Raw genomic sequence first — 113,639 nt, 5'->3', positions numbered from 1 at the left:
GGCTGACCCTGGTCGGGTTCATCGGGCTGGCCACCCCGAACTTCCTGCTGGCGCTGGTGCTGCTGTACTTCGCCAACGTCTGGTTCGGGACCTCGATCGGCGGGCTGATGGACCCGTCCTACATCGACCAGCCCTGGACCTGGGGCAAGGTGGTGTCGGTGCTGGAGCACCTGTGGGTGCCGGTGGTGGTGATCGGCACCTCCGGCACCGCGGCGATGATCCGCCGGCTGCGCGCCAACCTGCTGGACGAGTTGCAGAAGCAGTACGTGATCACCGCGCGCGCCAAGGGCCTGCCGCCGCTGCGGGCGCTGCTGAAGTACCCGCTGCGGATGGCGCTGAACCCGTTCATCGCCGATATCGGCAACATGCTGCCGCAGGTGGTGTCGGGCTCGGCGGTCGTGGCCATGGTGCTGTCGCTGCCGACCACCGGGCCGATGCTGATCGGCGCGCTGCAGAGCCAGGACATGTACCTGGCCGGCTCGTTCCTGATGTTCCTGGCGGTGCTGACCGTGGTCGGCATGCTGCTGTCCGACATGGCGCTGGCCTGGCTCGACCCGCGGATCCGGCTCGGGGGAGGGACGGCACGATGAGGAGGAGCGGGCGATGAGCGCGACCGACGCGCCGCGGCCGCGGCCGCGCCACTTCGTCGACCGGGCGCCGTTCAATCCGGCCGCCGACGAGGCGCTGACGCCGGAGCAGGAACGCTACTACATGGCGTCGCAGTGGCAGATGACCTGGTGGAAGCTCAAGCGCCACCGCCTGGCCGTCGTCTCCGGCCTGTTCCTGGCCCTGCTGTACGCCTCGATCCTGATCTCCGAGCTGATCGCGCCCTACGCGCTGGCGACCCGGCACACCGAGTTCATCTACGCGCCGCCGCAGGGCGTGCACCTGTTCCACGAGGGCCGGTTCGTCGGCCCCTACGTGCTCGGCCTCGACTACGAGCTCGACCTGCGCACCCTGAAGCGCGAGTACGCGCCGAACCCGGACAAGGTCCAGAAGCTGCGGTTCTTCTGCTCGGGCGATCCCTACAGGTTCTGGGGCGGGTTCGAGGCCGACCTGCACCTGGTCTGCCCGGCCGAGGGCGGCACGCTGTTCCTGCTCGGCACCGACCGGCTGGGCCGCGACATGTTCTCGCGCATCGTCTACGGCACCCGGATCTCGCTGACCGTCGGCCTGATCGGCATCACCGTCAGCTTCGTGCTCGGCATCGTGATCGGCGGCCTCGCCGGCTACTACGGCGGCTGGGTCGACGCCTCGGTGCAGCGGGTCATCGAGATCATCCGCTCGTTCCCGGAGCTGCCGCTGTGGATGGCGCTGTCGGCCGCCCTGCCGGTGACCTGGAGCCCGATCCTGATCTATTTCGGGATCACCCTGATCCTCGGCCTGCTCGACTGGACCGGGCTGGCGCGGGCGGTGCGCTCCAAGCTGCTGGCGCTGCGCGAGGAGGATTTCTGCGTCGCCGCCGAGCTGATGGGCGCGAAGCCGAGCCGGATCATCGGCCGCCACCTGCTGCCGAGCTTCATGAGCCACCTGATCGCCTCGGCGACCCTGACGATCCCGACCATGATCCTCGGCGAGACCGCGCTCAGCTTCCTCGGCCTCGGCCTGCGCCCGCCGATCACGTCGTGGGGCGTGCTGCTGACCGAGGCGCAGAACATCAACGCGGTCGAGCTGTACCCGTGGATCATGACCCCGGTGATCCCGGTGATCCTGGTGGTGCTGGCCTTCAACTTCTTCGGCGACGGGCTCAGGGACGCGGCGGACCCGTACCGGTAGGTCCCGGGTGGCGCGTCGCTTGCCCGGGATGAGGGCGAGGGTATGACCATCTGAACGCCTCATCCCGGACCGGACCGCCGCCGGCGGAACGGATTCGGGACCGACCGGGCGACCGGCATTTCCGGTTACGGCCGGTCCGCCACCCACACCTTAGACAGGTACGCAGGCTCGGTGCCGGCCGGGACCAGCCCGGCGGCGGTCAGCAGGGCCGGCACGTCGGCCGCCACCCAGTCCGCGTAGTACGGCTCGTGGAACTGCTCGGGGAAGCCGCGCAGCAGCGGGTCGAGGGCCGGGGCGTCGCCGAGCTGGATCGAGTCGACGACCACCAGCCGGCCGCCGGGGCGCAGCACCCGCGCCGCCTCGGCCAGCGCCGCCGCGCGGACCGCCGGCGGCAGCTCGTGCAGCAGGTAGACCGCGGTGACCAGGTCGACCGAGGCGTCCGGCAGCGGGATCGCCTCGGCCGCCGCCTCGTGCCACCGCACCGGCCGGTCGGCGAGCCGGTCGCGGGCCCGGGCCAGATAGGCGGCCGACAGGTCGAGGCCGTGCAGCGCCAGGGCCGGGAACGCCTCCGCCGCGGTTGCCAGCATGGCGCCGGTACCGGTGCCGAGGTCGAGCAGGCCGGCGCCCTCCGGAGCACCGCGGGCCGCCAGCCAGTCGGCGACCGGCGGCAGGGCCTGGCGGCGCATGGCGCCGGCCAGCCCGCCGAACAGCACCTCCACCTGGGTGTCGTACAGCGCCGCCGACCGGCCGGTCAGCCAGCCGCCGGACTGGTCGTGGAAGCTCTGCCGGTAGTAGTCGGGCAACCGGCCGTCGCCGGGGGCTTCGGCCAGCGTACCGGTCGCGTCGCCGTGGCGTCGCCGGCGCCGGCGCAGGGCCACCTCCGGCAGGTCGTGCCAGTAGCGCGCGGCGTCGAGCCCGGCCGCCAGCGGGCGTGGGGCGAGGTCGGCGGGCAGCGGATAGATCCCGGCCCGGACGTTCGCCAGGTCCCGCGCCATCAGGGCGATCGCCCGGCGGGTCAGGGCGGCGTGGATGCGCGCGCCGACCAGCCGGCCCCGCAGGCTGCGCCGCGGCCGCCGGCCGCCCTCGACCCGCGACAGCCAGCGCCGGGTGGCGATGTAGTGACCGAGATACCAGCCGACGCGCGCCAGCTGGCCGGCGCCGTAGGCGGCGGTCGCCAGGGCCGGGCGGCCGGAGGGAGGCGCTGATCGGTCCATGACGATAGCGTGGGGTGCCGGGATCGCGGGTCAAGGGGCGCGGATTCGCAAAATTGCTCAGGTCCGGGCCGACCCCGGCCCTTGTCCCCCGGGCCGCGCTGTGGCACATCCCGCCGACCACGTTACGAGATGGGGAAACCGGGCGATGGCCGCGTTCAAAACCCTCGATCAGGTCGATGTCGCCGGCCGGCGGGTGCTGGTCCGGCTCGACCTCAACGTTCCCATGAAGGACGGCCGCGTGACCGACGCGACCCGCATCGAGCGGGCCGCGCCGACGGTGCGCGAGCTGGCCGGCAAGGGGGCGAAGGTGATCGTCGCCTCGCATTACGGCCGGCCCAAGGGCAAGCGCGTTCCCGAGATGTCGCTGGCGCCGCTGGTCGACCCGTTGTCGGCCGCCGTCGGCCGCAAGGTGGCGTTCGCCGCCGACTGCGTCGGGCCGGACGCCGAGGCGGTGGTCGACGGCCTGGCGGACGGCGGCGTGGTGCTGCTGGAGAACCTGCGCTTCCACGCCGAGGAGGAGGCCAACGACCCGGCGTTCGCCGACGCGCTGGCGGCGCTCTGCGACCTGTACGTCGACGACGCGTTCTCCGCCGCGCACCGGGCGCATGCCTCGATCGACGGCGTGGCGCGCCGCCGCCCGGCCCATGCCGGCCGGCTGATGCAGGCCGAGCTGGAGGCCCTGAGCCGGGCGCTCGAGGCCCCGACCCGGCCGGTCGCCGCCGTCGTCGGCGGCGCCAAGGTGTCGACCAAGCTGGAGCTGCTCGGCAACCTGGTCGAGAAGGTCGACGTGCTGGCGATCGGCGGCGGCATGGCCAACACCTTCCTGTACGCCCAGGGCGTCGAGATCGGCAGCTCGCTGGCCGAGCGCGATCTCGCCGACACCGCCCGCGGGATCCTCGCCAAGGCCGAGGCCAAGGGCTGCGACATCCTGCTGGCGGTCGACGCGGTGGTCGCGGACAAGCTGGCCCCCGGGGTCGAGACCGCGGTGGTCGGGGTCGACGCGGTGCCGGCCGACAAGATGATCCTCGACGTCGGACCGGCGACCGTGGCGGCCATGGCGGAGCGGCTGGCGTCGTGCCGGACCCTGGTGTGGAACGGCCCGCTCGGCGCCTTCGAGACCGCGCCGTTCGACGCCGGCACCAACGCGCTGGCGAAAGCGGCGGCCGAACTGACCGACCAGGGCCGGCTGCTGACCGTGGCCGGCGGCGGCGACACCGTCGCGGCGCTCGCCCATGCCGGCGTGCTGGAGCGGTTCTCCTACGTCTCGACCGCCGGCGGCGCCTTCCTGGAGTGGCTCGAGGGCAAGGAACTGCCGGGCGTCGCGGTGCTCCGCGCCTGAGGGCAGTGACGACCCTGGTATCTGACATATTTCCCGGCGGGTTTGCGACAGAACGTCGCAGACCGAAGCTTGGCCCATCACCCGGGAACGGGCGGTGCGGTCGAACGTTGCGTTCGTGTGACGGGTCCCCTATCCAGAACGCGCATCAGCCGGCCGGGAACCACGGCCGATCGAGGGTGGAGGAAGCAGCGTGAACATTGTCGGTGAGACGGCGAGCCGCAGCGGGCTCGAGGCCCACGGCCTGACCAACCTGAAATCGGTGTACTGGAACCTCGGGCCGGCGGCGCTGTACGAGGAGGCGATCCGCCGCAACGAGGGCCTGATCACCGCCGGCGGCGCGCTTCTGGTCACCACCGGCGAGCACACCGGCCGGTCGCCCAAGGACAAGTTCATCGTCGAGAGCGACTCCACGCGCGGCGCCGTCGACTGGGGCGGGATCAACCAGCCGATCAGCCGCGAGCTGTTCGACACCATGCGGGCGCGGATCGCCGCTTACTACCACGGGCGCGACACCTTCGTGCTGGACTGCTTCGCCGGCGCCGACCCGGCCTACCGGCTGCCGGTGCGGGTCGTGACCGAGACCGCCTGGCACAACCTGTTCGCCCGCAACATGTTCATCCGCCCGGAGCCGTCGCAGCTCGTCGGCTTCGAGCCGGCGTTCACGATCCTGCACGCGCCCGGCCTGACCGCGCGCGGCAAGGAGGACGGCGTCAACTCCGGCACCTTCATCCTGGTCGACTTCGACCGCCGGATCATCCTGATCGGCGGCACCTGGTATGCCGGCGAGATCAAGAAGTCGATCTTCGGCGTGCTGAACTACCTGCTGCCCGAGCAGGGCGTGATGCCGATGCACTGTTCGGCCAACGTCGGCTCCAAGGGCGACGTGGCGGTGTTCTTCGGCCTGTCCGGCACCGGCAAGACGACGCTGTCGGCCGACGGTACCCGCACGCTGATCGGCGACGACGAGCACGGCTGGTCCGACCACGGCATCTTCAATTTCGAGGGCGGCTGCTACGCCAAGGTGATCCGGCTGTCGGCCGAGGCCGAGCCCGAGATCTGGGCCGCCAGCCACCGCTTCGGCACGGTGCTGGAAAACGTCGTGCACGACCCGGTCCACCGGACCCTGCTGCTGGACGACGACTCGCTGACCGAGAACACCCGCTCCTGCTATCCGATCGACTTCATCCCGAACACCTCGGCGACCGGCGTCGCCGGCCATCCGGTCAACCTGGTGATGCTGACCGCCGATGCCTTCGGGGTGCTGCCGCCGATCTCGAAGCTGACGCCCGAGCAGGCGATGTACCACTTCCTGTCCGGCTACACCGCCCGGGTCGCCGGCACCGAGAAGGGCCTCGGCAAGGAGCCGCAGGCGACCTTCTCGACCTGTTTCGGCGCGCCGTTCATGCCGCGCCACCCGTCGGTCTACGGCGCCATGCTGCGCGACAAGATCGCCAAGCACGGCGCCACCTGCTGGCTGGTCAACACCGGCTGGTCGGGCGGCCGCGCCGGTGCCGGCGGCGACCGCATGAAGATCGCCTACACCCGGGCCATGGTGCGGGCGGCGCTCGACGGGCGCCTGGCCGGCGCGCCGGTGCACGAGGACGGCCGGTTCGGCCTGCTGGTACCGGAGGCCTGCCCGGACGTGCCGAGCGAGGTGCTGCTGCCGCGCGGCGCCTGGGGCGACAAGAGCGCCTACGACGCCACCGCCCACGACCTGTGCGGCCGCTTCGAGGACAACTTCAAGAAGTTCGAGCCGTTCGTCGACGACAGCGTCAAGGCGGCCGGCATCAGGAAGGCGGCCTGAACCCCGGTCCGGCGGCGCTCAGCCGCCGGGCTGCTCGCCCGCTTCGGTCAGGACCCGGGCGAGGTCGTCGGACAGGGTCTTGCCGAGCCTGACTACCGGCACGTCCTCGGGCAGCCCGGCCAGTTCCGGGTGGCCGGCGTCGAACGAGGTCACCACCGCCACCGGCAGCCTAGCGGTCGGCCGGACGGTGCGGAGCGCCCGCAGCAGGTCGATCCCGGCCATGCCGTCGAGCACCGCCGAGCTCAGCACCACGTCCGGCTTTTCCGCGACCGCGAAGCGCAGCGCCTCGAACGGGTCGGACGAGGTCTGCGCCCGGTAGCCGCAGTTGGCGAGCTCGCGGGCCAGCATGTGGCCGAGGGTGCGGGCCCGGGTCACCACCAGCGCCCGTCCCGGCCGGCCGACGACGGTGTCCGGATCAAACTCGAAGAACGCCGGCAGCCCGCGCAGGATCGCGGCGGTGCGGTCCGGGTCGGGGTTGCGTCCGCCCTCGACGATGTCGACCAGGGCGTCGGCGAAGCGTTGCAGCTCGGCGACCGGCAGCGGCTTGGCGTCGGCGCTGGCCCCCAGGTACTCCTCGAACCGGTCGGCGACCAGCGAGATCGTCGGGAACCCGAAGGTCTTGCCGGCACCCTTCAGGTTGTGGATCTCGCGCGCCAGGTCGAGCAGCAGCGGGCGCGGGTCCTTCGGCGCGTTGGCCAGTCCGTTCAGGGCGAGCTGCGCCCGCGCCAGCCGGTCACCGGCGTCGTCAAGGAACTCGCCCGTCAGTCGGGCGACGATATCGTCGGCAATCGCCATGCGGGCCACCCCCAGGAACCTCGGTCTCCCCGCGCTGCAGAATGCGGGGAAGACCATGAACGCGACGTTAATGCGGCACCCCCGCCGCGGCGCGGGCCGGCGTGACGGCCAGGGCAGCGTGACGGGCAGGGGAGCGCAGGTCATACTCCGGGCGTCCTCCCGGGTCCATATGACCCGATGTCGGGTGCCAGGGGGTTGACCCAGGTCAAGGTGCCCGCCTCCGGGTCCTCCTAGGGTTGGTCCTCGGGGAGCGGGAGGCCCGCGAGACGGTCGTGGAGTGAGTTGCGGTGGAGCGACGCTGGATCTGGATCGTGCTGATCATGGCGGGGCTTCTGCTGCCGTTCTGGCTGGCGTCGCGCTACGAGGGGCAGCCGGGCGCGGCGGCGCCGATCGCCTATTCGACCTTCAAGAGCTTGCTGAACGAGGGCAAGGTCGAGAGCGTGACCATGCGCGGCGACGAGATCGCCGTGACGCTGGACGCGCCGATGGAAGTGCGCCCGGGGGTCGCCTCGCCGTCGGTCACCACCCGGATCCCGCCGGTCGGCGATCCGCAGCTGCTGCCGGCGCTGGAGCAGCACGGCGTGGCGACCACGGCGCTGCCGTCCGACGGCCGCGGCTGGTGGGTCTCGATGCTGCCGTGGCTGATCTTCATCGCCATCTACTTCTTCTTCTGGACCCGGTTCTCACGCGGCGTCGCCGGCGGCGGTTTCGGCGGCGGCGGGGTCGAGGACTTCCTGAAGGGCCGTGCCGCCAAGCAGGAGACCCAGACCAGGAAGGTGACGTTCGCCGACGTCGCCGGCCAGGACAACGCCAAGCGCGAGGTCGCCGAGCTGGTCGAGTTCCTGCGCGACCCGGACCGCTACCGCCGGCTCGGCGCCGAGCCGCCGCGCGGCATCCTGCTGATGGGCCCCCCGGGCACCGGCAAGACCCTGCTGGCGCGGGCGCTGGCCGGCGAGGCCGGGGTGCCGTTCTTCAACATCTCGGCCTCGGAGTTCATCGAGATGTTCGTCGGCGTCGGCGCCAGCCGGGTACGGTCGATGTTCGACGAGGCCAAGAAGCGGGCGCCGTCGATCCTGTTCATCGACGAGCTCGACGCGATCGGCCGGGTACGCGGCGCCGGCTTCGGCGGCGGCCACGACGAGCGCGAGCAGACCCTCAACCAGATCCTGTCGGAGATGGACGGCTTCGAGGGCCACGAGGCGGTGGTGGTGCTGGCCGCGACCAACCGGCCGGACGTGCTCGACCCGGCGCTGCTGCGGCCCGGCCGTTTCGACCGCCACGTCACCCTCGACCTGCCGGACAAGGCGGCGCGCGAGGCGATCCTGACGGTCCACGCCAAGGACAAGCCGATCGCCGGCGACGTCGACCTCGGGGTGATCGCCGCCGGCACCCCGGGCTTTTCCGGCGCCGACCTGAAGAACCTGATGAACGAGGCGGCGATCGCCTGCGCCCGCGAGAATGGCGACCGCATCGCCATGCGTCACGTCGACGAGGCCCGCGACCGGGTGATGATGGGGATGGAGCGCAAGCTGACCATCCGCCCGGAGGAGAAGCACCGGCTGGCGGTGCACGAGGCCGGCCACACGGCGGTCGCGCACGCCCTGCCGAACGCCGACCCGATCTACAAGGTGACGATCATTCCGCGCGGCCGGGCGCTGGGCGGCACCCACATGATCCCCGAGAAGGAGCACTACACCCAGTCGCGCGCCGAGCTGGAGGACCAGCTGGCGGTGCTGCTGGGCGGCCGGGCGGCCGAGCAGGTGCTGATCGGCGACGTCAGCTCGGGCGCCGACGACGACATCCGCCGGGCGACCCGGCTGGCCCGCGCCATGGTGTCGCGCTGGGGCATGTCGGACCAGCTCGGCCCGGTCGACCTGAGGCAGAGCGACGAGCACCCGTTCCTCGGCCGCGAGATGGCGCAGCCCCGCGAGTTCAGCGACGGCACCGCGCACGAGGTCGACATCGAGGTCCGGCGGATCCTGCACGAGGCCGAGTCCCGTGCGATCGCGGTGATCGAGGCCGGCCGGCCGGCGATCGAGAGGCTGATCGCCGAGCTCGAGCATGTCGAGACGCTCGACCGGGCGGCGGTGACGTCGTTCCTGGGCGAGCGCCGGGCCGACGCGGAGGCCGCGAGGGCCGGCGGCGAAAAGACCGGTGGTGCCCGGCCGCGAGCGTCCACCCCCAAGGCGGCGGCCCCCAAGGCGGCGGCCCCCAAGGCGGCGGAGTGACCGCGGAGCCGGGCATGGCGAAGACACCCTACGAGATCCTGGGCGTGGCGGCCGACGCCTCGCAGGACGACATCCGCAAGGCTTACCGTAAGCTGGCCAAGACGCTGCACCCCGACCTGAACCCCGGCGACGCGGCGGCCGAGGCGCGTTTCAAGGAGGTCACCCAGGCCTACCAGATCGTCGGCGACGAGGAGCGGCGCGGCCGCTACGACCGCGGCGAGATCGACGCCAGCGGGCAGGAGCGGCAACCGCACCCGTACTACCGCGAGCACGCCGGCGGCCCCGGCCATCACGACCACCCCTACCACTCGACCCGCGGCTTCGAGGATTTCGGCGACCTCGGCGACGTGTTCTCCGAGCTGTTCGGCCGCGATGCAGCCCACGGAGGCGGGCGTCGGCATCGGTTCCATGCCCGCGGCGGCGACGTCCGCTACCGCCTGGAGGTCGAGTTCCTGGACGCCGCCCGCGGCGCCCGCACCCGGGTGACCATGGCCGACGGCCGCACCCTGGACGTCCGGATCCCGGTCGGCGCCCGCGACGGCATGACGCTGCGGCTCGCCGGCCACGGCATGCCGGGCCACGGCGACGGGCCGCCCGGCGACGCCCTGATCGAGCTGGCGGTCCGGCCGCATCCGGTGTTCCGGCGCGACGGCGACGACATCCGCGTCGAGCTGCCGATCACCGTCGACGAGGCGGTGCTGGGCGGCAAGGTCCAGGTCCCGACGATCCACGGCCCGGTCGCCGTGACGGTGCCGAAGAACTCCAGCTCCGGCCGGGTGCTCCGGCTCAAGGGCAAGGGGGTGCGGGCCGCCGGTGACCACGGCGATCAGTTCGTCACCCTGCGGGTGGTGCTGCCGCCGCACGCCGATCCCGAACTCGAAGCCTTCATGAGCGAATGGCGACGGAACCGGGCATACGACCCGCGCGCCGACCTGATGAAGAAGGCCGGCTGACAATGGAGGCCCGCCATGCTTGACGTTGCGGCGGTGGTTGCCCAGGTGCACGGCCTGTCGGAAGAACGATTGATGGTCTGGGTCGAAGAGGGCTTGGTCCGTCCGGTCCGGCAGGAGGGTGTCCTGGCCTTCGCCGAGGTCGACGTCGCCCGCCTGCGGCTGCTGGTGACCCTGGAGAGCGACCTGGAGGTCGAGCGCGACACCGTGCCGATGGTGGTCGACCTGCTGGACCAGATCCACGGGCTGCGGCGGGCGCTGCGCACGCTCGGCGAGGCGGTGGCGCGGCAGCCGGCGGCGGTCCGCGACGACATCCGCGCGACCGTAGTGGCGCTGCAACGGACCGACGGGTCGCCCGTCGACGTGGAGGACGAGGGATGAGCAGCGTGACCCGAATCGGGCGCACCGGAATGGGGCGCACCGGGCCGGCCGACCCGGCGCCGGCCCCGAAACGCCCGGCGCCGGCATTCCCCATGCCGCTGGCCGATCTCGTCGAAGGGCCGGAGCCGCTGTGGGGCGGCATGGGCGGCGAGGCGGTCGACCGCCAGGTGCACGCGGCGATCGCCCGGCTGACCGGCGGCATCTCGCCGGCGTCGCTGGCTGAGGCCTACGGCGACTGGGCGATCCACCTGGCGATCTCGCCGGGCAAGCAGGCGCAGCTGCTGCAGAAGGCGGTGCGCAAGGCGGTCCGCCTGTGGCTGCATTCCTGCGAGTGCGCCGCCGGCGGCGGCACCGAGCCGTGCATCGCGCCGCTGCCGCAGGACCGGCGGTTCGCCGGCGAGGCGTGGCAGACCGCGCCCTACAACATGATCTACCAGTCGTTCCTGCTGACCCAGCAGTGGTGGCACAACGCCACCACCGGGATTCCCGGGGTGTCGCGGCACCACGAGCAGGTGGTCTCGTTCGTCGGCCGCCAGCTGCTCGACCTGATGTCGCCGTCCAACTTCGTGCCGACCAACCCGGAGATCCTGGCGACCACCCTGCGCGAGGGCGGCGCCAACCTGCAGCGCGGCATGGCCAACATGATCGCCGACTGGGAGCGCACCGTCGCCGGCCGGCCGCCGGTCGGCACCGAGGCGTTCCGGCCCGGCGAGACGGTGGCGGTGACCCCCGGCAAGGTGGTCTGGCGCAACGAGCTGATCGAGCTGATCCGCTACGCGCCGGCGACCGAGCAGGTGCATCCCGAGCCGGTGCTGATCGTGCCGGCCTGGATCATGAAGTACTACATCCTCGACCTGTCGCCGGAGAACTCGCTGGTGCGCTGGCTGGTCGGCCGGGGCCACACGGTGTTCATGATCTCCTGGCGCAACCCGGGGCCGGAGCAGCGCAACCTCGGCATGGACGACTACCTGCGGCTCGGGGTGATGGCGGCGCTGGACGCCGTCGAGCGCTCGATTCCGGGCCGCAAGGTGCATGCCGCCGGCTACTGCCTGGGCGGCACGCTGCTGTCGATCGCGGCGGCGGCGATGGCCCGCGACGGCGACGACCGGCTGGCCTCGATCACCCTGCTGGCCGCCCAGGTCGACTTCACCGAGGCCGGCGAGCTGACCCTGTTCATCGACGAGAGCCAGGTCCGGTTCCTCGAGGACATGATGTGGGAGCAGGGCTATCTCGACACCAAGCAGATGGCCGGCGCCTTCCAGCTGCTGCGGTCGAACGACCTGATCTGGTCGAGGATGGTGCGCAACTACCTGCTCGGCGAGCGCGAACAGGTCACCGACCTGATGGCCTGGAACGCCGACGCCACCCGCATGCCGTACCGCATGCACTCCGAGTACCTGCGCGGGCTGTTCCTCGACAACGACCTGGCCGAGGGCCGTTTCCACGTCGACGGCCGGTCGGTCAACCTGGCCGACATCCGGGCGCCGATCTTCGCCGTCGGCACCGAGCGCGACCACGTCGCACCCTGGCGGTCGGTCTACAAGATCACCACCCACCCGGCGGCCGAGGTCACCTTCCTGCTGACCTCGGGCGGCCACAACGCCGGCATCGTCAGCGAGCCCGGCCACCCGCACCGGCACTACCGGGTGTCGACCAAGGGGCTCGGCGACGTGTTCGTCGACCCGGACACCTGGGAGGCGGTGACGCCGGTGCGGGAGGGCTCATGGTGGCCGGAATGGCAGGCCTGGCTGGCCGCCCGGTCGGGGTCGCCGGAGCCGGCCGAACCGATCGTCTCGGCCCACAACGGCCGCTCGCCGATGCCGGACGCGCCGGGGGCCTACGTGCTGCAGCGCTGAGGCCGGCGGCTTCGCCGGCCTCGCAGGGCGTTCAGGCCAGGGCGCTCAGGCCAGGCGCTCAGGCCAGGCGCTCAGGCCAGGCGCTCAGGCCAGGCGCTCAGGCGCCGGGCTTCTCCGCGAGCGCGGCCGAGGCCAGCATCTCGCCGAACCCGGAGCAGGCGTACTGCATCTCGGCGGCGATCTCCGACAGCTTGCCGGCCTCCGCGGTGTAGTCCTCGACCGCCTGGCGGGCGAAGTCGGCATAGGCCTGCCACGCCTGTTCCGGCGACTCGGCCTCGAGGATCTGGCGCTGGCGCTCCAAATCGTCCTCCAGCCGGCGGATCACGAACCGGCTGGTCTCCTGCTGCAGCTTGCCGACGCCTTCCAGCATCGCCCGGTTGAGCTGCACCCAGGCGGTCATGGCGTGATGGTGGCCGGCAGCGAAGGGGTTGGCAGCCAGCGGATTGCCCGCGAGCACGTTGCCGGCGAAGGGATTCCCGGCAAAGGGACTTCCGGCGGTTCCGAACAGGGCCGTCGCCGACGGCCAGGCGGGGGCGGGCTTGGTCATGGCGGTCTCCTCGGCTTGCCGGCGTCGACGGGTGCCGTCGCCGTGGCCTCGATGACTGGCAGGCAACCGCCGCTCGCGCATTGAGAGAGATCAAGCGGCGGCGGTCATTCGCTGGGCAGCCGCACGGACCCGATCGAGATCAGCCCGGGTACCCCCTCGCGGGCCTCGGCGATCCGGCGCACTTCGGTCCAGTCGATCCGGACGTAGCCGGCGGCGTCGCCGACCCCGGCCCGGATCGCCTCGATCGGATCGGTCGGCGGCCAGTCGGCGAGCGACCGGCCGGCCTCGATCTCGTCGGCCTGGCGCTGGGTGGGGTGCGCCTCCAGGAACAGCCGGCCTTCCTGCCAGCCGACCTTGACCGGCTGGTCGACCACGGTGACCGGCGTGCCGATCCGGACGCTGTTGAACACGGTCTCGATGTCGGCCGGATACATTCGGATGCAGCCGTGGCTGACCCGCCGGCCGACCCCGTAGGGCAGGTTGGTGCCATGGATCCGGTAGAGCGGCCAGCCGAGTTCCAGGGCGTAGTCGCCGAGCGGGTTGTCGGGACCCGGCGGCACCGCCTTCGGCAGCTCGGGCTTCTCGGCGCGGATCGACGGCGGCGGCCACCAGGTCGGGTTCTTGCGCTTGCCGGTGATCGTGGTCTCGCCGTCCGGGGTCTCCAGCCCCTCGCTGCCGATCCCGATCGGCATGCTGGCGACCTCGCCGTCCTTGCCGAAATGGTAGAGCCGCAGCTCCGCCAGGTTGATGACGATGCCGCGGCGCGGGGCCGCCGGCAGGATGTGCTCCTGCGGAATGACGACCTCGGTGCCGGGCCGCGGCAGCCAGCGGTCGACCGCCGGGTTGGCGGCCGCCAGTTCGACGAAACCGACCCGGTAGGCCACCGCGATGTCGACCAGGGTGTCGCCGGGCCGCACGATGTGCAGGCGATTGCGGCCGATCAGGTCGTTGCGCGCGTCGACCGGTGCGGCGTCGACCGGTGCGGCATCGACCCGGGCCGCCGGCATCGCCGCGGCTGCCGCCAGCGTCAGCAGGCGGCGTCGGGACAGCTCCGGTCCCGGAACCGGGGGGACCGGGTCGGCAGGGCGTCGTGGCCGGTCAGGTCGCATGCATCGGCCCCACATTCCGCGACGTCGGCTCCGCCGCTCCGGCAGCGCCTTCCCGCTTGGTAGCCCCCGGGCCCGGCGACGGCAAGAGGCGACGCCGGCCGGGGCCGGCTCGGCCCGGCCGCTACTCGGCGGGACCGGGGGCCGGTTCGGGGGCCGACTCGACCTGGGCCGGCGGGCGCACCACGAAGCGGTAGATCGCCACGAAGAACGCCGGGACGAAGAACACCGCCAGCACGGTGGCCGAGATCATGCCGCCGAGCACCCCGAGGCCGATCGCGTTGCGGCTCTCCGATCCGGCGCCGGTGCTGATCGCCAGCGGCAGCACGCCGAGGCAGAACGCCAGCGAGGTCATCAGGATCGGCCGCAGGCGCTGGCGCGCCGCCTCGACCACGGCCTCGATCAGACCGGCCCCGGAATCGCGCAGCGACTTGGCGAACTCGACGATCAGGATGGCGTTCTTGGCCGACAGGCCGACCGTGGTCAGCAGCGCCACCTGGAAGTAGATGTCGTTCGGCAGGCCGGCCAGCCGGGCCGCCAGTACCGCACCGAGCACGCCGAGCGGCACCACCAGGATGACCGCCGCCGGCACCGACCAGCTCTCGTACAGCGCGGCCAGGCACAGGAACACCACCAGCACCGAGATCGCGTACAGCGCCGGCGCCTGGGCGCCCGACAGCCGCTCCTCGTAGGACAGGCCGGTCCACTCGTAGCCGATGCCCGGCGGCAGCTGGGCCATCAGCCGCTCCATGGTCGCCATCGCCTCGCCCGAGCTGATCCCCGGGGCGGCCGAGCCCTGGAGGTTCATCGACGGGTCGCCGTTGTAGCGCTCGAGCTTGGGCGAGCCGTAGCTCCAGCGGCCGGTCGCGAACGAGGCGAACGGCACCATGTCGCCCTTGGCGTTGCGGACGTACCAGCGGTCCAGGTCGCTCGGCAGCATGCGGAACCGCGCGTCGCCCTGGACGTAGACCTTCTTGATCCGGCCCTTCTCGACGAAGTCGTTGACGTAGGACGAGCCCCAGGCCGCCGCCAGGGTGCTGTTGACGTCCGCCAGCGACAGGCCGAGCGCCCGCGCCTTCTCGCGGTCGACCTCGACCCGGTACTGCGGGGTGTCCTCCATGCCGTTCGGCCGCACCCCGACCAGGGCCGGCTCGCGCGCGGCCAGGCCGAGCAGCTGGTTGCGGGCGCCCAGCAGGGCGGCGTGGCCGAGGCCGGCGCGGTCGACCAACTGCAGGTCGAAGCCGGTGGCGTTGCCGAGGCCCGGCACCGACGGCGGCATGATGGTGAACACCATGGCGTCCTTGACCGCCCACAGGCTGCGCATCGCCCGCCCGGCGACCGCGGCGGCCGACAGGTCCGGGGTCTCGCGCTCGCTCCAGTCCTTCAGGCGCACGAACGCCAGGCCCATGTTCTGGCCGCGGCCGGCGAAGCTGAAGCCGGTGATCGTGAACAGCCCCTCGACCGCCTGCGTCTCGGACTCCAGGAAGTGGCGCTCGACCGTCTTGGAGGTCTCCAGGGTGCGTTCCAGGGTGGCGCCCGGTGGCGCCGACCACAGCACGAACAGGGTGCCGCGGTCCTCGGTCGGCAGGAACGAGCTCGGCAGCTGCAGGAACACCCAGACCAGGCCGGCGACGATCGCCGCATAGGCGACGCCGTAGCGCGCGAACCGGTTGGCGGTCCGCCCGACGATCCCCTGATAGCCGCGGCTGGCGGCGTCGAAGCCGCGGTTGAACCAGCCGAACGGCCCGCGCCGCGCCGCCCCGTGCCCGCCCGGCCCGTGCCCGCTCACCCCGTGACCGCCGGCGGCTGGCTTCAGGAGGGTGGCGCACAGCGCCGGGGTCAGCACCAGGGCGACTACGACCGACAGCGCCATCGCCGACACGATGGTGATCGAGAACTGCCGGTAGATCGCGCCGGCCGAGCCGCCGAAGAACGCCATCGGCACGAACACCGCCGACAGCACCAGGGCGACGCCGACCAGGGCGCTGGTGATCTGCCGCATCGACTTGCGGGTCGCCTCGCGCGGCGGCAGCCCGTCCTCGGCCATCACCCGCTCGACGTTCTCGACCACCACGATGGCGTCGTCGACCAGCAGGCCGATCGCCAGCACCATGCCGAACATGGTCAGCGTGTTGATCGAGTACCCGAACGCGGCCAGCACCCCGAAGGTGCCGAGCAGCACCACCGGCACCGCGATGGTCGGGATCAGGGTCGCCCGGAAGCTCTGCAGGAACAGGTACATGACCAGGAACACCAGGACGATCGCCTCGCCCAGGGTCTTGATCACCTCCTCGATGGACAGCCGCACGAACGGGGTGGTGTCGTACGGGTAGATCGCTTCCAGTCCCGGCGGGAAGAACGGCTGGAACTCGGCGATCCGGGCGCGCACCGCCTCGGCGGTGTCGAGCGCGTTGGCGCCGGCCGCCAGCTTGATGCCGAGGCCGGCCGCCGGCTTGCCGTTGTAGCGGGCGGTGACCGCGTAGGTCTCGGAGCCGACCTCGATGCGGGCGACGTCGCGCAGCCGGACCTGCGAGCCGTCGGCGTTCACCCGGAGCAGGATGTTGCCGAACTCGTCCGGCGACTGCATGCGGGTCTGGGCGATGATCGAGGCGTTGAGCTGCTGGCCCGGCACCGCCGGCAGGCCGCCGATCTGGCCGGCCGAGACCTCGGCGTTCTCGGTCCGGATCGCCGCGATCACGTCGACCGCGGTGAGCTGGTGGCTGTACAGCCGGTTCGGGTCGAGCCAGATCCGCATGGCGTGCTGCGGACCGAACACGGTGACGTCGCCGACCCCCGGCACCCGGCTCACCGGGTTCTGCAGGTTGGACGCCACGTAGTCGGCGATGTCGCCCTGGGCGAGGCTGCCGTCCGGCGACACGAAGCCGACCACCATCAGGAAGTCGCTGGTGGCCTTGGTGACCGTCAGCCCCTGCTCCTGGACCTCCTGCGGCAGCAGCGGGGTCGCCAGCTGCAGCTTGTTCTGGACCTGGACCTGGGCGATGTCGGGATCGGCACCGGCGTCGAAGGTCAGGGTGACCTGGGCCTCGCCGGTCGAGTCGCTGGTCGACGACATGTAGCGGAGGTGGTCGATGCCGGTCATCTTCTGCTCGATGACCTGGGTGACCGCGTCCTCCAGGGTCCTGGCGGAGGCGCCCGGGTACTTGGCGTTCACCGTGACCGCCGGCGGCGCGATCTTCGGGTACTGCTCGACCGGCAGGCTGCCGATCGCCAGCGCCCCGGCCAGCATGATGACGATCGCGACCACCCAGGCGAACACCGGCCGGTCGATGAAGAACTGCGCCATGATCGGGTTCCTGAATTCCTGCCGCGCTCAGCGCGTGCCGGGGGCGAGCTCGGCGACCACCTGAACCTTGCTCGGGACCGCCGACACCCTGGTGCCGGGGCGGATCTTCTGCAGGCCCTCGACCACGATCCGGTCGCCCGGCTTCAACCCGGCGGAGACCAGCCAGCCGTTGCCGACCGCCTTGTCGGTCTGGATCGCGTGCGGCGACACGGTGTCGTCGGCGCCGACCAGCCAGACCCGGGCCTCGCCGTCGGCCGAGCGGAACACCGCCTGCTGCGGGACCAGGATGGCGTTCTCGCGCACGCCCTGCTCGACCCGGGCCCGCACGAACATCCCGGGCAGCAGCTCGGCGCGCGGGTTCGGCACCACCGCGCGCAGCTGCACGGTGCTGGTGTCGGCCTCGACGGTGACGTCGGAGAACAGCAGCTCGCCCTTCTCCGGATAGGCGGTACCGGCGGTGTCCAGCAGCACGGTGACCGCCGGGCGCCCGGCGTCGTGGCCCTCGACCCGGCCGGCCGCGAGGTCGCGGCGCAGCTGCGCCAGCTGCGCCAGCGACTGCGACAGGTCGACGTAGATCGGATCGAGCTGCTGCACCACCGCCAGGGCGGTCGCCTGGTTGGCGGTGACCAGCGCACCCTCGCTGATCGCCGACTTGCCGATCCGGCCGGCGATCGGCGACACCACGGTGGTGTAGTCGAGGTTGATCTCGGCCGCCTCGATGGCGGCGCGGGCCGCCGCGGCATCGGCCTCGGCCTGCTTCTGGGCGGCGACGGCGTCGTCGTAGTTCTGCCGGCTGACCGCGTTCGAGGTCAGCAGCTCCTTGTAGCGCCGGGCCTTGGCGCTGGTCGCCGCCACGTTGGCCTGGGCCTTCTGCAGCTCGGCCCTGGCGCTCGCCAGCCTGGCCTCGTAGGGCTTCGGGTCGATGCGGTACAGCGGCTGGCCGGCCGCGACCTCGCCGCCCTCGCGGAACAGCCGCTCGCGGACGATGCCGTCGACCTGCGGGCGGATTTCGGCGACCCGGAACGCCGAGGTCCGGCCCGGCAGCTCGACGGTCACCGGCAGCCGGCGGGCCTCTACGGTGGTGACGCCGACCTCGACCGGCGGCTGCTCCTGCTTCGGTGCGTGGGCGGTGCCCTGGCCCTGCTGCTCGCAGGCGGCGGCTCCAACGGTCAACAGGGCGACGACCGCCGCCCTTCGCAGCATTCTCAATCGTGACATGACCGGTCCTCTCGCGGGATCTCCGGATCCCGGAACCACGAACGGGCGGCGGGGCGGTTTCCGACGCGCCTGGACGCACTATGTACTGTAACGTACAGTACAGTTCAAGCCGTTCCCCGGCACGATCGGCGACAGGTCGACAAGGACGGCAGGGCGAAGGGAGGTGTGATTGACGATGCGACGGGACAGCGAGCCCGACCGGCAGGTCGGGCCGCGCGGGCAGGCGCGGCGGCGGGCCCTGCTGGACGCGGCCGCCCGGCTGTTCGTGACCAAGGGCTACGACAACACCACGTTGAGCGACCTGGTCGAGGCGGCCGGCGGGTCGAGGGCGACCATCTACGAGCTGTTCGGCGACAAGGCCGGGCTGTTCCGGGCGATGATGGAGGAGACCAACGGCCGGATCCTGGACCTGCTGGTGGCCGGCCGGCCGGCGGCACCGGTGCCGCCCGAGGAGGCGCTGGTCCGGTTCGCCACCGGCTTCCTGACCGGCATCCTGAACGACGACGTGCGCGCGGTGGTCCGGGTGCTGGTCTCCGAGAGCGGCCGCATCCCGGACGTCGCCGAGGCGTTCTGGGAGAGCGGGCCGTCGGTGATGGTGGCCCGGGTCGCCGACTGCCTGCGCAAGCTCGCCGAGGGCAACGGGCTGCGGGTCGAGGACCCCGAGGACGCCGCCCAGATCTTCCTGGGCATGGTCGTCGGCGAGTTCTTCATGAAGGGGCTGATCCTGCCGGGGCGGCCGGTGACCGAGGACGAGATCGACCGTCGGGTCCGCTACGCGGTGCGGCTGTTCCTCGACGGCATCCGGGCGGCGCCGGCGGCCGGCGACGCCGCGGTCAGCGGCAGAAGCTGATCGATCCCTCCGCGCACACCCGCTTGCCGTCGATCCAGGTGGCGCCCGACAGGTCGGCGCGGAAGAAGTTGGCGTCGCGCAGCCGGGCGCCGGTCAGGTCGGCGCCGCGCAGGTTGGCCGATACCAGCCGCGCGTCCGCCAGGTCGGCGTTCACGAACGACGCGTCCTGCAGCTTGGCCTCGGTGAAGTCGGCGCCGCGCAGCCGCGCCGCCTCGAACACCGCGCCGGTCAGGTCGGCGCCGAGGAACCGGACCCGCCCGGCCTCGAGCCGGGTGAAGTCGGTGCCGGCGAGCGTCGCACGGTTGAAGCTGGCGTTGTCGAGCCGGGCGCCGGTCAGGTCGATCCGGGCCAGGTCGTAGCGGTCGAAGTTGCACTGCCGCCAGTCGACGCCCGGCTGCGGCGGGTCGGTACAGGCGGCCAGGGCCGGACCCGCCGTCAGCGGCAGGAGGAAGGCCGCGGCGGCGGCGCTCAGCATGAACGTGCGGGCGGTTGCCATGCGACGAAACCTAGCACGCGGACGACGCCGGAAAAGCGAAAGCGAGTCGCACCCCGGAACCGGTCGCCGAGACGGAACGGGCGCCGAAGTCTCGCGACCCCGGCGCCCGACCGTCGCCCGGCAGGACCGGGCGCAATCGCATGGGTGCGGGCAGCCCTCGGCGGCGCCTCGCGACTGTCTTGGCACGGACCCCGCCGGCTGTCCGCCGACGGCCGCGCCCGCAGCCGGCCCGTCGGTCCGCACATCGCCGGACACGAGCCGCCGACCCGCCGGACACCCCCTCCCTTGGCCCGAAGGGGCGGCCATGCCTCGGAGCGGAGATCTCCGGGCCCGGGCGGCGCGGCACGGGCGCACCACCTGTCGGATCGACGGGCCGCATCGGCGGCGGACCGGTGCGCAGCCCCAGGAGAAGAGCCGACACCCCGGACCGGGTCCCGTTCGTCGACGCCAATTCGAAAGACGGCAAGCCGCTCCGGATCGTCGTTGTCTTAACCGGAACCCCACACGATAAACAAACTGTGCCGGACGAACTTGTAGGGCGCAAGAAAAAATGCAAGATCGCGGGCGATTCAGAAGAGTTGTTATTCATCAACATTTATGAACAGTGAGTTCTATGCTTATCCACGAAACTATCCACAGCGCCCTGACGGCCCGGGCGCGAAAAAGAGGCGGGCGTGCAGGCGGTTGCGGCGGCCGGCGGCGCGGTCGCCGGGACCGTGGCCCGGCCTGGGGATAGCTGGCCACCGGGTTTTCCGCGCTCTATATCGATTGCTGCAGTGCGTGAATCGTCGGGTTTGTGCCGGCCCGGCAATGGTCTATAAGGGCCGCGTCGACTCGACGGAGCGCGCGCGCCGGTTTTCGGAGTCGATCGGGCGGAGCCCGCAGGGATCGCCGTCCGCGAGGGAACGCCGTGAAGGGGGTTTGCCCGTGAGGGGGTTCGAATGAGCGCTGACCGTCGGCCGTTGTCGCCGCATCTTCAGATCTACAAGCCGCAGCTCACCAGCGTGCTGTCGATTTCGCACCGGATCACCGGCATCGCCCTGGCGGTCGGCACCCTGCTGCTGACGTGGTGGCTGCTCGCCGCCGCCGCCGGCCCGGACGCCTTCGCGGCGGTCCAGGGCTTCCTCGGCTCCTGGCTCGGCTACCTGATCCTGTTCGGCTTCAGCTACGCGCTGATGTACCACCTGTGCGCCGGCATCCGGCACCTGTTCTGGGACGCCGGCTACGGCTTCGAGCTGGAGACCGTCTACAAATCCGGCTGGGCGACGGTGATCGCCTCGGCGGTGCTGACCGTGATCGCCTGGGCGATCGCGATCGCATCGGCCTGAGCGCGCGGAGGACACGAGAGATGGCAAGCAAGACGATGCGCTCGATGCGCACGCCGCTGGCACGGGTCCGCGGGCTCGGCTCGGCGAAGGAAGGGTTTCACCACTGGTGGATGCAGCGCCTGACGGCGATCGCGCTGGTGCCGCTGGCCCTGTGGTTCGTGGTCTCGGTCGCCGGCATGGCCGGCATGGACCATGCCGCGGCGGTCACCTGGATCGGCTCGCCGGCGGTCACCGTGCTGCTGGTCCTCCTGATCGCCGCGACATTCTGGCACGCCCAGCTCGGTGTCCAGGTGGTGATCGAGGACTATGTCCACGGCGAGGGCTGCAAGCTCGTCGCCCTGATCGCGGTGAAGTTCGCGGCCGTGCTGCTGGCGGTCGCCGGGATCGTCGCGGTCCTGCGTGTGTCGTTCGGAGGCTGAGGTCATGGAATCCTACAAGATCGTCGACCACGAGTACGACGTGGTGGTGGTCGGGGCCGGCGGCGCCGGTCTGCGCGCCACCCTCGGCATGACCCTGGAGGGGCTGAAGACCGCCTGCATCACCAAGGTGTTCCCGACCCGCAGCCACACCGTCGCCGCCCAGGGCGGCATCGGCGCCGCGCTCGACAACATGGGCGAGGGCGACAACTGGCGCTTCCACATGTACGACACCGTCAAGGGCTCCGACTGGCTCGGCGACCAGGACGCGATCGAGTACATGTGCCGCAACGCCATTCCGGCTGTGATCGAGCTCGAGCATTTCGGCGTGCCGTTCTCGCGTACCGACGAGGGCAAGATCTACCAGCGGCCGTTCGGCGGCCACACGCTGAACCACGGCAAGGCCATGGCCAAGCGGGCCTGCGCCGCCGCCGACCGCACCGGCCACGCCATCCTGCACACCCTGTACCAGCAGTCGCTGCGCAACCACGCGGAGTTCTTCGTCGAGTACTTCGCCCTCGACCTGATCATGGACGAGGAAGGGGCGTGCCGCGGGGTCATGGCGCTGTGCCTGGAGGACGGCACCATCCACCGGTTCCGCGCCCACCAGACGGTGCTGGCGACCGGCGGCTATGGCCGCGCCTACTTCTCCTGCACGTCGGCCCACACCTGCACCGGCGACGGCAACGCCATGGTGCTGCGCGCCGGCCTGCCGCTGCAGGACATGGAGTTCGTGCAGTTCCACCCGACCGGCATCTACGGCGCCGGCTGCCTGATCACCGAGGGCGCGCGCGGCGAGGGCGGCTACGTCACCAACTCCGAGGGCGAGCGCTTCATGGAGCGCTACGCGCCGACCGCCAAGGACCTGGCCTCGCGCGACGTGGTCAGCCGGGCGATGACCATCGAGATCAACGAAGGGCGCGGCGTCGGTCCGAACAAGGACCACATCATGCTGCACCTGGAGCACCTGGACCCGGCAGTCCTGCACCAGCGCCTGCCGGGCATCTCGGAGACCGCCAAGATCTTCGCCGGCGCCGACGTCACCAAGGAGCCGATCCCGGTGCTGCCGACCGTGCACTACAACATGGGCGGCATCCCGACCAACTACCACGGCGAGGTGATCGCCCCGACCGCGAGCGACCCGGACCGGGTGGTCCCGGGCCTGATGGCGATCGGCGAGGCGGCCTGCGTGTCGGTGCACGGCGCCAACCGCCTCGGCACCAACTCGCTGCTCGACATCGTGGTGTTCGGCCGGGCCGCCGCCCACCGCGCCGCCGAGACAGTGAAGCCGGGCGAGGGCCACAAGCCGCTGCCGGCCGACGCCAGCGAGAAGGCGATCGAGCGCCTCGACCGCATGCGCAACGCCAAGGGCGGCACCAACGCCGGCAAGATCCGCCTGGACATGCAGCGCACAATGCAGACCCACGCCGCGGTGTTCCGCACCGACGAACTGATGCAGGGCGGCATCAAGAAGCTGCACGAGGTCGCCGGCTCGATGGCCGACCTCGGCCTGAACGACCGCTCGCTGATCTGGAACTCCGACCTGGTCGAGGCGCTGGAGCTCGAGAACCTGATGAGCCAGGCGATCGTGACCCTGACCTCGGCGTCGCTGCGCAAGGAGAGCCGCGGGGCGCACGCCCACGAGGACTTCCCGGACCGCGACGACGCGAACTGGATGAAGCACACCGTCATGTGGCTGGACGACAAGAACCAGCACACCGTGATGTACCGCGACGTCCACATGAACACGCTTTCGAACGAGGTGGAGAGCATCCCGCCGGTGGCGCGCGTCTACTGACGCGCCCGCTTCCGCACCGCTCCCACCGTCAGACGGGGATCATCGATGGCCGAGTTCACCCTGCCCGCCAACTCCAAGGTCAAGATTGGCGACACCTACAAGGCGCCGGAGGGCGCCAAGCGGGTCAAGAAGTTCAAGATCTACCGCTGGGACCCCGAGAAGGGCGGCAACCCGCGGCTCGACACCTACGAGATCGACCTCGACGACTGCGCGCCGATGGTCCTGGACGCGCTGATCAAGATCAAGAACGAGGTCGACACCACCCTGACCTTCCGGCGGTCCTGCCGCGAGGGCATCTGCGGGTCGTGCGCGATGAACATCGACGGCACCAACACGCTGGCCTGCCTGAAGCCGATCGAGGAGGTCGAGGGCGACGTCGCGATCTACCCGCTGCCGCACATGCCGGTGATCAAGGATCTGGTCCCCGACCTGACGGTGCCGTACACCCAGCTCGCCTCGGTGCAGCCCTGGCTGCAGGCCGACACACCGCCCTCGCCGACCGAGGAGCGCCGGCAGAGCCCGGAGGAGCGCGCCAAGCTCGACGGGCTGTGGGAGTGCGTGCTGTGCTTCTGCTGCCAGACCTCGTGCCCGAGCTACTGGTGGAACGGCGACCGCTATCTCGGCCCGGCGGTGCTGCTGCAGGCCTACCGCTGGATCGCCGACAGCCGCGACGAGTACACCGGCGAGCGTCTCGACGCGCTGGAGGACCCGTTCCGGCTGTACCGCTGCCACACCATCATGAACTGCACCAAGACCTGCCCGAAGGGCCTGAACCCGGCGAAGGCGATCGCCGAGATCAAGAAGCTGATGGTGGCCCGGCAGTAGCCGCGGTTCTCGCCCGGCGTCTCGTGGGTTCCGGGTCGCGCTACGCTTGCCCGGAATGACGAGTTGGGAAACTTGGCGACCGGCCGAGTCCGCCCCTCCCCTCCGTCATTCCGGACCGGTCCGCCCGCGGCGGCACGGATCCGGAACCCACGGCGTGACGGGCGGCGGATGCTTGCGGCCATCGCCGCCCCTCGATTGCCATCCTTTCGCCTGCTGGCTATGGTCGCGTCGCCGTCCGTTTCCCATCGGACGAAAGGATTCGCCATGCTTCGATCCAGCCCGTTTCCCGCCGCCCTGATCCTGCTCGCCGCGGTCGCCCTGCCGGGGGCACCGGTGCACGCCCAGACCGCCGTGCCGGAGGCCGGGGCCGGCGGCGCCCCCGCGATCGAGCGCCAGGGCGCGGCCGACGACGAGGTGATGCTGGAACTCTCGGTCGAGGACTGGGTCGAGACCGACACCGCCACCGTGCGGCTCGGCGCCGACCTGGCGGTCGAGGCCGGCAAGTTCGGGGCCGCCCGCCAGGACCTGGTGGCGACGCTGCAGGGCTTCGGCACCGGGGCCGAGTGGCGGATCGTCGATTTCGGAAAGCTCGGCGACGACGCCGGCTTCGAGCGCTGGCGGCTGGTCGCCGAGGCGCGGGTGCCGGAGGCCGCACTGGCCGAGCTCGCCGGCAAGGCCAGGGAGGCCACCAGGCCGGGCCGGGCGCTGTCGGTCGCGTCGATCGAGTACACCCCGACCCTGGCCGAGCGCGAGGCCGTGGTCGACCGGCTGCGGGCCCGGATCTACGGCAGGGTGGCGCGCGAGCTGGCCGCCCTGAACGGCGCCTTCGCCGACCGCGACTTCCGGATCCGGATGATCGACTTCACCACCGGCTTTCGGCCGCAGCCACGCATGATGACCATGGCGCGGGCCGAGCAAGCGGGCGGTGCCATGAAGATGGCCGACGCCGGCGGCGGCCTGGCCGGGGCCGAGAAGGCGACGTTGACCGCCCGCGTCACCCTGGCGGCGGTCGCGCCGACCGAGTAGCCGACACATCGACACCGAGACCAGCGGGGAGGGCAGGATGTCCGGAAAGGTACTGATCGTGACCGGCGGTTCGCGCGGCATCGGGGCGGCGGTCTGCCGCCTCGCCGCCGCCCGGGGCTGGGACGTCGCCGTCAACTACGCCGGCAACGCGGCGGCCGCCGAGCAGACCGCCGAGGCGGTCCGGGCGGCCGGCCGGCGGGCCATCACGGTGCAGGGCGACATGGCCGAGGAGGCCGACATCCTGCGGCTGTTCGAGACCGCCGAGCGCGAACTCGGAGCGGTCGGCGGGCTGGTCGCCAACGCCGGCATCACCGGCTCGATCACCCGGGTCGAGGACATGACCACCGACGCCATGCGCGCGGTCGTCGGCCTCAACGTCATCGGCCTGATGATCGCCAACCGCGAGGCGGTCCGCCGGATGTCGACCAAGCGCGGCGGCCAGGGCGGGGCGATCGTGAACCTGTCGTCGATCGCACCGCGCATCGGCTCGCCGAACGAGTTCGTGCACTACGCCGCCTCCAAGGGCGCGGTCGACGCCTGGACCCTCGGCCTCGGCCGCGAGGTCGCCGGCGAGGGCATCCGGGTGAACGCCGTCGCGCCGGGCATGATCGACACCGACATCCACGCCACCGCCGGCGCCCCCGACCGGGCCCAGCGGTTGGGCGCCACCGTGCCGATCGGCCGGGCCGGCACCGCCGAGGAGGTCGCCGAGGCGATCGTCTGGCTGCTGTCGGACGCCGCCCGCTACTGCGTCGGCACGATCCTGAACGTCAATGGCGGCCGCTGAGGCCGAGACCCCGGCGCCGGCCGGCGGCCCGCTCGCCCGCTACCGGGCGCGGGTCGCGTCCGGCGAGCTGAAGGGCGATCCCGAACAGGAGGCCGCGTCGGCCCGCCTCGACGACCTGGCGCGTGCCGTCGACGGCTGGCAGGCGCGCTCGGCCTCGGCCGGCGGCTGGCTGTCGAAGCTCGGCCTGCGCCGCTCCCGGGAGGCCGCCGCCCCAACGGGGTTGTACCTGTTCGGCCCGGTCGGGCGCGGCAAGTCCATGCTGATGGACCTGTTCTTCGAGGCCGCCCCGGTCGCGGCCAAGCGCCGGGTGCACTTCCACGAGTTCATGCAGGAGGTGCACGGGCTGATCCACCGGTTCCGCCAGGCCGGCGGCGCCGGCGATTCGCCGATCCTGCAGGCGGCGGCCAGCGTCGCCGACCAGGTGTCGCTGCTGTGCTTCGACGAGATGGAGGTGCGGGACATCGCCGACGCGATGATCCTGGCGCGGCTGTTCACCGCCCTGTTCGAGCGCGGCGTGGTGGTGGTCACCACCTCCAACCGGCCGCCCGACGACCTGTACAAGGGCGGCCTGCACCGCGACCGCTTCCTGCCGTTCATCGAGCTGCTGAAGGAGCGGCTCGACGTCGTCGATCTCGGCGACGGCACCGACTACCGGCGCGACCGGCTGGTCGGCGAGACCCTGTTCTTCACCCCGGCCGATGCGGCGGCGCGGGCCGCGCTCGACCGGCTGTTCGCCGAGCTGACCGGCGGCGCCGAGCCGGAGCCGGACAGCGTGGTGGTGCACGGCCGCGAGCTGGAGGTGGCGCACGCCGCCAAGGGGGTGGCGCGGTTCGGCTTCGAGGAGCTGTGCGCCCGGCCGCTCGGGCCCGCCGACTTCCTGGCGCTCGCCCGGCGTTACCGGGCGGTGCTGATCGACGACGTCCCGCTGATGACCGATGCGATCCGCGACCGGGCACGGCGTTTCATGCTGCTGATCGACTCGCTGTACGAGCGCCGGGTCACCCTGGTGTGCTCGGCCGCCGCCGAGGCCGAGAAACTGTACGCCGGCAGCGACTGGGGCTTCGAGTTCGACCGCACGGTGTCGCGGCTGATGGAGATGCGCTCGGCCGACTATTTCGCCGAGCCGCACCGGCCTTGAATGAGGGGGCCGTGAGCGACGTCCGGGTCCGGCGGGCCGAGCGCGGCGACGCCCCCGCCCTGCTGGCCATGCTGGTGGCGCTGTCCCGCATGCACGGTCGCGAGCCGACGATCGGCCTCGAGGCGTTCGAGCGCGACGGCTGGGACGAGCCGGCGCGCTTCCAGGCCTGGATCGCCGAGGCCGCCGACGGCGCGCCGGTCGGGTTCGTGCAGGGCTTCCCGAAATATGCGAGCTGGACCGGCGGCGACTGGTTCTTCGTGGCCAATCTCTGGGTCGAGCCGGACTGCCGAACCGGCGGCGTCGGCACGGCGCTGATGGCGGCGGTCGAGGCCCACGCCCGGGCCACCGGCCGCACCCGGATCGAGCTCACGGTCGCCCGCGACAACCCGGCGGTCGGGTTCTACCGGCGGCTCGGCCTGACCGACCGCGGCGACTACCGCATGGCGCTGGATCTGGCGCCGCTGTGATCGGGGCGCCCGACCCGCTCTCGGGTCGTCAGGCCACCACGGTGAGCCGCAGGCCGAGCGCCTTCAGGACCCTGACGACCGTCGCGAACTCGGGATTCCCGCTGGGCGACAGTGCCTTGTAGAGGTTGGTTCGGCCGAGGCCGGTGGCCTTTGCGATGTCGGTCATTCCCTTCGCGCGGGCGACGTCGCCCAGGGCCGCCTTCAGCAACTCGGGATCGCCGTCCTCAAGAACCGCGTCGAGGTAGGCGGCGATGTCCTCCTTGCTGTTCAGCGTCTCCGCGGCGTCCCAGGGACGGGTCCTCGGCTTCATGGCGTCCTCGTCAGGTCTCGCGCCAATTGGATGGCGCGGGCTATGTCGCGGCTCTGACGGCGCTTGTCGCCGCCGCACAACAGGACGACCACGGTCTCGCCGTGTCTCGCGAGGTACAGGCGATAGCCTGGGCCATGGTCGACGCGCAGCTCCGACAGACACACCGCCGCCGACCGGCTTGACGTCGCCAAGATTGCCGAGCGAGAGGCGGCGGATACGGGCGGTGATCCGGGCGCGGGCCTGACGGTCCCGAAGCCGTGCGAACCAGTTGGCGAACACGTCGGTCTGGCGAATTTCTATCAGCACGAACTGTCTCTCTTGAAAGACAGTTCGTCAAGCGTGAGATGGGTCACGGCAGGCTTGGTGCTGCGACTGTCTTCCGCCAAGGGCTCTACGTTTGGCATCGGATCGGCTAAGCGAGCCCGAGAGGCCGAATTGCCGGGACGTGGCAGCGCGAGGCGCGGAACAGAGCGGAAGCCGGCTTCGAGCCGCTATCCGCCTGCCTCAGAGTCCTTCGTTGAAGTCGTCCAGCAGGGTGGCGATCCGGGTCTCGTCGACCTGGTCCATGATGGCGCGGGCGCGCTGGGTCGCCGGGCCGGCGGCCAGCCGGCGGATGCGCTGCTTGACCCGCGGCAGCGCGGTGCCGGCCATCGACAGCTCGCCGACCCCGAGCCCGACCAGCAGCGGCGCATAGCGCGGGTCGCCGGCGATCTCGCCGCAGACGCTGACCGGGATGGCGTTGCGGTGGGCGGCCTCGACCGTGAACTGGATCAGCCGCAGCACCGACGGGTGCAGCGGGTTGTACAGGTCGGCGACCTGCTCGTCGCCGCGGTCGATCGCCAGCGTATACATGGTCAGGTCGTTGGTCCCGAGCGCCATGAAGTCGCACTCGCGGGCCAGCGCGTCGGCGGTCAGGGCCGCACCCGGCACCTCGATCATCACGCCGAGCGGCGGCACCGGGTTGGCGATCGGCACCTTGCGGCGCTTGAGGCGGCTCACCACCCGGGCCAGGATCGCGCGCACCGCCCGCACCTGACCCACCGACGAGATCATCGGCAGCAGGATCCGCACCGGCCCGTGCGCCCCGGCCCGCAGGATCGCCGCCAGCTGGGTCTCCAGCAGCTTCGGCTCCTTCAGCGCCAGGCGGATGGCGCGCAGGCCGAGTGCGGGGTTGGCCGATTCCGCGATCCGCTCGCCGAGCGCGGTGGCCAGCTTCTCGCCGCCGACGTCGAGGGTGCGGATGGTGACCGGCCGGCCGTCCAGGGTCTCCACCATGTGCCGGAGGGCGGCGTACTGCTCGTCCTCGCTCGGCAGGTCGGGGCGGTTCATGAACAGGAACTCGGTGCGCAGCAGGCCGATGCCCTCGGCGCCACCGTGCAGGGCGGTGTCGAGGTCGCGCGGCAGCTCCAGGTTGGCCTGCAGGCCGATCCGCACGCCGTCGGTCGTCACCGCCGGCAGCCCGCGCAGCCGGTTGAGCTGGCGCTCCAGCCGCCGCCGGGCCTCGGCCTTGCGGCGGTACTCGGCGAGCGTCTCGGGGTCCGGGTCGACCACGATCCGGCCGGCCTCGCCGTCGACGATCAGCCGGACGCCCGAGCGGACCCGGGCCGACACCGCCGGCACCCCGAGCACCGCCGGGATCCCCATGGAGCGCGCCATGATCGCGGTATGGCTGTCGGCACCGCCGAGCGCGGTCGCGAAGCCGGCGACCAGGGCCGGGTCCATCAGCGCGGTGTCGGCCGGGCTCAGCTCCTCGGCGACCACGATGGTGCCCGGGGTCAGCATCGAGAACGCGTGGTACGGGGTCGCCGTCAGGTGCCGCAGGATGCGGTCGCCGACCTCGCGGATGTCCTGGCCGCGCGACGCCAGATAGGCGTCGCCGACCGCCTCCAGGCCGCGGACCAGCTGGCCGACGACGGCCTGGACCGCAGCCTCGGCGTTGACCGCCCGGGTCCGGATGGCGGTCTCGACGCCGCCGGCCAGGCGGCTGGACTCCAGCATGGCGCCGTGGGCGTCGAGCAGCGGGCCGAGCTCCTCCAGCACCGACTCCGGCAGCGCCTCGGCCTTGCGGCGCAGCTTGCGCACCTGCCGCCGCGCCCTGGCGAGCGCACCGCGGAACCGCTCGATCTCGGCGTCGACCGCCTCGGGGGCCACCGCGAACTCCGGAACCTGGGCGATCCCGCCCTCCAGCACGTAGGCCGGGCCGATGGCGATCCCGGCCGAGACGCCGATGCCGTCGAACACGACGGGCCGGGCACCGCGTTTCCGGCCGCGCTCAGTCTTCATCGAACTTGCCGTCGACCAGGACGGCGATCGCCTCGACGGCGGCGGTGGCCTGCGGGCCGTCGGCCACCACCTCGATGGAGCTCCCGGGCGAGGCCGCCAGCATCATCAGGCCCATGATCGAGCGCCCGGACACCGTCTGGCCGTCCTTGCGCACCGCGACCTCGGCGTCGAACGAGCCGGCGCACTGCACGAACTTGGCGGCGGCCCGCGCATGCAGGCCGCGCTTGTTGGTGATGAGGAGGACCCGACGCGCCGTCATCGACCCGTCCCCGCGGCCGGCCGGCCGCCCCGTCCGGCGCTGCCAGCCATGTCACCGCCCCGCGCCGCCGAGCACCTCGGAGGCGATCGAGATGTACTTGCGCCCGGCGTCGCGGGCCGCCGCCGCCGCCTCGGCCAGCGTGCCGCCGACCCGCGCGCTCGCCAGCTTGATCAGCATCGGCAGGTTGACGCCGGCGATGACCTCGACTCCGGGCCGGTCGAGGATCGAGATCGCGAGGTTCGACGGGGTGCCGCCGAACATGTCGGTCAGGACCACGACGCCGCTCCCGGAATCCATGGCGTCGACGCGCTCCAGGATCTCGCGCCGGCGCTGCTCCATGTCGTCGTCCGGCCCGATGCAGACCGTCGCGATGGCCGTCTGCGGCCCGACGACGTGCTCCATGACCAGCCGCAGCTCCTCGGCGAGCCGGCCATGCGTCACCAGCACCAGACCGATCACCGGGTCCCCGGTCCCGGCGTCAGCCATTCCCATGATCGTCAGCCATTCGTCGCCTCTCCGGTCGTCGACTGCTCCCCCTCCCCTGCCGCTGCCGGCAGGTCGCGATGCCTGAGCGTGACAGGAGTGCCGAGGCTCTTCAACCACGCCGCCAGCCGTTCGGCGGTGACCACCGAGCGGTGCTTGCCGCCGGTACAGCCGACCGCGATCGTCAGGTAGCTCTTGCCCTCGCTCTGGTAGCGCGGCAGCAGCGGTTCCAGCAGCGCCTGCAGGCGCGCCAGGAACGGTTCGAAGTCGGGATCGCGCCCGACATGGGCGGCGACCGCCGGGTCGCGACCGTCATGCGGGCGCAGCTCCTCGACGTAGTGCGGGTTGTCGAGGAACCGCACGTCGAACACCATGTCGGCCTCGCGCGGCAGGCCGCCGCGGAACGCGAACGACAGCACCGTCACGGTCATCTGCCGCCCGCCGCCGACCGCCAGCGCCGCCGCCAGCGCCTGCCGGAAGGTCGCGAGGGTCAGCGCCGAGGTGTCGATCACCACGTCGGCCGCCTCGCGCAGCGGCATCATGACCTCGCGCTCGATCCGGATGCCGTCGGCGACCGGCCGGTCGGTCGCCAGCGGGTGCCGGCGCCGGGTCTCGGTGAAGCGGCGGATCAGCACGGCGTCGTCGCAGTCCAGGTAGACCACGCGAAGGTCGAGATCGGAGCGGGCGCGCAGCGCCGTCAGCTGGTCGAGCAACAGCCGCTGGTCGAAGCCGCGGGTCCGCAGGTCGACGCCGACCGCCAGCCGCGTCGCCCCCATCGCGACCGACCCGGTGCCCGCCGGCGCGTCCCCGCCGCGGCCCGGCGCCAGCAGGATCGGCAGCAGCGACAGCGGCAGGTTGTCGACCGCCTCGAACCCCTCGTCCTCCAGGATCTTCAGGGTGGAGGTCCGCCCGGCGCCGCTGAGCCCGGTGACCAGCACCACCAGGGTCCGGCCGGCCTGTTCGCCCGGATCGCTCACGGCCGGCGCCTCGGTCGGCCGCCAGTCATTGATCGGTCGGGGGTCATTCGTCGGTCACCATGCGCAGGGCCAACCGGATCTTGGCCGGCGCCGAAGCTTCGAAGGCGGCCAGCACGATCAGCGGGATCGACACCCCGGCATGGGTCCAGCGGCCGGGATCCGGCAGCCGCGGCACCTGTTCCGGAGGCACCAGGTCGACCGCCAGGACCAGCGGCGCGCGCGGCACCGAGGCGATCGTCACGATCCCGATGCCGCGAACCTCGAGTCGGTTGCGCAACGCCTCCGGCGCCCGGGCCACCAACCGGTCGCCCTCGCGCACCAGCTCGGTCCGGTCGTCCGCGACCAGGCCGGCCCCGGCGTCGATCAGCCGGAGCGCCACGTCCGACTTGCCGGCGCCCGACGGCCCGCGGAGCAACACCGCCCGACCGTCGATCGCCACCGTGGTGCCCCAGACCGTCTCCATGGCGCGCAGCATGGCCGGCCGGCGCCGGCTGTCAACGGCGATCTCCGCCGGCGGTCGGATCGAGGGTCCGCAGCGAGCGTCGCCCGGCGTCGGCGACGTCCTCGATCAGCGCGTTGAGGGCCTCGACGTTGGAGCGCGGCGCCGCCGCCACCAGCCGGCGCGACCGGTCGGCCAGGGAGTCGAGACCGGCATCGCCGGACGCCGCGACCAGGTTGAGGGCGGTCGACCGGACCGCCTCGCGGTCGTCGCGTTCGAGTCCCGCCAGCCGGTCCAGCAACTCGCCGATCCGGGTCAGGCTCCCGTCCGCGCCGCGGTCCGGCGGACCCTCCGCGGCGGCCGCGACGGGATCGGGCGGCAGCTCCGGCGGACTCACGGCCGGCGCCGGCCGGGTGCTCCCGGCCCCGCCCCAGCGCTGCAGCACTTCCTCGAGCTTGGCACGCTCCAGCGGCTTGGTCAGGAAGTCGTTCATGCCGGCGTCCAGGCAGGCCCGGAGATCCTCGCGCGAGGCGTAGGCGGTGAGCGCGACGATCGGAACGGCGGCGGCCGGGCCGTCCAGGGCGCGGATCGCACGGGTCGCGGCCAACCCGTCCATCACCGGCATCTGCACGTCCATCAGGACCAGGTCGAAGGGCGAGCCGCGCACGGCGTCGACCGCCTGCTGGCCGTCGGGGACGACGAGCACCGAATGGTTCGACTGGCGCAGCGTGACTTCCAGCATCTCGGCGTTCAGCGGCACGTCCTCGGCGACCAGGATCCGCAGGCCGGCCGGCTTGCCGGGAGCCGCGCCGCCGACGGCGGACTTCGGCACCGCTGCCGTGCTCCGGCGAACCGGCACCCGGACCGTCACCGTGGTGCCCTCGCCGCGGGTGCTCTCCACCGTCAGCTCGCCGCCCATCGCCTGGACCAGCATCCGGCTGATCACCAGGCCGAGACCGGTGCCGCCGCGGCCGACATGGTCGCCCTGGACGAACGGGCTGAACAGCTGCGCCATCTCGGCCTCGGTCATGCCGATCCCGCTGTCGGCGATGGTGATGGTCAGATCGCCCGGCGCGTCGGCTGGGCCGGCCGCGTGCCGGACCGACACGGCGATCCGCCCGGCATCGGTGAACTTGACCGCGTTGCCGAGCAGGTTCAGCAGGACCTGCCGAAGCCGGACGGGGTCGGCCTCGACCGTCCCGGGCAGGTCGCTCGGGAGGTCGAGGGTACAGGCGATGCCCTTGGCCTCGAGCTGCGGCAGCAGCATTTCCCGGCAGCTCTCGACCAGCTCCACCACGTCGACCGGCCGCAGGTCGAGGGCGACCCCGCCGGAGTCGATCTTCGCGAAGTCGAGGATGTCGTCGATGATCCGCAGCAGGCCCTGCGCGGCGTCGCCGATCTGGTCGGTGCAGCGGCGCTGGAAGCTGTCGAGCTTGGAGTCGCGCAGCAGGTCGACGAAGCCGACCACGGCGTTCATCGGGGTCCGGATCTCGTGGCTCATGGACGCCAGGAACCGGGTCTTGGCCTCGGCCGCCGCCCGGGTCCGGGACTCGGTCTGCCGAAGCTCCTGCTCGAGGCTGCGGCGGCGCCAGTCCTGCTCGAGCAGGAAGCCGAGCACCAGCACCCCGGTGACGTTGCCGGTGAGCACCAGCCACCAGGCCTTGGACAGCAGCTCGAACCCCATTCGCCAATCCGGCAGCAGGAACGCCGTCGGCAGGGCGCACAGCGTCCCGATCACGGCGAATCCGAGGAGCCAGGTCAGGCTCGGCCGGCTAGCCTGCCGTCGCAGCAGCGCCCAGCCCAGGATGCCGACGATGGTGTAGACCGCGATGCCGGTCATGCCGCCGACCGCCCCGGGGCCGCCGATCCATCCCCGCATCGCGCCGCCGATCGCGCCGGCGACCACCGCGGCCGCCGGTCCGCCGTAGACACCGGCCAGCATGGCCGGTCCGCCCCGCGGGTCGATGGTGGCGCCCATCGGGAACACCACCGGGTCGGCCATCACGATCGCCACCGCCAACCCGAACACCGCGCCCATCGTCACCGACCGCTGCCAGCCCGGCGTGTCGCCCGAACGACCCGGTTGCAGCATCGAGATCCCGATCGCCATGAGCGCGAGAATGCCCAGGCTGTGCAGGACCGCGACGGCGGATGTCACCGATGCGCCGAGCATGGCAGACGTCTTCACTCCTCTCCGAGAGGCGCAACGTGGTCCGGATCGCGTTAATGATCGGTTAGCGGGCCGACGATGCCAAGGGCAACCGAACCACGAATCGGGCGCCGAGAACTTCGCCTTGCGGCGAGCGGCGGTTGGCGGCGTGGATCGTGCCGCCGTGGGCCTCCACGATCTGCTTGGAGATCGACAGGCCGAGCCCGGAATGGGTGCCGAACTTCTCGCCCTGCGGCCGCTCGCTGTAGAACCGGTCGAACACCGCCTCCAGCTTGCCCTCCGGCAGTCCCGGTCCGTCATCCTCGACGCAGACCGCCACGCGCTCGCCGTCCTGCCAGGCGCGCAGCCGGACCGTGCCGTCCGGCGGCGAGAAGCTGCGGGCGTTCTCGATCAGGTTGCGCAGGACCTGGACCAGGCGGCCCTCCTGGCCGGCGACGACCAGCCGGTCGGTGGTGTCGACCTCCGCCAGCACCGGCGGGCCGCCACGCTCTTCGGCGGTCGCCGCATAGACCTCGGCCAGGGCCGAGAGCACCTGGCCGATGTCGACCGGGCTGCGGTCCTCGCGCGACAGCTCGGCGTCGATCCGCGAGGCCTCGGAGATGTCGGTGATCAGCCGGTTCAGCCGCCCGACGTCGTCCATGATCACCGCCATCAGCCGCTGCCGCCGCTCCGGGTCCTGGACCCGGGCCGCGGTCTCGACGGCGCTGCGCAGCGAGGTGAGGGGGTTCTTGATCTCGTGCGCGACGTCGGCGGCGAACCGTTCGACGGCATCCATCCGTGCCCACAGCTCCTCGGTCATCGCCTTCAGCGACCGCGACAGGTCGCCGATCTCGTCGCCGCGCCGGCCGAAATCCGGGATGGTCTGGCGGCGGCTGTGACTGGCCCGCACCTGCTCGGCCGCCGAGGCCAGGCGCTGGATCGGCCGGGTGATGGTGCCGGCGAGATACAGCGACAGCAGGATGGTGATGCCGAGGGTAACCGCGAACATGCCGAGGATCTCGAACCGCACCTCGCGGACGGCGGTGTCGATGTCCTCGCCCTCGACCGACAGCATCAGGGCGCCGAGGACCTGCTTGTAGCGCTGCACCGGCACCGCGACCGACAGGAACAGCCCGCCGCTCTCGGTGGCGCGGACCTTGCGCACCACGGTGCCGCCGAGCGCGAGGCGCACGTCCTTGAACAGCGACTCCGGCCCGGTGGCCTCGTTCCAGACCGGCAGCTCGGAACGCCGCGGCAGCCAGTTCACGATCCGCTCGTACAGCCGGTTGGCGAACCGCTGCACCGGGTCGGGCTCGGGCGGCGGCAGCGGCTGGATCCGGACGGTGCCGCCCGGACCGGTCAGCATCCGGCTGTCGGCGATCAGCCGGCCCTCGCCGCCGTAGATCCGGATGCGCGAGGCCAGGACGCCGGACAGCCGGCGCACGATGCGCTTGACGCGGTCCGCCATCAGGCCGGGGTCGACGGTGGCGTCGGGCTCGACCGCCAGCTCGGCGACCGCCCGCGCCATCACCTCGGCCTGCCGGTCCAGGGCGTCGAGCTCGCCGCGGATCAGGCTGTTCTGGTAGCGGTCGAGGTACAGCACGCCGATGAACAGGATCGCCACCGACAGCAGGTTGATGGCCAGGATCCGGATCGTCAGGCGCGATACCCCGGGACCGAACCGCCGCCTCGACCGGGGCCGGCGCGCCGGCCGTCGGGCGGCCGCCGGTGCACCCGCGGCCGCCGAGACCGTCATCGGCGCGTCGTCACGCTCCGCCCGCAAGGTTTCCTGGGCCCGCAACCTGCCATCCCCCTCGCCGGGCCGCGCCGGGCCCGGTTCACGCCGGTTCGCGGTAGCGGTACCCGATCCCGTAGAGGGTTTCGATCTCGTTGAAGCCGTCGTCAATGGCCTTGAACTTCTTGCGGACCCGCTTGATGTGGCTGTCGATGGTGCGGTCGTCGACATAGACGCTGTCGCCGTAGGCCGCGTCCATCAGCTGGTCGCGGTTCTTGACGTGCCCCGGCCGCGAGGCGAGCGCCCGCAGGATCAGGAACTCGGTGACCGTCAGCGCGACCGGCCGGCCCTTCCAGGTGCACATGTGGCGGGCGCCGTCGAGCACCAGCTCGCCGCGGGTGATGGTGGCGTCCGAGGTCGGGTTGGCCTCGTCGGCCGCCAGGTCCTGGCGCCGCAGCAGCGCCCGGATCCGCTCGATCAGCAGGCGCTGCGAGAACGGCTTCTTGATGTAGTCGTCGGCGCCCATGCGCAGGCCCAGGACCTCGTCGACCTCGTCGTCCTTGGAGGTCAGGAAGATCACCGGCACGGTGCTGGACTTGCGCAGCTTCTGCAGCAGCTCCATGCCGTCGAGCCGCGGCATCTTGATGTCCAGCACCGCCAGGTCGACCGGCCGCTGGTTCAGCCCGCGCAGCGCCTCCTCGCCGTCCTTGTAGGTCCGGACGTCGAAGCCCTCGGCCTCGAGCGCCATGGTGACCGAGGTCAGGATGTTCTGGTCGTCGTCGACCAGCGCGATGGTGTTCGCCATGAAACCGCCCCTTCTCCAGTGCGCGCGGGAATGCGCCACGCGTCCCACACCCACACTAGGGTTGTTTCGGGCGTCGCTACGGCCCGAATGAGGCACAATATAGGGATCGTGCCCCGGCTTCGCCTCATTGAAGCGTCACGGAACCGCAGACACCCAGGAGAATCGATGAGCGACCCAGCCTCTTCCCCGCCGCCCGGCGCCGTCGTCCGCGGCCTGCTGCGCGCCGCCGACCGGGCGACCCTGGCCACCACCCTGGTCGGCGCGGCGACGGACGGCGGCGCCGGCTGGCCGTACGCGTCGCTGGTGCTGATGGCGGTCGACCACGACGCCTCGCCGCTGCTGCTGGTCTCCACCCTCGCCGAGCACACCCGCAACCTGCAGGCGGATTCCCGCGCCGCGGTGCTGGTCGACGGCACGGCCGGCCTGGACGAGCCGCTGACCGGGGCGCGCGCGACCGTGCTCGGCCGGTTCGTCCGCGACGACGATCCGGCCCGCCGGGCGCGTTATCTGCGCCGCCATCCCTCGGCCGAGGGCTATGCCGGGTTCGGCGATTTCGCGATCTGGCGGATGCAGGTCGAGCGCGCCCACCTGGTCGCCGGCTTCGGGCGCATCCACTGGGTCGAGGCCGACGCCGTGCTCGGCGAGGCCGGCCTGCCCCTGGCCGGGCGCGAGGCCGACGTGGTCGGGCACATGAACCAGGACCACGCCGATGCCATCCAGCTGTACGCCCGCGTGCTGCTGGGGCTCGACGGCGAGGGCTGGACCATGACCGGCTGCGACGCCGAGGGCGCCGACCTGCGGCTGGGCGGCCGGGTGGCGCGGCTGCCGTTCGACGAGCCGGTGCGCGACGCCGAGCAGGCCCGGGTCGAGCTGGTCCGCCTGGTCAAGCGGGCCCGCGAGCGTGCCGGCGGCTGACCCTGCCTCGGCCCGCCGCAGCGACCGGACCCGCCTCGAATTCCGAAGGCGAATCGGCGGGAATGGCCCAAAACTTGAATTTCCGGGGTTAACGGGCTATGTTTTCAACACAGGAGAAGCCCGATGTTGCCTCCGATCACCAGTCCGATACCCACGACCTCGCCGACCCCGGTGGTGGTCGCGCCGCGCCCGGCGACGCAGGAGCCGGGCAACGGGCGGGTGCGCAACATCACCGCCCGCGCGGTCGACGCCAACGACGAGGCCGACGCGGCCGAAGAGGACAACGAGCACGCGCGCAACCAGCGGGTCGAGGGCAAGCGCCAGTCGTCGGCGTTCCGACGCTCGTTCGGGTTCCTCGGCCAGTACGTCGATCTCCTGGTCTGATTTCCGGCCGGTCGCTTTCCCGCCCGCCGCATTTCCTGCCTGCCGCGGTTCGTTCCGGGACGGCTTGTCGCGGCCGCTTGCGGCCCCGCACGGCTGGCGGCACAGTGATCCCATGAGCGATTCTTCTGCTTCTCCCGGGCGACCTGGGGCGCCGCGCGGTCCGGTCAACCTGCGGATTCCGGCCGGCGAGGACCGCGAGCGCCTGGTCTGCGACGACTGCGGCTTCATCAACTACGTCAACCCGAAGATCGTCGTCGGGTCGGTCGCCCTGTGGGAGGACCGCATCCTGCTGTGCCGCCGGGCGATCGAGCCGCGCGACGGCTGGTGGACCCTGCCGGCCGGCTACATGGAGGAGCGCGAGACCACGATCGAGGGCGCCCGGCGCGAGGCCTGGGAGGAGGCGCGCGCCCGCATCGAGATCGACGCGCTGATCGGGGTCTACAACATCCCGCGGATCAGCCAGGTGCAGATGATCTACCGCGCCCGGCTGCTGTCGCCGGACGTCTCGGCCGGCCCCGAGAGCCGGGAGGTCGGGCTGTTCGAGTGGGACGACATCCCGTGGGACCACATCGCCTTCCCGAGCGTGCACTGGGCACTCGGCCACTGGCAGGAGACCCGGGGCATGACCGGCTTTGCGCCGTTCGGCGAGCCGCCCGAAGGACTTTGAGCCGGCCTAGGGCCGCCCGAGATAGCCGTCCCAGGCGAACCAGTAGGCGACGTGCCCCGGCAGGCGCGGCAGCCGGGTGCCGCCCGGGCCGACCAGCGCGTCTTCCGCGACGGCCCAGGCATGCCCGCCGGCGACCAGGGTCGAGGCGTCCCCGGACGGCTCGAACTTCCGGTCGCCGCGGCGGTAGGCCCGCACGGTCCGGGTCGCGGCGTCGCCGACCAGCACCACAGTCTCCAGCCCGACGGCGTCGTTGATCACCGCGCCGCCGGCGAACGCGTCGAGCGGCCAGGCCTTGGTCCCGCCGGCGACCCGCAGGCCGAACACGTAGTCCTTCGGGCCGAGCGGCGTCCCCGGTGCCAACACGGCCGGGAACATCAGGTCCGGGCTGGCGAAGTAGTCGCGGTACACCACGCCCGGGCCGTAGTCGCGGTCGTGGCCGGTGTCGAGCGACAGCACGGCGGTGTCCGGATGGCGGGCGCGCCACGCCGCCCAGGAGGCGATGGCCACCGGCCGGATCGCCAGCTCGATGCCGCTGCCGCGCAGCGGGCCGGACACCGGCCGGCCGGTGAACTGGTTCCACAGGCTGTCGGTGCGGCGGTCGAACATCAGCTTGTTGGAGCGGTACAGCAGGCCGGAAGAGCCGAACACGAACGGCTCGCCCCGGTTCTCGCCATGGCCTTCGACCCGGGTCTCGAACAGGATGCCGGCGCCGCACAGCGTGCAGTAGGCGAGCGCCACCGGCACCCCGCCGATCACGTCGTTCAGCATCTCGTGCCAGCCCATGATCCGCAGCGGATAGGCCCGCACGTCGCCGGCGATCGCGACCCCGAACACCAGGTCGTCGTCGCGCAGCCAGTCGGCCTCGGCCGCCGGGATCATCTTCGGGTTGTCGAGCGACGGGATGCCGTCGACCCGGACGCCGCCCCAGACGATTTCCTCGAGCCGGATGTCGAGGTTCTCCGGCCGGCCGCGGTCGCCGCCGAGAAACCGCAGGAAGTTCGGGTCGAGCCGCTCCAGCAGCTTCAGCTTGAGGGGGCGGTGGCTCGGATGCGACGCGATTTCGGGATGGGCCTGCTGCCAGAGCACGGCGTCGAACCAGGTGCCGGCGTCGCTGCCGGTGACCGCCTGGAAGGCGAAGGGGGTCTCCAGGGTCACGTCGCGGCGGTAGCGCATCGCCAGGATCAGGGTCGCCGCCACGTCGGGCTCGCCGCGCGCCGCCAGCCGGCCCAGCGCGTCCAGCCGGGAGGTGCCGTGGCCGAACAGCGCCAGCTCGCTCAGCCGCGCCACCTCGTCGTCGGCCATCGGTGGGCCGGCCATCGGGGAGTCGGCACATGCGGGCGCCGGCAACAGGGCCAGCACGGCGGCCAGGACGAGCAGGAGACGGAGCATGCCGCGACGATACGCCAAGCGCTTCCGTCGCGCGCCACGGGCGGCGCCCCGTTCACCAAGCTTTGTTCCGGCGTGATCAGCCGCAGCTCGGGCAGTCGGGGCGGCGGCGGTAGCGCACCTCCTGCATCGACGCCGACAGCGCGTCGTACAGCATCAGCCGGCCGGCCAGCGGCTCGCCGAGTCCGAGGATCAGCTTGAGCGTCTCGACCGCCTGCAGGGTGCCGATCACCCCGGCGACCGCGCCCAGGATCCCGGCCTCCTCGCAGCGCGGGGTCAGCGACGGGTCCGGGGTCTCCGGGAACAGGCAGCGGTAGCAGGGCCGGCCCTCGCCCGGGACGATGGTGGTGAGCTGGCCCTCGAAGCGCGACAGCGCGCCGACCACCAGCGGCACCCCGGCGGCGAGGCAGGAATCGTTCAGCAGGTAGCGCGTCGCGAAGTTGTCGGAACCGTCGACCGCCACGTCGCAGCCGGCCAGCAGCCCGGCGGCGTTGTCCGCGTTGAGCCGCAGCCGGTGGGTCTCGAAATGGATGCCGGGGTTGATGCGCGACAGGGTCTCGGCCGCCGAGTCGACCTTGGCGCGGCCGACCGAGTCGGTGGCGTGCACGATCTGGCGCTGCAGGTTGGTCAGGTCGACCGTGTCGTCGTCGAGCAGCACCAGGGTGCCGACCCCGGCGGCCGCCAGGTACATGGAGATCGGCGCACCGAGTCCGCCGGCGCCCAGCACCAGGACCCGGGCCTCCAGCAGCTTGGCCTGGCCCGCCTCGCCGACCTCGTCGAGGATCAGGTGGCGGGCATAGCGGTGGAACTCGGTCTCGGACAGCTCGCGCATGGGGGCCTCGCTCGGCGGTCGCTCTGTGTCTAGTTGGGGTCGCGGCGCGGCTTCGCCAATCCGCTAGACGCCGGTCGACCCGAAGCCGCCGGCGCCGCGCGCGGTCGCGTCGAGGCCGTCGACCTCGTCCCAGACGACCCGGGTCACCGGGGCCACCACCATCTGGGCGACGCGGTCGCCGCGGCCCAGGGTGAACGGCTCCTGGCCGAGGTTGACCAGGGTGACCTGGATCTCGCCGCGGTAGTCGCTGTCGACGGTGCCGGGGGTGTTGACCATCGAGATGCCGTGCCGCCGGGCTAGGCCGGAGCGCGGCCGGATCTGGGCCTCGTAGCCTTCCGGCAGGGCGATGGCGATGCCGGTCGGCACGGCGGCGCGCGCGCCGGGAGCCAGGGTGACCGGGGCGTCGACGGCGGCCCGCAAATCCATGCCGGCGGCCCCGGCGGTCTCGTAGGCCGGCAGCGGCAGGTCGGCGCCGTGCGGCAGCCGGGTGATGCGGACGGGAACGGTCATGCCGGAATACGCTCTCACGGGCTCAGGCGGCGAAATGCGCGGCGATCCGGGCGGCGAGACGATCGCCGACCTCGGCCTTGCTGGCGGTCGGCCAGTCCTCGACCTCCCCACCGGTGATCAGGTGCACGGTGTTGGCGTCGCCGCCGAAGGTGCCGGTCGCCGGCGACACGTCGTTGGCGACGATCCAGTCGCAGCCCTTGCGGGCGCGCTTCGACGTGGCGTGCTCGATCACCTTCTCGGTCTCGGCGGCGAACCCGACCACCAGGGCCGGGCGGTCGTTCTCGCGCGCCGACAGGGTCGCCAGGATGTCCGGGTTCTCGGTCAGCGCCAGGGTCGGCAGGCCGCCGCCCTCCTTCTTCAGCTTCTGGCCGGCCGCGCTGGCCACCCGCCAGTCGGCGACCGCGGCGGCACACACCGCCACGTCGGCCGGCAGGGCGGCCAGGCAGGCTTCCAGCATCTGCCGGGCGGTCTCGATCCGCACCACCGCGACCCCGGCCGGGTCCGGCTCGCGGGTCGGGCCGGTCACCAGGGTGGTGGCGGCCCCCAGCCGGGCCAGGGCCGCGGCGATGGCGTGGCCCTGCTTGCCGGAGGAGCGGTTGGCGATATAGCGCACCGGGTCGATCGGCTCGTGGGTCGGGCCGCTGGTCACCAGCGCCCGGCGGCCCTTCAGCGGGCCCTCGGCGGGCGCGAAGTAGGCCTCGGCGGCGGCGACGATCTCCAGCGGCTCGGCCATCCGCCCGAACCCGAACTCGCCGCACGCCATCGGCCCCTCGTTCGGGCCGACGAAGCGGACCCCGCGGGCCTTCAGGGTGGCGAGGTTGGCGCGGGTGGCGGCATGCTCCCACATCCGCACGTTCATCGCCGGCGCCATCAGCACGTCGGTGTCGGTCGCCAGCAGCAGGGTCGAGGCGAGGTCGCCGCACAGCCCGTTCGCCAGCTTGGCCATCAGGTCGGCGGTGGCCGGCGCCACCACGATCAGGTCGGCCGAGCGCGACAGCTCGATGTGGCCCATCTCGGCCTCGTCGGTCAGCGAGAACAGCTCGTCGTGGATCTTTTCCCCGGTCAGCGCCGACAGTGACAGCGGCGTGACGAACTGCTTGCCGGCGGCGGTCAGCACGCCGCGCACCGACGCCCCGCGCTCGCGCAGGCGGCGCACCAGGTCGAGCGACTTGTAGGCGGCGATGCCGCCGCCGACGATCAACAGGATCCGCTTGCCGTCGAGCATGCTCTGCCTCCGCTACGGGTCGCGCGGAGTGTAGGCGGGAGAAGGGCGGGCGTCACCAGGGGGTGAAGCCCGTCCTGCCTGGCGATGGGTCACGGCTCTCCGCTCCGCTTCGGCCGGGATGAGGGAGGTGGGTCATGTGCCTCCCCAAACCGCCTCATCCCGGAGCGGAGCGCCGGAGGCGTTCCGAATCCGGGACCCAGCGGACGGGCGTCGCAGCCTCAGTACCCCGGCTGCGACTTCCAGAGCTCCTCGTTGACCTCCCGCATGGTGCGGTCGTGGCTCTTCGCCAGGCAGCCGCGCAGGGTGATCTTGAAGCCCATGTCGGCATAGGCGGCGCAGCGGTCGACCTCGGTCCTGGCGCGCTCCACGCCTTCCTGAGACACGCTCCTGAGGGCGCCGCTCGCCTGCACCTGGCCCCAGGCCTTCGCGGCGGCGGCCGAGATCGCGCCCGCCGACTCGGTCCGGACCGGGCCGGTCGCCGGCAACAGGTTGATCAGCCGGGACAGCGTGACCGCGGCGTCGGCGCGCGGGCTGCCGGGCTTGAAGAACGCCTCCGCCGCGAACCGCGGCGCACCCTCGGCGGTCTCGGCGTCGCGCGCGGCGACGGCGGCCGACGGGGCGATCTCGGTGCGCGGCATCAGCGACACCAGCGGCGCGATCCGCACCGCCACCTCGGCGGCGCCCAGCGAGGCCAGCCGCTTGGCCGGCAGCTCGACGCGGGTGCGGGTGAAGTCGCCCTCGCTGACGTAGCCGAGCAGGCCGGCGGCCGAGAACTCGGTCTCGGTGCCGTCGGTCCGGCGGACCACCAGGGTGACGTCGCCGGCCCCGGCGGTGTCGTAGCGCTGGCCGGCCGACGGCGGCGGCCGGTCCTCCTGCAGGCAGAACGACGAGACCAGCGCCGTGCAGGCGCCGTCGGTGCAGGTCAGCGGGATCGGCTCGGCCGAGGCGATCAGGCCCAGCACCTGGGGCGGCAGGGCGTCGTCGGCCGGAACCGACGCCGTCCTGGCGGCCGAGGGGCTGTTGGCGGCGAGCGCCGGCAGGGCGAGGAGCGTGGCGGCGAAGGCCAGCGACAGGCATGCACGCATGGACGTTGTCCTCCAGTCTGCGGCCCGTGCGCACCCGGCTATCGGCGCTTCCCATAGGGCTTCACGGACCGACCGGCCGAAGTGTCGCACCGTGCCGGACGCCGGTCAAACCGGCGACCGGCCGGGGGCCCGACACGTCCGCGTGAGTTGCGGGGTAGCCAAAGCACGACTCGCAGGCGTCGGGCGGGTGCAAGACGGGGCCGCCGCATGCACCGACACTCCGCCCTGGTTCGGGGGTGCAGTGCGGCTCGGAGGCTGCCATGACGCAGGATATCGACGATCTGATCGACATGGCGGAGCCGGCCGCCGGTGACGGTGGGGGCGAGGGCGGGGAACGGCGCGAGCGCCGCGGCCGCGGCGCGGCGAGCGGCCGCGAGGCCCGGCGGGCGGCGCGGGCCCGGCCGAAGACCGCCTATGCCCCCTACATCACCCGTCGGGTGCCGACCTTCGACGTGCTGTCGCAGGAGGGCCTGGAGATCATCGAGGCCAACGCCGAGACCATCCTCGAGGAGATCGGCATCGACTTCCGCGACGACGCCGAGGCGCTGGCGATCTGGCGCGACGCCGGGGCCGACGTCCGGGGCGAGCGCGTGCACATTCCGCGCGGCCTGGCCCGCAAGCTGATCGCGACCGCGCCCGCCACCTTCACCCAGCATGCCCGCAACCCGGAGCGCTCGGTCGAGATCGGCGGCAAGACCACGGTGTTCGCCCCGGTCTACGGCCCGCCCTTCGTGCGCGGCCTGGACGGCGGCCGGCGCTACGCCACCATCGAGGACTTCCGGAACTTCGTGAAGCTGGCCTACCTGGCGCCGGCCATGCACCACTCCGGCGGCACGGTGTGCGAGCCGGTCGACCTGCCGGTGAACAAGCGCCACCTCGACATGGTGTATGCGCACATCCGGTACTCGGACAAGCCGTTCATGGGCTCGGTCACCCATCCGGAGCGGGCGCTCGACACCCTGGAGATGGCGAAGATCGTGTTCGGGGCCGAGTTCGTGCAGGACAACCCCGTCACCACCTCGCTGATCAACGCCAACTCGCCGATGGTGTGGGATTCGACCATGCTCGGCGCGCTGAAGAACTACGCGCGCTCGAACCAGGCGACCATCATCACCCCGTTCATCCTGGCCGGCGCGATGTCGCCGGTGACGGTGGCCGGCACGCTCGCCCAGACCCTGGCCGAGGCGATGGCCGGCATGGCGTTCGCCCAGCTCTGCCGGCCGGGCGCGCCGGTGATCTTCGGCAGCTTCGCCTCGTCGATCTCGATGCAGTCCGGGGCCCCGACCTTCGGCACGCCGGAGCCGGCGCTGGTGCTGTACGGCTGCGCCCAGCTGGCCCGCCGCCTCGGGGTGCCGTTCCGCTCCGGCGGCTCGCTGTGCGGCTCCAAGGTGCCGGACGCCCAGGCCGCCTACGAGAGCGCCAACACCCTGCTGCCGACGGTGCTCGGCGGTGTCAACTTCGTGCTGCACGCCGCCGGCTGGCTGGAGGGCGGGCTGGTGTCGTCCTACGAGAAGTTCGTCATGGACGCCGACCAGCTCGGCATGATGCGGACCATGCTGGAGGGCGTCGATCTCAGCGAGAACGGCCAGGCGATGGACGCCATCCGCGAGGTCGGCCCGGGCGCCCACTTCCTCGGCTGCGCCCACACCCAGGCCAACTTCGAGACCGCGTTCTTCCGCTCCTCGATCGCCGACAACAACACCTACGAGCAGTGGCTGGCCGAGGGCGAGCGCGACGCCGCGACCCGGGCCGGCGGGCTGGCGAAGAAGCTGCTCGACGAGTACGAGGCCCCGGCCATCGACCCCGGCGTCGACGAGGCGCTGGTCGAGTTCATGGCGAAGAAGAAGGCGGCGTTCCCGGACTCCAACATCTGACCGCCGCGTCCCCGGCCCGGCGCCGCGACCTTGTCACGCCGCGGACGCTGGGGTAAGGCCCTGCCGATGACGGCCGACCCCAAGCACGCGGCGCTCGCGCACGTCAGCCGACCGGGCGAGCCGGGGCGGCTGATCGACGCCGAGCAGCACGCCCGCCAGCACACCGGTGTGCGCAAGGCGCACGAGACCGAGCTGATCGAGGACTACGTCGAGCTGATCGCCGACCTGATCGACGCCACCGGCGAGGCCCGGGCGGTCGACATCGCCCAGCGCATGGGGGTGCGGCAGGCCACCGTCACCGCGATGGTCCGGCGCCTGCAGGCCCGCGGGCTGGCGACCAGCGAGCCGTACCGTTCGATCTTCCTGACCGACGCCGGCCGCCGGATGGCGGACGAGTCGCGCGCCCGCCACGCCGTGGTGCTGCGCTTCCTGCTGGCGCTCGGCGTGCCGGAAGCCGTGGCGTTCCGCGATGCCGAGGGCATCGAGCACCATGTCAGCCCGACCACGCTGAAGGTGCTCGAGGACTGGATCGGACGGCTGGACTCAGCGTCCTGACCGGATTGGTGTATCCTCGCGCCTAGGAGGCGGATCCGCCGTCCCGCGGCCGCCTCGCGGAGGTACTGGCCATGACCGGTCCACTGTTCCGCCTGTTGTTCCGCCTGTCCGCGCTGCTGCTGGCCGCCGTCTGCGTCTCGGCACCGGCATTCGCCCAGCCCCTGCCCGGCCGCCCCGCCGGCCCGGAGACCGACCTCAACATGGTGGTCGCGCTCGACCGTTCGGAGTCGGTCGACCTGGCCGAGCGCACCGCCCAGAACGAGAGCCTGGCGGCGGCGCTGACCGACCCGCGGTTCATGGCCGCGGTCAAGGGCGGCTGGCAGGGCCGGATCGGGATCGCGGTGCTGACCTGGTCGAGCTTCAACCGCACCCAGGTCGTCGTACCCTGGACGGTGATCGCCGAGCGCCGCGACGCCGACGCCGTGGTCGCGGCCCTGCGCGACTACCAGGCCCGCGGCGGCGACGTCGAGCACCGGCCGCAGACCGACATCGCGCTGGCGCTCGGCGCCGGGGTCGAGCTGCTCGACGCCGCGCCGTTCCCGGCGACCAAGCGGATCCTCAACGTGATCTCCGACGGCATCGACAATTTCGGGCGCGAGGCTTTCGTCGACCGCGACGAGGCGCTGGCCCACGGCATCACCATCAACGGGCTGGTGCATGCCCGCGGCTCGGCGATTCCGATCGTCGAGCGGTTCTTCGAGCGCCAGGTGATCGGCGGTCCCTACGCCTTCGTGCTGTCGACCCCGACGCCGGAGAGCTTCACCGGCGCGATGCTGCGCAAGATGCTGCTGGAGATCGCCGCCGCCGGCCGCTCCAGCCGCCCGGACGGTTCGGGTTCGCTGCGGGTGCCCGCCTACCGGCCGATGCGCGGTTAGGGTTCGCGGGCCGTCAGAAGAACGCTTCCGGCCGGTCGATCGGCCGCTCGTCGATCAGCACCAGCCAACCCTTGACGATCCGGTAGATCAGCCAGAGCTGGGCGGCGCCGATCACCAGCCCGCCGATCAGCACGAACAGCAGCAGGAAGCCGACCGCCAGCATCAGCAGCCAGGTCCAGAACGTCCGGATCTGCCAGGTGGCGTGCGACTCCAGGTAGGTGCCGGCGACCTCGCCGCGCTTCAGATAGGCCAGGATGACGCCCAGCATGCCGGGGACCGCCGTCACCACCGAGGCGGCGTACAGCGCGTAGACCACGTGCATCGCCAGCTTGTCGTTCTCCGGCACCGACAGCCGGAACGGCAGGTTGCGGCGCGAAGTGGGGGTGGTGTCGGGCATCGGCGCTTCCGATCGACGGCAGTTTGCCACTCAAATCAGATGGGACGTGGCGATGCCGCCACAATGCACGGATGGCACACGGATGGCAGGCAAAGATTCGGGCACATCCGCCTGCGCGCGCTATAGTGTCTGTGGCGAGGGTGGATTCTAGCGAAGGACTTGTGGGGGCGCGATGGCCGGGCGACGGAGGGTTCTGGCGGCATGGGCGGGGCTGCTGGCCTTGGTTGCGGCAACCGCGAGCGCAGACACGGACAAGAGCCTCGACGGGTACGAGCTTACCCAACACACACGGATCTACGACGCCTTCATCAGCTATCCCGCCCCCAGCTGGTACCAGGGCAAAGACCCGCTCGACATGAGCGAGATGTACCGCGACCAGAAGGGTCCCGAGTTCATTCTCGAACAGATTCCCAAAGGCGAGGCGTTCAACAGCTGGACCCGCCTGTACGCCGTACGCGGCACCTATCTCGGCAAGGGCCGCACCCTGCCCCTCGACCGGTACGTGAACGCGACGCTTCTGGGCTATGTGCAGATGTGCGGCCAGGAGAACGTCGGCGTCAGCCCGGTCGGCCAGGGCGGGAACTTCCTGACCCTCCTGATCTTCTGTCAGAACAGCAGCAAGGGCCAGACGGACATCGGCTACGGACACGGCATCGGGCAGATCACCCTGATCAGGTTCTACGCGGTCAGGAACACCCTGCTGAAGGTCTACCAGGAGTGGCGCGGCAAGGCGTTCCTGGCGCGTGACGAGTCGTCCTGGCCGGTTCCGCGCGCCGAGGTGACCATGATGATCGAGCGGTTCGACGGAATCGAAGTGAGCGTGAGCCCGCTTCGCTGACACCGCCGGCGCCGCGCCGCCGGGCCCGGAGGTCGAACGTTTGCGTACAGCCGGCCTTCGAACTCGTCGCTGACGGGGTGGCGGCACGACCGCCTATGATGGCGACGGCACTTTGCCGTGTTGCCGCCGCGCTCTATCGTCGCTCGACCGAAGTCTGCCGCCACCACGAAATCGCCGAGGACCCCGCCCATGGCCGCGCCCGCCGCTTCCGTCGCCCGCCCCAAGGTCGACCTGTACTCCGACACCGTCACCCGGCCGACCGCCGGCATGCGCAAGGCGATCGCCGAGGCCGAGGTCGGCAACGAGCAGGCGCACGAGGACCCGACGGCCAACCGGCTGCAGGAGATGGTGGCCGAGCTGCTCGGCAAGCCGGCGGCGGTGTTCCTGCCGTCCGGCACCATGTGCAACGAGATCGCCTACCGGGTGTGGTGCGGGCAGGGCGACGAGATCATCCTCGACGCGACCGGCCACGCCCTGCATTTCGAAGCCGGCGGCCCGGCCGCGCTGGCCGGTGCGATGACCAGGACCATCGCCGGCAGGCGCGGCATCTTCACCGGCGCCGATGTCGACGCCGCGATCCGCCCGAAGACCCGGCACGCGCCGCGCCAGAAGCTGGTGTCGATCGAGAACACCGCCAATCTCGGCGGCGGCGCGGTCTGGCCGCTGGAGACCGTGAAGGACGTGGCGGCGGCGGCGAAGCGCCATGGGCTGAGGCTGCACATGGACGGCGCCCGGCTGCTGAACGCGGTGGTGGCGAGCGGCATTCCGGCCGCCACCTACGCCGCCGACTGCGACTCGGTGTGGATCGACCTGTCGAAGGGCCTCGGCTGCCCGATCGGCGGGGTGCTGGCCGGCTCCTCGGACTTCATCGAGGAGGCCTGGCGGTTCAAGCACCAGTTCGGCGGCGCGCTGCGGCAGTCCGGCATCGTCGCCGCCGCCGGCGTCTACGCGCTCGAGCACCATGTCGCGCGGCTGGCCGACGACCACGCCCGGGCCCGGCGGTTCGCCGAGGGAATCGCGCAAGTGAAGGGCGTGCAGGTCGCGGCCGACGAGATCGAGACCAACATGGTGTACTTCACGGTCGACGGCACCGGCATGGACGCGGCGGCGTTCTCGAAGCGGCTGATGGCCGAGCACGGGGTGCGGATCGGCGCGCTCGGCGCCCGGCTGCGCGCGGTCACCCATCTGGACGTCGACGACGCCGGTATCGCGGCCGCGGTCGCGGCGGTCGAGGCGGTGGCGGGGGCGTAGCGGCCGGGGTGTCCGTCGCTTGGTGGGTTCCGGATCCGCCTCGCCTTCGGCGATCCGGTCCGGAATGACGGCAAGAGAGGGACCGGCGCGGCTCTCCTCTCCTATTGTCATTCCGGGCAAGCGTAGCGCGACCCGGAACCCACGAAGCGACGGGCCCTACGCCAGCATCTTCCGCAGCGCCTCCAGCGAGCGGGCGGTGACGGCGGCACCGTCGGCCGGGCAGTGGGTCTCGATCGCGATCGCCAGCTCGCCGGACGGCCCGTGCTCGCGCAGCGCGGCGAACAGCGGCCGGTGGTCGACGATGCCTTCGCCGAGCGCCACGTAGCGGCGCGGTGCGGCGGTGAAGTCCTTGACGTGCACGGTGCCGGCGACCCTGGCGGCGGCGGCCAGCACCTCGGCCGACGGCGCCGGCGGCCGGACCGCCCGGTGGTTGGCGAGGTCGAGCGCGCCCTTCAGCCGCGGGTGCGCCCGGCGCGCCACCACCGCGGTCAGGTCTTCCAGGGTGGCGACGTTGCAGACGTGCTCGTTCTCCAGCACCAGGGTGACGTCGTGGGTCTCGGCGAGGTCGAGCAGCCGGTCCAGATCGTCGTCCAGGTGCTCCGGCACGAAGCCGTCATAGGTGAAGTAGGAGAAGATCCGCAGCTGGCTCGCCCCCAGCCGGTTGGCCACGTCGAACGCCATCGGCACCGCGTCCTCGGGCGGCAGCACGCCCGGGTCGAAGCCGTGGAAGTTGGCGCCCGGCGGGATCTTGGCGCCGGAACGCGGCCACTTCAGCAGCGGCGAGCAGTAGCAGCCGACCGTGACGCCGGCATCGGCCAGGCGCTTCGCCAGCTCGGTCAGCTCGCGGTCGTCGAACAGGATGACGTTGCGCTCGTCGACCGAGCGGATGTCGACCCGGTCCACGCCGTGCCCGGCCATGAAGCCGAGCGCGGTTTCGATGTCCTCGGAGACCTCGTCGGTGATGACGGCGATGACCGGCGTGAACGGCATGGCGGACCTCGGGGTGGGCAACGGAGCCGGAAGGGTCGGCCAAGGCGCGGCCCGGATCAATGGCGAAGACTCCGGGACGAAGACTCCGGGGCGAAGACTCCGACCGGCGTCATCCTGCCGCACGCATCGATTGCGCCGGGCCGTCCTATATATTCCAGAAGACTTATGCTGCCGGAGGTCCCCATGCGTATCCGAGCCATCGGCACCTTGGTCGCCGCCGGCCTCGGCCTCGCCGGTCTCAGTCTCGCCGCCTGCCAGAGCGACCAGGGCGCCTTCTATCCGGAGACCGCGTCCGCCGACCGGGTGCTCGAGCAGCGTGCACTCGAGCGGGTTCCGGCCAGGTACGAGCCGACCGGGGTGACGGTGATCAAGCAGTGGGGCGCGCCGCAGCCGGGCGCCGACACCGACATCGTCGGCTACGATGCCTGGATCCGGGTCGAGGGCTGCAAGGGCCACGTGCTGGTCCGGTTCAACCGCTGGGGCGACTACCTGACCACCGGCGACATGACCGAGTGCCAGTGACGCGGGGCCGGCGCACCATGTCGGTGACGGGAGTCCGATAGGGAGAGCCGCAGATGTGTGGCGGAAGGGCGGCGATGGCCGCATTGCTGGTCGGCGGGCTCGCCCTGGCCGGGTGTGCCGCCGACCCCAACGGGTTCTACCCGGACACCGAGAGCGGCCGGAAGATCCTGGAACAGCGGGCGCTCGCGAACGTGCCGGCCAGGTACAGGCCGACCTCGGTGACCGTGGTCCGGGAATACGGCCGGCGGTTCGGCGGCGACTTCGGCGCGGCCTGGGGCGGGCTGTCGGTGGGATCGGGCCTCGGCGACACCGACGTGGTCGGCTACGACGCCTGGGTCCGGGTCGAGGGCTGCAAGGGCCACGTGCTGGTACGGTTCGACCGCTGGGGCGACGTCCGCACGGTCGGCGACCTCACGAAGGACTGCGGCAGGTGACGGCGCCCGTCGCTTGGTGGGTTCCGGCTCCGTCCCGCCGCCGGCGGCCCGGTCCGGAATGACGACGTAGGGGGGAGGGGGCAGGCCACGGCCTTGCCCTCTCCTGACGTCATTCCGGTCGGGCGCGCCGCCCCGGCGCGGCCGAGCCGGAACCCACCCGGCGCTCCGATGCCCGCGGCTGCAGCCGTCCTAAGCGCCCAGCCGCCAGCGCAGCAGGTCGATGCGGTCCTGACCCCAGAAGATCTCGCCGTCCGGCAGCTTCCAGCTCGGCGCGCCGAACACGCCTTCGGCCGCCGCCTTCTCGGTGTCGGCCCTGAAGGTGTCGGCATAGCCGGGGGCGGCGTTGACCAGGACGTGGCCGTCCTGGCCGACGGCGTTCGCCACCGCCACCACCTCGTCCGGGTTGCCGAGGTCGCGGTCGTCGCGCCACAGCGCCGTCAGCAGCGCGTCCGACAGGATCAGGGCGTCGTGCCAGGCCCGGTCCTTCCCGGTCTCGCGGGCGGCGATGATGGTGTAGGCGGCCAGCGGCGCGGTCAGCGGGAAGTTCTTGGGCTCCAGCACGATCGGGATGCCGAGATAGTCGCGCCAGCGCTTCAGCTCCATCATCCGGTAGGCTTGGCGCTGCGGTGCGCGCTTCGGCAGCGGCAGGCCGCCGGACTGCGCGAAGATCGGCCCGAAATCGACCGGGCAGACGTTCACCGTGGCGCCGATCCTGTCGACGATCTCGATGAACCGACCCGAGCCGAGATAGGTCCACGGGCTCGAGGTCGAGAAGTAGTAGTCGATGGCGATGCTCAACTCGGTTCTCCCCGGTTGTCCGCCGCGTGGCGTTCGCGCAGCACGCGGCGCATGATCTTGCCGGTCGCGGTCATCGGCAAGGCGTCCATGAACTCGACGATCCGCGGGTACTCGTGGGCGGCCAGCCGCCGCTTCACGTGCTCCTGGATCTCGGCCTTCAGGCCGTCACTCGGCGCCGTGCCCTCGGCCAGCACGATGCAGGCCTTCACCGCCTCCGTGCGCAGCGGGTCCGGCACCCCGATGACCGCCGCCAGCGCCACCGCCGGGTGCGCCGCCAGGCAGTCCTCGATCTCGCCCGGCCCGATGCGGTAGCCGGCCGAGGTGATGACGTCGTCGTCGCGCCCGACATAGTGCAGGTAGCCGTCGCCGTCGCGCCGCCCCAGGTCGCCGGTCAGCATCCACTCCTTGTCGGGGCCGGCGAACTTGGCGTCGGTCGCCTCCGGCTTGTTCCAGTAGCCGAGGAACATCACCGGGTCGCCGCGCCGGACCGCGATCGAGCCGGTCTCGCCGTCGGCGACCGGCACCCCGGCCTCGTCGACGATGCCGACCGTGTGGCCGGGGACCGGCTTGCCCATCGAGCCCGGCCGCACCGGCATGACCGCCGCGCAGTTGCCGACCACCAGGTTGCACTCGGTCTGGCCGTAGAACTCGTTGATGGTCACGCCGAACACCGTGCGGCCCCAGTCCAGCAGCTCGGTGCCGAGGGTCTCGCCGCCGGAGCCGATCGAGCGCATCGCGAGGGCGTGGCGGGCCCGCGGGTCCTGGACCTGGCGCATCAGCTTGAGCGCGGTCGGCGGCAGGAACGAATTGCGCACCCCGTGCCGGGCGATCAGGTCGAACGCCGCCTCGGGATCGAACTTGGCGAACCGGTGCGCCACCACCGGCACGCCGTGGTGCAGGGACGGCAGCAGCACGTCGAACAGCCCGCCGATCCAGGCCCAGTCGGCCGGCGTCCAGAACCGGTCGCCCGGCTGCGGGAAGAAGTCGTGCGGGAACTCGACCCCCGGCAGGTGGCCGAGCAGCACCCGGTGGGCGTGCAGGGCGCCCTTCGGCTGGCCGGTGGTGCCCGAGGTGTAGATGATCACCGCCGGGTCGTCGGCCGCGGTGTCGACCGGGGCGAAGTCGTCGGACGCCGCGTCCAGGGCCGGCGCCAGCGCCCGCCACCAGCCGCCGTCCCTGGCCTCGTCGGCCACCAGCACCAGCTTCAGCGCCGGCAGCCGGTCGCGGATCGCCTCGATCTTCGCCAGGCTCTCGCGGTCGGTGACCAGGGCGGCGGCACCGCAGTCGCCGAGCCGGTAGGCCAGGGCGTCCTCGCCGAACAGGGTGAACAGCGGCACCGACACCATGCCGACCTTGTGGGCGGCGATGTGGGCGACCGCGGTCTCCGGGCGCTGCGGCATCAGGATGCCGACCCGGTCGCCGCGCGACAGACCGCCGGCGGCCAGGACGTTGGCCAGCCGGTTGGAGGCGCGCTTCAGGTCGGCGAACGAGTGCTCGACCACGCTGCCGTCGGCGGCGATGTGGATCAGCGCGGTGCCGGCCCCGGCGTCGGCATGCCGGTCGCAGACGTCGACCGCGATGTTGAAGCGCTGCGGAATCCGCCAGCGGAAGCGCCGGCAAACCTCGTCGTAGCTGTCGGCCCGTTCGAGCATGGTTTCCTCCCGGGCGCGATCAAACCCCGAGCGCCGGGGGAGGGCAAGGGGGCGGCCGCGTCGGGATGGTCGGATGGGTCCCGGTTCTCCGCGGCTACGCCGCTGCGACCGGGATGAGGGCAAAGAAGAAATCGCCACACTCCCTCATCCCGGACGAGCGCAGCGAGATCCGGGACCCAGCCGACCCGGGATGAAGGCGGCCGCGCTCAGGCGGCCGGGGTCAGGCGGGTCAGCAGGGCCGGGCGGTTGGCGACGGCGTCGGCCAGGGTGTGGCGGTCGAGCTCGGCCAGGAAAGCGTTGCTGGCGCCCCGCAGCATGCCGGTCAGCCGACAGATCCCGTCGATCGGGCAGGCGCCCTGCCGGTCCCGACGGAGGCACTCGGCCATCGCGAAGCCGGTCTCGGTGCCGCGCACCACGTCGCCGATCCGGATCGCTTCGGCCGGCATGGCGAGACGGAGGCCGCCGCCGCGGCCGCGGGTGGCCTCCAGGAAGCCGAGGCGGGTGAGCTGGTGGACCACCTTGCGGACATGCTCCTTCGAGATGCCGTAGGTGGTGGCGACCTCCTCGATGGTGGTGCGCCGGCCGGCATTCAGCGCCGCCAGGATCAGCGTGCGGAGCGCGTAGTCGGTGAACTGGCTGAGTTGCACCGGCTCACCCCGCCGCCTGTTCGCGGTTCCGGAAGAATTCCAGCCCGTGCAGCAGCGAGGCGGCGATCAGCCGGGCCCGCTCGACGAAGATCTCGGCGGCTTCCGGCCGGCAGACCTCGCGGGCGGCCGCCTCGAACAGCGCCAGCCAGCGGTCGAAATGCCGCTTCTCCAGGACCCCGAGCGCCACATGGGCGCGCATCGGGTTGCCCTCGTAGCCGGGCTGCCGGCGCAGCACCTTGCGCCAGAACGCGGCGATCTTCGCCAGATGGGCGTCCCACTCGGCATCCGGCACGGCGCCGCGGAACACCGGGCCGAGCAGCGCGTCCTCGCGCGCCCGGCCGTAGAACAGGGCGACGGTGTGCTCGATCTCGGCTTCGGTCACCACGGTGTCGGGCTCGGCATAGGCGGTCATGATCGGCTCGCGCACTTAAAAGTGCATCTTATATGCATCTTCAAATGCGCCCCGCAAGCCCGATCCGAGCGGAACCGGCCGGCCGGCGGTTTCCCTCCGGCGGCGAACTGCTCTAGCGTCGGCCGGGTGCGCATGCAGCCGCCGGGGACATTCATGAGGGGGCACCCATGAAGATCGTCGACCTGAAGACCTTCGTCGTCGGCAACCCGCCGCCGCACCATGGCGGCCGCTACTTCATCTTCCTGAAGCTGGTCACCGATTCCGGGGTCGAGGGGGTCGGCGAGGTCTACGTCGCCACCTTCGGGCCGCACACGGTGGTGCGGATGATCGAGGACGTGTTCGCCCGCCACGTCCGGGGCCAGGACCCGCGCCGGATCGAGGCGATGTTCCGCCGGGTCTACGGCTCCGGCTACTCGCTGCGGCCGGACCCGTCGCTGATGGGGGTGTTCAGCGGCCTCGAGATGGCGTGCTGGGACATCGTCGGCAAGGAGCTCGGTCAGCCGGTGTACGAACTGCTCGGCGGCCGCGTGCACGAACGGCTGCGCACCTACACCTACCTCTACCCGAGGACCGGCAACGCCTATCCCGACGTTCCCGACAACGTCTACACGAGCCCGGCCTTGGCGGCCGAGCGGGCGGCCGAGGAGGTCGCCGCCGGATTCACCGCGGTGAAGTTCGACCCGGCCGGACCCTACACGGTGTTCGACGGCCGGCAGCCGGACCTGGAGTCGCTCGACCGGTCGGAGGCCCTGACCCGGGCGGTGCGCGAGGCGGTCGGCAGCCGCGCCGACCTGCTGTTCGGGACCCACGGCCAGTTCACCGCGTCCGGCGCGATCCGCCTGGCCGGGCGGCTGGAGCCCTACGACCCGCTGTGGTTCGAGGAGCCGACGCCGCCGGAGATGCCGGAGGAGATGGCCAAGGTGGCGCGCGCCACCTCGATCCCGGTCGCGACCGGCGAGCGGCTGACCACCAAGTACGAGTTCGCCCGGGTGCTGGAGCAGGGCGCGGCGTCGATCCTGCAGATGAACCTGGGGCGGGTCGGCGGCCTGCTGGAGGCCAAGAAGATCGCCGGCATGGCGGAGACCCGCTACGCCCAGATCGCCCCGCACCTGTACTGCGGGCCGGTGGTCGGCGCGGCCAACATCCAGCTCGCGGCCTGCTCGCCGAATTTCCTGATCCTGGAGAGTATCCGGACCTGGGGCGGGTTCCACGCCGAGATCCTGAAGGCCCCGATCCGCTGGGAGGACGGCTACGTGATCCCGCCGACCGAACCCGGGCTGGGGGTCGAGCTGGACGAGGCGGTGGCGCTGGCCCACCCGTACGACGGCGACGCCCTGCACCTGGAGATGCAGGGCGACCCGCTGCCGTGACCGCAGTCCGGGCTTGGCCTCAGGCCAGCAGCTCCGCCACGTGGTCGGCGATCGCCAGCGACGAGGTCACGCCCGGCGACTCGATGCCGAACAGGTTGACCAGCCCCGGCACCCCGTGGTCGCGCGGGCCCTGCACCATGAAGTCGAGGGCCGGCGTGCCCGGCGCCTGGATCTTCGGGCGCATGCCGGCATAGCCCGGCTGTAGAGAGTCGTCCGGCAGCCCCGGCCAGTACTTGCGCACGGCGGCGTAGAAACTGTCGGCGCGGCGCGGATCGACCGTGTAGTCGATGCTGTCGACCCATTCGACATCCGGGCCGAACCGGGCCTGGCCGCCGAGGTCGAGGGTCAGGTGGATGCCGAGCCCGGCCTGCTCGGGGGCCGGGTAGATCAGGTGGCTGAACGGCGCCCTGACGCCGGACAGCGTGTAGTAGTTGCCCTTGCAGAAGTACTGCGGCGGCACGTGCCCGGCCGGGAAGCCCTGCAGCGAGGCGGCCAGCGGCTGGGCGTGCAGCCCGCCGGAGTTCACCACCGTGGTCGCCTTGAGGGTCATGGGATCGGCGCCGCCGACCACCAGCTCGATGCCGTCCTCGTCGATCCTTCCGCCCTCGACCGGGGCGTGGAACGCGATCATGCCGCCACGCTCCTCGGCGTCGCCCTGCAGGGCCAGCATGTAGGAGTGGCTGTCGAGCACGCCGGTCGACGGCGACAGCAGCGCGGTCACGCAGCGCAGGTCCGGCTCCATCGCCGTGACCTCGTTGTGCGACAGGAAGGTCAGGTCGTCGACCCCGGCCTTGACCGCGCGGTCCTGGATCTGCTGCAGCGCCGGGATCTGGTCCTCGGAGGTGGCCACGATCAGCTTGCCGAGCCGCTTGTACGGCACCCCGTGCTCGTCGAGGAACCGGTACATCTTCAGCTTGCCCTCGACGCAGAACCGCGCCTTCAGCGAGCCGACCGGGTAGTAGATGCCGGCGTGGATCACCTCGGAATGCCGCGAGCTGGTCTCGGTGCCGATCGCCTCGGCCTTCTCCAGCACCAGCACCTCGCGGCCCTGCAGGGCGAGCGCCCGGGCGCAGGCCAGTCCGACAACGCCCGCGCCGATGACGACGGCGTCGACCCGCTCGCTCATTCCGACTTCTCCTTCAGGCCACCCAGTTCCGCCATCACGTCGACCAGCAGCGGGACGTGCTGCTCGCCGTGCCCGGTCGAGCAGGCCAGCGTATACAGTTGCAGCGCCGCGGTGCCGAACGGGCTCGGCAGGCCGTTCGCCGCCGCCATCGCCGCGTAGTAGCCGACGTCCTTGCGGGCGTTGGCCATGGCGAACTGCAGGCCGGAGGCGTCGCCGTCGACGGCGTAGGCCATGATCTTCTGGAACATGCCGGAGTTGACCGCGCCGGCCGACACCACCTCGCGCAGCTTGCCCAGGTCGACGCCGGCGGCGCGTGCGGTCACCGCCGCCTCCGCCACCATCGCCGACATGGTCATGCTCATGAAGTTGTTGATCAGCTTCAGCGAGTGCCCGGCCCCCAGCGGGCCGACGTGGAACACGTTGCGGGCATAGGCCTCGAAGGCCGGCCGCATGCGCTCCAGCACCGCCGCCTCGCCGCCGACCAGCACGTTCAGGATGCCGGCCTCGGCCTCCTTCGGGGTCATGGTCAGCGGCGCGTCCAGCATGGCGGCCCCCCTGGCCGCCAGCGCCGCGCCGACCCGCTTGGTGGATTCCGGCTCGGCGGTGCTGGCGTCGGCCAGCACGAAGCCCGGGCGGGCCGCCTCCAGGATGCCGTCCGGACCCAGCACCACGGCTTCGACCACGGCCGAGTTCGGCAGGCACAGGACGACCGCGTCGCTGACCTCGGCCAGCGCCTTCGGGGTGACGGCCTCGAGCGCCCCGCGGGCCTTCAGGTCGTCCACCGGCCGGCGGTTGCGGTGGCCCAGGACGGTGACTGGAAATCCCTTCTCGATCAGGTTCTTCGCCATGCCGTGACCCATCAGCCCGACCCCGGCGAAGCCGATGCGGAGCTTGTCCGCCATGCCTTCCCTCCCGCTGGTTCGCGGCGAGATTAGGTCGCGGCCCGGATTGAGGGAAGACCTTGAACGGCCGGGACCCGTCGGTTCCGAGGCGGAACGGAACGGCAGCCGTCGGCGCCCGGCAATAGCCGCCGCCTCGCATCCTGCTAGGCTGACCGGCAGACGTCACGCGCCGAGGGAGCCCGCCGTGTCCGACCCCGTTCCCGCCATCGTCGAGGCCGAAGCCAAGGGCGAGACCGCGCGGATATTCGCCGACATCCGCGAGACCCTGGGCAGCCCGGTGGTCAACCTGATCTGGCGCCACCTGGCGACCGTCGACGGTGGGCTGGAATGGGCCTGGACGGCGGCCCGGCCGATCTACGCCGGCCGCCAGGCGCAGGCCGCCGCCGTCCGGCTTTACGACCGCCTCGATCCGCCGCTGCCCTGCCCGTTGCCTGCCGGGGCGCTGGCGGCTGTCGGGGTGCCGGCGGCCGACTTGCCGCGGGTGCGCGCCGTCGCCGACGGCTACAACCGCGGCAACGGCCCGAACCTGATCGCCCTGACCGCGCTGCTGGTCGAGCCGGCGGGCAGCGCACCCGCCGACCCGGGCACGAAAGCGTTGCCGCCGGCGCCGCTGCCGAAGCTGCTGTCGGAACCCGACGTGACGCCGGAGACCTGGGCGTTGGTCAAGGCGATCAACCTGCTCGGGGCCCGCCCGGACGAGCCGATCCTGGCGACCATGTACCGCCACCTGGCGCACTGGCCGGGACTGCTGGCGCTGATGCACGCCGGCTGGGCGCCGCTGGCCGAGGACGGCCGGCTGGCGGCGGCGATCGCGCGGGCCCGGGCGATCTCGCGCGAGGAGGCCGCCCGGCTCGCCACCCTGCGCGTCGAGGCCGGGCCGGCGCCCGAAGCGGCCCGCGCGGCGCTGGTCGAGTTCACCGACCACGTGATCAGCCGGATGGTGCCGATCGGCGTGGCGCTGGCGCGCTGGCTGCCCGAAGCCGACTGACGCGGCCGCGGCCGGCGGTCAGCGCGGTGCCGCCCGCAGCGCCGGGTCGGTCGGCAGGGTGGCGCTGTCGGCCAGGACCGGGGTGCCGCGCTGCAGGCGCGGCGTCGAGCGGCTGAAGGCGTTCGGGTTCGCCAGGATCCGCAGGACCTTGCCGTTGCCGTCGAGCACGAACTGGACGGCGCGGGCCGGGATCGCGGTGCCGCCGGCGGCCAGGGTCGCGACGTCGTCCTTGAAGGCGTACTCGACGACCGCCGCCCCCATGGTGGCCGGGGCATCGTTCTTCAGGGTCCTGGCTTCGTCCGGCGGGCCGAGGCGGGCCTCCAGCGTCGAGACCGGGTCGCCGACGGAGATGGTGATCCTGTCCATGGCGCTCCCTGCGGGTTGCGCGGCCGGGGCGGTGCAGCCGACCAGGAACGCCGCGGCGATCCCGGCCAGCCACGCGGCCGGTCGCCGCCATCCTGGCGCGGCCGGCGGCGCGGCGCCATCGCCGCTACAGCAGGCTGTCGATCTGGTAGGTGCCATCGGAGAACCGGATGTACTCGACGTCATAGAGATAGTCGGACGCGTTGACCGCGTAGCCGCCGTCGGCGGTCTGGACCACCGTGTAGTTCGAGCGGGCGAACAGGAACACCGCGGTGTCGTCGCCCGCGCCGCCGTACTGGGTGTCGCTGCCGGCACCGGTGCTGGAGGTGGCGTTATCGCCGTACAGCAGGTCGTTGCCGAGGTTCCCGTACAGCACGTCGCTGCCGTCGCCGCCGAACAGGGTGTCGGCGTCCTGGCCGCCGAACAGGGTGTCGGCGTCGCTGCCGCCGTACACCAGGTCGCTGCCGTGGTTGCCGTAGATCACGTCGCTGCCGGAGCCGCCACTGAGCGTGTCGACGCCGTTGCGGTAGGCGAGCGGGTCGCCGGATTTCGCCTGGGTGCCGTCGTTCTGGCCGCCGTAGATCGTGTCGGCGCCGCTGCCGCCCAGGATCAGGTCCTGGCCGATGTTGCCGTACAGCACGTCGGCGCCGTCGAGGCCGTAGAGGGTGTCGTCGCCACCCAGGCCGGAGACGATGTCGGCGGCCGACGTCCCGGTCAGCCGGTCGGCGCCGGAGGTGCCGGTGGTCGCGGTGGTCCCGGTGCCGCCGATCAGGTCGTCGTTGCCGCTGATCCAGCCGGTGATGGTCGAGTACTGGTAGCCGACGCTGCCGGCCCAGCCGGAGGTCGAGGCCACGCCGTAGACGTAGGGCAGGCCGGCGACGTAGCCCCACAGCGGCCCGCCGCTGTTGCCGGGATTGGACTCGATGCTGCTGTAGTCGAAGACCGAATAGAAGGAGTTGGCCGTGGCGTAGCCGTAGTCGTTGGTCATCCGCGGTCCCGACGAGTCGGCATAGACGCCGGGGTAGCCGGTGAGGTTGTAGTAGCCGCTGCTGCGGCTCGCGTTCAGGCCGAACCATCCGGTGCTGTCGCCGAGCCGGGAGCCGAGGCCGATGATCGCCACGTCGGACTGCGACTCGCTCTTGCTGAGCAGCCCGTCGCCGTCGTTGTCGACCTGGAAGTAGTTGAACCGCCGGCCCGCGACCCCGCCATAGGGCGCGCTCGATCCGTCGCGCCCTGCGTAGACGGTGATGCTGGTCGCGGCGCCCAGCGTGCCGTCGTAGATCACGTGCGACGCCGTCAGGACGTCGTTCGGCCCGACCATGGCGCCCGAGCCGGTGTAGGTCGCGCCGTTGCTGAAGGTGGCGGTGACGTAGACGACCGCCCGGTACGGATAGGTCGTGTTCGAGGAACCGACGTAGGACGTCATGGCATCCTGCTGACCAAGGGCGACTTGGCTGCTACGTAGTCGGGAGTGAAGTCGATGCTCTCCGCGGACAAGTTGCGCAAAGATCCGGATGTTCCAGGCTACTTGGATATCCCATGCAGAGCATAGAGCCGGTCTTGCAGAAAACACAACGCCGACAGTCGACGGCCGTCCATGCGAAGAAAAGCCGCAGTCGGCTCAGGCGGCCTTGTGGCTCCTGGCGATCTTCTCGGCGATGTGGGCGCCGGCCGTCGTCGGCGGGTAGACGGGCGCCTCGCCCGGGCCGGGCAGGCAGCGGATCTCGGCGTCGAAGTCCGGGTGCACGAAGTAGCCGATCGAGAGGCGCCGGCTGCCGGTGTCGCCGATCTCCGGCACCACCACGCGGTGCAGGGTCGAGACCCAGCGGTCGTTGGTCCAGCGCTGCATCATGTCGCCCAGGTTGACCACCAGCTCGCCCGGTTCCGGCAGCACCGGCAGCCAGCGCCCGTCCGGGGTGCGGGCCTCCAGCCCGCCGCGGCCCTCGGTCATCGCCAGGATGGTCATGGCGCCGAAGTCGGTGTGGGCACCCGCCCGCAACTGGCCCGGCTCCGGCGGAGTCTCCAATGCGGGATAGTGGTGCACGCCGAGGATCGAGAAGTGCCGACCCATCAGCGGCGTGAAGTGCTGCTCCGGCAGGCCCAGCGCCACCGCGAAGATCCTGAGCAGGTCGAGCGACAGCCGCTCGTATTCCCGGTAGATGCCGGTGAACGCCTGGGCCGTGCCCGGCGGCGTGTCGGGCAGGATGTTCGGGGCGTAGGCGGTCGCCGCTTCCGGCAGGTCCGCGTAGTGCGCGCGGTGGTCGTCGACCGGGCCGAGGAACACCGACTCCCGCAGGTCCAGCGGGGTCTTCTGGCCGAGGGTGGCGGCCAGGCTGCGGGTCGCCACGCCGTGATAGCCGCGCTGGCGGGCCGCCCCGGTCGGCGACCATCGGGCCTTGACCGCATCCGGCTGGTCGAAGAACGCGAACGACCGCCGGAAGGTGTCCTCCAGGGTCTCGGCCGCGATGCCGTGGCCGGCGATCACCAGGAACCCGACCTCGCGGCAGGCCGCGGCCACTTCTGTGGCGACGGCGCGCCTGCCGGCCGGGTCGCCGGCCAGGAACGGGGCGATGTCGATGGTCGGGATGGCGTCCATGGCGAGGCTCCCTGACGGGGCGGAGCGGCGGGTGGGTCCCGGCTCTCCGCGGCGTTGCCGCTGCGGCCGGGATGAGGGGGTGGGAAGGATCCTCATCCCGGCCGTAGCGAAGCGCAGAGCCGGGACCCATGGCAAGCGGTCAGTTCAGCCCGCCAGCGCCTCCGCGGTGATGGCGTCGTCGACGGCGCGGTCGTAGGGCACGTCGTAGCCGATCAGCCCGCCGGACAGCAGCGACGCCTTCAGCCGCACGAAGGTCTCGGCCGGCAGTTCCGGCGAGCGCGCCCACACGCCGGACGACCGGTAGCCCTCGATCATCCGCGCCAGCGCCGCCCGGTCGAAATCCGGGAACCACCCCGCCACCTGGGCCGCGATCTCGTCCGCGGTCTCGGCGAACAGCGCCTGCTGGGCGGCGGCGATGCCGCGCACCAGCGCCCGGCAGGTCTCGCGCCGCTCCGCGGCGAACCGGCGCGTCGTGTAGAAGCTGGTGTAGCTCATGTCGCCGCGCCGGGCGAAGCGGTGCCAGACATGACCTCTGCCGCCGGCGACCAGCCGGTCGACATAGGGCTCGAACACCTGCACCACGTCGACCTTGCCGGCCTCCAGGCGCGCGACGTTCGCGGCCATCGGCAGGTCGGGCGCCCGGTTGATCGCCGCCGGGTCGATGCCCTCGCGCCGCAGGTCGTCCTGGAAGGTCATCCACGGGGTCGGCACGTCGACCGCGACACCGATGCGCGGCCCGGGCCAGTCCCGCGAATGCGCCAGGTCGGCGAACCGGAACTCCGGGTTGGCGTGCCGGCCGACCAGCACGAACGGCTCGCCCGAGACCACCTGGCCGAAGCACACCAGCGGGCAGTCGCGGTCGGAATCGTGGTGCAGCATGACCCGCATCGGCCCGCCCCACGACACGTCGGCCCGGCCGTCCAGCAGGGCGGCGGCGGTCTGCGCGGTCGCCGGCGAGGTCTCGATCCGGACCTCGGCCCCGGCCCGCGCCCAGTCGCCACGCTCCGCCGCCAGGTAGAACGGCACGTAGGGCACCGCCCGCATGTTCTCGAACAGGACGATCGGCCGGCTCATGCGGCGACCTCAGCGGGCGATCGAGTTGGGCAGCCAGAGCGCCAGGTCCGGCAGCAGCACCAGCAGCACGATCATCGCCAGCAGGGCGACCACGAACGGCAGCGACCCGATCATCACGTCGCGGATCTGGCCCTTCGGCCGCACCCCCTGGACGATGAACAGGTTGAGCCCGACCGGCGGGGTCACCAGCGCAGTCTCCAGCAGCAGCATCATCAGCACGCCGAACCACACCGGGTCGTAGCCCATGGAGATCACCACCGGGGTGATGATCGGCACCGTGGCGATCATCATCGACAGCGATTCCATGAACATGCCGAGCACCAGGTAGAGCGCCACGATCAGCCACATGGTCTGGGCCGGGGTCAGGCCGCTGTCGGTGATCAGCTGCGTCACCTGCCGGCCGATGCCGACCGAGGTGACGACGAAGCTGAGGAAGCTGGCGGCGATCAGGATCAGCATGATCATCGCCGTGGTGCGCATGGTGCCTTCGCTGGTCTCGCGCAGCATCGCCCAGGTCAGCCGCCGCTTCCAGGCGGCCAGCAGCAGCGCCATCAGCACGCCCAGCGCCGCCGACTCGGTCGGCGTGGCGAGGCCGGTGTAGATCGAGCCGATCACCACCGCGAAGATCAGCAGCGGCGGCACCAGGTCGGGCAGGGTGCGCCAGCGCTCGCCCCAGCTCACCGCGATCTTGTCGCCGCCCCATTCCGGCTTGACCGAGCAGGCGATCACCACCGTGACCATGAACAGGGCGGCCAGCACCAGGCCGGGCACGATGCCGGCGAGGTAGAGCTGCGGGATCGAGGTCTCGGTCAGCGCGCCGTAGACGATCATCACGATCGACGGCGGGATCAGGATGCCGAGGGTGCCGCCGGCGGCGATGGTGCCGAGGAACAGGCGCTCGTTGTAGCGGTGCCGCTCGATCTCGCCGACCGCCACGGTGCCGATGGTGGCGGCGGTCGCGACGCTGGAGCCGGAGACCGCCGCGAACAGCGTGCAGGTGCCGATGTTCGAGTGCATCAGCCCGCCCGGCAGCCAGGACAGCCACTGGCTCATGGCGCCGTACATCCGCTCGGCGATGCCGGAGCGCAGCAGGATCTCGCCGAGCAGCACGAACAGCGGGATGGCGAACAGGATGAAGTCGGTCGACACCCCCCAGCTCATCTCGCCCATCGCCAGGCGCAGCGGCAGCCAGGAGTACAGGTAGTCGAGCGACAGGCCGAGCGCCGCCAGCGCCGCGGCGATCGGGATGCTGAGCGCCAGGACGACGAACAGCAGGGCGACCGTGACCCAGATCATGGATGGTTCTCCGCGGTATCGCCGCCCGATCCGCCGCCCCGGCGCCTGATGCTCTCGAGCTCTTCCTCCAGGTCCTGCTGGCCGGTGCGCGATCCGGCGATGCGCTGGACCGTGGCGATGTCGCCGGTGACCAGGGCGTGGGTCGCGCGGACCAGCAGCAGCGCGGTCACCAGGGCGAAATAGGCCAGCCCGACCAGCCACAGGAACTGCGGGTAGGCCAGCGGCGTGGCGAGCGCCGTCACCGCCCGCGAGCCGAGGTTCCAGGACTGGAAGAACACGTGCCAGCCCTGCCAGGTCAGGAGCGCCGCCAGCGCCAGCATGACCAGCAGCCCGAGCACGTCGAGCATGGCGCAGACCCGGACCGGCAGGTGGACGTACAGCGAGTCGATGCGGATGTGGGCGCGATCGAGCAGCGCCAGCGCGAACGCCCAGGACGAGGCGATCGCCAGCACGTAGCCGGACAGCTCGGCGGCGCCGCCGAACGCCAGGACGAACAGCTTGCGGACGACGATGTCGAGGCCGATGACGAAGGCCGCGAGGATCACCAGGGCGCCGCCGGCCCAGGCGCCGATGCGGGCCAGCCGGTGGGCGAGGTCGAGGGTGCGGTCCATGGCGGCTCCGGGCCTGGGTGACGGGGCGGGCGCGCAGCGACGAGAGGCGAGACGGGCAGGCCGGCAACACGATACCGCCCTCCCGGGGGAGGGCGGTACCGCGTTCTTCAGGTCCGGCTCAGAGCTTGTCGAGCGGAATGGTCAGGCCGACGACCTTGCCGACCGTGTCGTTCCACCGGGCGGCGCAGTCCTTGCCGCAGCGCTTGCCCCACTTCACCAGCACGACGTTCTGCACCACGTCCTCGCGGGTCGCCTTGTCGGCGTCCGACAGCGGCACCAGGGTCATCTTGCCCTTCTTGCCGAGGGTGCACGGGTCCTTGCCGATGTTGCAGTTGACGCCCTGGTCGGTGGCCTGGCCGCCGATGTCCCAGTTCATCTGCTCGAGCTTGGCGAACTCCTTGTCCATGAAGCCCTGCACGGCCGGCCCCCACTTCTCCCAGGAGTCCTCGTTGACGGCGGTGTAGTAGATCGACCAGCCGACCGGCAGCGGGTACAGGTGGGTGGCGACCTCCGGCCAGCCGGCGGTGTTGCCCGACAGGGTGCCGGTCAGCGCGCAGTCGACGACGTTGCGCTGCAGGGCCGGGACCACCTCGCCGAACGCCATGGTGATGGTGGTGGCGCCGATGGCGGAGACGAAGTCGGACTGGGTGGTGTTGAACACCCGGACCTTCTTGCCCTTCAGGTCGGCCAGGCCGGCGATCGGCTTGTTGCACCAGAACACGATCGGCGGGTTGTTGCCGAGCGCCACCAGCCGGGCGTTGAACTTCTTCTTCATGGCCTCGGCCATCACCGGCTTCCAGACGTCGCACGCCTTGCGGGCGGTCTCGATGTCGGTGGTGATGCCGGCCAGGTCGCAGCCCTCGAACACCGGGTCGTCGCCGGCCATCTTCGAGATGTCGCCGACGCCCGCGTCGGCGACCCCGGCCTGGGTCAGCCGCAGCAGCGAGAAGTCCTTGATGCCCAGGATGTCCTGGTTGTTGTAGTCGGCGGTGATCTGGCCGTTGGAATCCTTGGCGAGCATCTCGGTCCAGAACGGCTTCTCGACCTCCTTGGTCTGCAGCAGGTTGCTGTAGTTGCCGACCACCTTGATCGTGGTCTTCGGCAGCTCGGCGGCCTGCACCGCGACGGTCGCGGCCAGCAGGGCCGCGGTGGCGACGGCGGCGGTGGTCGTCCAGCGCATGTTCATGGTGTCTCCTCCGTGGGGCCTTCGGGTGGTGGGCGGGACTTCCGGGCCTTGGCCGGCCGCGGTCCCGCTCCTGGCGAGGCGGTCATGCAGGCGGGGGCATCCGGCTTCCGGACGACGGTTGTCCGTTGGTCGGATGTCATTTTGTAAGACAAGCCTAACGCCGGAACCGACGGCGGAACAACCGCCCCCCGGGCACGGCATTGGTGGCGCGGTGGGAACGGATCGCCGGCGGAGGCGCGGGGCGCCGGCCCCGGCGGGGGCCGGGCGCGTCAGATCGCCGCTTCGCTTTCCGGCCGGGCGACGGCGTCAGGCGCCGGCCCGCGCCAGCACCCGGTACATGCTGCGCAGCACCGGCTTCTCCAGCAGCTTGCCGTCCAGCACGACGAGGCCGCTGTCGGCGGTCTCGAACGCCTCGACGACGCGGCGGGCATAGGCCACCTCGGCGGCGGACGGGGTGAAGATCTCGTTCAGGACCGGCACCTGGCTGGGATGGATCGAGCCCTTGCCGGAGAACCCGAGCTCGGCGGCGGCCTCGGCCTCGGCCCGCATGCCGGCCATGTCGTTGAGATCCAGGTACGGCACGTCGATCACGTCGACCCCGGCGCCGGCGGCCGCGTGCACCACGCGCGAGCGGGCGTACAGCAGGGCGTTCCAGGAGTTCCGGCAGCGCAAATCGGCGGCCATGTCGACGCCGCCGAAGAACAGGGCGTCGATCCGGTCGCTCGAGCGGGCGATCTCCCAGGCCGCCTCCAGCGCCTCGTTGGTCTCGACGATCACCTGCAGGCGGGTCGGGACCTTCATCTCGTCGAACAGCTCGGTCAGGGCGACGATCTCGGCCGGCGACTTGACCTTCGGCAGCATCAGCGCCGGCGGCGCCTTCGGCGAGGCCAGCACCGCGTCGATGTCGCGCATGCCCTCCGGCGTGCGCGGCGCGTTGATCCGCACCATCGCCTCGACCGACCCGTCGAGCTCGGCCTCGGCGAACCACTTCAGCGTCGCGGCCCGGGCCTCGGCCTTGTGCTGCGGCGCGATCGCGTCCTCCAGGTCGACGCACATGATGTCGGCCCCGACCTTCAGGGCCTTCGGGAACATGTCCGGCCGGTTGCCGGGCGCGAAGATGAAGCTGCGGCGGGGGCGGATCGCGGGGGTGGTCATAGGGGGGCTCCTGGGTCGGGCGGGAACCGCATTGGGAGCGGGCTCGGCAGAGGTTGTCAAACGGCGCGCAGGAGGTTTTCGAGTGCGAGGCGGTGGGTGGGTCCCGGATCGCCCCTCGACCAAGTCGAGGACCGCCCGGGATGACGTCCAATCAAGAAATGACGTCATCCCGGACGCAGCGGCAAGGCCGCGAAGGTCCGGGACCCACCCACCGCCTCGGCGCTCTTCCACTCGGCCCCGCCCCGCACTACCCTCCCGTCCATGCCGCTCGACGCCCTCGCCTCCCCCGCCATCGTCCCCTCGGTCTGCCCGCACGACTGCCCCAGCGCCTGCGCGCTGGAGGTCGAGCGGATCGACGCCCACACCATCGGCCGGGTCCGCGGCGCGGCGGACAACGACTACACCGCCGGCGTGGTGTGCGCGAAGGTCGCGCGCTACGCCGAGCGGGTGCACCACCCGGACCGGCTGAAGCGCCCGCTGCTCAGGGTCGGGCCGAAGGGCTCGGACCAGTTCCGCGAGATCCCCTGGGGCGAGGCGCTGGACCGGGTGGCCGGCGCGTTCGCGGTGGCGGCGGCGCGTCTCGGGCCGGAGACGGTGTGGCCGTACTACTTCGCCGGCACCATGGGGCTGGTGAACCGCGACGGCATCAACCGGCTGCGCAACGTCATGGGCTATTCCGGCCAGGACGCCAACATCTGCACCACGGTGGTGAAGGCCGGCTGGATCGCCGGCTCCGGCAAGGTCGGCGGCTCCGACCCGCGCGAGATGGCGGAATCCGACCTCATCGTCATGTGGGGCGGCAACCCGGTCTCGACCCAGGTCAACGTGATGACCCACGTGACCAAGGCCCGCAAGGAGCGCGGCGCCCGTTTCGTGGTGGTCGATCCGTACCGCACGCCGACCGCCGAGGCGGCCGACGAGCACGTCATGGTGCGCCCCGGCACCGACGGGGCGGTCGCCTGCGCGATCATGCACGTGCTGTTCCGCGACGGCTATGCCGACCGCGAGTACCTGGCGCGCTACACCGAGGGCGCGGCCGCGCTGGAGGCGCACCTGGCGAGCCGGACGCCGGAATGGGCCGAGGCGATCTCCGGGGTGCCGGCGGCGCAGATCGAGGCGCTGGCGCAACGCTACGGCCGGACCGACCGGGCGTTCATCCGCCTCGGCTACGGCTTCGCCCGGTCGCGCAACGGGCCGATGCAGGTGCACGCGGTGGCGGCGATCCCGGCGGTCGGCGGCAAGTGGAGGCACCGCGGCGGCGGCGCGCTGTGGAAGGTCGACGGCTACTACACGGTCGACAAGACCCTGATCGAGGCGACCGACCGGGTCCGCCCCGGCACCAGGGTGCTCGACATGTCGCGGATCGGCCCGGTGCTGACCGGCGAGGATTCGGTGGTCCGCCAGGGCCCGCCGGTCACCGCCATGCTGATCCAGAACACCAACCCGGCGGCGGTGGCGCCGGACAGCCACCGGGTGCTGAAGGGGCTGAGCCGCGACGACCTGTTCCTGTGCGTGCACGAGCAGTTCCTAACCGAGACCGCGCGGCACGCCGACGTGGTGCTGCCGGCCACGACGTTCCTGGAGCACGCCGACATCTACACCGCCGGCGGCCACCCGCATCTCGAGGTGCACGACCGGGTGATCGAGGCCCCCGGCGAGTGCCGCTCCAACCACTGGGTCCAGAACGCGCTGCTGCGCCGGCTCGGGGCCGAGCACCCGGCCATGGACATGACCGAGGCGGAGCTGATCGACGCCACCCTGAAGCGCTCCGGCTATCCCGGCTTCGACGAGATGGTCGGCCGCAAGTGGCTGGACGTGTCGCCGTCCTGGGAGGAGCAGCACTTCCTGACCGGGTTCCCGACCAGGTCCGGCCGGTTCGAGTTCGCCGCCGACTGGGAGGCCGTCGGCCCGCTCGGCAAGGGCATCCCGGGCCTGCCCGACCATGTCGACATCATCGACCGGGCGACTCCGGAGAAGCCGTACCGGATGGTGACCGCGCCGGCCCGCAACTACCTGAACACCTCGTTCACCGAGACCCCGACCAGCCGCAAGCGCGAGGCCCGGCCGACGGTGATGGTGCATCCCGACACCGCTTCGGCGCTCGGCTTCGGCGACGGCGACCGGGTGCGGCTCGGCAACGAGCAGGGCTCGGTGGTGCTGCACGCGAAGGTGTTCGACGGGGTGCAGCCGACCACCGTGGTCGTCGAGTCGGTATGGCCGAACGCCGCCTTCGAGGAGGGCATCGGCATCAACGCGCTCACCAGCGCCGACTCGCCGCCGCCTTCCGGCGGCGCGGCGTTCCACGACACCGCGGTGTGGATGCGCAAGGCCTGAACGGCCGCGCCGCCTACCGCCCCAGCTCGTCCCGCACGATCCGCGCGCCCTCGGCCATCGCCTTCAGCTTGGCGAACGCCACGGCGCGCGGCAGGTACTTCATGCCGCAGTCCGGGGCGGCGATCAGGCGCTCGGCCGGCATGTGCTTCAGGGCGGCGCGCAGGCGCCCGGCCACGATCTCGGCGGTCTCCGGCTTCGGGTCGTTCAGGTCGATGACGCCGAGCATGATGCGCTTGCTCGGCAAGGCGGCCAGCGCGGCGGGGTCGAGCCCCGGCTGCGCCGCCTCGATCGAGACGATGTCGGCGGTCGAGGCCTCGAGCTCGGGCAGGAACGAGTAGCCGCTCGGCTTGTCTTTCACGATGGCGGCGTAGCCGAAGCACAGGTGCACGGCGGTGGTGCCCGGCGCGCCCTCGAGCGCCCGGTTGATCGCCGGGACCGCGTAGTCGTGCGCCAGCTTCGGCCGGGCCTGCATCCAGGGCTCGTCCAACTGCACGATGTCGGCGCCGGCGGCGAACAGCTCCATCAGCTCCTCGTTGACGGCGGCGGCGTAGGCCATCGCCAGGTCGGCGTCGTCGGCATAGTGCTCGTTGGAGGCCTGCTGGGTCATGGTGAACGGCCCGGGCAGGGTCACCTTGATCGGCCGGTCGGTCTGCGCCCGCAGGAACTTCACCTCGTCGACGATCACCGGCCGGACCCGGCGGACCGGGCCGACGACCCGCGGCACCAGGGTGGTCTGGCCGTAGCGGCCGATGGTGCTGCCCGGGGTCTCGATGTCGACGCCCTCAAGCGCCGTGGCGAACTGGTTGGAGTAGCTCTCGCGCCCGGCCTCGCCGTCGCCGACGATGTCGATGCCGGCGCGCTCCATGTCGTGCACCGCCAGCACGGTGGCGTCGCGCTGGCCCTCGGCCAGCTGCTCGCCGGACAGCCGCCAGATTCCCTTGGCGCGCAGCCGCGGCACACCGGCCTGCTTCAGCGCCTCGGGGTCGACCAGCCAGCCCGGCTGCGGGTAGCTGCCGACCACCGTCGTCGGCAGCAGCGGCAATGCGGCGATGCGTTCCGTGATCATGCGAAGTCCCTCCCGCGCCTTGCGGTCATGTCGGCTGCTGCCTGTCTATCGGCAAATGGGTCCCGGATGCGTTTCGCCTTCGGCGCCCCGCTCCGGGATGAGGCCATGGAGGTGGATTTCCCACAAGGTCCCTCATCCCGGCCGAAGGGGCACGGCCCCGCAGAGCCGGGACCTATCGGCCAATACGTAATACGGTGACAGTGCACTCAATGCGATGACAGTGCACTCGATCTCGTGTCCGCGAGCGACGGGCTGACGAGCATGGTGTCGAACCCATGAAGATAAGTGCACTGTCACCGGAACCCCCACACCGGAACCCCCATGGAGGTGGATTTCCCACAAGGTCCCTCATCCCGGCCGAAGGGGCATGGCCCCGCAGAGCCGGGACCTATCGGTGGACAGGCGACGGGCGCACGGCCGCTACTCCAGCAGCAGCCCGATCAGCAGGCCGGCAAGCACGGCGGCCAGCACCGGCCAGGCCGGGAAGCGCTGGCGGGCGGACAGCTCGGCGTGGACCCGCAGGCTCTCGGGGTGGACCTTCAGCCCGCCCTCGTCCAGGTGCTGCAGCAGCCGGTCGGCGGCGCGCACCAGGGCCGGCAGGCGGGAGAGGGTGCGGACCACGTCGTCGGCGCCGCGCCCGAGCAGCGCCTCCGGCCCGCGGTTCTCGATCATCCACCGCTCGATCAGCGGCCGGGCCAGCGCCCACATGTTGACGTCCGGGTTCAGCTTCCGGCCGACCCCCTCGGCCACCACCATGGTCTTGTGCAGCAGCAGGAGCTGCGGCTGGGCGCGCATCTCGAAGGTCTCGGCGATCCGCAGCACCTGGCCGAGCAGCCGGGCCACCGAGATCTCGTGCAGCGGCTTGTCCATGACCGGCTCGCCGATCGACCGGCAGGCCTGGGTGAACAGGTCGATCGACTTGCCGGCCGGCACGAAGCCCATGCGGAAGTGGATCTCCGCCACCGCCCGCCAGTCGCCGTTCAGGAACCCGGTCAGGGTGTCGGCCAGGTAGAAGCGGGTGGCCAGGTCGACCCGGCCCATGATCCCGAAATCGACCGGCACCAGGGTGCCGTCCGGCTCGACCAGCATGTTCCCGGGATGCATGTCGGCGTGGAAGAAGCCGTCGCGGAACACCTGGGTGAAGAACACCGCGGCGGCCTTGGCCAGCAGCTCGGTCGGGTCCAGGCCGTGGGCGTGCAGCGACGCCAGGTCGTCGATCCGGCAGCCCTCGACCCAGGCGGTGGTGAGGATCCGCCGGGTCGTCCGGTCCCAGTCGACCGCGGCCACCCGGAAGTCGGAATCGTCCTGGAAGTTCTCCGCCAGCTCGGCCGCGGCCGCGGCCTCGTAGCGCAGGTCGAGCTCGATCTCGACGGTCTCGCGGAACACCCGGACGGTCTCGACCGGGCGCAGCCGCTCGGTCCACGGCAGCATCCGCTCGACCGTCTCGGCGATCCATTCGAACAGGTCGAGGTCGCGGGCCACCGCCGCCTCGATGCCGGGCCGCAGCACCTTGACCGCGACCTCGCGGCCGTCGGCGGTGCGGGCGCGGTGCACCTGGGCGATCGAGGCGGCCGCCACCGGCACCTCGTCGAACCGCGCGAACAACGCGTCGACCGGGGCGCCGAGCTCGGACTCCAGGGTGGCGCGCGCGGTCGCCGGGGCGAACGGCGGCAGCCGGTCCTGCAGCATGGTCAGATCGGCCGAGGCCTGGTCGCCGATCAGGTCGGCGCGGGTCGCCAGCGACTGGCCGAACTTGATGAAGCTGGGGCCGAGCGCCACCAGGGCGGCGGCCAGCCGCTGCCCCCAGCGACCGGCGACCCGCGGGTCGCGCAGCCGCCGGGCGAGCCGGGCGAACAGACCCAGGGCCGGCGCCTCCGCCACCGTCTCCAGCGGCTCCAGCACCCCGTGCCGGGCCATGATCCAGGCGATCCGGATCAGCCGGAACAGGTTGCGCAGGGAGCGGATCATGGGGAGCGGATCATGGCGTTCGCGCCGGGGCCTCAGCCGGGCATGGCTACAACCGCCAGCCGGAGTGGATGGCGGCGATGCCGGCCGACAGGTTGCGCCAGGCGACCTTCTCGAACCCGGCCCGGCGCATGCGCTCGGTCAGGTTCTGCTGGTCCGGGAACCGGCGGATGCTCTCGGCGAGATAGCGGTAGGCGTCCTCGTCGTCGGCCACGACCCGGCCGAGCCAGGGCAGCACCCGGAACGAATAGGCGTCGTACACCGGGTCGAGCCAGGGCTGGGTCGGGCGCGAGAACTCCAGGCACATGAACCGGCCGCCGGGCTTCAGCACCCGCCGCATCTCGGCCAGCGCGGCGTCGATGCGGGTGACGTTGCGCAGCCCGAAGGCGATGGTGACGCGCTCGAACGAGCGGTCGTCGAACGGCAGGCACTCGGCGTTGCCGACCGTCCAGGTGACGGTGGGGTCGCCGCCGGCCTTGTCCAGGCGATCGCGGCCGACGCCGATCATCTCGGCGTTGATGTCGCAGACCGTGACCGGCCCGCCGCCGCGCCTGCGCCAGCGCTGGGCGATGTCGCCGGTGCCGCCGGCCACGTCCAGCAGGCGCTGCGACGGCCGCGGCAGCAGCCAGTCCATCAGCGCGTCCTTCCAGACCCGGTGGATGCCGAGGCTCATCAGGTCGTTCATGCGGTCGTAGTTGCGGGCGACCGAGTCGAACACCCCGCGCACCCGGGCCGCCTTCTCCTCGACCGGCACCTCCTCGAAGCCGAAATCGGTCACCCCGCCGCGGATCTTGCTGTCTTGGGTCATGTCGCCTCCCGGAGCGCGCGGCCCCCCGCCTTCTCGGGCGCCCGGCGGTGCCTATCAAGTCGCTTGGCGCCCGTCGAATCAAGGGATACCGTCGCCGCCATGCCGGAATTGCCCGAAGTAGAGACGGTGATGCGCGGCCTGGCGCCGCGGCTCGAGGGCCGGGTGCTGGCCCATGTGGAGGCGCGCCGCCCGGACCTGCGCTGGCCGCTGCCGCGCGACTTCGCCAGGCGGCTGACCGGCCGCCGGGTGCTCGGCCTGCGCCGGCGCGCCAAGTACATCCTGGTCGACCTGGACGATTCCGTGAGCTGGCTGATCCACCTCGGGATGTCCGGGCGGATGCTGCTGTCGAACGGCGGCGAGCCGGTGCCGGAGAAGCACGACCACGTGGTGCTGCGGACCGACGAGGGCTGGTGGCTGCGGTTCAACGACGCACGGCGCTTCGGGATGATGGATCTGTGGCCGACGGCCGACGTGGAGAACCACCGGCTGCTCGCCGGGATCGGCCCGGAGCCGCTCGGCAACGCGTTCTCCGGGCCGGCGCTCGAGACGGCACTGGAGGGCCGCCACACGCCGATCAAGGCGGCGCTGCTGGACCAGCGGGTGGTCGCCGGGATCGGCAACATCTACGCCTGCGAGGCGCTGTACCGGGCGCGGATCTCGCCGAAGCGGCTGGCGCTGAACGTGCGCGGCGGCCGCGCCGAGGCCCTGGCGGCGGCGGTCGGCGACGTGCTGCGCGACGCCATCGCGGCCGGCGGCTCGTCGCTGCGCGACCACCGCCAGACATCGGGCGAGCTCGGCTACTTCCAGCACACCTTCCGGGTCTACGACCGCGAGGGCGAGCGCTGTCCGACCGAGGGCTGCCGGGGTACCGTGCGGCGGATCGTCCAGACCGGCCGCTCGACTTTCTATTGTCCGTCATGTCAGCGGTGAGGTAGAAGCCCCGGGCCATGAGCACGCCGCACCGGCTCCTCGCGCGTCTCGTCGGACCCCTCGTCATCGGGGCCGGCCTGCTGTGGGGGGCGGCGCCCGCGCCGGTCCGCGCGGACGCCTTCGTCGATGGATTCGAGGATCTTCCGCTGATGCCGGGACTGCGCAACGTCCCGGCCGCCAGCGTGAGCTTCGACGCCGCGGTCGGCCGCATCGTGGTCGCCTTCGCCGAAGGCGGGGTGCGCATGCCGGCCGTGCGCGCCTTCTACGAAGAGACACTTCCGCAGCTCGGCTGGTCGCCCGACGGCGCCGGCCGCTGGACGCGGGAGGGAGAGGTTCTGACCGTGGATACGGTGGTCGAGGGCGACGGCCTGGTGGTCCGTTTCGAACTCGCGCCACGCTGAAACCGAATTGTCCCTGGTTCCGGCCGCCGGCGGCGGCTCTGGAGAGGAGCAGCAACGATGCCTTACGAGACGATCCTGGTGGAGCGCCGCGGGAAGGTCGGCGTGATCACGCTGAACCGCCCGAAGGCGCTGAACGCCCTGTCGTCGGTCCTGATGGACGAGCTGGCCCGCGGCCTCGACGAGCTCGAGGCCGACGACGCGATCGGCTGCCTGGTGCTGACCGGCAGCGAAAAGGCGTTCGCCGCCGGCGCCGACATCAAGGAGATGCAGGACAAGTCCTACATGGACGTCTACAAGGCGGACTTCATCACCGCCCGCTGGGAGCACATCACCCGGATCCGCAAGCCGGTGGTCGCCGCGGTCGCCGGCTACGCGCTCGGCGGCGGCTGCGAGCTGGCGATGATGTGCGACTTCATCATCGCCGCCGACACCGCCAAGTTCGGCCAGCCGGAGATCACCATCGGCACCATCCCGGGTTCCGGCGGCACCCAGCGCCTCACCCGCTTCGTCGGCAAGTCGAAGGCGATGGACATGTGCCTGACCGGCCGGATGATGGACGCCCAGGAGGCCGAGCGTGCCGGGCTGGTCAGCCGGGTCGTGCCGGCCGCCGAGCTGATGGACGAGGTCATCAAGGTGGCCGAGCGGATCGCCGACATGTCGCGGCCGATGGTCATGATGGCCAAGGAGTCGGTCAACCGGGCCTACGAGACCACGCTCAGCGAGGGCGTGCGCTTCGAGCGCCGGCTGTTCCATTCGACCTTCGCGACCGAGGACCAGAAGGAAGGCATGGCGGCCTTCGTCGAGAAGCGCCAGCCGGCCTTCAAGCACAGCTGACCGGTTCCTGTCCCCGGCGCCCGCGGCACGACGCGGCGGGTGCCACCCACCACGGTTGACGCGGATCGGGCGTGGCGCTATAAGGCGCGCCTTCCGCATATCGCCGGCCATTCGAGAGACACCATGGCGCATCACAAGTCGGCCAAGAAGCGCATTCGTCGCAATGCGCACCGCTTCGAGATCAACCACGCGCGCATCTCGCGCATCCGCACCTTCGTGAAGAAGGTCGAGAAGGCCATCGCGTCCGGTGACGAGACCGCCGCGAAGTCGGCGTTCGCGGAGGCGCAGCCGGAGATGCATCGCGGGGTGTCCAAGGGCGTCCTGCACCGCAACACGGTGGCGCGCAAGCTGTCGCGCCTGAACGCCCGGATCAAGGCGCTCGGCGCCTGACACCGGGCGGCTGCGGCCGCCAGGAGATCCGCATTGTCAGGGCCGTCGGATTCCGGCGGCCCTTTCGTGTGCCTGCCACCCGGATCGTGGCGGCCCGGCGCGACGGCTTCACCCCGCCGTCCGCGTGTTACGGAAATGGGTCATCCGCTAAGTCGCGCGAGCCGAAGCGCTTTCGCCGCCGGTTGCCGAGTTGCGGCGATTCGCTCGACATCGGTTCAACATCAGAGCGCAAAGCGTTGAATCGAGTTTCATCTGGATAAGTCAACTTGCGATTCAGCGCGGCAGGCCGAAAAAAATTGGTCATCTAACGGCCGAGTCTGTTGCGTCGGCCAGGGGGGGCGAGTAACTTACCGGCCTTGGCGCAAACCGGTGGTTACTGCAAGTCGTAAAGGAAAAAATGCAGTACTCACGCGATGCGTTTGTGCGAAATCTTACGATGGTCTGGGTATCGTCTGCGTTCCGGCCCTGTAGTCTATAGGTTCCGGCGTTGACGGGGCGGTGCGGCGCGAGCTGCGTCGAACGGGGCAGGTTTGTACATGGCTCGGCGTCGAACGGGGGGTTCGGCTCGGGTTCCAGGCCGGTCGGAGACAAGGGAACGGGCGGACGCCCGGGAGACGCGAGGGGCGAACTGTGACAACGGACAATGGCTTGGGGAGCCAGACCGGGGACGTGCGGAACAATCGTGGCGCGGCGGGCAACGCCGCCCAGACCCGAGAGGGAGGCACGTGGGATGTTTGATCGCGACGGCGGGGCAGAGCTTGCGACCCGTTGGGCGCGAGTGCGGGGGCGCTTGCGTGCCGAGTGCGGCGAGACCGTTTATCGGAACTGGCTGCGATCGCTGACCCTGGTGCGCCGGGACGGCTCGACGGTGGTGCTGTCGGTGCCGAGCCGGGTGGTCCGCGACCGGGTCACCAACCAGTACGGCGACCGGCTGCGCGCCCTGTGGAGCGACGAGGATCCGGCGGTGCAGACCGTCGAGGTCCTGGTGTCCGCCGGGGCCGGGGCGGTTGCCGAGGCCGGCGCGACGGCGTCCCGGGCGGCAGTCCGCCCGCCGGCGGCCCGGGTCGCCGCCGACAGGCGCGCCGAGGACGAGCCCGAGGACGCGGCGCCGGAGGCACCGGTGGTGCTCCGGGCCGTCGAGCCGACCGAGGCGCTGAGCGCGCCGCTCGACCCGCGCTTCACCTTCAACAACTTCGTGGTCGGCAAGCCGAACGAACTGGCGTTCGCGGCGGCGCGGCGGGTGGCCGAGAGCGAGACCGTGCCGTTCAACCCGCTGTTCCTGTACGGCGGGGTCGGACTCGGCAAGACCCACCTGATGCATGCCATCGCCTGGAACCTGCGGGAGAAGCATCCGCAGCGGCGGGTGCTGTACATGTCCGCCGAGAAGTTCATGTACCAGTTCATCCGGGCGCTGCGCTTCAAGGACACGGTGGCGTTCAAGGAGCAGTTCCGCTCGGTCGACGTGCTGATGATCGACGACGTCCAGTTCATCAGCGGCAAGGACTCGACCCAGGAGGAGTTCTTCCACACCTTCAACGCCCTGGTGGACCAGAACCGGCAGGTCATCATCTCCGCCGACAAGTCGCCGAACGACCTTGACGGGCTGGAGGAACGGCTGCGCTCGCGGCTCGGCTGGGGGCTGGTGGCGGACATCCACCCGACCACCTACGAGCTGCGGCTCGGCATCCTGCAGTCGAAGGCCGAGAAGCTGGAGACCGCGATCCCGCCGAAGGTGCTGGAGTTCCTGGCCCACAAGATCTCCTCCAACGTCCGCGAGCTGGAGGGCGCGCTCAACCGCATCGTCGCGCACTCCACCCTGGTCGGCCGCGCGATCACCCTGGAGAGCACCCAGGAGGTCCTGCACGACCTGCTGAAGGCCAACGATCGGCGGATCACCATCGAGGAGATCCAGCGCAAGGTCGCCTCGCACTTCAACATCCGCATCGCCGACATGCACTCGGCCCGGCGCTCGCGCTCGATCGCCCGGCCACGGCAGATCGCCATGTACCTCGCCAAGCAGCTGACCCAGCGGTCGCTGCCGGAGATCGGCCGCAAGTTCGGCGGGCGCGACCACACCACGGTGATGCACGCGGTCAAGAAGGTCGACGAGCTGCGGGCGGCCGACCGGCATTTCGACGAGGACGTCGACATGCTCCGGCGGATGCTCGAGAGCTGACGCGGGGGCGGTTTCCGGAGCCGTTTCGGGGGTGCTTCCGGGGGCACTTCCGACAGCCTGAAAACTGGCCCTGCGGCGGGCGTTTCGTGCTATAAAATCCGTGACGATTCGCCCCGTGACGGGTATGCCTTTCCGCCGCCCTTCGCCGGGCGGCGGAGGCGTCCCCGAGACCATCCGAAAGGCCCGAGCGAGCCCATGAAGATCACCATCGACCGCGCGGCCCTGCTGAAGCCGCTCGCCCACGTCCAGAGCGTCGTCGAGCGTCGCAACACCATCCCGATCCTGGCCAACGTGCTGCTGCGTGCCGGCGACGGGACGCTGTCGCTGACCGCCACCGACATGGACCTGGACGTGGTCGAGAGCGTCGGCTGCTCGGTCGACCAGGCCGGCCAGACCACGGTGCCGGCGCACACCCTGTACGAGATCGTCCGCAAGCTGCCGGACGGCTCGGAGGTGGAGCTGACCGCCAACGGCGACAGCGGCCGCATGGCGATCCGGGCCGGGCGCTCGAACTTCTCGCTGCCGACCCTGCCGGTCGAGGAGTTCCCGGCGCTGTCCGGCGACACCCTGCCGACCGGCTTCGTGCTGTCGGCGGCCGACGCCAAGACCCTGATCGACCGCACCCGGTTCGCTATCTCCACCGAGGAGACCCGCTACTACCTCAACGGCATCTTCCTGCACGAGACCAAGGCCGGCGACATGCCGGTGCTGCGCGCCGTCGCCACCGACGGCCACCGGCTGGCGCGGGTGCAGATGCCGCTGCCGGCCGGTGCCGCCGGCATGCCGGCGGTGATCGTGCCGCGCAAGGCGGTGCAGGAAATCCGCAAGCTGATCGAGGAGACCGACGGCGACGTCCAGGTCTCGCTGAACGACAACAAGCTGCGGGTCGCCTTCGAGACGACGGTGCTGACCACCAAGCTGATCGACGGCACCTTCCCGGACTACGAGCGGGTGATCCCGTCCGGCAACGACAAGCTGCTCCGGGTCGAGAGCTCCAGCTTCAAGCGCGCGGTCGACCGGGTCGCCACCATCTCTACCGAGAAGTCGCGCTCGGTGAAGCTTAGCCTGGCCAGCGGCACGCTCACCCTGTCGGCCAACAGCCCGGACAACGCGCAGGCGACCGAGGAAGTCGACGTCGACTACGGGTCGGCGCCGATCGAGATCGGCTTCAACTCCCGCTACCTGCTGGACATCGCCGACCAGATCGACGACGGCAGCAAGGCGGTGTTCGCCATGGCCGACGCGGCGTCGCCGACCGTGGTCACCGACGAGGGCGACGACGGCGCGCTCTACGTCCTCATGCCGATGCGGGTGTGACCGGCCGCGTGACCGCCCGACCCCTCATGGCCGAACCGTCGGCCGGCCCGGCGCCGCGCCGGCTCGCGGTGCGTCGTCTCAGCCTGACGCGGTTCCGCAACTACGCCGCGGCGACGCTCGATGTCGACGGCCCGGCGGTGGTGCTGGCCGGGCCGAACGGCGCCGGCAAGACCAACCTGCTGGAGGCGGTGTCGTTCCTGGCGCCCGGCCGCGGCCTGCGCCGCGCCCGGCTGTCCGATGTCGACCGCGCGGTGCCGGGCGAGCCGGCGCCGGATACCGCCTGGGCGGTGGCGGCCCGCCTCGACGGCAAGCTCGGCGAGGTGGCGATCGGCACCGGCCGCGACCCGGAGGCCGAGGGCGAGCGCCGGCTGGTCCGGATCGACGGGGTGCCGGCCAAGAGCCAGGCGGCACTCGGCGATCACGTCACGGTGTCCTGGCTGACCCCGGCGATGGACCGGCTGTTCCTGGAGGGGGCGTCAGGCCGGCGCCGGTTCCTGGACCGCCTGGTGTTCGCCTTCGACCCGGAACACTCGACCCGGGTGAACGGCTACGAGCACGCCTGGCGCGAGCGCAACCGCCTGATCAGGGACGCGGTGCGCGATCCCGCCTGGTACGCCGCGCTGGAGGAGACCCTGGCGGCGTCCGGCGTGGCGGTCGCCGCGGCCCGGGCCGCGCTGGTGGCCCGGCTGAACCGGGTCTGCGCCGGGACCGAGGCACCGTTCCCGGCCGCCGCCCTGCGGCTGGACGGCACCGTCGACCGCTGGCTCGAGGAGGCGCCGGCGCTCGACGTCGAGGAGCGGTTGCGGGCCACCCTCGCGGCCGGGCGCCGTCCCGGCGCGCCCGAGGCCGAGGGACCGCACCGCAGCGACCTGGCGGTCCGGCACGTCGCGAAGGACATGCCGGCCGAGCGCTGCTCGACCGGCGAGCAGAAGGCGCTGCTGGTCGGGATCGTGCTGGCGCACGCCCGGCTGCAGGCGGTCGACGAAGGGGCCGCGCCGATCCTGCTGCTCGACGAGGTGGCGGCCCATCTCGACGACCGCCGCCGGGCCGCGCTGTTCGAGGCCGTGCTGGCGCTCGGCGGGCAGGCCTGGCTGACCGGGACCGACCGGGACGTGTTCGCCCCGATCGCCGACCGGGCGCAGATTTTGGAGGTGACGGACGGGCGCCTGGCGCCGGCCGGCATCGTCGGATTCCGAGGAGAGACATCCAATGGCTGACGAGATCCTTCCCGAGGACGCGTCCCCGGACGGGAGCGGCGGATCCAACGGCTATGGCGCCGAGTCGATCAAGGTGCTGCGCGGGCTCGACGCCGTGCGCAAGCGTCCGGGCATGTACATCGGCGACACCGACGACGGCTCCGGCCTGCACCACATGGTCTACGAGGTGGTCGACAACGCCATCGACGAGGCGCTGGCCGGCTACTGCGACGCCGTCAGGGTCACCCTGAACGGCGACGGTTCGGTCACGGTGTCCGACAACGGGCGCGGCATCCCGGTCGACATCCACGCCGAGGAGGGGGTGTCGGCGGCCCAGGTCATCATGACCCAGCTGCACGCCGGCGGTAAGTTCGACCAGAACTCCTACAAGGTCTCCGGCGGCCTGCACGGGGTCGGCGTGTCGGTGGTGAACGCGCTGTCGGAGATCCTGGATCTGCGGATCTGGCGGGACGGCAGGGAGCACTTCATGCGGTTCCGCCACGGCGAGCCGGAAGCCGACCTCGCGGTCGTCGGCCCGTCGGGCCAGACCGGAACCGAGGTCACGTTCAAGCCGTCGGCCGCCACCTTCACCATGGTGGAGTTCGACTTCGCCACCCTGGAGCACCGGCTGCGCGAGCTGGCGTTCCTGAACTCCGGCGTGCGGATCGTGCTGACCGACGAGCGCACCGCCGAGCCGAAGACCGTGGAGATGTTCTACGAGGGCGGCCTGGAGGCCTTCGTGAAGTACATCGACCGGGCCCGGCACGCCCTGCACCCGACCCTGATGATGGGCGGCGAGCGCGACGGCATCACGGTCGAGGTGGCGATGGAGTGGACCGACTCCTACCACGAGACCATGCTGTGCTTCACCAACAACATCCCGCAGAAGGACGGCGGCACCCACCTGGCCGGGTTCCGCGCCGCCCTGACGCGGCAGGTCAACAGCTACGCCCAGGCCTCCGGCATCGCCAAGAAGGAGAAGGTCAGCCTGTCCGGCGACGATGCCCGCGAAGGCTTGACCTGCGTGCTGTCGGTCAAGGTGCCGGACCCGAAGTTCTCGTCCCAGACCAAGGACAAGCTGGTGTCGTCCGAGGTCAAGCCGGTGGTCGAGAGCATCGTCGCCGACAAGCTCGACCAGTGGTTCGACGAGCATCCGGCCGACGCCAAGCGGGTGGTCGCCAAGGCCTACGAGGCGGCGGCGGCGCGCGAGGCCGCCCGCAAGGCGCGCGAGCTGACCCGCCGCAAGGGCGCGCTCGACATCGCCAACCTGCCCGGCAAGCTGGCCGACTGCCAGGAGCGCGACCCGGCCAAGGCCGAGCTGTTCCTGGTCGAGGGCGACAGTGCCGGCGGCTCCGCCAAGCAGGGCCGCGACCGCAAGACCCAGGCGATCCTGCCGCTGCGCGGCAAGATCCTGAACGTCGAGCGGGCCCGCTTCGACAAGATGCTGTCGAGCCAGGAGATCGGCACCCTGATCGCGGCACTCGGCACCAGTATCGGGCCCGAGGAGTTCGACATCTCGAAGATCCGCTACCACCGGATCATCATCATGACGGACGCCGACGTGGACGGCAGCCACATCCGCACCCTGCTGCTGACTTTCTTCTTCCGGCAGATGCCGGAGCTGCTGGAGCGCGGCTACCTGTACATCGCCCAGCCGCCGCTGTACCGGGTCAAGCGCGGCAACGAGGAGACCTACCTCAAGGACGACCGGGCGCTGGAGCGGTTCCTGATCGACGAGGGCACCAAAGGGGCGGTGCTGAGCCTCGCCTCCGGCGCCCAGATCGCCGGTACCGACCTGGCGACCCAGGCCGAGCGGGCCCGCCAGGCCAAGCACCTGATCGAGCCGCTGGCCCGCCGCCTCGGCAGCAGCATCCTGGTCGAGCAGGCGGCGGTCGCCGGCACGCTCGGCACCGGGCTGCTGGCCGATGTCGAGCAGGCGACCGCCGCCGCGGGGTATCTCGCCCGGCGGCTGGACGCCCAGTTCGAGGAGCACGAGCGCGGCTGGTCCGGGCGGTTCGAGGAGACCGAGACCGGGCCGGCCCTGGTGTTCGAGCGTACCCTGCGCGGCGTCACCGAGCGCTACCGGCTCGACGGCGCCTTCCTGAAGACCCCGGAGGCGCGGGCGCTGGACGAGCGGGCCGGTGAGCTGCAGGAGCTGTTCGCCAAGCCGGCGACCCTGGAGGCCAAGGACGGGCCGCGCACCGTGTACGGCCCGGTCGGCCTGATCGAGGCGGTGTTCGCGATCGGCCGCAAGGGCCTGACGGTCAACCGCTACAAGGGCCTCGGCGAGATGAACCCGGAGCAGCTCTGGGAGACCACGCTGGATCCCGACCGCCGTACCCTGCTGCAGGTCAAGGTCGCCCACGCCGACGAGGCCCAGGAGGTGTTCTCGACCCTCATGGGCGACGTCGTCGAGCCGCGCCGCGAGTTCATCCAGCAGAACGCCCTCAAGGTCGCCAATCTCGACGTCTAGGCCACGCGGCCGCCTCGTAACCATGCGTTAACGTCGGCATTCCACAATATCGTCCGGCTCCCGTCGGCGGGATACTCGATGCCGACGGAGCCGGGCGTTGCAGGGCAGTGCCGGACACGGGTTGCGCCGGGTGGGACGACGGTATGGCTGCAGGACTGCGGGACTGGTTGGCGAGGCATCGGGTCGCCGCGCCCGCGCCGGGATGGCTCGCGAGACCGCCGGTGCGGATGGCCGCGGTCGTCGGCCTGGCGGTGATCTTCCTGACCCTGATCACGCTCCACGACCAGGAACTGCGGCGCGAGCGCAACGCCCACGCCTATCTCCTGACCAACAACAACTGGGCGGTCGGCCAGCTCGCCTACGAGCTGGAACGGTTCCTGGGGTCGCTCGACCGATTCATGCTGGGCGAACCGGACACCGACCGCGAGGCGCTGTCGACCCGGTTCGAGCTGCTGTGGAGCCGGATCCCGGTACTGCTGCACGGCGACCAGACCCAGGAGGTCCGCAAGGTCGCGGGCGCGGCGGAGCTGCTGGACGGCCTGATGGCGACGCTCCGGTCGCTCGATCCGGAGGTGGCGGCGCTTCGGCGCGGCGACCGCGACCGGTACCTGAGGATCCACGAGGCCCTGACGGCCTGGCGGCCGGCCGTCCAGAATCTGACGCAGGAGGTCTACTACGGCGAGCACTTCCGTCAGCTCGCGGAGGAGACCCGGGCCGGGTACCGGCGGGCCGAGCTGTACCAGTGGGCGATCCTCCTGGTGGTCGTGGTGCTGACGGCGTTTCTCGGCGCCGAGGTGCTGCTGAGCAGCCGGCGGGCCCGCAACGAGATCGGTGCCAGGCTGGCGGCCGAGGCGGCGAACCTGGCGAAGTCGAACTTCCTGGCGACCGTCAGCCACGAGCTGCGAACGCCGCTGAACGCCATCATGGGGTTCGCGGAGATCCAGGAGCGCCAGATCTTCGGTCCGCTGCCGGAGCGCTATCACGGGTATTCGCGCGACATCCACACCAGCGCCGCCCATCTCCTCAGCGTGCTCGACGCGATCCTCGACATGGCCCGCATCGACTCCCGGCGGATCGTGCTGGACGAGGAGGCGTTCGACCCGGCCGCCGCGGTGCAGACGGCGGTCCGGATGATCGCCGCGGACAGCGAGCGAAACGGCATCACCCTGGCCGTCGACGTCCAGGCGACCGGCGTCTCGCTGTTCGCTGACCAGCGGATGTTCCGCCAGATCCTGCTGAACCTCCTGGCGAACGCCGTCAGGTTCACGCCCCGGGACGGCAGGATCGAGGTCTGGCTGGGGCGTGACGGCCCGGGCCTCGCGCTGCGGGTCCGGGACACCGGGATCGGGATCCCGCCCGAGGCGGTGCCGCGGGTCACCGAGGCGTTCTTCCAGGCCGACCAGTCGCACGCCCGCCGCCACCAGGGTACCGGCCTCGGCCTGTCGCTGGTCAAGGGCTTCGCCGAGCTGCACGAGGGCTCGGTGGCCATCGACAGCGAAGTCGGGCGCGGCACGGTGGTCACCGTCGTGTTCCCGGAAGCGCGGGTCCTGGGCGGCGCGTCGGCCGCGGCCTAGGTCGGCGGTGGATGCACGGTGCCGGCGGTGAAGCTGGCGGGCCGGGGCGGGGTCTGCGATCCTGCTGCCGGCGTGCCGCCGGCCGGCGTCGCGCCGATACCGGACACCGGCGGAACCCATGGCCGACATCCTGACCATCTTCTCGGGGCTCGACCTGCTCGCCTTGGCCCTGTTCCTGCTGGCCTGGGCCGGCTACGAGGGGTTCGTGGCGGTGTCGATCCGGCGCGGCGACAACCTGCCGGCCCGGATGCAGGTCTGGCGCGAGCGCTGGATGCGCTCGGCGGTCGGTCGCGACAACCGGATCCTCGACGTCCAGATCCTGCAGTCGCTGACCGGCAACTCGGCGTTCCTGGCCTCCACCGCGATCTTCGTGATCGGCGGCCTGGCCGCCGCGCTCGGGGCCTCGGCCGACGTGGTGGAGGTGCTCAACGGCTTCGACTACTTCGCCACCACCAGCCAGAACCGGTTCGGCTTCAAGGTGGCGCTGATGATCCTGATCTTCACCCACGCCTTCTTCCGGCTGGCGTGGTCGATGCGCCTGCACAACAACGCCGGCGTGGTGCTCGGGGCGATCCCGCAGCCCGGCGACGGCGACCCCGCGGTCGCCCGGTCGCGCGCGGCGGTGGCGGCCCGCCTGGTCTCGCTGGCCGCCCGCCACTACAACGGCGGCATGCATTCCTATTATTTCGGGCTGGCCGCGTGCGCGTGGTTCCTGCACCCGGCGGGGCTGGTGGCGGCGACCGCCTGGGTGGTCGCGATCCTGTACCGGCGCGAGTTCCGGTCGCGGGCGCACGCGGCGCTGGCGATCGTCGAAGGAGAATGACGGCCGGTGGAGTCCCGCTGGACGGCGCGCCGGTCAGGCGGCCTCGGCGCGCGCCTCGTGGCCGAGGATGGTCATCCGGATCAGGTCGGCGACCAGTCTGAACTCGGGCTCCCGGACGCTGCCGATCTCGGCGCGCGCGGCGATCTCCTCGAGGGACGTCTGCTCGGTCTCCGGCGTCATGGCGGTCTCCTTGCTGCCGACCGACACTGTGCCGAAGGAATCGTAAACGCCGAGTCAACCCAAGTGGTTAACGGCCGCCCGCCGGTGGCGTTCCGAGCCGCAGCCTCAGTTCGGCGATGCCGGGATCGTCCGGCACCAGGCGGCGCTCGAAGCCGAGCTTCTCGCACAGCGCCAGCATGCGCCGGTTCTCGGTCATCACGGTGCCGTGCAGGACGGCGATCCCGCGGTCCCGCGCGTAGCCGATCAGGTCGGACATCAGCCGCTCGCCGAGCCCGCGCTTCTGGCGGTCGGTCCGGACCAGCACCGCGAACTCGGCGGTCTCGCCCTCCGGGTCCTCGGCCAGCCGCGAGACTCCGAGCAGCTCGCCGTCCTCGACGGCGACGAACGCCATCTCGCGGCCGTAGTCGATCTGCGTGAGGCGGGCGGCGGATTCGTGGCTGAGCTGCCGGATCGGCGCGAAGAACCGCAGCCTCAGGTCCTCCTGCGACGACCGCGCCAGCATCCCGGCGATCCCGGGCTCGTCCTCCGGCCGGATCGGCCGCACGCTCACGGTCGAGCCGTCCTCCAGCACCGCCTGGTGCGCCAGATGGCCGGGATAGGGCCGGATCGCCGGCGGGGCGGCGTCGACCGCCGGGGCGACCCGGATCCGGGCGTCCAGGGCCATGGCGCCCGATGCCCCGGCGAGCAGCGGGTTGATGTCGAGCTCGGCGATCTCCGGGAGGTCGAGCGCGAGCTGCCCGACCCGCTCCAGCACCCGCTGGATCGCCTCCAGGTCGGCGGCCGGCCGGTCGCGGTAGCCGCGCAGCAGGTCGTGCACGCGGGTCTGGCCGATCAGGTCCTGGGCCAGTACCGAGTTCAGCGGCGGCAGGGCGATCGCGCTGTCGCGCACCACCTCGACCTCGACCCCGCCCTTGCCGAACAGGATGGTCGGCCCGAACACCGGATCGCGGTGCACGCCGACGATCAGCTCGTGGGCGTGCGGCATCGCGGCCATCTCCTGGACCGTGAAGCCGTCGACCGTGGCACCGCCGCTGCGCTCGGCGACCGTCGCCAGCATGGCCTCGGCGGCGGCCTTCACGGCGGCGTCGCCTTCCAGGCCGAGCCGGACCCCGCCGACGTCGGATTTGTGGCTGATCGCACGGCTCAGGATCTTCAGCGCCACCGGCCCGCCGATCCGCCCGGCGGCACGGCCGGCCTCCGCCGGGGTGGCGGCCGTCAGGGTCCGGACGACCGGGATCCCGTAGGCCTCCAGCACCTGGTCGGCCTCCGGCTCGGTCAGCATCTCGCGGCCTTCGGCGGCGACCGCGCCGAGCACCGCGCGCGCCGCCTCGACCGCCGGCGCCGTCCACTCGTGCAGCGGCTGCGGGGTCTCCATCAGCAGGGTCTGGTGGCGGCGGTAGCGGACCAGGTGCATGAAGCCGCGCACCGCCTGCTCCGGCGTCTCGTAGCTGGGGATCCGGGCCTCGGCGAACATCCGGCGGGCCTCGGCGGCGGCGCCGTCGCCGAGCCAGCTGGTCAGGACCGGCGGTCGCGGCCGTTTGGCCCCGGCCCCCCTGACCACGTCGAGGGTGGCGCGCGCCGCCTCCCGGCTGTCGGCGATTGCGGTCGGGCAGTTCAGCACAAGGACGGCGTCGGTGCCGGGGTTCTCGAGCACCGCGGCGACCGCCTCGGCGTAACGCGAGCCGGGCGCGTCGCCGATGATGTCGACCGGGTTGCCGCGCGACCAGGTGGCCGGCAGGCAGGCGTCGAGCCGCCCGATCGTCTCCGGCGTCAGGGTGGCGAGGGTGCCGCCGGCGTCGGACAGCGCCTCGGTCGCGAGCACCCCGATGCCGCCGCCGTTGCTGACGATCGCCAGCCGGTCGCCGACGATCCGCGGGCCGTAGGCCAGGGATTCGACGGCGTCGAACAGCTCGTCCATCGAGAACACCCGCAGCATGCCGGCCCGGCGGAACGCCGCGTCGTAGACCGCGTCGGAACCGGCGAGCGCGCCGGTATGCGAGGCGGCGGCGCGTGCCGCCGCGGCGGTGCGGCCGGACTTCACGACGATCACCGGCTTGGCTCGCGCCGCGGCCCGGGCCGCCGACATGAACTTCGGCGCGTGGGTGATCGACTCGACGTACAGCAGGATCGCGCGGGTCTTGGAGTCGGCGAGCAGGAAGTCGAGCATGTCGCCGAAATCGACGTCGGCCATGTTGCCGAGCGACACCAGGTGGCTGAACCCGATGCCGCGGTGGGTGGCCCAGTCCAGCACCGCGGTGACCACCGCGCCGGACTGGCTGACGAACGCGATGTCGCCGGACTTCGGCTGCATGTGCGCGAAGCTGGCGTTCAGGCCGATGCCGGGGACCAGGATCCCGACGCAGTTCGGCCCGACGATGCGCATCAGGTGCGGCCGGCCGGCGTCCAGGATCGCCTGTGTCAGCCGGCGGCCCTCCTCGCTGCGGGTCTCGGAGAAACCGGCGGTTATCACCACGGCCGCCTTGGTGCCGCGCCGGCCGAGCGTGTCGACGATGCCGGGCACGGTCTCCGGCGGCGTGCAGATCACCGCGAGGTCGGGGGCGAACGGCAGGGAGTCGACGTCCGGGTAGGCCAGGGTCGCGCCGATCGCGGTAGCGTGCGGGTTGACCGGCAGGACCGGCCCCTCGAAGCCGCCGGACAGCAGGTTGCGCGACAGCACCCGGCCGACCGAGCGCTCGCGGTTGCTGGCGCCGATCACGGCGACCGAGGCGGGATGGAACATGCGGTCGAGGTTGCGGATCGACATGGCTCGCCTCGCTCTCCCAAGCGCTGGCCGGCCGCGTCCGGGACCGGCGATGTTGCGTCGCAACATGAGAGGCCCGGCGCCGAACCGCAAGCCCGGCGCGCGAGAAAGTTCGGCGATCCGCCGGCCGTCCGGCGCGGCGGTGCCGGCCGTCCAGGCTACACGATCACCCGGCCGAGAATATCGAGCAGCGGCTTGAGGGTCTCGGCCGTCATCCGCCGGCCCTCGGCGTTGCGGGTGCGCTGCTCCCACACCGAGACGCCGTGGTTGAGGGCCGAGATCGACGCGGCGATGTCCCAGAACAGGGTGCTGGAGTCGCGCAGGAAGTCGATGAACGGGCGGGCGTCGCCGCCGCGCACGAACAGCTCCTCGTAGCCCTGGTTGTACAGCCGCAGGATCTCCGAGCTGTTCTGCAGGTGGCGGGCGAGCGCGCCGGCGACGTCGCGGGCGGACTCGGCCAGGGCCTGGCGCAGGTCCGGCTTGACGTAGTCGGTCGGCGTCGCCTTGCCGTGCAGCCAGTCGGCGAAGCCGAGCAGCGTTCGCTGGCTGCGCTTGTACTGGAACTCGTAGTACGTGACGCCCTTCCAGGAGTAGTAGATCTCGCCGGCCTGCCGCGGGTCGACCCGGAACGCGTCGGTGATCGGCTTCAGGTAGTCGAGGTCGCGGGCCTCCCAGAGCTTCATGATGAACTGCTCGCTGGTCTGGGCGGCGTTCGGTGCGGACGGATCGACCACGCGCTCGGTGATCGGCCGGAACTTGTTCAGGATGTAGCGCTTGATGTCCTGGAACTCGGTCTCGGAGATCGAGAAATAGGCCTCGGGCACCGCCATGTCCTCGAGGGCGACGCGGTCCTTCAGCAGGAACGGGTCGAGCGACGGAAGGTCCTCGATCAGGTCGAGCAGGCGCAGGTCGCGGCGCACGGCGTCGCTGTCGGCACGCGCGTCGAAGCCGGTCGCGTCCAGCAGTGCCTGGAAGCGGCTCCGGCCGCCGAGCTCGAAGCTGGCGCCGCCGTCGCCGATACTGTCGGCATCGTACGGGACGTAGACCACGGTCGCGATGTCGCCCTTCTCGACCCGGACCCTGGAATCCAGGGTGATGGTCCGGAGCTGACCGTTCTCCAGGATCTCGGCCGACGTCGTCAGCGGCGACGACGGCGGCGGCGCGTACTCCTTGGGACGCTTGACGAACACCACCCGGTTCAACGCGCGGTGGCGGAACAGCAGCCGTTCGGGCGGCGGGGCGCCGGTCGCGCGGGCCTCCTCCTCGAGCCGGCGGGTGATCTCCGCCGCGTTCAGGATTCGACTGGCGCCGGAATTCAGGGTCTCGCGCAGCGAGTGGTCGACGTCGGACATCGGGTCGGCGACCAGATTGTGTTCGGCATGAAACCATGCTTTCACACCGTGGTGTGCGCTGCAACGGGCGCCGAGCCGGTCGACGAGCCCCGGGGCACCGGCCGCGAAGAGGGGGAAGCCATGGCATCGACGGGGGGCGGCAGGGTGCGTCGACGAACCGTGCTCGGCTTCGCCGCGCTGGCGGCCGCCGGTTTCGGGGCATCGCCCGCGCTGGCCGGGCCGCCTGCCGTGTTCGAGGGCCGGCCGACCCTAGTGATCGTCTACGAGACCACGCCGAACCCGCCGCGCCACCTCGGTGTCGGGACCGCGATCGACTGGGACAGGCCGGGGCTGACGGTCGAGCTGCTGAAGCGGGTCGGCGAGCGGCTGCAGGTGAACCTGGCGTTCAAGCGGGTGCCCTGGAAGCGCGGGCTGCTGATGCTGGAGACCGGCGAGGCCGACGGCATCTTCCATTCGAGCTACGTCGCCGAGCGCGAGTCGATCGGGGTCTACCCGAAGACCGCCGCCGGCCGGCCGGACCAGGGCCGGGCGCTGTTCAGCCAGTCGTACTCGCTGTTCGTCACCAGGGGCTCGACGGTCACCTGGGACGGAACCGCCATCGGCGGCCTGGCGGGCCGGCCGGTCGGCGCCACCGCCGGCTACTCGGTGATCGCCGACATGGAGCGGCTCGGCGTGCCGGTCGAGCCCGGCCGGGCGCCGGAGCTCAACCTGGCCAAGCTGGCGCAGGGGCGGCTGGCCGCCTGCGCGGAGCTCGAGAATCTCGCCGGCGAGATCATCCGGCGCGACCCGGTGCAGTACGCGTCGGTCGTCAAGCTGGAGCCGCCGCTGGTCACCAAGCCATACTACCTCATGCTGTCCCGCCAGTTCCTGATGCGCGACCCCGGCCTCGCCAATGCCGTCTGGAGCGCGATCCCCGAGGTCAGGGCGTCCCGCGGGTTCCGCGAGCTGGAGACGCTGTATGCCGATGGCGGCTGAGGGATGACGCGGATGGGCATGGAGGGCGGGTCCGGCGATGCCGGCGTGGTGCGCCAGCCGGTCACCCGGAAGCTGTTCCGGGCCGCGTTCCTGCTGTATCTCGGCGCCGCCGTCGCGATCACCGCGGCCTTCGTCGCGGAGGCGTGGCTGTCGGCGCGCGGCGACCTCAAGCGCGAGTTGTCGATCTACCGGCGGATCCTGGAAGAGGCCCTCGCGGCTCCGCTGTGGTCGGTCGACATCGAGGCCGCCCGGGCGATCGCGGTCGGCATGCTGGAGATTCCGGAGATCGCCGGGGTCCGGATCGTCGACCACACCGGGACCCGCGAGTTCGTCGCGGTCGGCCAGGAGACCCGGCCGACGGGCTGGCTGGGAGGGCCGATCACGGTCGAGTTCCCGATCCGCTACCGACACGCCGTCGGGCTCGACCTGGTCGGACGGGTCGCGATCGCCGCCTCGCCCCTGACCGTGGCGGAACGCCTGCAGTGGCGGATCACCCTGATCGTGGTCGCCGCGGTCCTGAAGACCGCCATCCTGTGGATGATCTTCCAGCACCTCGGGCGTTCGATCCTGGCGCGCCCGCTGACCCGGTTGACCCGGGCGGTGCGGGCTGCCGGCAGCGGCCGCCTGGAGCCCGTGGAGTTCGACGCCGCGACCGCCTCGGCGGCGTCGGACACCGAGATCGAGGCGCTTCGCGACGCGTACAACGAGATGGTCGCGTCGCTGCGGCGCAGCCGCGACGAGATCTCAGCGCTCAACCGCGAGCTCGAGGACCGGGTCGCGGATCGCACGCGGGCGCTCGAGGAGCGTGCGGTCGAGCTGTCGGCCGTGGCGGCACGCGCCGACCAGGCGCGCCGGCAGGTGGCGGCGGCCCTCGACCAGGCGCGCCGGGCCGGCCGCGCCAAGTCCGAGTTCCTGGCGCTGGTCAGTCACGAGCTGCGCACGCCGTTGAACTCGATCCTCGGCTTCTCCGAACTGCTCCGCAGCCAGGCCGGCAGCGACCGCTACCCCGAGCGGCTGGCCGAATACGCGGACGCGATCCACAGCAGCGGTAGCCACCTGCTCTCGCTGATCAACGACATTCTCGACCTGTCGAAGATCGAGGCCGGGCAGATGCAGATCCACCCGGAATGGCTCGATCCGGCGGCCGCGGCCCGCACCGTCGTCGAGCTGATGCGCGAGCAGGCGGTACGCCGCGGCCTGACGCTGGAATGTCGGGTCGACCCGTCGATCGGGCCGCTCAAGGCCGACCCCCGGCGGTTCCGGCAGATGCTGATGAACCTGCTGTCGAACGCCGTGAAGTTCACCGGGCCGTCCGGCGCCGTCGCGGTGGAGGCCCGGGTGACGCCCGACGGCTGGCTGGCGGTCTCGGTGGTCGACACCGGCGTGGGCATGCGCCGGCAGGACATCGCCCGGGCCCTGGAGCCGTTCGGACAGATCGATCACCCGGCCACCCGCAGCCAGCAGGGCACCGGCCTCGGCCTGCCGCTGGTCGCCCGGATGGCGCATCTGCACGGCGGCCGCCTGACCGTCGACAGCACGCCCGGCGTCGGCACGACCGCGACCGTCTGGTTCCCGCCGGACAGCCGCCGGAATCCACCGGAGGCGCTCCGGCAGGCCTAGCCACCGGCACTCCCGGCTGGTTCTCGAATTTGGTCATTTTCATAGATTTTTCACCTACTTCAACGTATCGTTTGAAGTAGTGCATAAGAAACTGGGAGCGGGGTTATGACCCGCACTACCGCTGCCGGCCGTCGGGCGGCCAAGCCGCCCGGGGCGGGTTCCAGGAGCGGCAAGGCCAAGCGGTCGACGGCCGCGGGACGCCCGCGGCGCGGCCGCCCGCCGGCGGCGCGGTCGCTCGCCGGCCGGGTCCTGCGCGCCGGCCTGCTGTGGAGCGCGGTCGCCGGGCTGTGGGCGCTGGTGGCGGTCGCCGGCGTGCTGGCGTGGCAGGCCTACCGGCTGCCCGACATCGGCGACCTCGACCGCTACACGCGGGCCGGTGCGGTTCGGCTGGCCGGCGCCGACGGCCGGATGTTCGCCTCGTTCGGCCCGATCTACGGCGACCCGCTGACGGTCGACCAGCTGCCGAAGCACCTGGTGCAGGCGGTGATCGCGACCGAGGACCGGCGGTTCTACGACCATCCGGGCGTCGATCCGATCGGCCTCGCCCGGGCCGCCTGGACCAACCTGATGGCCGGCCGCGTCGTGCAGGGCGGCAGCACCCTGACCCAGCAGCTCGCCAAGAACGTCTTCCTGACCCCGGACCGCAGCATCGAGCGCAAGATCCAGGAGCTGCTGCTGGCGTTCTGGCTGGAGCGCACCTTCGGCAAGGACGAGATCCTGTCGATCTACCTGAACCGGGTATACTTCGGGGCCGGCGCCTACGGCGTCGACGCCGCCGCCCGCAAGTACTTCGGGATCCCGGCGACCCGCCTCGACCTGTCGCAGTCGGCGCTGCTCGCCGGCCTGCTGAAGGCGCCGAGCCGCTACAACCCGGCGGTCGACCCGGAGCGCGCCGGACGCCGCACCTCGGTGGTCCTGGCCAACATGGTGGACGCCGGCTACATCGACCAGGCGACGGCGCGGGCAGCCGCCGCCCGGCCGATCGCCATCGCCGGCCCGGCCGGGCGCGGCAGCGGGCCGCGCTACTTCGCCGACTGGGTCTACGACAGCCTGCCCGACTTCATCGGCCGGCCGTCGGGCGACGTCGAGGTCGCCACCACGCTCGATCCCGGCCTGCAGGCGATTGCCGAGCGGGCGGTCGACGAGGGGCTGGCCGCCGCCAGGCACGGCGCCGGGCTGCAGGCCGCCCTGGTGGCGCTGGACCCGGCGACCGGGGCGGTCCGGGCGATGGTCGGCGGCCGCAGCTACGGCGACAGCCAGTTCAACCGGGCGGTCCAGGCCCGCCGCCAGCCCGGCTCGGCGTTCAAGCCGGTCGTCTACCTGGCGGCGCTGGAGGCCGGCTGGGCGCCGTCCGACCCGGTCGACGACGCCCCGATCCGGATCGCCGGCTGGGCGCCCGAGAACATCGACGGCAAGTTCGACGGCCGGATCACCCTGGCCCAGGCCCTGGCCCGCTCGCGCAACGCCGCCACCGTGCGGCTGCAGGAGGCGGTCGGCCGCGGCCGGGTGCGGGCGCTGGCCGATCGTCTCGGCCTGTCCGGGCCGCTGCCGGACGGGCCGAGCCTGGCGCTCGGCACCGCCGAGGCCAATCCGCTGGAGATCGCCGGGGTCTACGCCGCCTTCGCCAACGGCGGTCGGGCGGTGTTCCCGTTCGGGGTGTCGGCGGTGCGCGACCGCGACGGCCGGGCGCTGTACGAGCGCTCGGGCTCCGGCCTGCCGTCGGTGGTGTCGGCCCGGTCGGCCGCCGCGCTCACCGACATGCTGGCCGCGACGATCGCCTCGGGCACCGGCAAGGCCGCCCGGCTGGACCGGCCGGCCGCCGGCAAGACCGGCACGACGCAGGACTACCGCGACGCCTGGTTCGCCGGCTACACCGCCGACCTGGTGGCGGTGGTGTGGGTCGGCCGGGACGATGCCGGCGCCATGGACAAGGTGACAGGCGGCGGCCTGCCGGCGGATGTCTGGAAGCGCTTCATGGCGGCGGCGCACAAGGGCTGGCCGGCCCGGCCGCTGCCCGGCCTGCGGCGTTCCCCGGCGGAACCGGTGGAGACCGCCGGGACCCGCTGATCGACCCCGGGACCCGTTGCCCGGATCAGCGGCGCTCGCGCACCGGCCAGACGATCAGCCGGAAGCTCAGGAAGGTCAGCAGCGAGGCCAGCGCGATGCCGGTCGCCATCGGCCGGGCGGTGCCGTCGAAGGCGTGGCCGATCGCCATGCCGACGGCGGCCGCCACGCCCATCTGGCTGAAGCCGAGCAGCGACGAGGCGGCCCCCGCCATGGTCGGGAACGGGCCGATGGCGCCGGCCTGGCAGTTCGGGAACACCAGCCCGACCCCGAGCATGGCGACCACCTGCGGGATCACCACGGTGGCGACGGTCGCCTCGCCGGCCCAGGCGAACCCGGCCATCGCCAACCCGGCCGCGGTCGAGATCGCCGCGCCGGTCAGGATCAGCCGGTCGATCCCGACCCGCCTGCCGAGCCGGCCGGAGGCGAAGGTGCCCGACATGTAGCCGATCACCATGGTCGCGAAGCACAGGCCGTACAGGTCGGCGCTGAGGCCCACCACCTCGATCAGCACGAAGGCCGAGCCGGAGATGAAGCAGAAGATCACGCTGTAGCAGGCCGAGATCGTCGCCACGTAGCCGACGTAGCCGCGGTGCGACAGCAGCGACCGGTAGCTGAGCACCAGGCCGCGCACCGAGGTGGCGTGCGGGTTGCGGTGGGCGTTGGTCTCGTCCAGCAGCAGCAGCACGCCGACCAGGGCGAGGCCGGAGAACGCGGTCAGCACCCAGAACGTCGCCTGCCAGCCATAGGCGACCTGCAGCCAGCCGCCGGCGATCGGCCCGATCGCCGGGGCCAGCGCCATCGCCGTGCCCATGTAGGACAGCACGGTGGCGGCGCGCTCGCGGCCGTAGACGTCGCGCACCACCGCGCGGCCCAGCACCGGCCCGGCGCAGCAGCCGACCGCCTGCAGCACCCGGGCGCCGATCAGCCATTCGATGGTCGGCGCCAGCGCGCAGGCGACCGATGCGACCACGTAGACCGCGATGGCGCCCAGCAGCACCGGCCGCCGGCCGAACCGGTCGGACAGCGGCCCGTAGGCCAGCATCGACACCGCGAACGCCACCAGGAAGGCGCTGAGGGTGAGCTGCACCGTCGGCACGTCGGTCCGGAAGTCCGCGACCAGCGCCGGCAGCGACGGCAGGTACATGTCGGTCGAGACCGGGCCGAACGCGACCAGCATGGTCAGCAGGGCGGCGACCGCGACGGAATCGGGGCGGGGACGGTTCATGGATGCGGCCTGAGCGTGAAAGGCCACCCCGCTTACGCGGGGATTGCCGCCGGCGCAAGGATTGTGGGGGCGAGGCGGCCGGTGGGTCCCGGATCGACCGCGCCAGGGCGGCGCGTCCGTCAGGGGTGGTGGGCGAGATCTTCGATCGTTTTCGGACGTCATCCCGGCCGAAGCCGAGCGAAGAGCCGGGACCCACCGGCCGCCGCGGCGCCCGAAACTTCGGTTATCCGTAGGCGTGCAGCCTGCCGCCGTGGCGCTTCAGCCAGGCGCGCTCGGTCTCGTAGCCGGGCATCAGCCGCTCGACCAGCCGCCAGAACCGCGGCGAGTGGTTCATCTCCACCAGGTGCGCCGCCTCGTGCGCGACCACGTAGTCGAGCACCGACTCCGGCGCCAGCACCAGCCGCCAGGAGAACGACAGGTCGCCGCGCGCCGAGCAGCTGCCCCAGCGCGAGGCGGTGTCTCGCACGGTGATCCGGCCGACCCGGCGGTCCAGCGCCTCGGCGTGGGCCCGGGCGCGCGGCCCGATCGCGCGGCGCGCCTCGGCCTTCAGGAAGTCGGTGACCCGCCGGGCCAGGTGTTCCGCCTGGCCGGCGGCGTGCAGCTCGGCCGAGCCGTCCGGGTCGACCAGCCGCCAGGCCCCGCCGCGCTGGTCCGGGCGGTGGCGGATCAGGTGCGGCACCCCGAGGATCGGGATCTCGGCGCCGTCGACGAAGCCGATGCGCTGCGGCAGCCGGGCCAGCCGGACCCGCAGCCAGCCGAGATGGCGGCGCGCGAAGTCGGCGCCGACCTCCGGTGCCACGCCGTCCGGCAGCACCAGCTCGGGGCCGCCGCGGGCCGGGTCGACGCGCAGCAGCATGCGCCGGGCGCGGGCGCTGCGACGGGTCGGCAGCCGGAACTCGGTACCGTCGGTGTCGGTGATGACGATCGGGGCGATCGGGGCCGCGGCCATGGTCCCGTAAGGGCTGGAGACGATGACGGGAGTCTAGCCGATTCGCGCTATCGCGTCCCGACGGTCGGACGCGGCAGCAGGACCTCCTGCGCCAGGAAGCACAGCAGGGCGCAGGCGAGGAACACCGCGCCCATGACCAGGTAATGGTCGCCGTCGATCCGGCTGACCGCCAGCGACGCCAGCACCGCCGTGCCCATCTGGGTGAACCCCATCAGCGCCGAGGCCGAGCCGGCGATGTAGGGGAAGCCCTGCAGGCTGCCGGCCATGGCGCTCGGGATGCCGATGCCCATGCCGAACAGGAACAGCACCATCGGCGCGATCACCCCGGCAGTCGACAGGTGGCCGGCGAGCGGGAAGGCCAGCAGCAGCACGCCGCTCGCCAGCACCACGATGGCGCTGGCCCGCACCATCCGGCGGATCCCCAGCCGCGGCGCCAGCCGGGCCGCGGTGATGCTGCCGGACAGGAAGCCGAACACGTTGAACAGGATCAGCAGGCCGTAGGCCTGCGGCGACCAGCCGAGCTCGGTCATCAGCACGAACGGCGAGCCGGTCTGGTAGGCCATCAGGCAGCCGAACATGCCGCCGATGGTCAGGATGTAGCCGCGGTAGCTGCGGTCGCGCAGCAGCTTGCCGTAGTTGCGCAGCATCGGCACCAGCTGCAGGGCGTCGGGCACCTTGCCGCGCGTGGTCTCGGGCAGCCGGGCGACGGCGATGGCCGCCAGCACCAGGCCGACGATCGCCAGCAGCACGAAGTTCGAGCGCCAGCCGAACAGCGCGTGCAGCTGGCCGCCGATCGACGGGGTGACCGCCGGCGACAGCGACATGGCGAGCGCGATGTACGACATCACCTTGGCGGATTCCGCGCCTTCGGTGGTGTCGCGGACCACCGAGCGCGACACCACCTGGCCGGCGCAGGCGCCGAGCGCCTGGAAGAACCGGAACACGATGAGCTGCTCGACGGTCTCGGCGACCGCGCAGGCCGCCCCGGCGACGGTGAACACCGCCAGCCCGACCAGCAGCGCCGGGCGCCGCCCGAACCGGTCGGTCACCGGCCCCCAGACCAGCTGGCTGACCGCGAAGCCGGCGACGAACATGGTCAGCGTCAGCTGGACCTGCCCGACCGTGGTGTGCAGGGCCTCGGCCATCGACGGCATCGACGGCAGGTACAGGCCCATGGACATCTGGTTGAGCGCCACCATGAAGGTGAGCAGCGCGATCGAGCCGGGGTGGGTGGCCCGGAAGCTGGCGGGTGGCATGGGGAAGCCCGGATGAGTTCCCAGAGGATATAGGGCGCCGATTGTTGCGGTGCAACAAAGGTTTCGCCCCGATGCGTTTCATCCTGACGGGCCGGCCCGGCGCGCGCTAGGCTGGGTCGTCACGACCTGGAGGCCGCCATGTCCCGCACCGCGTCCGCGCAACCGTCGGAACTTCCCCGGACCGGGGCGCTGATGGGCGACCCGCCGACCGCGGCGGCGACGCCGGCCCAGGCCCGGGCCCGGTTCTTCAACTCCGGCAACGCCTTCAACCTGAAGCTGGCCGCCGTGCCGCGGGCCCGGTTCGACGCCGCCCGCGACGCGGCGATGGCCGGGGACGCCGCCACCGGCGCCTATGCCATGGACCAGTCGGCGGCGCTCGGCTGCGGCTTCCCGGCGACCACGCCGCTGGTGCTGGCGCGCTATCTGCGGGTCAACCCGAGCGAGACCCTGGCGACCGGGTTCGCGGCCAGCGGCGAGGTGCACTACGTGATCGCCGGCAATGGGGAAACCAAGATCGCCGGCGAGACCATGGCCTGGGGGCCGGGCGACGTCATGGTGCTGCCGGGCGGCGGGCCGGTCGAGCACCGGGCCACCGGCCCGGACGCCGCCATCCTGTGGACCGTGACCAACGAGCCGGCGCTGGCGTTCGAGCGGCTGTGTCCGCCGGCGCCCGGCACCGCGGCGATCGACCCGGTGCACTACCCGGCGGCCGAGATCGACCGCCAGGTCGCGGTGCTGCAGGCCATGCCGATGGCCGCCGACCAGGCCGGGGTGGCGCTGATCTTCTCGGGCGAGCGCACCGCCGACAGCCGCAACGCCATGCCGTCGCTGACCCTGGCGCTCAACACCCTGCCGCCGGGCGAGCACCAGCGCGCCCACCGCCACAACGCCGCCGCCATCACGCTCTGCATCGAGGGCGAGGACTGCTTCTCGACGATCGACGGCCACCGAATCGACTGGTCGCCGTTCTCGACCATGGTGACGCCGCCGGGCGAGGTCCACAGCCACCACAACGGCGGCCCGCGCGGGGCCCGGTTCCTGATCGTCCAGGACGGCGGCTGGCACTACCACGCCCGCACCATGGGCTTCACCTTCGAGGAATGAGCAACCCGTTGCACCGCAGCCGCCGGGCCACCGAAATCCGGTTCCCGGAGACCCTCGACCTCGGCGCCACCGTGCTGCGCCAGCTCCGCCTCGGCGACGCCGAGGCGGTGTTCCGGCGCTACGCCGCCGACCCGGAGGTGACGCGCTGGCTGACCTTCCGGACCCTGCGGGACGTCGAGGAGGCGCGCGGCTTCTGCACCCTGATGGAGAAGGAATGGGAGGCCGGGCTGACCTACACCTATGCGCTGCTCGAGCCGGGGGACCCGACGCCGTTCGGCACCGTCTCGGCGCGGGTCGACGAGTTCCACGTGTCCTTCGGCTATGCCATGGCGCGCGACCGCTGGGGCCGCGGCCACGGCTCGCGGGCGCTGTCGGCACTGGTCGAGGCAGCGCTGGCCCAGGACGGCATCTTCCGGGCCTGGGCGTTCTGCGACGCCGAGAACCCGGCCTCGGCCCGGGTCATGGAGAAGGCCGGCATGACCTACGAGGGCCGGCTGCGGCGCTGGCACGTGGCCCCCAACGTGTCGCCGGAACCGCGCGACTGCCTGGCCTACGCCAAGGTGAGATAGCGGGGCATTCCCCACTTCACCCTCATCCCGGCCGGAGCGGCAACGCCGCGCAGAGCCGGGACCCACGACGCGGCGTACCGATGGGTCCCGGATCTCCCCCGGCTCAGAGCCGGGGTCGTCCGGGATGAGGGCTGTGGGTGAGCGACAAACAGGGTCACCCGCGTCCCGCCGCCGCCCGCTCGGTCTCCAGCAGCGCTCGCTTGCGCTCGACGCCCCAGCGGTAGCCGCGCATGGTGCCGTCGGTGCCGATGGCGCGGTGGCACGGCACGATCAGGGCGACCGGGTTGTTGGCGCAGGCGCTGGCGGCGGCCCGCACCGCCTTCGGCCGGCCGGCGGCGGCGGCGAGCTCGGAATAGGTCCGGGTCTCGCCCATCGGGATCGCCCGCAGCGCCTCCCAGACCTGGCGCTGGAACGCGGTGCCGCGGACGTCGACCGGCAGGGCGGCGTGCGGCTCGTGGCCGTCGAGGGTGGCGGCGACCTCGGCCACGGTCTCGCCGAGCCCCTCGGGGTCGGCCGCCAGCTCGGCCTTCGGGTAGTCGCCGCGCAGCTCGTCCAGCAGGGCGCCGTCGTCGTCGCCGATGCCGACGAAGCAGATGCCGGTCCGGGTCGCCCCGACGATCACCCGGCCCAGCGCGGTGTCGGCGTACGCGTAGGCGATCACCGCGCCCTCGCCGCCCTTGCCGTAGCTGGCCGGGGTCATGCCGAGCTGGGCGCCGGCCTTCTCGTACAGCCGGCTGGACGAGCCGTAGCCGGCACCGTACAGGGCGGAGGCCACGCCCTCGCCGGATTTCAGGTTGGCCTTCAGCCGGCCGAGCCGGCGGGCGTCCCAGTACTGCCGGGGCGTGATGCCCATCACCGCCTTGAAGGTGCGTTGCAGGTGGAACGGGCTGAGCCCGGCGGCCTCGCCGAGCTCCTCGAGGGTCGGCGCGGTCTCCTCGGCCGACTCGATCAGCCGGCAGGCGGCCCGCACCGCGTCCAGCCGCGGGTCGCGCGGCATCGAGGCGTCCGGGCTGCAGCGCCGGCAGGCCCGGAAGCCGGCGGCCCGCGCCTCCTCCGGCCGCGCGAAGAACCGCACGTTGCCGCGCTTCGGGGTGCGCGACGGGCAGTGCGGCCGGCAGTAGATGCCGGTGGTCGTCACCGCGGTGATGAAGTGGCCGTCGGCCGCCCGGTCGCGCGCCTCGACCGCCCGATAGCGGGCGTCGTCGGTCGCGTAGCGGTCGGTCGAACTGGAAGTGAGGGCCGTCATGGCCGGGATGGTAGCGGATTGGGCGGTCACGGTCGCCTCCATGGCTCGTCTCGTGAGCCCAGGATGGCGAGGTTCGCGGGCCGGCGCGTTCCGGTTCTTGCGGGGGCGGTGAATTCGCTCAGTCGAGCGAAGGCGCGGCTCGGCGGCGTGATCGACATTGCTGCCCTCAGGGGCGTGTAGCATCCATTGCCGGCGACAGATGTCTGGCGAGTGCGTCCGATACCGCCGTTCTGTCCTGCATCGGCAGGACACCGAGCCGTTCCGCATCTCGGGCGTCGATGACGGCGATCTTCGCCGTGCGCACGACGGATGCGGCCGGCAGGCCGGCCACCCGGAGATCGCTGACGGCAACGTCCGACGGCCAGGCCCGGTTCTCGGCGCTGGTGATCATCAGTACCCAGAGCAACCCGTGCGACTCCAGCAGGTCACCGGCGGCGATCACCAGCGCCGGTCGCCGCTGCCGTGTGGGCCGGTCCGTGTAAGGAAACGGCAGCTTGACGATGTCCCAGACATCAAAGGTCGGCATAGGCTTTCCGGTCGGCCTCCGACTCCCATTCGGTGAAGGTCCGGAACGGGTCGTCGGCAGTCTCCCGGGCCAGCCGCGTGATGATCACCCGCCCGGCCTCGATGCTGTAGGCGATCTCGTCGCCCTCGCGCAGGCCGAGGGCCGCCCGGACCGGCTGGGGAATCGTCGTCTGCGCCTTGCTGGTCAGCTTGCTGGTGATCATGGCACACCGCGGGTAAGGAATATCCTTACATTGGTGGTCGGCCCGATCCCAGTCAAGGTCCGCGACCTACCCCCCGCTGACCGCCGTCAGCACCACCACCGTCGAGCCCTCGCGCAGCGGCGCGTCGAGGGCGGCGCGCTCGCCGTCGACGAACACGTTCATGTGGCGGCGGATGGCGGGGCGGGAGTCGCAGATCCGGTCGCGCATGCCGGGCCAGCGGGCGTCCAGGCCGGCGATCGCGTCCGCCACGGAGGCGGCGCGCAGCTCGACCCGGCGGACCGAGCCGGGGAACAGCCGCTGCAGCACCCCCGGCAGGATCACCGTCACCGCCGGTCCCGATCCGACCATCACACCCTCGGCCACGCTCAGTCCTCCAGCACCAGGGTCTCGACCGACAGCACGGTCGGCAGGTGCTCGGCGATCCGCCGCCAGCTTTCGCCCTCGTCGGCGCTGGCGTACAGCTCGCCCGAGCCGGTGCCGAAATATACCCCGGCCGGCTCCAGCACGTCGGTCGCCATCGCCTGGCGCAGCACCCCGAAGAACACGTTGCGCTGGGGCAGGCCGTCGCGCAGGTCCTGCCAGGAGGCGCCGGCGTCGCGGGTCCGCCACACCGCGCATGCGCCATCGGGCACGGTGCGGCCGACGGCGTCGCCGTTCAGCGGCAGCAGGTACAGGGTGTTCGGGTCGCGCGGGTGGGCGGCGGCCGGGAAGCCGAAGCTCGACGGCAGCCCGTCCTCGATGCTCTGCCAGTGCCGGCCGCCGTCGTCGCTGCGGTACATGCCGCAATGGTTCTGCTGGTACAGCCGGTCCGGCATGCCCGGGGCCGCGACCAGGCAGTGCACGCACTGGCCGAATTCGGGATAGCGCTGCTCCTCGGGCAGGAAGTCGCAGCGGGTGCCGTGGTTGCGCGGCTCCCAGGTGGCGCCGCCGTCGGCGCTGTGGAACGCCCCGGCGGTCGAGATCGCGACCCACAGCTGCCGGTCGTCGTCCGGATGGCGGACCAGGGAGTGCAGGATGAGCCCGCCGCCACCCGGTTGCCAGTGGGCGCGCGACGGATGCTCGCGCAAGCCGGGAACATGGCTCCAGGTGGCGCCACGGTCGTCGCTGCGGAACAAGCCGGCCGGCTCGACCCCGGCGTACAGTGCGCCGTCGCCACGCGGGGCCGGCGCCAGGCTCCACACCGCCCTGATCGGCTCCTCGCCGGCGGCATAGGCGAGGCCCTGGCTGGAATGGCTCCAGGTCGCCCCCAGGTCGTCGCTGCGCCAGACCGCCGGGCCGAACCACTCGTTGCCGCCGCCGGCCCAGATGGTGCCGGCCGCCGGATCGCCGATCACGTGGTTGATCGGCCAAGTCTCGCAGAACGGCCCGCGAAGATCCCAGGTCCGACGGCCGTCCGAACTTTCGAAAATGAACGCACCCTTTTTGGTCCCGATCAACAACAGGATCCGCGTCGCCATGCCGTCCTCCCTCCGAACCGGTCGTTCACGATGTTGTTAAGTTGATATCAACTTTCCAGCCCGACGTCAAAGCGGACGGGACCGCCAGCGCCGCCCGGCATGCGGATTAACCGAAGCGTCACAAACAATTCACCGAACCGACACGGAACGCCAATAGGGTCCGCCCGACCCTGCGTACCGGACGATCCCGCTCCGGAATGCGCGTGTCGCCGGGAAGGGATGGACGCGGCGGTCGGCTCGTGTTCGAATTCGAAAATCCTGGATGGACGCGACGCACTCTTCGACTACTATGGAAGGGATGGCCGGGTCGTGGGGGACGACCCGTCCCGACTGCTGACGACAACCCCCAGAGGGAGACGATTTCATGACGTTGCACCGGAAGTTCGCCGCGGTGGCGGTGGGCGCCTTCGCCCTGACCGCGGCTGGTCAGGCGTTCGCCCAGACCGAGATCCAGTGGTGGCACGCGATGGGTGGCAAGCTCGGCGAGAAGGTCGAGTCGATCGCCGCCGGCTTCAACGCCAGCCAGGGCGACTACAAGGTCGTGCCGGTCTACAAGGGCAACTATACCGAGACCATGACCGGCGCGATCGCGGCGTTCCGCGCCAAGAAGCAGCCGCACATCGTCCAGGTGTTCGAGGTCGGCACCGCCAGCATGATGGCGGCCAAGGGCGCGATCTACCCGGTCTACCAGCTGATGAAGGACGCCGGCGCCGAGTTCGATCCGAGCGCCTACCTGCCGTCCGTGACCGGCTACTACACCGACACCGACGGCAACATGCTGTCGATGCCGTTCAACAGCTCGACCCCGGTCCTGTACTACAACAAGACCGCGTTCGCGAAGGCCGGCCTGGACCCGAACACCCCGCCGAAGACCTGGCCGGAAATGGGCGAGTTCTCGAAGAAGCTGCAGGCCGCCGGCATCGCGTGCGGTTTCACCACCGGCTGGCAGAGCTGGGTGCAGATCGAGAACTTCTCGGCCTGGCACAACGTGCCGATCGGCACCAAGGAGAACGGCTTCGCCGGGCTCGACACCGAGTTCAAGATCAACAGCCCGCTGCACGTGAAGCACATCGGCCAGCTGGCCGAGTGGCAGAAGTCGAAGATCTTCGACTACGGCGGGCGGCGGTCCGACAGCGCTCCGAAGTTCTACAACCAGGAGTGCGCCATGTACATGAACAGCTCGGCCGCGCTGGCCGGCATCAAGGCCAACGCCAAGGACTTCGAGTTCGGCGTCGGCATGCTGCCGTACTGGCCGGACGTGGCGGGCGCGCCCCAGAACTCGATCATCGGCGGCGCCACCCTGTGGGTGCTGACCGGCCACAAGAAGGCCGAGTACAAGGGCGTGGCGGCGTTCTTCAACTACCTGTCGTCGGCCGAGGTGCAGGCGGACTGGCACCAGTTCACCGGCTACCTGCCGATCACCACGGCGGCCTACGAGCTCAGCAAGAAGCAGGGCTTCTACGAGAAGAATCCGGGCGCCGACGTCTCGATCAAGCAGATGACGCTGAACAAGCCGACCCCGAACTCCAAGGGCCTGCGGTTCGGCAACTTCGTGCAGATCCGCGACATCATCAACGAAGAGCTCGAGGCGATCTGGGCCGGCAAGAAGTCGGCGCAGGAAGGCCTCGACGCGGCGGTGTCGCGCGGCAACGATCTGCTCCGCAAGTTCGAGAAAGAGAACTCCTGACCGGAGTCGCCTGACCGGGCGCGCACGGGGCCAAGTGCCCCGTGCGCGGCCTTCCCTTTGTGCCTAGAATTCGGTTCGGGCCGAGATCGCCGCGGGGGCCGTCGACTTGATCAAGCGCGTCACCTTCAAGCACAAGTGGCTGCCCTACGCGCTGCTGGCGCCGCAGCTGCTGATCACGCTGGTGTTCTTCATCTGGCCGGCCAGCCAGGCGCTGTACTACTCGGTGCTGCAGCAGGACGCGTTCGGGCTGCGGGTCGATTTCGTGGCCTTCGACAACTTCGCCTACCTGTTCTCCGACCCGACCTATCTGGAGTCGTTCGAGATCACCATCATGTTCAGCGTCTCGGTGGCGCTGATGTCGCTGTCGTTCGCGCTCATCCTGGCGGTGATGGCGGACCGGGTGATCAAGGGCGCGACCGCCTACAAGACCCTGCTGATCTGGCCCTATGCGGTCGCCCCGGCGATCGCCGGCGTGCTGTGGTACTTCCTGTTCAACCCGGCGGTCGGCATCAACGCCTGGATCCTGCGGGCCTGGTTCGGCTACGACTGGAACCACACCCTGAACGGCACCGACGCGATGCTGCTGATCGTGATCGCCGCCGCCTGGAAGCAGATCAGCTACAACTTCCTGTTCTTCCTGGCCGGCCTGCAGGCGATCCCGCGCTCGCTGATCGAGGCCGCCGCGATCGACGGCGCCTCGCCGCTGAAGCGGTTCTGGACCATCGTGTTCCCGCTGCTCAGCCCGACCACCTTCTTCCTGGTGGTGGTCAACATCGTCTACGCCTTCTTCGACACCTTCGGCACCATCCACGCGACCACCCGCGGCGGGCCGTACGGCGCCACCAACACCCTGGTCTACAAGGTGTTCAATGACGGCTTCATCGGCCTCGACCTGGGCGGCTCGGCGGCCCAGTCGGTGGTGCTGATGGTGATCGTGATCACCCTCACCGTGGTGCAGTTCCGCTACATCGAGCGGCGGGTGGAGTACTGACGATGGTGGAAAACCGTCCCTGGCTGACCGTCTTCTCGCACTTCGTGCTGATCCTCGGGATCGGCGTGGTGGCGCTGCCGCTGTGGGTGACCGTGGTCGCCTCGACCCATGCCGGGGAGGACCTGCTGACCTCGCCGATCCCGATGTGGTTCGGCGACAACATGGTCGACAACTACCGGCAGATGCTCGGCTCCGGCATGCAGCACGTGTCCGGCCAGCCGCTGACCCTGATGATGTTCAACAGCCTGGTGATGGCGCTCAGCATCGCGATCGGCAAGATCGCGATCTCGCTGATCGCGGCGTTCGCCATCTGCTACTTCCAGTTCCCGCTGCGCATGACCTGCTTCTGGATGATCTTCATCACCCTGATGCTGCCGGTCGAGGTACGGATCCTGCCGACCTACGAGGTCATCGCCAACGTCTTCACGCCGCTGACCAAGCTGCTGAACCTGCTGGGCATGGAGGGCACCGAGATCGTACTGCCGGGGATCACCATCGACCTCGATCTCAGCATGCTGGACAGCTATGCCGGGCTGACCCTGCCGCTGATCGCCTCGGCGACCGCCACCTTCCTGTTCCGGCAGTTCTTCCTGACGGTCCCGGACGAACTGACCGAGGCCGCGCGGATCGACGGCGCCGGGCCGCTGAAGTTCTTCCGCGACATCCTGCTGCCGCTGTCGCGCACCAACATCGCGGCGCTGTTCGTGATCCTGTTCATCTACGGGTGGAACCAGTACCTCTGGCCGCTGCTGGTCACCACCGATCCGGCCTACGTCACCATCGTCATGGGCATCCAGAGCATGGTGAACGTCGCCGACATCGAGCCGCAGTGGAACCTGGTGATGACCGCCGCGACCCTGGCCATGCTGCCGCCGGTCGCCATCGTCATCGGCATGCAGCGGCTGTTCGTCAAAGGCCTCGTCGAAACCGAGAAGTAGGAAAGCCGCGGATGGCGGAGCTGCAGATTTCAGCCGTCGAGAAGGTCTACCCGAACGGCTTCAAGGCGATCCACGGGATCGACCTGGAGGTCGCCGACGGCGAGTTCATCGTGCTGGTCGGCCCGTCGGGGTGCGGCAAGTCGACCCTGCTGCGGATGATCGCCGGGCTGGAGACCGTGACCGGCGGCACCATCCGGATCGGCGACCGCATCGTCAACGAGCTAGAGCCGGCCGACCGGGACATCGCCATGGTGTTCCAGAACTACGCCCTGTACCCGCACATGTCGGTCTACCAGAACATGGCCTACGGGCTGCGCAACCGCGGCTTCCCGAAGGACCAGATCGAGCAGCGGGTGCAGAAGGCCGCCGGCATCCTGCAGCTCGACGGCCTGCTCGACCGCCGGCCGCGCCAGCTCTCGGGCGGCCAGCGCCAGCGCGTCGCCATGGGCCGGGCGATCGTGCGCGAGCCCTCGGCGTTCCTGTTCGACGAGCCGCTGTCCAACCTGGACGCCAAGCTGCGGGTGCAGATGCGGGTCGAGATCAAGCAGCTGCAGCGCCGGCTCGGTACCACCAGCGTCTACGTCACCCACGACCAGATCGAGGCCATGACCATGGCTGACCGGCTGGTGGTCATGAACGCCGGCGTGGCCGAGCAGATCGGCACCCCGATCGAGCTGTACGACCGGCCCAGCAGCGTGTTCGTCGGCGGATTCATCGGCTCGCCGGCGATGAACTTCCTGGCCGGCCAGGTCGACACCGACGGCCGCCACCTGCTGCTCGGCAACGGCGCCCGGCTGGCGCTGCCGGCCGACGGCGCCCCGGCCGAGCCGAACCGGCTGGTCACCATCGGCGTGCGGCCCGAGCACCTGGCGCCGGCCGAGGACGGGCCGCTGCGGTTCGAGGTCGAGCTGGTCGAGCACCTCGGCGCCGACACCCTGCTGTACGGCGAGGCGTCGGCGGCGACCGGCGGCGGCAACGGCGACAAGGGCGGGCTGGTCACCGTGCGGCTGTCGGGCCATCACGCCCTGGCCATGGGGACCGTGCTCGGGCTGACCGCCGAGCCGGCTCAGCTGCACCTGTTCGACGCGGCCACCGGCCGGCGGCTGTAGCGGCCGGCCGGGACCCGGCGGGGCCGGCGGTCAGCGCCGCCAGAAGCCCGGATCGAGCATGACCAGGACGGTCAGCAGCTCGAGCCGGCCGAGCAGCATGGCGAACGACAGGATCCACTTGGCGGCGTCCGGCAGCGGCGCGAAGGTCCCGGCCGGGCCGGCGATGTCGCCGAGCGCCGGGCCGACATTGGTGATCGCGGTGGCGGCGCTGGAGAACGCGGTCACCAGGTCGACGCCGGTGGCGGTCAGCGCCACCGTGGTCAGCGAGGTCACGCCGCCGAGCAGCAGGATGAACGCGGTCACGCCCTGCACCACCTCGGGGCTGACCGGCCGGCCCTGATAGACCTGCGCGACCACCCGGTGCGGCCGGATCATCTCCTGGACGATGATCCGGAACCGGCTGAACAGCAGCTGCCAGCGGAAGATCTTCACGCCGCCGGCCGTCGAGCCGGTGCAGCCGCCGCAGAACGTCAGCATCAGCACGGTCGACGCCGCCAGCGGACCCCAGTTCTGCCAGTCGTGCGAGGCGTAGCCGGTGGTGGTGATCACCGAGGCGACCGTGAACACGCCGTGCCGCAGGGCCTCGAGCGGATCGTGGCCGCTGCCGACGGCGGTGCCGGCCAGGATCAGGCCGCCGACCAGCACGACCCCGAGCATCGGCGGGATCTGGCTCCACGGCACGAAGCCCGAGGTTCCGCGCACCAGCTGGACGTACCACAGGAACGGCACCGCCCCGGCCAGCATGAACACCACCGAGGCCCACTGCGCGGCCGGCGAGAACCCGCCGAACGAGGCGTCGTGGGTCGAGTAGCCGCCGGTCGAGACCGTCGTCATGGCGTGGTTGAGGGCCTCGAACTGGCTCATGCCGGTCAGCCGGTAGCCGATCGCCGACGCCACGGTGAGGCCGAGATAGACCGCGAGCAGCCAAGTCGCGAGCTCGCGCGGGCGGGCCAGGATCTTGTCCGAGGTGTCCGACGACTCGCGCTTCATGAGCTGCATGCCGCCGACCTTCAGGAGCGGCAGCACCGCGACCGCCATCGCGACGATGCCGATGCCGCCGACCCACTGCAGCAGCGAGCGCCACAGCAGAACCCCCGGCGGCAGCTTGTCGAGCCCGGTGATCACCGTCGACCCGGTGGTGGTGAGGCCGCTGACCGACTCGAAGTAGGCGTCCGCGAGCGACAGGTTCGGGACCGTCCACATGAACGGCAGCGCCGCCACCAGCGGCAGGATCAGCCAGACCCCTGCGGTCAGCAGGTAGGCCTCCCGTACGCCCAGCTTCTTCGGGCCGCCGCGGGCCGCCAGCATGGCGGCTGACCCCAGGAACGCCGGCACCGCCACGCAGGGCAGGTACTCCGAGGCATGGTCGGCCTCGAGCCACAGCTCGACCAGGGCCGGGATGGCCATGGTCGCCGACAGCACCAGGACCAGGATGCCGCCGATGAACACGACGGGCCGGAACTCCGGCATGTCACAGTCTCCGTATGGTACGCCCGGCCCGGCCCCGGGTGCCCGGATCTCGGGCGGGCCGGTCGAGCGGCCGGCAGACTGCTCCCAAGCGCGGCGCCGCACAAGCCCGCTTGTTGCAGGTGCGAAGGCGGCGCCGCGGCCGGCCGCCGGCCCTCAGCGCCGCCAGAAGTCCGGGTCGAGCATCACCAGCACGGTCAGCAGCTCGAGCCGGCCGAGCAGCATCGCGAACGACAGGATCCACTTGGCGGTGTCCGGCAGCGGGCCGAAATTGCCGGCCGGGCCGGCGATGCTGCCGAGCGCCGGGCCGACGTTGGTGACGGTCGAGGCGGCGGCCGAGAACGCGGTCACCAGGTCGAGGCCGGTGGCCGCCAGCAGGACGGTGGTCAGCGCCGTCACCCCGCCGACCAGCAGCACCAGCACCATCACGCCCTGCACCACCTCGGGGCCGACCGGGCGGCCCTGATAGACCTGGGCGACCACCCGGTGCGGTCGGATCAGCTCCTGGGTGGTGATCCGGAACCGGCGGATCAGGATCTGCCAGCGGAAGATCTTCACCCCGCCGGTGGTCGAGCCGGTGCAGCCGCCGCAGAACATCAGCACCAGTGCCATGGCGGCGGCGAACGGTCCCCAGGACTGCCAGTCGTAGGAGGCGTAGCCGGTGGTGGTGATGATCGAGGTGACCGAGAAGATGCCGTGGCGGACCGCGTCCATGACGTCGTGGCCGGCGAGCACCGCCGACCATGCCAGCAGCAGGCCGCCGACAACGACGACGCCCAGCATCGGCGGGATCTGGCTCCAAGGAACGAACCCCCAGGTGCCGCGCACCACCTGGATGTACAGCAGGAACGGCACCGCGCCGGCCAGCATGAACACCACCGACACCCACTGCGCCGCCGCCGAGAAGCTGCCGAGCGAGGCGTCGCGGGTCGAGAACCCGGCGGTCGAGACCGTGGTCATGGCGTGGTTCAGGGCGTCGAACCCGCCCATGCCGGCCAGCCCGTAGGCGATCGCGCAGGCCAGGGTCAGGCTCAGATAGATGCTGAGCAGCCAGGTCGCGAGCTCGCGCGGGCGGGCCAGGATCTTGTCGGAGGTGTCCGAGGACTCCCGGCTCATCAGCTGCATGCCGCCGACCTTGAGCAGCGGCAGCACGGCGATCGCCATCACCACGATCCCGATGCCGCCGACCCATTGCAGCATCGAGCGCCACAGCAGCACGCCCGGCGGCAGGTGATCGAGGCCGGTGATCACCGTGGCGCCGGTCGCGGTCAGGCCGCTGACCGCCTCGAAATAGGCGTCGGTCAGCGACAGGTTCGGCACCGTCCACATGAACGGCAGCGCCGCCGTCAGCGGCAGCACCACCCACAACCCGGTGGTCAGCAGGTAGGCCTCGCGCAGGCCGAGCTTCATCGGCCCGCCGCGCGACGCCAGGATGGCGGCGCAGCCCAGGAACGCCGGCACGGCCACGCAGGGCAGGTATTCCGGCGCGTGGTCGGCTTCCAGCCACAGCTCGACCAGGGCCGGGATGGCCATGGTCGCCGCCAGCACGAGAACGAGAATGCCGCCGATGAACACGACGGGCCGTAGCGCGGGCATCCCCTCCCTCCGGCGGAACCCCAGGATCCGGACTCCCGACCGGCCGATGCGCGGCGCGACGCGGGATCGATGAGCGGCTAAGGTGTCCCGATCCCCCGCGGGGCACAAGAGCGTCCATGAGCTTCGATCAGTCCGCCATCCTCGCCGTGCTCGTCGCCGTGGTCGCCCTGTTCGTGTGGGGGCGGCTGCGGGTCGACGTGGTCGCCCTGCTGGCGCTGTCGGTCTCGGTGGCGATCGGCGTGGTGCCGGCCGACACCGCGTTCGCCGGCTTCGGGCACCCGGCGGTGATCACCGTGGCCGCGGTGCTCGGCCTGTCGGCGGCGCTCGGCCGGACCGGGGTGATCGACCTGATCGCCTCGCGGATCGGCCGGCTGTCGGACAACCGGACCGTCCAGACCTCGGCGCTGTGCGGGCTCGGCGGGGCGCTGTCGGGGTTCATGAACAACGTCGGCGCGCTCGCCCTGCTGATGCCGGTGGCGCTGTCGATGGCGCGGCGCGGCGGGTTCCGGTCCGGCATGATCCTGATGCCGCTGGCCTTCGCCACCATTCTCGGCGGCATGACCACCCTGATCGGCACGCCGCCGAACCTGCTGGTCTCCGGGTTCCGCCGCGAGACCGCCGGCCAGGGGTTCGGCCTGTTCGACTTCGCCTGGGTCGGGGTGCCGCTGGCGCTGGCCGGGATCGCCTTCGTGACCCTGGTCGGCTGGCGGCTGCTGCCGGTGCGCGGACGGACCGGCGGGTCCGACGACCGGCCCTTCGACATCGCCTCCTACCTGACCGAGCTGCGGGTGCCGGAGGGCTCGGCGGTGGTCGGCAAACGGCTGGACGAGGTTCTGGAGGGGGTCGAGAACCCGCCGGTGGTCGACGCCCTGATCCGCAGCTGGAACCAGGTGGTGCGCCGCCTGCATCACGCGGTTCTGCAGCAGGGCGACGTGCTGCTGGCCGAAGGCGAGACCGAGTCGATCCAGGCGCTGGTCGCCAAGGGCTTCGAGCTGGTGCCGGCCAAGGAGCTGGAGCGCGGCGACGGCGGCGGGCTGGTCGGCCGCGAGGCGCTGGCGCTGATGGAGGTGGTGGTGCCGCCGCGCGCGTGGATCGAGGGCCGCACCCCGGCGACCATCGACCTGCGCGCCCGCTACGGCCTGAACCTGCTGGCGATCGCCCGCTCCGGGGCGTCGCTGGAGCGCCGGCTGCGCGACCAGCGGTTCGCCGCCGGCGACGTGCTGCTGCTGCAGGGCGAGCGCGAGGGGCTGCTGGAGGCGGTGCGGGCGATCGGCTGCCTGCCGCTGGCCGAGCGGCGGATCGCGCTGCAGCCCGGCCGCGCGCTGGTGCCGCTGGCGGTGTTCGGCGCCGCCGTGCTGGCGACCGCCTTCGGCCTGTTCCCGGCGGCGGTCTCGCTGGTCGCCGCCCTGCTCGGCATGGTGCTGGCCCGCACCATCGCGGTCCGCGAGGTCTACGACGCCATCGACTGGCAGGTGCTGGTGCTGCTGGCGGCGATGATCCCGGTCGGCGGCGCGCTGGAGAGCACCGGCGCCGCCCGGCTGCTGGCCGAGGGCCTGGCCTCGCTGGCCGGCGAGCTGCCGCCGCGGCTGCTGCTCGGCCTGCTGCTGGTGCTGACCATGACCCTGTCGGACGTCATGAACAACGCCGCGACCGCGGTGGTGATGGCGCCGATCGCGATCGGGGTGGCGGCGGCGCTGGGGGTCGACGCCGACCCGATGCTGATGGCGGTCGCGGTCGGCGCCTCGGCGGCGTTCCTGACCCCGATCGGCCACCAGAACAACCTGCTGGTCATGGGGCCGGGCGGCTACCGGTTCGGCGACTACTGGCGCATGGGGCTGCCGCTGGAGGTCCTGCTGACCGCGCTGGCGGTCTGGCTGATCCCGGTGATGTGGCCGTTCTGAAGGGGGTGCCCGTCGCTTCGTGGGTTCCGGCTCGATCTCGCCTCCGGCGATCCGGTCCGGAATGACGAGGGGAGAAGAAGCGCCTCCCCCAACCTGTCGTCATTCCTGTATGCGCGGGCCACCGTTTCGAGATGGCGAGGAGTTGTTCGCGATCTGGATTTGGAGGCAG

The 113,639-nt window shown here is 71.6% G+C and carries 104 protein-coding genes (1 of these 104 running past the window's edge); 50 read left to right on the top strand and 54 right to left on the bottom strand.

All coding sequences use genetic code 11. The features are described 5' to 3' along the window. Positions 1-590, top strand: partial view of an ABC transporter permease gene (locus IE246_RS00520; RefSeq protein ID WP_189986951.1) — the 3' portion only. The gene continues 409 nt to the left of window position 1, outside the view; 590 of the gene's 999 nt are visible here — the last part of the coding sequence; its start codon lies beyond the left edge, outside the window; the stop codon is at positions 588-590. A gap of 13 nt (positions 591-603) precedes the next feature. Then, on the top strand, positions 604-1,776 hold the full coding sequence (locus tag IE246_RS00515; protein ID WP_189986950.1) for an ABC transporter permease: 1,173 nt from the start codon (positions 604-606) through the stop codon (positions 1,774-1,776). Between the two features lie 125 nt (positions 1,777-1,901). On the opposite strand, the gene IE246_RS00510 is transcribed toward IE246_RS00515, so the two are convergent. Then, entirely contained in the window at positions 1,902-2,990 is a 1,089-nt protein-coding gene (locus tag IE246_RS00510; protein ID WP_189986949.1) for a class I SAM-dependent methyltransferase, read from the bottom strand. Positions 2,991-3,135: 145 nt separating this feature from the next. Between IE246_RS00510 and IE246_RS00505 the strand changes: the two genes are divergently transcribed. Both IE246_RS00505 and IE246_RS00500 read left to right on the top strand, forming a co-directional pair. Continuing rightward, positions 3,136-4,329, top strand: a complete 1,194-nt coding sequence (locus IE246_RS00505) for a phosphoglycerate kinase (protein WP_189986948.1) — start codon at positions 3,136-3,138, stop codon at positions 4,327-4,329. A 190-nt stretch (positions 4,330-4,519) separates the two neighbouring features. Continuing rightward, a complete protein-coding gene (locus IE246_RS00500; RefSeq protein ID WP_373297837.1) occupies positions 4,520-6,133 on the top strand; it encodes a phosphoenolpyruvate carboxykinase in 1,614 nt (537 codons plus the stop codon). An 18-nt stretch (positions 6,134-6,151) separates the two neighbouring features. Here the strand turns inward: IE246_RS00500 and IE246_RS00495 are convergent, their stop codons facing one another. Beyond that, a complete protein-coding gene (locus tag IE246_RS00495) occupies positions 6,152-6,928 on the bottom strand; it encodes a response regulator (RefSeq protein WP_189986947.1) in 777 nt (258 codons plus the stop codon). A 287-nt stretch (positions 6,929-7,215) separates the two neighbouring features. On the opposite strand from IE246_RS00495, the gene ftsH reads away from it, so the two are divergent. The 4 genes from ftsH to IE246_RS00475 are packed head-to-tail and all read left to right on the top strand — an operon-like array spanning position 7,216 to position 12,343. Then, positions 7,216-9,156, top strand: a complete 1,941-nt coding sequence (gene ftsH, locus IE246_RS00490) for an ATP-dependent zinc metalloprotease FtsH (protein WP_229836162.1) — start codon at positions 7,216-7,218, stop codon at positions 9,154-9,156. 14 nt (positions 9,157-9,170) lie between these two features. Beyond that, entirely contained in the window at positions 9,171-10,109 is a 939-nt protein-coding gene (locus IE246_RS00485) for a DnaJ C-terminal domain-containing protein (RefSeq protein ID WP_189986946.1), read from the top strand. A 15-nt stretch (positions 10,110-10,124) separates the two neighbouring features. Continuing rightward, on the top strand, positions 10,125-10,487 hold the full coding sequence (locus tag IE246_RS00480) for a chaperone modulator CbpM (RefSeq protein WP_189986945.1): 363 nt from the start codon (positions 10,125-10,127) through the stop codon (positions 10,485-10,487). Continuing rightward, complete coding sequence (locus IE246_RS00475; RefSeq protein ID WP_229836142.1) at positions 10,484-12,343, top strand: PHA/PHB synthase family protein; 1,860 nt, start codon at positions 10,484-10,486, stop codon at positions 12,341-12,343. Before IE246_RS00480 ends, IE246_RS00475 begins: the two co-directional genes overlap by 4 nt. Before the next feature lie 97 nt (positions 12,344-12,440). Here IE246_RS00475 and IE246_RS00470 read toward each other — a convergent pair whose 3' ends face one another. The 4 genes from IE246_RS00470 to IE246_RS00455 all read right to left on the bottom strand — a co-directional run bounded on the left by IE246_RS00470 (position 12,441) and on the right by IE246_RS00455 (position 18,518). Then, complete coding sequence (locus IE246_RS00470) at positions 12,441-12,890, bottom strand: phasin family protein (protein WP_189986944.1); 450 nt, start codon at positions 12,888-12,890, stop codon at positions 12,441-12,443. A gap of 104 nt (positions 12,891-12,994) precedes the next feature. Continuing rightward, positions 12,995-13,897, bottom strand: a complete 903-nt coding sequence (locus IE246_RS00465) for a L,D-transpeptidase family protein (protein WP_229836140.1) — start codon at positions 13,895-13,897, stop codon at positions 12,995-12,997. A gap of 223 nt (positions 13,898-14,120) precedes the next feature. Continuing rightward, positions 14,121-17,300 (bottom strand): efflux RND transporter permease subunit, encoded by a 3,180-nt coding sequence (locus IE246_RS00460; protein WP_189986942.1) that lies wholly within the window; start codon positions 17,298-17,300, stop codon positions 14,121-14,123. Positions 17,301-17,327: 27 nt separating this feature from the next. After that, on the bottom strand, positions 17,328-18,518 hold the full coding sequence (locus IE246_RS00455; RefSeq protein WP_189986941.1) for an efflux RND transporter periplasmic adaptor subunit: 1,191 nt from the start codon (positions 18,516-18,518) through the stop codon (positions 17,328-17,330). A gap of 175 nt (positions 18,519-18,693) precedes the next feature. Here IE246_RS00455 and IE246_RS00450 point away from each other — a divergent pair, with 175 nt between their 5' ends. After that, entirely contained in the window at positions 18,694-19,368 is a 675-nt protein-coding gene (locus IE246_RS00450; protein ID WP_189986940.1) for a TetR/AcrR family transcriptional regulator, read from the top strand. Here IE246_RS00450 and IE246_RS00445 read toward each other — a convergent pair. After that, positions 19,352-19,864, bottom strand: coding sequence for a pentapeptide repeat-containing protein (locus tag IE246_RS00445; protein WP_229836138.1), 513 nt, complete (start codon positions 19,862-19,864; stop codon positions 19,352-19,354). The genes IE246_RS00450 and IE246_RS00445 overlap by 17 nt on opposite strands. A gap of 941 nt (positions 19,865-20,805) precedes the next feature. Between IE246_RS00445 and sdhC the strand changes: the two genes are divergently transcribed. The 8 genes from sdhC to IE246_RS00405 all read left to right on the top strand — a co-directional run bounded on the left by sdhC (position 20,806) and on the right by IE246_RS00405 (position 27,649). Next, a complete protein-coding gene (gene sdhC / locus IE246_RS00440; RefSeq protein WP_189986939.1) occupies positions 20,806-21,192 on the top strand; it encodes a succinate dehydrogenase, cytochrome b556 subunit in 387 nt (128 codons plus the stop codon). A 20-nt stretch (positions 21,193-21,212) separates the two neighbouring features. Then, the gene (gene sdhD / locus IE246_RS00435; protein ID WP_189986938.1) at positions 21,213-21,611 is read left to right on the top strand and encodes a succinate dehydrogenase, hydrophobic membrane anchor protein; all 399 of its coding nucleotides are present in this window, start codon (positions 21,213-21,215) and stop codon (positions 21,609-21,611) included. Positions 21,612-21,615: 4 nt separating this feature from the next. After that, positions 21,616-23,406 carry a succinate dehydrogenase flavoprotein subunit gene (gene sdhA, locus IE246_RS00430; protein ID WP_189986937.1) on the top strand — a complete coding sequence of 597 codons (1,791 nt, stop codon included), beginning with the start codon at positions 21,616-21,618 and terminating at the stop codon, positions 23,404-23,406. 45 nt (positions 23,407-23,451) lie between these two features. After that, a complete protein-coding gene (locus IE246_RS00425) occupies positions 23,452-24,231 on the top strand; it encodes a succinate dehydrogenase iron-sulfur subunit (protein ID WP_189986936.1) in 780 nt (259 codons plus the stop codon). 264 nt (positions 24,232-24,495) lie between these two features. After that, on the top strand, positions 24,496-25,257 hold the full coding sequence (locus tag IE246_RS00420; RefSeq protein WP_189986935.1) for a hypothetical protein: 762 nt from the start codon (positions 24,496-24,498) through the stop codon (positions 25,255-25,257). A gap of 37 nt (positions 25,258-25,294) precedes the next feature. After that, complete coding sequence (locus tag IE246_RS00415; protein ID WP_189986934.1) at positions 25,295-26,044, top strand: SDR family oxidoreductase; 750 nt, start codon at positions 25,295-25,297, stop codon at positions 26,042-26,044. Beyond that, on the top strand, positions 26,031-27,182 hold the full coding sequence (gene zapE / locus IE246_RS00410; RefSeq protein WP_189986933.1) for a cell division protein ZapE: 1,152 nt from the start codon (positions 26,031-26,033) through the stop codon (positions 27,180-27,182). Before IE246_RS00415 ends, zapE begins: the two co-directional genes overlap by 14 nt. 11 nt (positions 27,183-27,193) lie before the next feature. After that, positions 27,194-27,649, top strand: coding sequence for a GNAT family N-acetyltransferase (locus IE246_RS00405; RefSeq protein WP_189986932.1), 456 nt, complete (start codon positions 27,194-27,196; stop codon positions 27,647-27,649). Positions 27,650-27,677: 28 nt separating this feature from the next. Here the strand turns inward: IE246_RS00405 and IE246_RS00400 are convergent, their stop codons facing one another. From IE246_RS00400 to IE246_RS00355, 10 genes are all read right to left on the bottom strand, one after another. Beyond that, positions 27,678-27,959 (bottom strand): addiction module antidote protein, encoded by a 282-nt coding sequence (locus IE246_RS00400; protein ID WP_189986931.1) that lies wholly within the window; start codon positions 27,957-27,959, stop codon positions 27,678-27,680. Continuing rightward, a complete protein-coding gene (locus tag IE246_RS28215) occupies positions 27,956-28,123 on the bottom strand; it encodes a type II toxin-antitoxin system RelE/ParE family toxin (protein WP_308434467.1) in 168 nt (55 codons plus the stop codon). The genes IE246_RS00400 and IE246_RS28215 overlap by 4 nt, the downstream gene beginning before the upstream one ends. Before the next feature lie 340 nt (positions 28,124-28,463). After that, positions 28,464-30,242 carry a phosphoenolpyruvate--protein phosphotransferase gene (gene ptsP / locus IE246_RS00390; RefSeq protein ID WP_189986930.1) on the bottom strand — a complete coding sequence of 593 codons (1,779 nt, stop codon included), beginning with the start codon at positions 30,240-30,242 and terminating at the stop codon, positions 28,464-28,466. Beyond that, entirely contained in the window at positions 30,232-30,501 is a 270-nt protein-coding gene (locus IE246_RS00385) for an HPr family phosphocarrier protein (protein ID WP_189986929.1), read from the bottom strand. The genes ptsP and IE246_RS00385 overlap by 11 nt, the downstream gene beginning before the upstream one ends. 51 nt (positions 30,502-30,552) lie before the next feature. After that, on the bottom strand, positions 30,553-30,960 hold the full coding sequence (locus IE246_RS00380) for a PTS sugar transporter subunit IIA (protein ID WP_189987434.1): 408 nt from the start codon (positions 30,958-30,960) through the stop codon (positions 30,553-30,555). A 38-nt stretch (positions 30,961-30,998) separates the two neighbouring features. After that, positions 30,999-31,961 (bottom strand): RNase adapter RapZ, encoded by a 963-nt coding sequence (gene rapZ / locus IE246_RS00375; RefSeq protein WP_189986928.1) that lies wholly within the window; start codon positions 31,959-31,961, stop codon positions 30,999-31,001. A gap of 43 nt (positions 31,962-32,004) precedes the next feature. Further along, positions 32,005-32,436: an HPr kinase/phosphorylase gene (locus tag IE246_RS00370; RefSeq protein ID WP_189986927.1), complete on the bottom strand. Its 432-nt coding sequence runs from the start codon at positions 32,434-32,436 to the stop codon at positions 32,005-32,007. Between the two features lie 19 nt (positions 32,437-32,455). Then, on the bottom strand, positions 32,456-34,573 hold the full coding sequence (locus IE246_RS00365) for an ATP-binding protein (RefSeq protein ID WP_189986926.1): 2,118 nt from the start codon (positions 34,571-34,573) through the stop codon (positions 32,456-32,458). 61 nt (positions 34,574-34,634) lie between these two features. Further along, complete coding sequence (locus IE246_RS00360) at positions 34,635-36,350, bottom strand: stimulus-sensing domain-containing protein (RefSeq protein WP_189986925.1); 1,716 nt, start codon at positions 36,348-36,350, stop codon at positions 34,635-34,637. Between the two features lie 37 nt (positions 36,351-36,387). Continuing rightward, positions 36,388-37,089 (bottom strand): response regulator transcription factor, encoded by a 702-nt coding sequence (locus IE246_RS00355; RefSeq protein WP_189986924.1) that lies wholly within the window; start codon positions 37,087-37,089, stop codon positions 36,388-36,390. A gap of 165 nt (positions 37,090-37,254) precedes the next feature. Between IE246_RS00355 and IE246_RS00350 the strand changes: the two genes are divergently transcribed. The 3 genes from IE246_RS00350 to IE246_RS00340 all read left to right on the top strand — a co-directional run bounded on the left by IE246_RS00350 (position 37,255) and on the right by IE246_RS00340 (position 39,055). Beyond that, the gene (locus tag IE246_RS00350) at positions 37,255-38,004 is read left to right on the top strand and encodes a HugZ family pyridoxamine 5'-phosphate oxidase (RefSeq protein ID WP_189986923.1); all 750 of its coding nucleotides are present in this window, start codon (positions 37,255-37,257) and stop codon (positions 38,002-38,004) included. 123 nt (positions 38,005-38,127) lie between these two features. After that, complete coding sequence (locus IE246_RS00345) at positions 38,128-38,388, top strand: hypothetical protein (protein WP_189986922.1); 261 nt, start codon at positions 38,128-38,130, stop codon at positions 38,386-38,388. Between the two features lie 112 nt (positions 38,389-38,500). Further along, on the top strand, positions 38,501-39,055 hold the full coding sequence (locus IE246_RS00340; protein WP_189986921.1) for an NUDIX hydrolase: 555 nt from the start codon (positions 38,501-38,503) through the stop codon (positions 39,053-39,055). Positions 39,056-39,061: 6 nt separating this feature from the next. Here IE246_RS00340 and IE246_RS00335 read toward each other — a convergent pair whose 3' ends face one another. The 5 genes from IE246_RS00335 to IE246_RS00315 all read right to left on the bottom strand — a co-directional run bounded on the left by IE246_RS00335 (position 39,062) and on the right by IE246_RS00315 (position 44,093). Beyond that, positions 39,062-40,444: a DUF3179 domain-containing protein gene (locus IE246_RS00335; RefSeq protein WP_229836137.1), complete on the bottom strand. Its 1,383-nt coding sequence runs from the start codon at positions 40,442-40,444 to the stop codon at positions 39,062-39,064. 76 nt (positions 40,445-40,520) lie between these two features. Next, entirely contained in the window at positions 40,521-41,273 is a 753-nt protein-coding gene (locus IE246_RS00330; protein ID WP_189986920.1) for a HesA/MoeB/ThiF family protein, read from the bottom strand. Positions 41,274-41,336: 63 nt separating this feature from the next. Then, complete coding sequence (dut, locus tag IE246_RS00325; RefSeq protein WP_189986919.1) at positions 41,337-41,783, bottom strand: dUTP diphosphatase; 447 nt, start codon at positions 41,781-41,783, stop codon at positions 41,337-41,339. 22 nt (positions 41,784-41,805) lie between these two features. Further along, positions 41,806-43,008 (bottom strand): bifunctional phosphopantothenoylcysteine decarboxylase/phosphopantothenate--cysteine ligase CoaBC, encoded by a 1,203-nt coding sequence (gene coaBC / locus IE246_RS00320; protein WP_189986918.1) that lies wholly within the window; start codon positions 43,006-43,008, stop codon positions 41,806-41,808. Between the two features lie 218 nt (positions 43,009-43,226). Beyond that, positions 43,227-44,093, bottom strand: a complete 867-nt coding sequence (locus IE246_RS00315; RefSeq protein ID WP_189986917.1) for a hypothetical protein — start codon at positions 44,091-44,093, stop codon at positions 43,227-43,229. A 260-nt stretch (positions 44,094-44,353) separates the two neighbouring features. On the opposite strand from IE246_RS00315, the gene IE246_RS00310 reads away from it, so the two are divergent. From IE246_RS00310 to IE246_RS00300, 3 genes are all read left to right on the top strand, one after another. Beyond that, a complete protein-coding gene (locus IE246_RS00310) occupies positions 44,354-45,967 on the top strand; it encodes a trimethylamine methyltransferase family protein (protein ID WP_229836130.1) in 1,614 nt (537 codons plus the stop codon). A gap of 66 nt (positions 45,968-46,033) precedes the next feature. Beyond that, entirely contained in the window at positions 46,034-46,522 is a 489-nt protein-coding gene (mntR, locus tag IE246_RS00305) for a manganese-binding transcriptional regulator MntR (protein WP_189986916.1), read from the top strand. Between the two features lie 71 nt (positions 46,523-46,593). Further along, positions 46,594-47,397 (top strand): DUF1194 domain-containing protein, encoded by an 804-nt coding sequence (locus IE246_RS00300; RefSeq protein ID WP_189986915.1) that lies wholly within the window; start codon positions 46,594-46,596, stop codon positions 47,395-47,397. Positions 47,398-47,410: 13 nt separating this feature from the next. Here IE246_RS00300 and IE246_RS00295 read toward each other — a convergent pair whose 3' ends face one another. Continuing rightward, positions 47,411-47,794: a DUF4870 family protein gene (locus tag IE246_RS00295; protein ID WP_229836122.1), complete on the bottom strand. Its 384-nt coding sequence runs from the start codon at positions 47,792-47,794 to the stop codon at positions 47,411-47,413. Positions 47,795-48,149: 355 nt separating this feature from the next. Here IE246_RS00295 and IE246_RS00290 point away from each other — a divergent pair, with 355 nt between their 5' ends. Both IE246_RS00290 and IE246_RS00285 read left to right on the top strand, forming a co-directional pair. Continuing rightward, entirely contained in the window at positions 48,150-48,632 is a 483-nt protein-coding gene (locus IE246_RS00290) for a hypothetical protein (RefSeq protein ID WP_189986914.1), read from the top strand. A 189-nt stretch (positions 48,633-48,821) separates the two neighbouring features. Continuing rightward, complete coding sequence (locus IE246_RS00285; protein ID WP_189986913.1) at positions 48,822-49,883, top strand: threonine aldolase family protein; 1,062 nt, start codon at positions 48,822-48,824, stop codon at positions 49,881-49,883. Positions 49,884-50,039: 156 nt separating this feature from the next. On the opposite strand, the gene IE246_RS00280 is transcribed toward IE246_RS00285, so the two are convergent. After that, complete coding sequence (locus tag IE246_RS00280; RefSeq protein ID WP_189986912.1) at positions 50,040-50,873, bottom strand: sugar phosphate isomerase/epimerase family protein; 834 nt, start codon at positions 50,871-50,873, stop codon at positions 50,040-50,042. A 183-nt stretch (positions 50,874-51,056) separates the two neighbouring features. Here IE246_RS00280 and IE246_RS00275 point away from each other — a divergent pair, with 183 nt between their 5' ends. Together IE246_RS00275 and IE246_RS00270 are read left to right on the top strand one after the other, a co-directional pair. Then, positions 51,057-51,395, top strand: a complete 339-nt coding sequence (locus IE246_RS00275; protein WP_189986911.1) for a hypothetical protein — start codon at positions 51,057-51,059, stop codon at positions 51,393-51,395. 74 nt (positions 51,396-51,469) lie between these two features. Further along, entirely contained in the window at positions 51,470-51,829 is a 360-nt protein-coding gene (locus IE246_RS00270; RefSeq protein ID WP_189986910.1) for a hypothetical protein, read from the top strand. Positions 51,830-52,018: 189 nt separating this feature from the next. Here IE246_RS00270 and IE246_RS00265 read toward each other — a convergent pair whose 3' ends face one another. The 4 genes from IE246_RS00265 to IE246_RS00250 form a co-directional block, all read right to left on the bottom strand. Next, positions 52,019-52,627 carry a 2-hydroxychromene-2-carboxylate isomerase gene (locus tag IE246_RS00265; protein WP_189986909.1) on the bottom strand — a complete coding sequence of 203 codons (609 nt, stop codon included), beginning with the start codon at positions 52,625-52,627 and terminating at the stop codon, positions 52,019-52,021. After that, positions 52,624-54,279 carry an acyl-CoA synthetase gene (locus IE246_RS00260; protein ID WP_189986908.1) on the bottom strand — a complete coding sequence of 552 codons (1,656 nt, stop codon included), beginning with the start codon at positions 54,277-54,279 and terminating at the stop codon, positions 52,624-52,626. Before IE246_RS00260 ends, IE246_RS00265 begins: the two co-directional genes overlap by 4 nt. A 206-nt stretch (positions 54,280-54,485) precedes the next feature. Further along, complete coding sequence (locus tag IE246_RS00255) at positions 54,486-54,926, bottom strand: Rrf2 family transcriptional regulator (RefSeq protein ID WP_189986907.1); 441 nt, start codon at positions 54,924-54,926, stop codon at positions 54,486-54,488. Positions 54,927-54,930: 4 nt separating this feature from the next. Next, entirely contained in the window at positions 54,931-55,353 is a 423-nt protein-coding gene (locus IE246_RS00250) for a group III truncated hemoglobin (RefSeq protein ID WP_229836120.1), read from the bottom strand. Positions 55,354-55,505: 152 nt separating this feature from the next. Between IE246_RS00250 and IE246_RS00245 the strand changes: the two genes are divergently transcribed. Further along, a complete protein-coding gene (locus IE246_RS00245; RefSeq protein WP_189986906.1) occupies positions 55,506-56,708 on the top strand; it encodes a mandelate racemase/muconate lactonizing enzyme family protein in 1,203 nt (400 codons plus the stop codon). Between the two features lie 19 nt (positions 56,709-56,727). Here the strand turns inward: IE246_RS00245 and IE246_RS00240 are convergent, their stop codons facing one another. Together IE246_RS00240 and IE246_RS00235 are read right to left on the bottom strand one after the other, a co-directional pair. After that, positions 56,728-57,834 carry an NAD(P)/FAD-dependent oxidoreductase gene (locus tag IE246_RS00240; protein WP_189986905.1) on the bottom strand — a complete coding sequence of 369 codons (1,107 nt, stop codon included), beginning with the start codon at positions 57,832-57,834 and terminating at the stop codon, positions 56,728-56,730. Continuing rightward, complete coding sequence (locus tag IE246_RS00235) at positions 57,831-58,736, bottom strand: NAD(P)-dependent oxidoreductase (protein ID WP_189986904.1); 906 nt, start codon at positions 58,734-58,736, stop codon at positions 57,831-57,833. Before IE246_RS00235 ends, IE246_RS00240 begins: the two co-directional genes overlap by 4 nt. 184 nt (positions 58,737-58,920) lie before the next feature. On the opposite strand from IE246_RS00235, the gene IE246_RS00230 reads away from it, so the two are divergent. Beyond that, positions 58,921-59,724, top strand: coding sequence for a hypothetical protein (locus IE246_RS00230; RefSeq protein WP_189986903.1), 804 nt, complete (start codon positions 58,921-58,923; stop codon positions 59,722-59,724). An 18-nt stretch (positions 59,725-59,742) separates the two neighbouring features. Here the strand turns inward: IE246_RS00230 and IE246_RS00225 are convergent, their stop codons facing one another. The 8 genes from IE246_RS00225 to IE246_RS00190 all read right to left on the bottom strand — a co-directional run bounded on the left by IE246_RS00225 (position 59,743) and on the right by IE246_RS00190 (position 68,005). Next, positions 59,743-60,090 (bottom strand): hypothetical protein, encoded by a 348-nt coding sequence (locus IE246_RS00225; protein WP_189986902.1) that lies wholly within the window; start codon positions 60,088-60,090, stop codon positions 59,743-59,745. A 124-nt stretch (positions 60,091-60,214) separates the two neighbouring features. Further along, positions 60,215-61,513: a trypsin-like serine protease gene (locus IE246_RS00220; protein WP_189986901.1), complete on the bottom strand. Its 1,299-nt coding sequence runs from the start codon at positions 61,511-61,513 to the stop codon at positions 60,215-60,217. A gap of 195 nt (positions 61,514-61,708) precedes the next feature. Next, entirely contained in the window at positions 61,709-62,683 is a 975-nt protein-coding gene (locus IE246_RS00215; protein ID WP_189986900.1) for an isopenicillin N synthase family dioxygenase, read from the bottom strand. A 144-nt stretch (positions 62,684-62,827) separates the two neighbouring features. After that, complete coding sequence (locus IE246_RS00210) at positions 62,828-63,757, bottom strand: ABC transporter substrate-binding protein (RefSeq protein ID WP_189986899.1); 930 nt, start codon at positions 63,755-63,757, stop codon at positions 62,828-62,830. Between the two features lie 9 nt (positions 63,758-63,766). Further along, on the bottom strand, positions 63,767-65,053 hold the full coding sequence (locus IE246_RS00205) for a TRAP transporter large permease (RefSeq protein ID WP_189986898.1): 1,287 nt from the start codon (positions 65,051-65,053) through the stop codon (positions 63,767-63,769). Further along, positions 65,050-65,664: a TRAP transporter small permease subunit gene (locus IE246_RS00200; protein WP_189986897.1), complete on the bottom strand. Its 615-nt coding sequence runs from the start codon at positions 65,662-65,664 to the stop codon at positions 65,050-65,052. Before IE246_RS00200 ends, IE246_RS00205 begins: the two co-directional genes overlap by 4 nt. A gap of 118 nt (positions 65,665-65,782) precedes the next feature. Further along, positions 65,783-66,850, bottom strand: a complete 1,068-nt coding sequence (locus IE246_RS00195) for a TRAP transporter substrate-binding protein (protein WP_189986896.1) — start codon at positions 66,848-66,850, stop codon at positions 65,783-65,785. A gap of 306 nt (positions 66,851-67,156) precedes the next feature. Further along, a complete protein-coding gene (locus IE246_RS00190) occupies positions 67,157-68,005 on the bottom strand; it encodes an HpcH/HpaI aldolase/citrate lyase family protein (RefSeq protein ID WP_189986895.1) in 849 nt (282 codons plus the stop codon). 261 nt (positions 68,006-68,266) lie between these two features. On the opposite strand from IE246_RS00190, the gene IE246_RS00185 reads away from it, so the two are divergent. Beyond that, positions 68,267-70,339 carry a molybdopterin-containing oxidoreductase family protein gene (locus IE246_RS00185; protein ID WP_189986894.1) on the top strand — a complete coding sequence of 691 codons (2,073 nt, stop codon included), beginning with the start codon at positions 68,267-68,269 and terminating at the stop codon, positions 70,337-70,339. 13 nt (positions 70,340-70,352) lie between these two features. Here the strand turns inward: IE246_RS00185 and IE246_RS00180 are convergent, their stop codons facing one another. From IE246_RS00180 to ubiE, 3 genes are all read right to left on the bottom strand, one after another. After that, positions 70,353-71,405: a uroporphyrinogen decarboxylase/cobalamine-independent methonine synthase family protein gene (locus IE246_RS00180; RefSeq protein ID WP_189986893.1), complete on the bottom strand. Its 1,053-nt coding sequence runs from the start codon at positions 71,403-71,405 to the stop codon at positions 70,353-70,355. Between the two features lie 420 nt (positions 71,406-71,825). Beyond that, positions 71,826-73,373, bottom strand: coding sequence for a 2-polyprenylphenol 6-hydroxylase (gene ubiB, locus IE246_RS00175; RefSeq protein ID WP_189986892.1), 1,548 nt, complete (start codon positions 73,371-73,373; stop codon positions 71,826-71,828). Between the two features lie 46 nt (positions 73,374-73,419). Further along, positions 73,420-74,178, bottom strand: a complete 759-nt coding sequence (gene ubiE / locus IE246_RS00170) for a bifunctional demethylmenaquinone methyltransferase/2-methoxy-6-polyprenyl-1,4-benzoquinol methylase UbiE (protein WP_189986891.1) — start codon at positions 74,176-74,178, stop codon at positions 73,420-73,422. Positions 74,179-74,277: 99 nt separating this feature from the next. On the opposite strand from ubiE, the gene mutM reads away from it, so the two are divergent. From mutM to IE246_RS00120, 10 genes are all read left to right on the top strand, one after another. After that, positions 74,278-75,108 (top strand): bifunctional DNA-formamidopyrimidine glycosylase/DNA-(apurinic or apyrimidinic site) lyase, encoded by an 831-nt coding sequence (mutM, locus tag IE246_RS00165; RefSeq protein ID WP_189986890.1) that lies wholly within the window; start codon positions 74,278-74,280, stop codon positions 75,106-75,108. Positions 75,109-75,125: 17 nt separating this feature from the next. Then, entirely contained in the window at positions 75,126-75,509 is a 384-nt protein-coding gene (locus IE246_RS00160; protein WP_189986889.1) for a hypothetical protein, read from the top strand. A gap of 57 nt (positions 75,510-75,566) precedes the next feature. Next, positions 75,567-76,343 (top strand): enoyl-CoA hydratase, encoded by a 777-nt coding sequence (locus IE246_RS00155; protein ID WP_189986888.1) that lies wholly within the window; start codon positions 75,567-75,569, stop codon positions 76,341-76,343. Between the two features lie 123 nt (positions 76,344-76,466). Beyond that, positions 76,467-76,733, top strand: a complete 267-nt coding sequence (rpsT, locus tag IE246_RS00150; protein ID WP_189986887.1) for a 30S ribosomal protein S20 — start codon at positions 76,467-76,469, stop codon at positions 76,731-76,733. A gap of 730 nt (positions 76,734-77,463) precedes the next feature. After that, positions 77,464-78,909: a chromosomal replication initiator protein DnaA gene (dnaA, locus tag IE246_RS00145; RefSeq protein WP_189986886.1), complete on the top strand. Its 1,446-nt coding sequence runs from the start codon at positions 77,464-77,466 to the stop codon at positions 78,907-78,909. 195 nt (positions 78,910-79,104) lie between these two features. Beyond that, entirely contained in the window at positions 79,105-80,226 is a 1,122-nt protein-coding gene (gene dnaN / locus IE246_RS00140; RefSeq protein ID WP_189986885.1) for a DNA polymerase III subunit beta, read from the top strand. A gap of 26 nt (positions 80,227-80,252) precedes the next feature. Continuing rightward, complete coding sequence (recF, locus tag IE246_RS00135) at positions 80,253-81,443, top strand: DNA replication/repair protein RecF (RefSeq protein WP_189986884.1); 1,191 nt, start codon at positions 80,253-80,255, stop codon at positions 81,441-81,443. Next, positions 81,436-83,895, top strand: coding sequence for a DNA topoisomerase (ATP-hydrolyzing) subunit B (gene gyrB / locus IE246_RS00130; protein ID WP_189986883.1), 2,460 nt, complete (start codon positions 81,436-81,438; stop codon positions 83,893-83,895). The genes recF and gyrB overlap by 8 nt, the downstream gene beginning before the upstream one ends. A gap of 227 nt (positions 83,896-84,122) precedes the next feature. After that, on the top strand, positions 84,123-85,469 hold the full coding sequence (locus IE246_RS00125) for a sensor histidine kinase (protein WP_189986882.1): 1,347 nt from the start codon (positions 84,123-84,125) through the stop codon (positions 85,467-85,469). A gap of 118 nt (positions 85,470-85,587) precedes the next feature. Then, positions 85,588-86,292, top strand: a complete 705-nt coding sequence (locus tag IE246_RS00120) for a DUF599 domain-containing protein (RefSeq protein ID WP_189986881.1) — start codon at positions 85,588-85,590, stop codon at positions 86,290-86,292. Positions 86,293-86,325: 33 nt separating this feature from the next. Here IE246_RS00120 and IE246_RS00115 read toward each other — a convergent pair whose 3' ends face one another. The 3 genes from IE246_RS00115 to IE246_RS00105 form a co-directional block, all read right to left on the bottom strand. Further along, positions 86,326-86,472, bottom strand: a complete 147-nt coding sequence (locus IE246_RS00115; RefSeq protein ID WP_189986880.1) for a hypothetical protein — start codon at positions 86,470-86,472, stop codon at positions 86,326-86,328. Between the two features lie 67 nt (positions 86,473-86,539). Then, the gene (locus IE246_RS00110) at positions 86,540-89,236 is read right to left on the bottom strand and encodes a bifunctional acetate--CoA ligase family protein/GNAT family N-acetyltransferase (protein ID WP_189986879.1); all 2,697 of its coding nucleotides are present in this window, start codon (positions 89,234-89,236) and stop codon (positions 86,540-86,542) included. Between the two features lie 155 nt (positions 89,237-89,391). Further along, positions 89,392-90,585, bottom strand: a complete 1,194-nt coding sequence (locus tag IE246_RS00105; RefSeq protein ID WP_189986878.1) for a hypothetical protein — start codon at positions 90,583-90,585, stop codon at positions 89,392-89,394. A gap of 120 nt (positions 90,586-90,705) precedes the next feature. On the opposite strand from IE246_RS00105, the gene IE246_RS00100 reads away from it, so the two are divergent. From IE246_RS00100 to IE246_RS00090, 3 genes are all read left to right on the top strand, one after another. After that, positions 90,706-91,560 (top strand): substrate-binding periplasmic protein, encoded by an 855-nt coding sequence (locus IE246_RS00100; protein WP_189986877.1) that lies wholly within the window; start codon positions 90,706-90,708, stop codon positions 91,558-91,560. Between the two features lie 12 nt (positions 91,561-91,572). Next, the gene (locus IE246_RS00095; RefSeq protein WP_189986876.1) at positions 91,573-93,180 is read left to right on the top strand and encodes a sensor histidine kinase; all 1,608 of its coding nucleotides are present in this window, start codon (positions 91,573-91,575) and stop codon (positions 93,178-93,180) included. Positions 93,181-93,285: 105 nt separating this feature from the next. Beyond that, on the top strand, positions 93,286-95,247 hold the full coding sequence (locus IE246_RS00090) for a transglycosylase domain-containing protein (protein WP_189986875.1): 1,962 nt from the start codon (positions 93,286-93,288) through the stop codon (positions 95,245-95,247). Between the two features lie 25 nt (positions 95,248-95,272). Here IE246_RS00090 and IE246_RS00085 read toward each other — a convergent pair whose 3' ends face one another. The 3 genes from IE246_RS00085 to IE246_RS00075 form a co-directional block, all read right to left on the bottom strand. After that, complete coding sequence (locus IE246_RS00085; protein WP_189986874.1) at positions 95,273-96,472, bottom strand: multidrug effflux MFS transporter; 1,200 nt, start codon at positions 96,470-96,472, stop codon at positions 95,273-95,275. Positions 96,473-96,695: 223 nt separating this feature from the next. After that, positions 96,696-97,421 (bottom strand): M48 family metallopeptidase, encoded by a 726-nt coding sequence (locus tag IE246_RS00080; protein WP_189986873.1) that lies wholly within the window; start codon positions 97,419-97,421, stop codon positions 96,696-96,698. Positions 97,422-97,468: 47 nt separating this feature from the next. Continuing rightward, complete coding sequence (locus IE246_RS00075) at positions 97,469-98,677, bottom strand: multidrug effflux MFS transporter (RefSeq protein ID WP_189986872.1); 1,209 nt, start codon at positions 98,675-98,677, stop codon at positions 97,469-97,471. Between the two features lie 138 nt (positions 98,678-98,815). Here IE246_RS00075 and IE246_RS28080 point away from each other — a divergent pair, with 138 nt between their 5' ends. Together IE246_RS28080 and IE246_RS00065 are read left to right on the top strand one after the other, a co-directional pair. Beyond that, positions 98,816-99,781 (top strand): cupin domain-containing protein, encoded by a 966-nt coding sequence (locus IE246_RS28080; RefSeq protein ID WP_189986871.1) that lies wholly within the window; start codon positions 98,816-98,818, stop codon positions 99,779-99,781. Next, positions 99,778-100,350 (top strand): GNAT family N-acetyltransferase, encoded by a 573-nt coding sequence (locus IE246_RS00065; protein WP_189986870.1) that lies wholly within the window; start codon positions 99,778-99,780, stop codon positions 100,348-100,350. The genes IE246_RS28080 and IE246_RS00065 overlap by 4 nt, the downstream gene beginning before the upstream one ends. A 154-nt stretch (positions 100,351-100,504) precedes the next feature. Here IE246_RS00065 and ada read toward each other — a convergent pair whose 3' ends face one another. The 5 genes from ada to IE246_RS00040 all read right to left on the bottom strand — a co-directional run bounded on the left by ada (position 100,505) and on the right by IE246_RS00040 (position 103,781). Continuing rightward, positions 100,505-101,626 (bottom strand): bifunctional DNA-binding transcriptional regulator/O6-methylguanine-DNA methyltransferase Ada, encoded by a 1,122-nt coding sequence (gene ada, locus IE246_RS00060; RefSeq protein WP_229836119.1) that lies wholly within the window; start codon positions 101,624-101,626, stop codon positions 100,505-100,507. A gap of 136 nt (positions 101,627-101,762) precedes the next feature. Beyond that, complete coding sequence (locus tag IE246_RS00055) at positions 101,763-102,122, bottom strand: type II toxin-antitoxin system PemK/MazF family toxin (protein WP_189986869.1); 360 nt, start codon at positions 102,120-102,122, stop codon at positions 101,763-101,765. After that, a complete protein-coding gene (locus tag IE246_RS00050) occupies positions 102,109-102,324 on the bottom strand; it encodes a type II toxin-antitoxin system PrlF family antitoxin (protein ID WP_189986868.1) in 216 nt (71 codons plus the stop codon). Before IE246_RS00050 ends, IE246_RS00055 begins: the two co-directional genes overlap by 14 nt. Positions 102,325-102,390: 66 nt before the next feature. Beyond that, entirely contained in the window at positions 102,391-102,687 is a 297-nt protein-coding gene (locus IE246_RS00045; RefSeq protein ID WP_229836118.1) for a MoaD/ThiS family protein, read from the bottom strand. A 2-nt stretch (positions 102,688-102,689) separates the two neighbouring features. After that, entirely contained in the window at positions 102,690-103,781 is a 1,092-nt protein-coding gene (locus IE246_RS00040; protein ID WP_189986867.1) for a sialidase family protein, read from the bottom strand. A gap of 364 nt (positions 103,782-104,145) precedes the next feature. Here IE246_RS00040 and ugpB point away from each other — a divergent pair, with 364 nt between their 5' ends. The 4 genes from ugpB to IE246_RS00020 all read left to right on the top strand — a co-directional run bounded on the left by ugpB (position 104,146) and on the right by IE246_RS00020 (position 108,506). Further along, entirely contained in the window at positions 104,146-105,468 is a 1,323-nt protein-coding gene (ugpB, locus tag IE246_RS00035) for a sn-glycerol-3-phosphate ABC transporter substrate-binding protein UgpB (protein WP_189986866.1), read from the top strand. A gap of 106 nt (positions 105,469-105,574) precedes the next feature. Continuing rightward, the gene (gene ugpA / locus IE246_RS00030; protein ID WP_189986865.1) at positions 105,575-106,459 is read left to right on the top strand and encodes a sn-glycerol-3-phosphate ABC transporter permease UgpA; all 885 of its coding nucleotides are present in this window, start codon (positions 105,575-105,577) and stop codon (positions 106,457-106,459) included. Positions 106,460-106,461: 2 nt separating this feature from the next. Further along, on the top strand, positions 106,462-107,397 hold the full coding sequence (locus IE246_RS00025; protein ID WP_189986864.1) for an ABC transporter permease subunit: 936 nt from the start codon (positions 106,462-106,464) through the stop codon (positions 107,395-107,397). 11 nt (positions 107,398-107,408) lie between these two features. After that, the gene (locus tag IE246_RS00020) at positions 107,409-108,506 is read left to right on the top strand and encodes a sn-glycerol-3-phosphate import ATP-binding protein UgpC (RefSeq protein WP_189986863.1); all 1,098 of its coding nucleotides are present in this window, start codon (positions 107,409-107,411) and stop codon (positions 108,504-108,506) included. A 30-nt stretch (positions 108,507-108,536) separates the two neighbouring features. On the opposite strand, the gene IE246_RS00015 is transcribed toward IE246_RS00020, so the two are convergent. Further along, a complete protein-coding gene (locus tag IE246_RS00015; protein WP_189986862.1) occupies positions 108,537-109,976 on the bottom strand; it encodes a TrkH family potassium uptake protein in 1,440 nt (479 codons plus the stop codon). 153 nt (positions 109,977-110,129) lie between these two features. After that, the gene (locus tag IE246_RS00010) at positions 110,130-111,569 is read right to left on the bottom strand and encodes a TrkH family potassium uptake protein (RefSeq protein WP_189986861.1); all 1,440 of its coding nucleotides are present in this window, start codon (positions 111,567-111,569) and stop codon (positions 110,130-110,132) included. A 116-nt stretch (positions 111,570-111,685) separates the two neighbouring features. On the opposite strand from IE246_RS00010, the gene IE246_RS00005 reads away from it, so the two are divergent. Beyond that, positions 111,686-113,470, top strand: a complete 1,785-nt coding sequence (locus IE246_RS00005) for an SLC13 family permease (protein WP_189986860.1) — start codon at positions 111,686-111,688, stop codon at positions 113,468-113,470. The last annotated feature ends 169 nt before the right edge of the window (positions 113,471-113,639 follow it).

This window comes from Thalassobaculum fulvum (assembly GCF_014652915.1).
In the GTDB taxonomy this organism is placed as follows: domain Bacteria; phylum Pseudomonadota; class Alphaproteobacteria; order Thalassobaculales; family Thalassobaculaceae; genus Thalassobaculum_A; species Thalassobaculum_A fulvum.
Note: the sequence above shows the minus strand (reverse complement) of the source record. Positions and strands in the feature narration are given on the sequence as shown.

Coding starts and splice junctions, on each gene's coding strand:
- IE246_RS00085 (WP_189986874.1), bottom strand. CDS start 96,472: ATGAACCGTCCCCGCCCCGATTCCGTCGCGGTCGCCGCCCTGCTGACC.
- ptsP (WP_189986930.1), bottom strand. CDS start 30,242: ATGAAGACTGAGCGCGGCCGGAAACGCGGTGCCCGGCCCGTCGTGTTC.
- IE246_RS00465 (WP_229836140.1), bottom strand. CDS start 13,897: ATGCCGGCGGCCCGGGTCGATGCCGCACCGGTCGACGCCGCACCGGTC.
- IE246_RS00245 (WP_189986906.1), top strand. CDS start 55,506: ATGAAGATCGTCGACCTGAAGACCTTCGTCGTCGGCAACCCGCCGCCG.
- IE246_RS00495 (WP_189986947.1), bottom strand. CDS start 6,928: ATGGCGATTGCCGACGATATCGTCGCCCGACTGACGGGCGAGTTCCTT.
- IE246_RS00350 (WP_189986923.1), top strand. CDS start 37,255: ATGAGCGACCCAGCCTCTTCCCCGCCGCCCGGCGCCGTCGTCCGCGGC.
- ubiB (WP_189986892.1), bottom strand. CDS start 73,373: ATGATCCGCTCCCTGCGCAACCTGTTCCGGCTGATCCGGATCGCCTGG.
- IE246_RS00340 (WP_189986921.1), top strand. CDS start 38,501: ATGAGCGATTCTTCTGCTTCTCCCGGGCGACCTGGGGCGCCGCGCGGT.
- IE246_RS00205 (WP_189986898.1), bottom strand. CDS start 65,053: ATGATCTGGGTCACGGTCGCCCTGCTGTTCGTCGTCCTGGCGCTCAGC.
- IE246_RS00280 (WP_189986912.1), bottom strand. CDS start 50,873: ATGCCGTTCACGCCGGTCATCGCCGTCATCACCGACGAGGTCTCCGAG.
- IE246_RS00105 (WP_189986878.1), bottom strand. CDS start 90,585: ATGTCCGACGTCGACCACTCGCTGCGCGAGACCCTGAATTCCGGCGCC.
- IE246_RS00190 (WP_189986895.1), bottom strand. CDS start 68,005: ATGACCACCCCCGCGATCCGCCCCCGCCGCAGCTTCATCTTCGCGCCC.
- ugpB (WP_189986866.1), top strand. CDS start 104,146: ATGACGTTGCACCGGAAGTTCGCCGCGGTGGCGGTGGGCGCCTTCGCC.
- IE246_RS00385 (WP_189986929.1), bottom strand. CDS start 30,501: ATGACGGCGCGTCGGGTCCTCCTCATCACCAACAAGCGCGGCCTGCAT.
- IE246_RS00285 (WP_189986913.1), top strand. CDS start 48,822: ATGGCCGCGCCCGCCGCTTCCGTCGCCCGCCCCAAGGTCGACCTGTAC.
- dnaA (WP_189986886.1), top strand. CDS start 77,464: ATGTTTGATCGCGACGGCGGGGCAGAGCTTGCGACCCGTTGGGCGCGA.
- IE246_RS00355 (WP_189986924.1), bottom strand. CDS start 37,089: ATGGCGAACACCATCGCGCTGGTCGACGACGACCAGAACATCCTGACC.
- IE246_RS00025 (WP_189986864.1), top strand. CDS start 106,462: ATGGTGGAAAACCGTCCCTGGCTGACCGTCTTCTCGCACTTCGTGCTG.
- IE246_RS00055 (WP_189986869.1), bottom strand. CDS start 102,122: ATGCCGACCTTTGATGTCTGGGACATCGTCAAGCTGCCGTTTCCTTAC.
- IE246_RS00010 (WP_189986861.1), bottom strand. CDS start 111,569: ATGCCCGCGCTACGGCCCGTCGTGTTCATCGGCGGCATTCTCGTTCTC.
- IE246_RS00210 (WP_189986899.1), bottom strand. CDS start 63,757: ATGAGCCGGCCGATCGTCCTGTTCGAGAACATGCGGGCGGTGCCCTAC.
- mutM (WP_189986890.1), top strand. CDS start 74,278: ATGCCGGAATTGCCCGAAGTAGAGACGGTGATGCGCGGCCTGGCGCCG.
- IE246_RS00240 (WP_189986905.1), bottom strand. CDS start 57,834: ATGAGCGAGCGGGTCGACGCCGTCGTCATCGGCGCGGGCGTTGTCGGA.
- IE246_RS00310 (WP_229836130.1), top strand. CDS start 44,354: ATGACGCAGGATATCGACGATCTGATCGACATGGCGGAGCCGGCCGCC.
- IE246_RS00335 (WP_229836137.1), bottom strand. CDS start 40,444: ATGCTCCGTCTCCTGCTCGTCCTGGCCGCCGTGCTGGCCCTGTTGCCG.
- IE246_RS00090 (WP_189986875.1), top strand. CDS start 93,286: ATGACCCGCACTACCGCTGCCGGCCGTCGGGCGGCCAAGCCGCCCGGG.
- dut (WP_189986919.1), bottom strand. CDS start 41,783: ATGACCGTTCCCGTCCGCATCACCCGGCTGCCGCACGGCGCCGACCTG.
- mntR (WP_189986916.1), top strand. CDS start 46,034: ATGACGGCCGACCCCAAGCACGCGGCGCTCGCGCACGTCAGCCGACCG.
- IE246_RS00015 (WP_189986862.1), bottom strand. CDS start 109,976: ATGCCGGAGTTCCGGCCCGTCGTGTTCATCGGCGGCATCCTGGTCCTG.
- ubiE (WP_189986891.1), bottom strand. CDS start 74,178: ATGACCCAAGACAGCAAGATCCGCGGCGGGGTGACCGATTTCGGCTTC.
- IE246_RS00080 (WP_189986873.1), bottom strand. CDS start 97,421: ATGGCCGCGGCCCCGATCGCCCCGATCGTCATCACCGACACCGACGGT.
- IE246_RS00295 (WP_229836122.1), bottom strand. CDS start 47,794: ATGCCCGACACCACCCCCACTTCGCGCCGCAACCTGCCGTTCCGGCTG.
- IE246_RS00215 (WP_189986900.1), bottom strand. CDS start 62,683: ATGGACGCCATCCCGACCATCGACATCGCCCCGTTCCTGGCCGGCGAC.
- IE246_RS00050 (WP_189986868.1), bottom strand. CDS start 102,324: ATGATCACCAGCAAGCTGACCAGCAAGGCGCAGACGACGATTCCCCAG.
- IE246_RS00115 (WP_189986880.1), bottom strand. CDS start 86,472: ATGACGCCGGAGACCGAGCAGACGTCCCTCGAGGAGATCGCCGCGCGC.
- sdhC (WP_189986939.1), top strand. CDS start 20,806: ATGAGCGCTGACCGTCGGCCGTTGTCGCCGCATCTTCAGATCTACAAG.
- IE246_RS00300 (WP_189986915.1), top strand. CDS start 46,594: ATGACCGGTCCACTGTTCCGCCTGTTGTTCCGCCTGTCCGCGCTGCTG.
- IE246_RS00020 (WP_189986863.1), top strand. CDS start 107,409: ATGGCGGAGCTGCAGATTTCAGCCGTCGAGAAGGTCTACCCGAACGGC.
- IE246_RS00450 (WP_189986940.1), top strand. CDS start 18,694: ATGCGACGGGACAGCGAGCCCGACCGGCAGGTCGGGCCGCGCGGGCAG.
- rpsT (WP_189986887.1), top strand. CDS start 76,467: ATGGCGCATCACAAGTCGGCCAAGAAGCGCATTCGTCGCAATGCGCAC.
- IE246_RS00125 (WP_189986882.1), top strand. CDS start 84,123: ATGGCCGCGGTCGTCGGCCTGGCGGTGATCTTCCTGACCCTGATCACG.
- IE246_RS00290 (WP_189986914.1), top strand. CDS start 48,150: ATGAGCGAGATGTACCGCGACCAGAAGGGTCCCGAGTTCATTCTCGAA.
- IE246_RS00505 (WP_189986948.1), top strand. CDS start 3,136: ATGGCCGCGTTCAAAACCCTCGATCAGGTCGATGTCGCCGGCCGGCGG.
- IE246_RS00510 (WP_189986949.1), bottom strand. CDS start 2,990: ATGGACCGATCAGCGCCTCCCTCCGGCCGCCCGGCCCTGGCGACCGCC.
- IE246_RS00110 (WP_189986879.1), bottom strand. CDS start 89,236: ATGTCGATCCGCAACCTCGACCGCATGTTCCATCCCGCCTCGGTCGCC.
- gyrB (WP_189986883.1), top strand. CDS start 81,436: ATGGCTGACGAGATCCTTCCCGAGGACGCGTCCCCGGACGGGAGCGGC.
- IE246_RS00235 (WP_189986904.1), bottom strand. CDS start 58,736: ATGGCGGACAAGCTCCGCATCGGCTTCGCCGGGGTCGGGCTGATGGGT.
- IE246_RS00275 (WP_189986911.1), top strand. CDS start 51,057: ATGCGTATCCGAGCCATCGGCACCTTGGTCGCCGCCGGCCTCGGCCTC.
- IE246_RS00315 (WP_189986917.1), bottom strand. CDS start 44,093: ATGCGTGCATGCCTGTCGCTGGCCTTCGCCGCCACGCTCCTCGCCCTG.
- IE246_RS00095 (WP_189986876.1), top strand. CDS start 91,573: ATGGGCATGGAGGGCGGGTCCGGCGATGCCGGCGTGGTGCGCCAGCCG.
- IE246_RS00470 (WP_189986944.1), bottom strand. CDS start 12,890: ATGACCAAGCCCGCCCCCGCCTGGCCGTCGGCGACGGCCCTGTTCGGA.
- IE246_RS00425 (WP_189986936.1), top strand. CDS start 23,452: ATGGCCGAGTTCACCCTGCCCGCCAACTCCAAGGTCAAGATTGGCGAC.
- IE246_RS00365 (WP_189986926.1), bottom strand. CDS start 34,573: ATGCTCGGCGCATCGGTGACATCCGCCGTCGCGGTCCTGCACAGCCTG.
- coaBC (WP_189986918.1), bottom strand. CDS start 43,008: ATGCTCGACGGCAAGCGGATCCTGTTGATCGTCGGCGGCGGCATCGCC.
- IE246_RS00200 (WP_189986897.1), bottom strand. CDS start 65,664: ATGGACCGCACCCTCGACCTCGCCCACCGGCTGGCCCGCATCGGCGCC.
- IE246_RS00195 (WP_189986896.1), bottom strand. CDS start 66,850: ATGAACATGCGCTGGACGACCACCGCCGCCGTCGCCACCGCGGCCCTG.
- IE246_RS00370 (WP_189986927.1), bottom strand. CDS start 32,436: ATGCTGCGCGCCATGGAGACGGTCTGGGGCACCACGGTGGCGATCGAC.
- IE246_RS00005 (WP_189986860.1), top strand. CDS start 111,686: ATGAGCTTCGATCAGTCCGCCATCCTCGCCGTGCTCGTCGCCGTGGTC.
- zapE (WP_189986933.1), top strand. CDS start 26,031: ATGGCGGCCGCTGAGGCCGAGACCCCGGCGCCGGCCGGCGGCCCGCTC.
- IE246_RS00515 (WP_189986950.1), top strand. CDS start 604: ATGAGCGCGACCGACGCGCCGCGGCCGCGGCCGCGCCACTTCGTCGAC.
- IE246_RS00445 (WP_229836138.1), bottom strand. CDS start 19,864: ATGGCAACCGCCCGCACGTTCATGCTGAGCGCCGCCGCCGCGGCCTTC.
- IE246_RS00330 (WP_189986920.1), bottom strand. CDS start 41,273: ATGCGCGAGCTGTCCGAGACCGAGTTCCACCGCTATGCCCGCCACCTG.
- IE246_RS00345 (WP_189986922.1), top strand. CDS start 38,128: ATGTTGCCTCCGATCACCAGTCCGATACCCACGACCTCGCCGACCCCG.
- IE246_RS00460 (WP_189986942.1), bottom strand. CDS start 17,300: ATGGCGCAGTTCTTCATCGACCGGCCGGTGTTCGCCTGGGTGGTCGCG.
- sdhD (WP_189986938.1), top strand. CDS start 21,213: ATGGCAAGCAAGACGATGCGCTCGATGCGCACGCCGCTGGCACGGGTC.
- IE246_RS00420 (WP_189986935.1), top strand. CDS start 24,496: ATGCTTCGATCCAGCCCGTTTCCCGCCGCCCTGATCCTGCTCGCCGCG.
- IE246_RS00185 (WP_189986894.1), top strand. CDS start 68,267: ATGCCGCTCGACGCCCTCGCCTCCCCCGCCATCGTCCCCTCGGTCTGC.
- IE246_RS00480 (WP_189986945.1), top strand. CDS start 10,125: ATGCTTGACGTTGCGGCGGTGGTTGCCCAGGTGCACGGCCTGTCGGAA.
- IE246_RS00180 (WP_189986893.1), bottom strand. CDS start 71,405: ATGATCACGGAACGCATCGCCGCATTGCCGCTGCTGCCGACGACGGTG.
- IE246_RS00475 (WP_229836142.1), top strand. CDS start 10,484: ATGAGCAGCGTGACCCGAATCGGGCGCACCGGAATGGGGCGCACCGGG.
- IE246_RS00120 (WP_189986881.1), top strand. CDS start 85,588: ATGGCCGACATCCTGACCATCTTCTCGGGGCTCGACCTGCTCGCCTTG.
- IE246_RS00220 (WP_189986901.1), bottom strand. CDS start 61,513: ATGACGTCCTACGTCGGTTCCTCGAACACGACCTATCCGTACCGGGCG.
- IE246_RS00485 (WP_189986946.1), top strand. CDS start 9,171: ATGGCGAAGACACCCTACGAGATCCTGGGCGTGGCGGCCGACGCCTCG.
- IE246_RS00040 (WP_189986867.1), bottom strand. CDS start 103,781: ATGGCGACGCGGATCCTGTTGTTGATCGGGACCAAAAAGGGTGCGTTC.
- recF (WP_189986884.1), top strand. CDS start 80,253: ATGGCCGAACCGTCGGCCGGCCCGGCGCCGCGCCGGCTCGCGGTGCGT.
- IE246_RS00455 (WP_189986941.1), bottom strand. CDS start 18,518: ATGTCACGATTGAGAATGCTGCGAAGGGCGGCGGTCGTCGCCCTGTTG.
- dnaN (WP_189986885.1), top strand. CDS start 79,105: ATGAAGATCACCATCGACCGCGCGGCCCTGCTGAAGCCGCTCGCCCAC.
- IE246_RS28080 (WP_189986871.1), top strand. CDS start 98,816: ATGTCCCGCACCGCGTCCGCGCAACCGTCGGAACTTCCCCGGACCGGG.
- IE246_RS00155 (WP_189986888.1), top strand. CDS start 75,567: ATGCCTTACGAGACGATCCTGGTGGAGCGCCGCGGGAAGGTCGGCGTG.
- IE246_RS00415 (WP_189986934.1), top strand. CDS start 25,295: ATGTCCGGAAAGGTACTGATCGTGACCGGCGGTTCGCGCGGCATCGGG.
- IE246_RS00100 (WP_189986877.1), top strand. CDS start 90,706: ATGGCATCGACGGGGGGCGGCAGGGTGCGTCGACGAACCGTGCTCGGC.
- IE246_RS00260 (WP_189986908.1), bottom strand. CDS start 54,279: ATGCTCGAACGGGCCGACAGCTACGACGAGGTTTGCCGGCGCTTCCGC.
- sdhA (WP_189986937.1), top strand. CDS start 21,616: ATGGAATCCTACAAGATCGTCGACCACGAGTACGACGTGGTGGTGGTC.
- IE246_RS00270 (WP_189986910.1), top strand. CDS start 51,470: ATGGCCGCATTGCTGGTCGGCGGGCTCGCCCTGGCCGGGTGTGCCGCC.
- IE246_RS00225 (WP_189986902.1), bottom strand. CDS start 60,090: ATGGACAGGATCACCATCTCCGTCGGCGACCCGGTCTCGACGCTGGAG.
- IE246_RS00075 (WP_189986872.1), bottom strand. CDS start 98,677: ATGCCACCCGCCAGCTTCCGGGCCACCCACCCCGGCTCGATCGCGCTG.
- IE246_RS00160 (WP_189986889.1), top strand. CDS start 75,126: ATGAGCACGCCGCACCGGCTCCTCGCGCGTCTCGTCGGACCCCTCGTC.
- IE246_RS00065 (WP_189986870.1), top strand. CDS start 99,778: ATGAGCAACCCGTTGCACCGCAGCCGCCGGGCCACCGAAATCCGGTTC.
- IE246_RS00400 (WP_189986931.1), bottom strand. CDS start 27,959: ATGAAGCCGAGGACCCGTCCCTGGGACGCCGCGGAGACGCTGAACAGC.